This is a genomic window from Exiguobacterium sp. s149 (genome assembly GCF_018618395.1).
Taxonomy (GTDB): domain Bacteria; phylum Bacillota; class Bacilli; order Exiguobacteriales; family Exiguobacteriaceae; genus Exiguobacterium; species Exiguobacterium chiriqhucha.
In genome coordinates this window covers 1-115,343 of sequence record NZ_JACSLZ010000006.1, presented here as the reverse complement: position 1 = coordinate 115,343, position 115,343 = coordinate 1, and the positions used below count along the sequence as shown (strand labels likewise).

Here is a 115,343-nt window from a genome sequence, read left to right as displayed (position 1 = left end):
GTCCGAATGCTCATCCGCACATCGCCTCCTCGCTGTCATTATATCACGGCTTATGCAAGCGTTTGCAAGACTTGAAAATAAAAAGGTTTATGACCTTTGTTCCGGTCATAAACCTCGTTGTTTATTCGTATGATTGAATCAAGTCGATGATGCCTTGCGGTTGCCCGGAGTCAGCTGCGAGTTCAGCCGGCGTCATGCCGTCCTTATTCTCGAGCGAGACGTCGGCGCCGCTCTCAAGCAACAATTCGACCGTATCGATGTCGACGCCTTCATTGTAGAGCAAATTGTGAAGTGGCGTGTCGTCGTACAAGTCTTGCGTATTGACGTCGGCCCCATCTGCCAATAGAGTTTCAAACTCTTCATACGTTGCGGCGTTGTAGGCAAGTTCTTGAATCGGCTCTTCCGCCATCGCATCAAGCGAGCCGAACCCTTCTGAGAAGCCCGTCAAGCCGTCGCTCGTGAACAGCCAGGCGACGATGGCCACGTTGACAATGACGCTCAACACGATCGTCCCGATAATCGACCCTTTTACATACCCTGCCGTCTTGAAGACCGGAACGTTCGTCTCACCGGCGTTCGTCGCGATGGCCGCAATCCGTTTCGGGAGCGGCGGATGCGTCGATAACAGCTCGCTCAATTTGGCAATAAATCCGTTCTCACGGCTCGCTTCATATAAGTAGTCAAACTCGCTCACTTCTTTCGCCAACTTCCCACCGATGGCAAGAATCGTGAGGGCGCGTTTTGATGCCGTCTCGTCTTGAATATGATGGGCCGCCATGCGGTCACACGTGAACTCGCACGCACGCGAATAAGCCGATCCTAAAAACGGGATCCAGCCGCCGAGCATCATCGCCCATTGTTTTTGGACATGGTTGCGGCGAATATGTGCCAACTCGTGCGCAATCACAAACTCGACTTCTTTGGCGTACCCTTCACGTGACAACTCGACGACATCCGAATACAGGATGACCATATTCTTTTGGAAGAAACGGGTCGCGAAAGCGTTCAAGACGCCTCCGGCTTGAAGAATGTACACATCCGGGAGTAAGCGAATTCCCATTTCTTGTCCGACACGCTGATACGTCTGATACAGGTCGGCGAATTGACGCTCTGTGACTTTAACGCCGTTCGTGCGAATATATCCGATTTGGAGCCAGTGTGTGAATAAAGACAGTGCTAAAATTGATCCGATCACCCATAAAAAGATGCCGAGCGAGGCAATCGTGAAGACGATTCCTAGCACCACCGTCAACATGCTGGCGGCGACGAGCAGTCCAAAATACAATGTTTCGTTCTTATGTACCAATTGCGATTGTTTCATGTAAAAATCCCCTTCATTTTCCATATGAAGTCCATTATACCGGATAAATGGATGTATTCAACAAAAAAATAGAAACTGACACGTACGTCAGTTTCTATTCGATCGTGAGGCGATACAGCTGATCGTCCCCACTTCCAGGGTTGCCACGTCCGTCCGTATTGTTCGTGATAAAGTAAAGTCCTTCGTCCTCCAACCAGACGTCACGGATGCGACCTTTATCCTCGACGAGCGGGATGACCTCACGTGATTCCCGATCGATGGCGACGAGACGATTTCCACGAAGCGTCGCCATATACACGTAACGGTCGTCGGCAACGATGCCCGACGGTGCCCATGACGTCTCCCCGACCTCGAACCATGGTGTCTCGAGCCCATCTCGTGCTTGATCCGCCTCGATGAGCGGCCAGCCGTAATTGTTACCCTCTTCGAGGATATTCACTTCATCATGCCCCGAAGCTCCGTGCTCACTCGCGTAAAGCGTATCTTCGATCTTCGTCAAGCCTTGAGGATTGCGGTGACCGGACGAATAAATCCAATCGGTCGGTTCGCCCTCTCCGGATAAGGGCACTCGTAACACTTTTCCGGCGATCGATGTTTCATCTTGGGCCAGTTCCGGCACGAGCGCATCTCCGGTCGTGACCCACAGCACGTCCCCATCGAGCAACAACCGTCCGCCGTTATGGAACTGGTCCCCTGGAATCTCATCGAGCACGACGTCCGTCTCTTCAAACTGATTGCCATCCCACGTCAACTCGACGACCCGGTTTTGGACGTTACCAGGTGTCCCGTACGTATGGTAAGCGTACAGTTGGCGTGACGTCGCAAAATCTGCGGTCAACGCGAGTCCGAGGAGACCGCCTTCCCCGATTTCAAGCACGTCCTCGTTCAAGACGACCGGTTGTCGGTCGAGATTCCCGTCTGCATCGATGACGGCAATCGTGCCGCCGCGTTCCGAGATGAGCCATCCGTCATCGGTTTTTGCAATCGACCACGGTGCCTCTAACTGTTCGACAATCGATTCGGTTGCACCGGTCGACACGTCGCCTTCCGGCTCAGTTGATTCCTGCTCTGGTGCCGTGTCAGACGGTGCTTCTTCGGTCGACTCCTGGACTGGTGCCTGTTCAGGTTCCGGCGTCTCGGTCGATTCCGAGGCACAACCGGCAACAAATACGAGCGACAAGATGAACATCCATCGTTTCAACGTGATCGCCTCCTTTTCACCATCATACCGTGTCTTTAGTTGTCACGTGAAGGTGCCGGTGGGCTAACCGGTAATCGCAGCGCAATCAAGAGCGCGATGAACGCGGCGAGGGCTGCGCCGATGAAGACGGTGTTCAATCCGCTGGCGATGAGTTGCTCGCCTTGGAGCCGGACGGTCGCGTCTAGCGCCTCGGTCATACTCCGATTGAAGAACGATTCGAGTGACACACCGCTTAACCCGGCCTCCTCACGGAAGCCGCTCAGGACGATGAAGTTGAACACGGCACCGAACACGGCGACACCGAGCGTCTGACCGACAGTGCTCAAGAATGAGTTCGCCGCTGTCGCGGTCCCCCGTTGACGATACGACACGACCGTCTGTAAGACGACGATGAACATCGGTTGCGACAAGCCGAACCCGACGCCGATTATGGCGACAGCGAGGTAGACGAACAGGTCTGGGCTCGATTGCGTGAGCAACGTCAAGATGATTGTCCCAATCAACAAGAGACTCATTCCCATCACGGCCCGACGTCGTGGCGAGGCCGCGCCAAGTGTACGGCCGCCGATAATCGACGTGAACGTCCAAGCGACCGAGAGCGGCATCAGCATGAAGCCGGCTTCCGTCGCCGATTTACCAAGGACGGCCTGGGCCCAGATCGGGATATAGGCCGACATCGAGACGAGCACCCATGCTGCGAAGAAGACGGCACCATTGATGGACGCGATAATCGGTTGTTTCAACAGATCGAGCGGCAACAACGGTGTTTTCGCACGCCGTTCCGATAAAAAGAAACTCGTGAGCAGCACGACACTGAACACGGCACTGACGATAATCGATGGCGTCCAGACGTTCGTCTCGCTGAAGGTGATCAATCCATATAAGAACGCCGTCGTTCCGAACGCGAACAACAGCGCCCCTTTGACGTCGATTCGCTCCGTCGTCTCTGTCACCGTCTCTTTATAGAAGACAATGATCATGATGAATGATAACAGTGCGAACGGGACGTTCAGCAAGAAGACGTAGCGCCAAGACAACGTCTCGACCAAGAACCCGCCGATGACCGGCCCGAGCACGCCCGAGACACCCCAGACCGCGCTCAAGATGCCTTGAATCTTGCCGCGCTCCTCATACTTGTACAAGTCGCCGATGATGGTCATTGAAATCGGCAATACCGCCCCGGCGCCAAGCCCTTGGAGCGCCCGGAAGATAATCAATTGTTCCATCGATGTGGCGAGGCCACATAGGAGCGAGGCAAGTGTGAACAATCCAATCCCGAACAATAGGACCCGCTTGCGCCCGAACAAGTCGGCCACTTTCCCATAAATCGGTGTCGACACCGCCGTGAACAGCAGGAAGGCGGCGAACACCCAACTCACGAGGGCGGCCCCATTCAACTCGCTCGCGATGACCGGTGTCGCGACCGAGACGACCGTCCCTTCAATCGCCGCTAAAAAAGTCGCCAATAACAATGCGACCGTGACATTCTTTCTCATATCTGTCATCTCCCCAATAAAATAGCGGTGCCGGAAGGTTCCGAGCACCACTTCAACTGTCTATTATTTTGTGCGAGCGACGCCCGTTTGACAAGCCTCAACTTCTGCCCGGCTTTGCCCGCACTAAAAAACACAAGCGGCGAAGGGGTCATTTCGCCGCTTGTGTTGCTGTTATTTTGCCTTATCCGCCCATACTTTCGTGAAGTCTTGGAGCATCTCGTCCCCGGTCTTTTGACCGCCGACATACGCTTGCATCAACGCGCCGTACTCGTTGACCGCGCCGTCCGGATACTTGAACCAGTTCCATGAGATCGTCTTGCCTTCGTTCGAATAGGCCAAGATGTCGTCTGCAAGCGGACCGAGATCGTTCGCTTCAATCGACTTGAACGCCGGGATGAATTTGAATTTGTTGACCATGTAGTCTTTACCCGTGTCGGATGTTGCCATCCATTCGAGGAAGTCTTTCGCTTCTTCTTTATACTTCGAGTTTTTATTGACGACCCAGTTGTTCGGGACGCCGACCGGGAGACGGTCCATCTTCTCTTTGTCATCGTTGATCGGGATCGGGACGAAGCCCATCTCAATGTCCGGATTCACGTCGAGAATCATCTGTTGCGCCCAGTTCCCTTGTTGCAACATCGCCGTCTCACCTTGAGCGAACTGTGTGACTTGCGTGTTATAGTCCGTCGTGAGCGGGTTTTTGTTGCCGTATTTGATCGTGAGATCGAACAGCTTCAAGAACTGTTGGAACTGCTCATTGTCCTCGAATTTTTCTTTATTCTCATTGAGCGCCTGGATGAACGCATCCGGGTCGTCTTGTTGTGCCATCGGAATGTTGAGCAAGTGAATCCCGAGAATCCAGAATTCGGCGTAACCGACCGAGAACGGTGTGATGCCTGCTTTATCCAACTTCTCTGCCGCATCCGTTAACTCGGACAACGTCTTCGGCAACTCACTGATGCCCGCCTTCTCGAATAGCTCCTTGTTATAGATGAAGCCGTACCCTTCCAAGTTCATCGGCATGCCGTACAATTTCCCGTCCATCGTCATCGGTTCCTTGGCCACTTCCGTCAAATCACCGACCCACTTCTCGCCAGACAAATCTTCCAATTTGTCTTTCCAAGTCTGGGCTTCGGTGAAACCACCGTTATTGAAGATGTCCGGCTCATTGCCCGACGCGAACTGTGACTTGAGCGCGGCCCCGTAATCGGCTCCACCGCCGACCGTTTGAACGGTCACTTTGACGCCGGTCTCTTCCTCGTATTCTTTCGCCATCGCTTCAAGGTCTTTGGCGATTTCCGCTTTGAACTGGAAGACGTTCAACGTGACGTCTTGCTTGTCCCCGTCATCCGCGTTCGCATCGTTCGATCCTTCATTTTCCGTAAGCGACCCGCCGCCACAGGCCGCAAGTGTCAATACCATCCCCGCCGTCATGACGGCGGTTGATAATCTCCATTTACGTTTCATTTCGCTTCCTCCTAAGTATAGAGTCGATATTCCTTCAACATTCGGTACACCCTAACTTTAGATGAAAACGCTTCCATTATGTAGGTGTCAAAATTGACGTGTAGGGTGGAAAATGTTGCACAGAAAACCAGGACTTTCTTATTGAAAAGAAAGTCCTGGTTTTAGTTTCTTCTATATAATTACAACAGGCTGATTCCAGCTTCTTCACATGCTGTGATCATCTCACTCGGCCAGACCGACGATTGGACTTCACCGATATGGCGGGCACGTAGCAAATACATGGCGACACGTGACTGCCCGATGCCGCCCCCGATTGTAAGCGGGAGACGTCCTTCAAGGACCGCTTGATGGAACGGGAACTTGCGTTTGTCTTCAGCTCCAGCTGTCACCAATTGCTCGGCAAGCGCTGTCTCGTCGACACGGATTCCCATCGACGACAGTTCGAACGCCGATTCGAGTTCCGGGTGCCAGACGAGGATATCGCCGTTGAGCGACCAGTCGTCATAGTCAGCCGCGCGACCGTCGTGCTTATCGCCCGAAGCGAGTGCGCCGCCGATTTGCGAGAGGAAGACCGCACCGTACGCTTTACAAATCGCGTGCTCACGCTCTTTTGGTGTAAGATTCGGGTAAAGGTCTTCTAGCTCTTGGCTCGTCAAGAAGTGAATCGACTCTGGCAAGATCGCCTCAATCCCGTACATCGTTTCGACCGTCTGTTCCGTCTCGCGGAGTGCCGCGTAAATCGTTTCGACCGTCGCCTTCAAGTACTCCGTCGTCCGGTGTTCCCGAGCGATGACACGTTCCCAGTCCCATTGATCGACGTGGAGTGAGTGTGTCGCGTCGAGTTCTTCATCCCGACGGATGGCGCGCATCTGTGTGTACAACCCTTCACCGACTTCGAATCCGTAGCGGCCGAGCGCTTCACGTTTCCACTTCGCGAGCGACTGAACGATTTCGAGTTCATGCCCTGGATACTGCGTATCGAACTGGATGATTCGTTCGACACCGTTCAAGTGGTCGTTGACACCGCTCGCCGATGTGACGAACAGTGGGGCCTGAACTTGTGTGAGTCCGAGCGCCGTGCTGAACTTGTCTTCGAATGTCGCCTTCACTACTGTAATCGCCTGTTGTTTTTCCTTCATCTTGCTCATTGCTGTTGTTGTCATGTTTTCTTCCTCCAATTGTGGGATTTCGGGATGGAGCAATAGAAAAAAGCCCTCCAATCCCATGGACTATGGGACGGAAGGCTTCAAGCTCCGCGGTGCCACCCAAATTAGTAGACGAATCTACTCACTTTTTCGAGACGAACATCTCGTAGTTCCGATAACGGGGAACGGTCCGGCTACGTCTACTTGCAAAGCGTTCGGGTAGCGACTCCAGGAGGTTCTTCGACAGAGATTTCAGTCCGGGCTCTCACCTTCCCCGGCTCGCTTTGCTTACGTCTTCTGTGTACTCGTCCTTTCAATGTCGTTCACAATTGAATTGACCCAATTATTATCAATATTCAGACGAATGTCAACCACTTTTTCAAAAAAAATTCTCCCCCGTGTAGCGGACGGGGGAGATTCCCTTGGGCAGGGTTATTTGATCGAGCCGCTCGTAATCCCTTTGATAATATGCTTTTGCATACCGAAGAAAAAGACGAGGAGCGGAACGATCCCAAGGACTAAACCAGCAAGTGCCAAATCCCATTGTTTTGTATATTGTCCGAAGAAATAGAACGTCGCGAGCGGAATCGTCCGCAGCTCGATGTCTCGGAGGACAAGAGAAGGTAAGAGAAAGTCATTCCAAATCCAAAGGCTGTTCAAGATGACGATTGTCACCGTGATCGGTTTGAGGAGCGGGAAGACAATCCGCCAAAACACACCCCACGTCGAACAGCCGTCAATGATGGCCGCTTCTTCAATCTCTTCCGGAATCGACTTCATAAAACCATGATAGAGAAAGACGGAGATGCCTGACCCGAAGCCGAGATACATGACCATCAGTCCCCAATGGCTGTTCAACAGACCGAGGATACTCGACACTTTGACGAGCGGAATCATGATCGACTGGAACGGGATGACCATCGCCGCGACGAACAAGAAGAAGATGACGGTCGAAATCCAATGTTTTGTCCGGACGAGCTTCCAGGCCGCCATCGAGGTGAACAGCACGATAAGAAGGTTCGCCCCGGCCGTGATGAGAAGCGAGTTCAAGAAGACGCGTCCGTAGTTCATCGCCTCCCAGGCTTCTGTATAGTTCGACGCGAGCCAGACGCTCGGCAAGGCAGACGTGTTCGTGTAAATCTCGGCAATTGATTTGAACGAGTTGACGATGACGTAATAGAACGGGACGAGATATAACAGTCCAAGTAGAATCGCCACCAGTTCGACGAGACCGAGACCGGCCGTATATCCACCCGCCCGCAGCGGTTTTTGCGGTAGCAATCGCTGTGGAGATGAATCGACCTTCGCTTCGATGCGTTCAATTTTTTCTGTCGTCATGCCTCCACCTCCCGCTTTTTCGTCAAATAGACTTGAGTGACGGTAATCGCCGCGACGACAAGGAAGAAGATGACCGCTTTCGCCGAGCCGAGCCCGTAATTATTATTCACGAACGATTCTGTATAGATGTTCAAGGCGAGCATCTCTGTCGATTTGAACGGCCCACCGTTCGTGAGCGACAAGTTCGTGTCGAACACTTTGAACGACCAGGAGATCGTCAAAAACAGACAGATGGTGATCGACGGCATAATCATCGGTAACGTGATGTGACGCAACATCTTCAATCGATTTGCCCCATCGATTTTGGCCGCTTCCAGCAAATCCGTCGGCACGTTTTGAAGCGCTGCGATGTAGATGACCATGACGTAGCCTCCGCCTTGCCAGATGGCGACGATGACGATGCCCCAAAAGGCTGTCTGGGCGTCACCGAGCCACGGCAGTTCGAACAAACTCCATCCGGTCAGTGCCCCAATTGATTCAAAGCCCTTCACATAGATAAACTGCCAAATGAATCCGAGAATGAGCCCGCCAATCAAGTTTGGCATGAAAAAGACGGTGCGCAGGATATTGCGTGTCTTAATGTTCATCGTCAACAGTAAGGCCAGTAAGAAACCGACGATGTTCGTCAAGATGACGGCCACAATCGTGTATTTCGTCGTAATCCAGAACGAGGCGCGGAACTGTTCATCCTCGAATAGAATCCGCTGATAATTGTCCCACCCGACTACGTTCAACTGACCCGTCACACCGTTCCAATCCGTGAAGCTGTAATAAATCCCGTTTATGAACGGTATGAGCACAATCGCCACAAACGCCAAAAAGGCCGGACCGACGAATGCAATAAAACTCGCTGGTTTCTTCCAATTTCGTCTTCGCTTGTGTTGTTTTGGTGTTTCTGTCATGTTCATCGCCTCCACTATCAACTTACCTCCCTCAAGACAAAATGAAAACGGATACATTTGACGGAAAGGGTGGAATATATTGCACTCAATGGGTGAATTATACGAGACGATGCGTTATGATAAACTCAATGACAACACGAACGAGTCTTCCTGAATGAAGAATTAAACCTTGATTCTAAGTCGATTCACGAATGAAATGAAATAAACCGATTACAATGTTCGAAAGTGGAGGGATTTTATACATGACGACGATTAAACCGTTATCCGACCTAACGATTGCCCAACAAGCCGAGATGTTGCCCGTCAAAGAGATTGCGGAAAAGCTAGGTTTACAAGAAGATGACCTCGACCTATACGGGAAATATAAAGCCAAGTTATCCTTCGACGTCATCGATCGGATGGCGACTCGCGAAGACGGGAAGCTCATTCTCGTCACGGCAATCAATCCGACTCCAGCCGGTGAAGGAAAGTCGACCGTGACCGTCGGGCTCGGCCAAGCGCTCAACCAACTCGACAAACAAGCGATCGTCTGTTTGCGAGAACCGTCGCTCGGGCCGACAATGGGCTTAAAAGGCGGTGCCGCCGGCGGAGGATTCAGCCAAGTGTTGCCGATGGAAGACATCAACCTTCACTTTACAGGCGACATGCACGCTATCACCGCGGCCCACAACACGATTAGCGCCATGCTCGACAATCATCTCCATCAAGGGAACGACCTTGGCATCGATGTCCGGAAAATCGTCTGGAAACGTGTGCTCGACTTGAATGACCGGGCGCTCCGTCACGTGACGATTGGCCTTGGCGGCAGTGCCCATGGCGTACCTCGTGAAGACGGCTTTGATATCACGGTCGCGTCTGAAATCATGGCCATCCTCTGTCTCGCCGATTCGTTGACTGACCTCGAGGCACGCATCAAGCGAATCGTCGTCGCATACGATCGGGACAATGAGCCGATCACGGCCGAACAAATCGGTGCGGCCGGTGCCGCGACACTGCTATTGAAAGAAGCGTTCAAGCCGAACTTGGTGCAAACACTTGAACAGACACCAGCCCTCGTTCATGGTGGTCCGTTCGCCAATATCGCGCACGGATGCAACTCATTGATTGCGACGAAAACCGCGCTCAAGCTCGGTGAATATGTCGTCACCGAAGCTGGTTTCGGAGCCGATCTTGGCGCCGAGAAATTCTGTCATATCAAGTCACGCATCGGAAAATTGAACCCGGACGCCGTCGTTCTCGTGGCGACAGTCCGTGCTTTGAAAATGCATGGCGGTGTCGCCAAAGACCAACTCCACGTCGAGAACGTCGGAGCTGTCGGAAACGGGTTAAAACTTCTCGCCAAACATGTCGAGACGATGGGGAAACTCGGTTTGCCGACCGTCGTCGCCCTCAATCGATTCAATTCGGATACAGCCGAAGAGTTGGCGGCCGTCCTCGATTGGTGTGAAGCGAACCACATTCGAGTGGCGCTCAGTGAAGTGTGGTCGAATGGTGGACAAGGCGGTCGTGCCCTCGCCGAGGCCGTCATCGACACGATTGAGTCGAACGAGAGTTCGTTTACCCCGCTCTATGCGTTAACCGATTCCATCGAACAGAAAATTTTGACGATCGCCCGTGAAGTGTATGGAGCGGCCGACGTCACCTTTACCGCAACCGCGAAAAAACAGATGGCACAAATCGAAGCGAACGGCTGGCAGCACTTGCCGATTTGTATGGCGAAGACGCCGTTCTCGCTCTCGGATGACCCGACGAAACTCGGATACCAACACGGGTTCACCGTGACGGTGCGAGAGTTGAAACCGTCGGTCGGCGCTGGCTTTCTCGTCGCCTTGACAGGTAACGTCTTGACGATGCCGGGTCTGCCGAAACAACCGGCCGCCTTGAATATGGGGATTGATGAGACAGGGAAAGCGATTGGCTTATTCTAATCAAGACAACGGAGGGATCAGGATGGACGTCACGGAACATACGTATGCGGATGGATACCGGACACAACTATTGCACGTCAAGGCCAGACAACCGATTGGAAATTGTTTCATTTTCCATGGGATGCTTGAACATCATCAACGTTATGTCGAATTCGCTGATTTTTTGTCAGAAATTGGTTTTAATGTGTTTCTGTGCGACCTTCGCGGCGCCGGTTTCTTGGCCCGAACCCAGTCCACTTACGCTCATCTATCTCCACACGAAGGATTTGACCAAATGGTCGACGACGCCATCTCGCTCCTCGATCACTATCAAGATGAATTGCCGACCGTCGTCCTCGGCCATAGTTTCGGCTCGTTGCTCGCGCGTCGACTCGGTCAACAGTTAGGTCATCGATTGGCGGGTGTCATCGCCGTCTCCCCGCCCCCGCATTCTGGATTGATCGGACGTGCCGGACTGTATGCGATCGATTTGGCCATTCGGTTCAAAGGGAGCACCCATGAATCCCGTTTATTCGAACGCTTGTTGTTCGGACGATATAACTTGAAATTCTTACCCGCCACGACCGAGAGCGATTGGATTTCTAGTGTCCCCGAGGAAGTGATTGCCTATATGAACGACCCGGACTGTGGTGGGATTCCGACGCTCGGATATTTACACGAGGTAGCAAAAGCGTCACTCGATGTGACCTCTGCCGCCCGGATACAAGAACATCCGAAAACACTACCAATTTTGTTCGTCGTAGGTGCCGATGATCCTGTCGTCCATGACGGAGAAGGACTCTCCGGAATCGTCCGCAAACATCAGGCCGCCGACATCGAATTGACCGTGCTGTCTTATGATCAGGCTCGCCACGAAGTGCTTCGTGAGCGCCAACGCCAAGACATCTGGACGGACATCGGTGACTGGATGCATCAAACGATACGAATCGCAAAAAGAACCTCCATTTCCTAGGAGGTTCTTTTCTTTTACCAAAATCATACAATAGGATTCTAATTCATTTACCTTTTTTTGTAATTTAGATTCTTCTTTCCAATTTTTAAGTGCGCTATACTTAGACCGCACACTAAAAGAATACTCATATTTTGATACGTATTCACCGAAAGGGGTAACACATTGAAGCCAACGATCACACGATTGAGCACGGCCGTCCTCATCTCTAGCACGGTGTTGAGTACGCTTTCCCCGCTCACTCATATGCAGCAACATACGAAGGAACAGTGAATACATCGATTTTAAATGTTCGTTCCGCCACATCTACCACTTCGGATATTGTCGGGAAATTGACCGAAGGCGAAACCGTTCAAGTGTATACGACGAACGACAACTGGGCTCAAATTGAATTCGAAGGCGAAAAGCGCTACGTATCGTCGACTTATTTGACACTCAAATCGACCGTCACGAAAACGGCGACGACCGCCTCGACGACGGCGACGTCTGCTTACAAGGCTGATGCGAACGTCAACTTGCGCTCATCGACATCGACGTCTGCCACCGTCTTGACGACCATCCCGAAAGGCGCGACCGTCACTTATATCTCTTCGCATGGCGCAACCGGTTCATGGATGAAAGCGACGTACGGCAAGTACACCGGTTACGTCGTAGCTCGATACTTTACGCCGTCGGCTCCTGTCGAAACACCATATTACGCGAACAAGACAGCGGTGCTATACAACTCGACCGGTTCGGGCGCGACGAAACTCGCGACGATTCCGGCTGGTGCCAAAGTGACGCATCTCGCCTCACTCGGCGCGACCGGCTCATGGTTTAAAATCCAATATGGCACGAAAATCGGCTACGCTCCATCCCGTAACTTCTCGACGTCACTATTGACTCCAGATACGTCGACGCCTGAAACGACGACGCCTTATTTTTCAATCACAAACGTCGCCCTTTATAACAGTTCGGCCTTAGGCGCGACGAAGATCGCGACCATCCCTTCGGGGGCCCAAGTCGAACAAATCGCAATGGCAGGACTCAGTTCGTCCTGGTTCAAGATTCGTTACAATGGCGTCACCGGCTATGCCGCAGCCCGTAACTTCTCGAAGACGAAGCCGGAAGTCGTCGTACGAACGCCTTATTACGCCGCTCGCGATCTCGTCTTGTATAAATCGTCTGCCTCGGGTGCAGATCGTCTCCGGACCATCCGCGCCGGCAGTAAAGTGACACAAGTATCGGATGCTGGACTCGCGAGCTCATGGTTTAAAATCGAGTATGACGGTGTCACCGGCTATGCCGCAGCTCGCAACTTCTCGACGACACCACCAGAAGTGATTGTCATCAAGCCTTATTACGCGATTCGGAACGTAGCGATGTACAGTTCGTCCGCCTCGGGCGCAACGAAAATCGATACGATTCCATTCGGTGCGAAAATCGAACAAATCTCTCAAAGCGGATTATCGAGCTCATGGTTCAAAGTCCGCTATGACGGGAAAACCGGTTATGCCGCTTCACGTCACTTCTCAGTCGAAAAACCGGAGGTGATTGTCGTGACAGATTACTACACGACGCAACGAGTCGTCCTCTATGACCGGTCGGCATCACCGAAAACAAAAATCGCAGTCATTCCGACAGGGACAAAAGTTCAGCAAATTTCTGAGGCCGGATTGACCAGCTCGTTGTATAAAATCAAGTACGGCTCGCTCACAGGCTATGCGACCGCGAGTTACTTTGCGGACAAACCGCCAGTGCCAGAAGAACAGCTCGAGGCCGAACGTGAAATCGAGGTCGTCGTCGCGAACAACGGGACGCTGAACGTGCGCAATAAAGCAGTTGATGGCGCCGTAATCGGGACGCTCGCGAACGGGACGGTCGTCAAAGTGAAGCCAATCGTCGGTAGCGACTGGGGGGGCATCTCATATCTCGTCAACGGCTCGCTCGTGAAAGGGTACATCTCCCTCACGTATACGAAACCGTACACACCGCCTGTCGCCGGCAGTAAGGAAATGGTCATCACCGAAACGGCCTATCCATACACGCTCGCATCGATGGTGACGACGCAACGCAACGTGTTCGCCCAGTCGGACGCCTTCCGGGCTGCGAACGCCTATGTACCGAAAGCGTATATCACTCGCGCGACACCGACCGCCACGACCGGAACGATTAACTCGACAGAACTATTCACGACCGCATTTCAAAATTTGAAGGCGACCGCGTCATCCGCCTCGGCCAACTTGGCCGGGTTGTCGACGAATACGAAACTCGAGTACCTAGGCACACAAAAAGTCGGCTCGACGACGTGGTTTAAAGTGAAGTCAGGTCTATTGACGGGGTATGTCAACGCTTCCTTCGTCGTTGGAAATGTCAATGTCTTCAAAGACGCCTCGTTGACGGCGCATTCGTTCGGTGTGCTCAACCCGGGCGAAACGGTGACCATCACCGGTGAGCTCGGCCAATATTATACAATCAGCTATTACCGACCGAGCGGATACCATATTCGTGTCTATGACCAAACTTGGCGTCGGGCTACGGATGAAGAAATCACACGTCACGTGTCGCCGTCTTCATTCGCCACGACGTCACGGGAATATTTCCAATTCCTCGACTTGTCGAAGAGTGCCGATTTGACAGCGCCGGTGTTGAATAAGTCGCTCGTCGGCAAAGGGATTTTAGCCGGCCGTGGCCAAGCGTTCATCGATGCGGCCCGCACGCACAAAGTCAATGAGATTTATCTGTTGTCACATGCATTGATCGAGACCGGACACGGTACTTCGGCACTCGCGACCGGAATCCTCGTCTCAAGCGTCGACGGCAAGCCCGTCACACCGAAGACCGTCTACAACATGTACGGCATCGGTGCGATTGATGGGAACGCCAATGCCAAAGGGGCCGAGCACGCCTATAAAGAAGGCTGGTTCACACCGGAAGCCGCCATCATCGGCGGTGCCAAATTTATCAGTGAAAAGTATATTCACAACTCTAATCGCAATCAAAACACTGTCTATAAGATGCGGTTCAATCCGAACAATCCTGGTACGTACCAATACGCCACGGATATCGCTTGGGCGACGAAACAGACCACTAACATTTACAACATGTACCAACAGCTCGAATCCTATACACTTTACTTCGACGTTCCAAAATTCCAGTAAGACACAAAGAGACACGCAGCCGACGATGGCGCGTGTCTCTTGTTATGTCCATTCGATTGAGTCGACGATTGCTTCAATCTCTACTTTCTCATTCGTCACTTCATCGGTGACGTACGTCAAAAATAAAAGTCGTTTCCCGTCTGTAAGTGACCAGACGTCAAGATGCATCCCATCTTCGATTCCGCTCGCATAGGCCGTCGTCATACCACCTGCGTCTGTCGTGACACTCGGTGCGACTTTGACGTCAATCGGGAACTCGCCTAAAAACGTGTTCAACTCTTGGAGAGCCGCGTCGCTCGGCGCTTGTGCTTCCTCGGCTTCATAGATGGACATCTGAAGCGTCCCTTGGGCGTCGGCTTCTACCGAATAAAAGCTGACATGGTCTTCTTCTTCATTGTATTCAAAGTGTTCTGGGTAGGATAGACGGATCCAACCGTCAATCTCGTATTCCTTCATGCTGTTTGCTCCTTCGTCTTCTTAAATGCTAGACCTGTCACCATCTTCGCTTGGAGCGCATATTTGAGGCGCTCGGTCACGTAAAGACGTTGACTGTTTTGGTCTTGGGCAATCATGTGCCCGAATAAGTTCAATCGTACGGTTTGATGTGATAAAAAATAGAGTCGGTCCGGGTCTAACGGTCGATATTCGCCTGAATCTTCGAGATGCTCAATTTCGAAGCGACGCAATACGTTGAGTGCGCAATATTGATCCGTCTTCCCAGTGCTCGTGTGCAACTCGACTCGAACAAACTGAATATCGTATGGGCATAGATTCATAAAAATTGGACCGATTCGTTCATGGATGAGCAACACCCCCATATCCGTCTCAATCAAATCGGGGAGTGCCTGCTTGTCTTGTGAGATGCTCAAGACGACATAAGGACGTTCAGTCGGTGCGAGCAATTCCCCTTTAAAAAAGCGGAATCGTTGGATGCCGGTCAATACACGGGCCCGCCAGGCACTGCCCCGGGCTTCCGCTTCAATCCGATATAGCCTTTCTCGACTCACGACTACTCCCCCTTCAATTGTTTGAGCGATGCGACGAATCGTTCCCACTCTTGGTCGTCACAGACGACCTTACTTTCAATTCCCCATTCTTCCTCGATCTTCAAACGTACTTCGTTCGTCTCGAGATGACGCGTGAGCTGTAGCGGCCCGATTTGAACGGTCAGCGGTTCGACGATGAACTCGTTCGTCGCCGGGCCGACCCATTTCAAACGTTCCGTTCGAAGAATCACTTGCCAGTCCGACTCGTGGCGAATCGAGAACGTCCATTGACGGAGCTTCGTCTCCTGGTCGATTTGTTTGGCTTGTTTCATCATCCGAAACCCTTCGCTCATCATCCGTAAATAGGATTTACGCTCACTCATGCCCCATCCACTCCTCTCCTCTATTATCTTAGCAAGACAACCTAGCCGCAACAACCAATGTTTTTTCAAAAAAGGGTTTGCAAAGCTAAAATCCTGTGCTATTATATTACCGTAACGTTAAGCGTTTCGCGGGTGTAGTTTAATGGTAAAACCTCAGCCTTCCAAGCTGATGACGAGAGTTCGATTCTCTTCACCCGCTCCATTTTAAAATTTCATATGCGGGTGTAGTTTAATGGTAAAACCTCAGCCTTCCAAGCTGATGACGAGAGTTCGATTCTCTTCACCCGCTCCAATTACCGACATATACGCGAGAATTTGCTCGCACACATAACCGCACGGTGTCCCGTGCACCAAGCAGAACGTCATTCGACGTTCTGCTTTTTTGTTTTTCAGCATAATAGCACCGATTTCGACAACGCTTAAATGACGGTAATTCGGGAAAAGGATGGGAGATAAAAAGGAGGGATTCCTGTGATTCAAGTACGTCTTCAACCGTTCACCGTCTACGAGAGTGCTTTGATGCGCACGACTTCAACATTGATTGAAACGAACGAGAGCTTGATTGTGATCGATCCGACCTGGTTGCCCGAAGAAATCGCCACGATTCGCCGGGATGTCGAATTGCGACGCCAGGGGAAAAAGCTGTATGTCATCTATACGCATCAGCACTACGACCATATCATCGGAGCTTATGCATTTCCTGATGCCACCGTCATCGCGTCTCAAGCGTTCGTCGAGACGGATGCGAGTTCTCAGCTCGATGAGATTCAATCGTTCTACGAACAGTATTACATCGATCGTCCCATCATCAAACCTGCTGTTGATATTATGATTTCGGAAGATGGTACCCTCGCCCTCGGTTCTACGCCCATCACGTTCCTATTGACGCCTGGTCATGAGTCGACCCACATGTCTTTAATCATCGAACCGTTACGTCTGCTCGTATGTGGCGATTATGCCTCCAACATCGAGCCGCCGTTCATCGAACACGATGCCGAGGCATATTTGACGTCGTTGCAGAAACTCCAAGCAGCCATTTACGAGTATGAGATTCGGTGGCTCATTCCTGGCCACGGCGACTTGTGTGACGACCGAAGCAAAATGATGGAGCGACTGAGCGCCGCCGAAGAATATATTCTCGCCTTGCCAGAAGAACGCGTCTGGTCTCCGCATTGGCCCGAACACGCTTTCTTCCAGCGCGTCCATGAACGTAATCGGAAGCACGTCGAGCAAAAAGCAAAAGATCGCGAGTCGCGGCAACAAGATTATTGACGCAAAAAAATCGCAACGTCTCCCCAAGACGTTGCGATCCCCCCCTATTATGTAGACCTATTTCTTTGTGACGCGTTCTGAACGGACCGTGAACATACGGTCAATCCCATAAATGGTCACGCCGGTGACAGCGAGCAATCCAATCATAGCTGATGAAAACATTGACCATACCCCCATTGTTCACAAATTCGTCATAATCACCCCGTGCCTTCATTATAGAAGAAAACAAATCAAAAAGAAAGCGTTTTCTTCTAACTTTCTTCACAATTTTGTCACGCTTCTGTTTTTACTTTCGCTTGTCTAGCCTTGCGCAAATATGTGTAGGTTTTGTGGAATGTGGGAATACACTCTATAAGAATAAAAGAGACAGAAAGCTGTTCGTTGAGGAGGAAGAGGCATGATCAAGTACGGCACGTTGGTGCGGGTCGAAGGGAAGTATGCCGTGTTACGTTGGAACAACGGCTCGAGCTTTATCCCAAGACGATTCTTGCCATCAGAAGCACGTGTTGGCGATACCATCATTCGAGATAACCACCATTACTATCTCGAAGAAGACATGACACCCAATTTCGATGCGCTGATTAAACAACATTATAAAAAGTAGACAAAGACAGACCGGTTTCTTTCCAGTCTGTCTTTGTCCGTTCATTTCGTTCGGTCATGCAGCCAGTCGAAATCGACCGGTCCGACTTGTTTGGCCGTGATGATGCCGTCTGGCCCAATTAAGTAGGTGGTCGGGAGCGCGACGACACGATACGTCTTCTCCACCGTCCCCGTCTCGTCCAATAGGATTGGGAAACTGACCGGCACTTCCTGTAAAAACGCATCGACGTCTCGTTTACCGAGCCGCTCGTTTTTCGTCGCATTCACCCCGAGCACAGGGATGCCTGTATCTTCGCCGAATTCAATCAACTCTGGCAACTCTTCCCGACACGGTGGACACCACGTCGCCCAAAAGTTCAGGATGACTTGTTGCCCTTCATAGTCGGCGAGGGACACCGACTGCCCTTCCGTCGTCTCGAGCTCGAACTGTGGCGCCCGCTGTCCGACTTCAAGACCGCCGAGCACGCCGTCGTCCGTGGCGACTTCGACCGTCAGCTCACTCGCTTGGCTCGTCTTGTACTCGTCGTAACCTTTATAAGCCAATCCTCCAATGAGGCCGGCCATGATGAGACTGATTGCTAGTTTATGAAATCGCATGATTTACCCCTTGTTCTGTGGACTGTTCACTCCTAAACTTAACTTATCACATCATTCAAAGGAGAGTAACTATCTTGCAACTTCACAATGAGAAAGTTAGCCTCACCCTAAAAGCGCACGGCGCCGAAATGACAAGTTGGAAAGTCGAAGGAACGGAGCTCCTTTGGCAAGGCGACCCGACGTATTGGGGGCGGCAAGCCCCAATCCTATTCCCTTTCGTCGGAAGGATGCTTGACGACCGCTACTTATATGAAGGACTGACATACACGATGAGCCAACACGGATTTGCACGAGACGAACTGTTCGAGGTCGCCGAGGCTTCGGACACACACGTCCGGTTCATTCTTCGTGATTCGATCGAGACCCGTAAACACTATCCGTTCTCATTCGAACTGAACGTCATCTATCGCTTGATCGGCGAAGAGTTGAATGTGACGTACCACGTTTTCAATCGGGATGATGTCGTACTCCCATTCAGCATCGGCGGACATCCGGCCTTCAACATTCCGTTTGCCGGGGGCACGTTCGAAGACTATACGATTGACTTTGGGGAGACACGAACACTCGACCGTCTCTTGCTCGAAGGACCTTACTTGACGGGTGCTTATCAACCGCTTGGGGAACGTCGTTATATCCCGTTGACGCATCATTTGTTCGACCAGGACGCCCTTATCTTTGAACAAATCGAATACGCGGCGCTCCGGCATCAGCCGAGCGGCCGGGCCATCGTCATGGAATCCCCCCAGTTCACCCACTTCGGCATCTGGTCACCTCCACATTCCGACGCCCCGTTCGCCTGTCTCGAGCCGTGGTTCGGACATGCCGACTATAAAGGGCACCGGAAAGACATCCTCCATAAGGAAGACATGCAACTGCTCGAACCAGGCGAGTCGTTCGAAGCGACTTACACCTTGTATATGGAATAAAAAACGTGCTGACCGCTATGGTCAGCACGTTTTGTTAAAAGCGACTGTCTTGCTCCGCCTCATACTCTGAAGGCGGTTTTTTCATGACGATGGCGAGGACGATATAAATCAGAAGACCTGGACCTCCAAATAGGGCGAGAACGACGAAGATGATTCGCATCAATGTCACATCGACACCTAAGTAGTTCCCGAGTCCCGAACAAACACCAGCAATCATTTGATTCGACGGATCTTTATACAGTTTTCGTTCCATCAAGACACCTTCTCCTCCAGTTTTTCGTTAACGCTGTGGTCGACGGAGCGTCGTTCTGCCACCTGTCGCCACTTCTCCACGACTGTCAAAATCGAGTGCTTCATTGATTGGGGTACTGCCGGATTTCACTTCGATCCGACGGCCATACAACCCACGATTATCGAGCGAAGCGGTGATGATCGTCGCGACATCCGTTTCGGAAATGGTCGCACCATCCGCATCACTCAAGTCCTCTGATGCTTCGATTGAACCTTTACCCGGTTCATCGACAATGGTCACTGGGCAAATAATCGTATAGTTCAAACCGCTCTGTTCGATATACTCCTCAGCGGCATTGTTAGCTGACAGAAAGTTGAAGAGTTCTTTCGGTGCAGCGTTCGGTTGATCGGCGCCATAGGCACTGAGTAAGATGACATGACGTACTCGTTCCTTCTTGGCGGCATCGATGGCATTCATCGCAACGTTTCGGTCAAGTAGTTCAATTTCAGCGATCGAACCATCCGCGCCGGCAGTTGCCGCGATAATAACGGCATCTTGTCCGTTTGTCGCCTCATGTACTTTTTTCTCGAGTTCTGTCTCGACATCAACCGTCAATACGCGTGCACCCATTTTCTCGTACTCTGCTTGTAGTTCAGGATAACGAATTAAAGCGGTCACTTGATGGGTTTTCGCCAGGTTTTTCAATACACGTTTCCCGATCTCTCCTGTTGCTCCAATGACTAAAACTTTCATTCAAATTTCCCTCCTCAAAAGAGTAGTTCATTTGATTAAATTTCCTCTTTCGGAACGGAATCAAACCCTTTTCGCGAAATTATCTCACCGTTCCCCACATCGTCAAGTCGAGGGCGTCACGAATGGCTTGAACACTCGCTTCGGTCGGTTGATAGTAATAGACGTTATCGATGTAGGCGTCTTCTCCTTCGATTTGAAGTTTATCCACCTGCGGCTGTAATACCATCGTCATTCCGATCGATGCCATCTGCAACGGATTCATTTCGAGTCCCATCTCGTCTTTCATGAAACGATACGTCGCCGGGATTTTTGTCCAGCCTGTTGGACTGGCCAATTTATCGGCGACGGCTGACATGACCTCGGTCTGTCGATTCGATCGCGCCCCATCCGTATCTGTTTTCCGATGACGAGCATAGGCGAGCGCCATATCTCCGTCCATGGCGTACGAGACACCTTCCGTGTATTCATACGTCTGATTGAAGCCTTTCTCACTGAACGAGTGGGTCGCCGTCACGTTGACGCCGCCAACCAAATCAATCAGTTCCATGAACGTTTCGAACGTGATGACGACTTGACCGTCGACAGACGCTTCGGTCAATCCCTCTACCGCTCCAACGGTACAGTCAGCACCGCCATAGGCGAAGGCATGGGTGATTTTATCGCCTTCTCGCTCTGGTTCACAAGGAATCGCCGTATACGTGTCACGTGGAATCGAGACGTTTTGGACAGTGCGGGAACGCGGCACGAATTCCATCAGCTGTAACGAGTCGGTCCGTGATCCTGATAACGATTCTCCGACCCGGGCATCACTGCCCATGACGAGGAACGTGACCGGACGTGTCGCCATATAGCCGGCCCCAATCATCAAGAGCAACAGAACGAGAAGCAATTTCCCTTTCCATTTGCGACGGCGTGGTTTTTCCTTCGGAGCGGCCGTCTCCCGTTTGACGTGCGTCCGTTCCGGCTCTCGTGTTTTCTGTCTAGGCTCACGTCGTTCATCTCGGCGCGGCTTCGACTTACGCTTCTTACCGAAGGGAAGACTTAGTTTCGGTTTTTTGACGTTGAGCGATTTTTTCTTTCGTTCCGACGAGGGTTCGTCCGAACGATTTAAAAACGGATGCTCGCCTTGTCCTGGATCTGTCGGCCGATTCGAATCATTGTTTAACTTGTCTGCTTCATGCCCTTGGTGCTGATGCGTCTCGTGTCGAGCCTCTTCATCTAGTCGAGCTTGTTCGTCTAGCCGGGCTTGTTCGGTTAATCGTTCGCGTTCAAGCTCCCGTTTCCGTCGTTCGACACGTGATAAGTGTTGATCGTCATTCATGTGCTGTACCTCTAGTATGGTTAGATTTTTCTACATTATCATCGACAAACGCTATTCTGACAACGGTTAGCGCAAAAATCCGTCTTAAGCATGAGACGGAATGGTTGTTTTGAATCGAAACCGGGAAAGGAATAATAATTGGTGTCTGCCCATCTGTGGATGGATAGATTGTTCGACGTCCTCTCGAAAGGAGGGAGAGCTAATGCGTATCGGGAAGTTACGGATGTTGCTGGAACAATACGGTGAAGCCACGCTTCGCGATGTAATTGTCGAGATGTATCGCAACATCCCAAAAACCGTGATTGAAGAGAAAGATATCGACTTTATGGTCAGCCAGTTCACGCGCTATAAAGAACAAAAGTCGTCAGACGAACGTCATTCGCTCTCACAGACCATCATCCTCGCTGAGCGCTTTGTCGAATTGGCATATGACCATTTATATTTAGTGCCCAATCAAGTGATGAGTGAACGGGATCAAAAAAACTGGTACATTCACGCTAAAAAGATTATTCGCGACCTCGTCCATTACGCTGACGATGAGCCCGAGGCTCGGACGATGTATGAAGAAATGTTTTTGTTGCTGTCGTCTTCAGCGGGAGAAGAACCTCTATTCACGACAAGTGACCCGTTTCGACTATTAAAATTGTCTCAAACCACGATGTTATCCCAACTGATTCAATATTATCAACTCGACGCCCCCGCCCCTGCCGTTTGGATTGATCGGTCTTTGTATACCGCGCTCCACGTCCCAAAAGATGTCGATTCCACCCGGGTCGATTTGCTCTCGACCCTCCTCGAGCAATCGTATAGTATAGCTGAATGGAACTTGCTCCACGAACGCCTCACCACGTTGTGCGACCGTACGTTAGCGAAAGCCCAGACAGACGATAATGCGCTCGCCGATTATCAAGCTTTAAAAATGCTCGAGCTAGAATTGCTCGTCGAACGTGGCTTGTTATCTGAGGCCGAACAAAAATTGTTCGCCGAATATATCCCGTTCTTCTCGCATCGTTCTGAACCGTTCAAAGTGTATGTCAATATGCTTGAAAGTCATGGACATACGAATGAAACGAAACGATTGCGTCGTCTCGCCAAAGAAAAGCGCATCCAGTTGTAACCTCATGCTGCATACGAAAAAAAGGGAGTCAATCGACATCGTCGGTTGACTCCAATACATGATATGAACGAGGGGTGTTCATCTGAAAAGGAGGGGAAGTTGGTGCAGAACTTCCTTCCTACACGTTTAGTATAAATCAGATTTGAAACCGCTTCCGTTTTAGATATTGCATTTTTGTGAACGTTTTCACGTTATTCGATGGCATTAATGATTCCAAGACCGATGACGGACAGTAGCACGATCAGCACAAAAATAAAGACCATCTCATTCGGGGAGCGAAACCCCTCATATAGTTCTACCGCCTCGTCGACGATGACATTCTCGTGGACCACAATCGGTTCTTCTGTATCCGCTTGAGCCACGAGCGGCGTCCCCGCCAACAGCACTACTATCAACCACAAGCCTGTCAAATATCGCATAGTCGTCTCCTCGGTTCGTTTCTTTACATCAATTATAGCATGTCGATTTCAAAGTCATGACACGGTTTTCTTCGTTCCCCCCCCAGTTAAATAATTCTCACACCCATTTCCGTTTAAAAGATCTAGTTTTGTTTTTTTCGATTCAGTTTGATACAAACCTATTTCTGAAGCCATTCTCCTGTTCTTTTCAAACGGGACTCTCAGGAAAACGCCTTAAATTCATCCCTATTTTAACCAAATAATGTTCATCATTTTAATACGAGCATTTTAAAGTGGTAACGCTTACAATTTAAGGGTGTTCCAATAACTGTAGAAAGTAGGTTGCTTTCATGAAGCACACCTTTATCGTCAAAGAAAGCCGACAACTCAAGCCCCACGAACGGTCCATGCTCCACTCTCTCTATCCAGCAGGTCAACTTCCACATCTTTTCTGTCTGCCTGCTGACTGCTACCACTATACCGGGTGGTTTCGTAACAAGCCAGTCGCCGCTGTCACAGTTGACTGCAAGGATTTCAAAACCTCGCATTTGATTCGCTTGAGCGACACCACTTGCAAAAATCGCATGATGTTAAGTGGTTTAATCGATCAGGTCTTGTTCCAACTTCGATTAGAGGTTCGTCACAACACAACGGTTTCGGTAACTCTCCCAACTGACGCACCAGGCAATTTGTTGAATGGTTTCAAGGACATTGGATTTCTTCCCCACCTCGAGGCGACGTCGTTTGAGTTCCCTTTCGTTCCGTACACAAAAACAACTTTTGACCAATGGCAATTTTGTATAGAGTATCCCGAGACGCATGGAGATTGGTTACGAAAACGAAATCAATATTTCTGGCTCTTGCCTGGAGCCGTCCACCTTACGGCTCGGACACTTGATATGCTCCATCGAAGGCAAACAATCTTTTATTCGTTAAAATGGAAAGGTACCGTGGTCGGTACGATGTACGGCGAGATTAAGCAAGGTCGATTGTACCTCCACGAGTTGCATATCGTTGGCCAAAAAGAATTTACTCAAGAAGGCATCTCATTTTTTCAGCAATCATACTATGATAAATTTAAAAAGACAGAATTGATGAGTGTCACTGCCACTTCGATGCAGACACACGTCCTGCACGCTTTATACGAGCAAGGTGCCCGTCCAACGCCATCATCCACTTATACATTATTGAAGTATTTGACTCCAGCGCGAACGGATTAATAAAAAAACACGAAACGTCCGCGGTCCGTCAATCAGACTCGTTCGTTTCGTGTTTTTATTCGGCAGCGTTTGTCGAATCCATCGCGAGCGGTGGCATCTTTTCAAAGAGATTGGTCCGAAGACCCGTATCACGTCGGTCCAACGATTCAATCCGGTCGAACTGAATTTCACGATCCGTCACACTGAACCAGTACGTGATGTGGGGCTCGTCTGTAAACCGCAGGGCGTAGTTCGAACCGTTCAAGTGAAAGTCCACTTCTGTGGATAGAAGTTCAGATGGACCAATTTTTTTATGGGTCGTCAAGCGTTCCAGAACGACTTGCTCTTCATTGATCCGATAGTCGACAAACGTCGCAAGTGAGAGTCCAAACACAAATGACACCAGCGCGAACGCGCTGACCAATCCAAGAGTGATCTTTCCGTTCATTTCGCCGTCCCTCCCTCTTTTAGTATATCGGATTCCGACAAAACGTTGTGAAGTGACAATTTGTTCAAGTTTCGTCAAACTAGAGCGAGAGGAGGGAACAACCATGCACATTGACCATACCGGAATCGCCGTCCGTGACTTAGACGAGGCGATCGCATTTTACACGACCGTTCTACAAGGAAAGTTGGTCGACCGTTATACGAACACAGCCATCGGCGTCGAGACGGAGATTGCCGTCATCCACGTGGGTGACGACGTAATTGAACTATTATTGCCGACGAGTCCAACCAGCCCAATCGCTCGCTTCATGAAAGCGCGTGGTAAAGGTGTTCACCATATCGCCTATCGCGTCGAGGATTTGGACGAGTCAATCGAGTCACTTAAACGTGACGGTGTAACTTTTTTAGAGGACACGTTGCGGACGACGGCCAAAGGCCGGCGCCTCATCTATATGGACCCCCGTCATTCCGGAGGCGTCATCGTCGAACTATGTGATTATCCAACAATAAAGCAGTGAGGGCTCCCCTCACTGCTTTTGTAATGCCTGTTCGATGATATCCCGGTTCTTCGTTTTCAATCGTTCGTTATGGGATGATACCATTGCGGTTTTCGTCGCATCCGGATCGACGAACGTTTTCGCTCGGTTGACAGCGTTGGCCGCATCTTGGAAAGCACCCGCAATCAGATGGACTTTCCCTTCATGCGTCAAAATGTCGCCCGCTGCGTATAGACCTGGCACCGACGACTCACTGCTCGCATTGCCTTTCACGTAAAAATCGTTCACCATCTCGACTTGAAGCTCACATTCCCCGAGAAGCGCTGTATCCTGCTCATACCCATGATTGATGACGACCTCGTCCACTTCCACAACCTCGCGGGCGCCTGTTCCGCAATCGACGAGAGCGACGGCATGAATCGTCGTCCCGTCCCGGGAAATCAAATCCTCGATTTGCGTATGCAATCGACAGTCGACACGTCCACAGAGGAGCTTATCGACTTGCGACTCATGTCCTTTAAGCGCCTCTTTTCGATACGTCAAAATGACACGCTCGGCAATCGGTTCAAGCTCGTTGGCCCAATCGATCGCACTGTTGCCGCCACCCGAAATCAACACCGTCTTCCCTTTGAACGCCATGAGCGATTTAACCGTATAGTGTAAGTTGGAGACCTCGAAGCGCTCCGCTCCGCTAATATCAATTTTCTGCGGTTGCAGGATACCACTTCCTGTCGCGACAATGATCGTTTTCGATCGATGTTGCCCGTGCGTCGTATCCAATACGAAATGGCCATCGTGATCTTTCGTCATCGATTCGACCTTTTCTCCGAGCACGACGGTCGGGTCGAACGTCAAGCCTTGTTCTACCAGTTGTTCGATAAGTCGAGCCCCGGTCGTCGGCGTGACACCCCCGACATCCCAAATCATCTTCTCTGGATAGACATGGATTTTCCCGCCGAGATGCGGTTGAAACTCAATCAATTTCGTTTTCATCCCCCGCAATCCGCTGTAAAACGTCGCATATAGCCCGGCCGGTCCGCCTCCAATAATCGTTACATCATATAGGTCCTGTTCGCTCATCGTCCTCACCCTTCCTCAAAACTCCTGCGCCATTGATTCTCATTCTCATTCACTATACCGCGAATTAGACCGCTCGACAATCTATTTTGACATCAAACAAACATTGACACGATGTTTCGCACTTGCTATAGTAAACTCGATATTGAGAATCATTATCACGGGCGTCATTTACGGAAAGGGGAATCCATCATGTCACGGATACATACGACGGATATCGAGGTCGGATATGGGGACAAGACGATTGTAAAACAATTGAGCTTGTCGATTCCCGACCATAAAATCACGACGATTATCGGACCGAACGGTTGTGGAAAATCGACGCTCTTAAAAGCGATGACACGGATTCTTTCTCCATCTGCTGGCGCTGTGCATTTAGACGGGGCCGATATCGCGAAATGTAATACGAAAGAGATTGCCCGTAAAATGGCCATCTTGCCGCAAACGCCGGAAGGTGCCGGCGGCTTGACCGTCGGCGAACTCGTCTCCTACGGTCGATTCCCTTATCAGTCCGGATTTGGACGCCTCTCGAAACATGACCATGAAGTCATCGATTGGGCACTCGATGTGACCGGGACGCTCGCTTATAAAGACCGCAGCGTCGACGCCCTGTCTGGGGGACAACGTCAACGCGTGTGGATTGCGATGGCACTCGCCCAAGAGACCGATTTAATCTTCTTGGATGAACCGACGACTTACCTTGATTTGGCCCATCAGCTCGAAGTGCTCGAACTGCTCGAAACGCTCAATCGAGAGCAAGGGCGGACCATCGTCATGGTGCTCCACGATTTGAACCAGGCCGCTCGCTTTGCCGATCATATCGTTGCGATGAAAAACGGCGAGGTGCTCGCGACCGGTTCGGCTGAGGAAGTCATTTGTCCGCTCGTGCTCAAACAAGTGTTCCATATCGATGCCATCATCGGGCGTGACCCCCGGACCGAAAAACCGATGTGTCTCACTTACCATTTGATTAAAGATGAGCTAAAAGAAGCGCCTCCTGCCCAGCAGGCCGCCGCAACCTTGCTCGCCAATGCCCGTTAGGCTTTCTTGACGTCCCGCACATCGCGAGACGTTTTTTCGATTCCTGCACGTTAGTGAGGAGGAAGACACGGGTAATACATCGAAGGTATTGAAAAAGGAGGCACGTTATGGATTGGCTCGATGGATTATTTGTTCTCACCTCGGTCGCTTGGCTATATGAAATTTGGCGATACCGAAACCGGTCCGAACCGACCGATGGTGCCAGTGAGCACGCTAGTTTTTATATCGTCTCATTGATGATGGTTACCGTATTCGCTATCTCGATCGGACTTTCTGTTTGGACCGATACACGTCAGGCCACACTGCAACGCCTGCTCGGCCTTAGCGGGTTCATCGCCGGTGTCTCACTTCGCTATTGGGGCATCCGACAATTGCGCCATCAGTTCACCCGCCACGTCGTCGTCCGGCCCGCGGATGAGCTCGTCAGTTCGGGACCGTATCGTTATTTACGCCATCCTCTCTACACGGGGCTCTTATTTATCACGTTCGGATTTTCACTCTTTTTCGCGCCTTGGACGATTGCTCTCGTCGGTACATGTTTGATGAGTCTCGCTCTCTTATGGCGCATCCATATCGAGGAGAAAATGTTGACATCTCACTTCGGTGTGACGTATCAGACGTGGGCCAAGTCACGTAAACGCTTGATCCCGTTCATTTATTAAGCAAAAAACATGCACGCTCGTCTTCATTGACGGGCGTGCATGTTTGGTTAAACGGAGAAACGTCCAAGTAGACGGACGATGATAAATCCAGCGAAGAACGAGAGGACACTGAGTATCCACATGATTGTCGTGTCCGGCAGACCTGGGAATACGACCGCAAGCGAGCCGATGACCAACCCGATGATGACCGAAAACGTCATGCCCGGAAAATGACCGAGCAAATAGCGAATCACTTTACTGCTGACGATAAACCCGACGGCCACTCCAAGACCGACGATGCCGATAATGAGCAGGTTCAAGTTCGACAACGCGCTGATGACGGTCGGATACACCCCGATCAAAAGCAATACGAATGAGCCACTGATTCCCGGCAACAACATCGCCATACTGCCGAGCCATCCTGAGAAGAACAAGAGAATCGTCGTCCCTGTCGAGAGTTCCGTGATGATGACCGTATCTGCTGGTTTGATGATTGCCATGCTGGCCACAAGAATCGCCCCGATGACCATCGCGACGATATGTACCGGTCGCATGACGGCTCTCGTTCGAAATTCAAAGAAGAGCATCGGGATAATCCCGAGAATCAATCCGATGAAAAAGAACTGGGTCGGTTCATAATATTCGAGCAAGAGGAACTCAATCACGCGGCTGAGTCCTAAAATCGCCCCTGCCATCCCAATCCCGAGCGGAATCAAGAACAACAAGTGCTGTTTCCAATGCCGACTGAAGATACCGCTGATGGCTTCAATCAAACGATCATAAATTCCTAAAATAACTGCAATCGTCCCGCCGCTGACGCCAGGAATCAAATCACTCGTTCCCATCGCGATGCCGCGCAACATATTCTTCCACTCCATACACAATCTCCTTTTTCTCTCTCAATGTGATCAAGCCTATAGTATAGCCGAGTCCCGATCGGTTTGCATCGGTTTCGTGACGTGTTCAGGCGTTCTCGCTTACCGTAAACGTCATATAATCGAACCGTCCCCCGGATATCTCAATCTCTTTCTCTTTCATAAAGCCGAGACGTTCATACAATCGACCTGCTGCCGGGTTCGTCTGATCGACGTTGAGCGTGACGCGAGGAATGTTCATGGCACGCGCATGAGCAATCGCCTGTTGAATCAAGCCCGTCCCAATCCCGCGTCCGCCGAACGTCGCGTCGACGGCGACCGAGTCGATATACAGGACGTCGCCTTCCGTTTCGACATCCAACTCGCCAGACTGACCGTTTGTCCGGAGCCAAGCTTTAATCGGTTCATCGAGCATTGCCGCCTGCTCGCCATGATACGCAATCAGGATGCCTGCAATCGTCGCATCGGATTCGGCCACCCATATGTTCTCGTAGCTCAAGCGGTTGCCAGGCTGACCAATCCACATCGCGAGTCGAACGAGCACATGCTCTTGATCGGATGTGCCGGTCAATGAATAGGCGATTTCATGAATCGCCGTATAGACGAGCGGTGCAATCTGCAACTGATCGTCCGGTGTCGCTTTTCGAATATTCATCATTATCGCCTCCACTCAACAGTCTAGCATAAAGCTGTCCACAAAGGGTTTGTCAGTTCGTGAAGTGTGGGATGATAGAAACAAAAGGGAGGAATCCATGATGAAAGCAATTTTAACAGGTATGAACGGGACCGTCGCCCCCGTCGTCTCCGAGACGTTAACGCGGCATGGCATCGAGCCCGTGGCCTGGGACCGAACGAAAGTATCGACCACAGATGAGGCCGAGATGCGACGTTTTATCGAATCGGTGCGTCCGAACTACTTTCTTCATATCGGGATGGGTGCCGTCGAATGGGCCGACACGCTAGCTCGGCTATGCGGAGAATATAAGATTCCATTTCTCTTCACGAGCACCGTCTCGGTGTTCTCTGACAACGTGACAGGGCCAATCACACCGGACATGCCTCCTGACGCGACCGATGAATACGGGGCCTATAAGCGGGCCTGCGAAGAGACGATTGCCCGGACCAATCCTGGTGCCCAAATCGTACGGCTCGGTTGGCAAATCGGGCATCGTGCCGGTTCGAATAACATGATGGATTATTTCGAGAACGAGATGAAACGACATGGCGTCATCGTCGCGAGCGCTCACTGGTACCCGTCTTGCTCGTTTTTGGAAGACACGGCCGATGCCTTGTTCGAGATTTTGACGAAGCGAGGGCCCGGGTTGTACCAATTGAACGGCAATTCGAGTCACTCTCTGTATGACATCGCGATGGCGCTCAAAGAGTCACATGATACATCGTGGCAAATCGAACAGACTGATGAACCGAAACGTGATAATCGAATGGTCGATACGAATATCACGATTCAACCGATTACAAAACGGCTAGCGTTACACACGAAATGAGTCGCCCGCGGGCGACTCATTTATTTGTTCTTTCGAATCTGATTCAGCACGAAACGGCTCTTCGGTAAACTCGGCAAATCGACAAAGCTATAACTGAGGTCTTGCGGCGGCACCTCGTAACGGTAACGTGTTAGGAACACGTCAATCGTCTCACGCATGATTGCAATCGTCACATGCTCTCCCGCACAGCGGTGTCCGAAATCGACATCCCCGCCGCCTTGCGGAATGAACGTGAACGGACTTTCCGTCCAGTCTTTGAACCGATCGGGGTTGAATGTATCCGGTTCCGTCCACAAGGAAGGGTCATGATTCGTCCCATATAAATCGAGCAAGACGAGCGTCCCTTCTTCGAACGTAAATCCGTTCCACTCGAAATCTTGCTTGACCCTCGCAGCAGTCACGGGGAAAAATGGATAAAAGCGTCTCACTTCTTGAACGAACCATGTCGGTTCGGTCTCACCACGCGCCAATCGGTCCCGCGCTTCCGGAAATTGGTGGAGCGCCAATACAGTGAACAACACATAAATCGAGACAGCCACGGTCGGGCGCAATATATTGATTACTTCGACAGCAACGACGTCGGCCGGAAGCAGATGACCCGCTTCATCCCGATGCCAAGAAAATTCGTATAACGCCGTTTGTTCGTTTGGGAGAAGCCGGTTCGTCCGCACTTCTTCGACCATGCCACGCACCCACGCCTCGGCCGAGGAGCGGGCCGCTCGCCCCCGAACATGTTTTGGTCCGAGGGCAGTCCCAGATTCAAATAACAATTTCATCTCGTCCGTCCGACGCGCTACTTCGCTTTCATGGAGCGGGACCCCGGCCCATTCACAGACGGCCCGCATGAGAACTTCTTGCGCCATATCATAGAGCACCGTCTCGTCAACTGCCGCGTCGAGCGCCCGTTCCCACTCCCGGCTGACCAGTTTCGTTAACCGTTCGATATTTTGGGGGAACATGAGTTTCATGAACATTCGTTTGCGATGTGTATGGGCCGCCCCGTCTAACGTCTGCACCCCGTCCTCACCGAACAATGTTTTCAGTAGCCGTTTCGGTGCCGCATCCTTGCGTACAAACTTCTCTGCGTCATAGAACAAGGCTGCCGCCTCGCCGCCTCCGAGACAGATGACGCGTTCGCCGAGCAAGCGTGTTTCAAACAGAGTGGATTGAAAGCTCTTCCGACGGTTCGGGACGTATAAATATCCTTCCCGTAGGAACGTCAGGCTATGATCGAGCCCTTCTTCTTTTGGAATCAGTCGTGTCATCATGATCATCCTCTCCAGTTTTGCTATAAAGGATGTTCCCCTGTTGCTAGCAAACAAACCTATAGGGAAAGGAGGAAATGAAATGCTATCTTTCATCTTGACGTTCCGGCGCATGTTCCGCGGGATTTGGCGTGGCTTGAAGGATGCGGAGTTTCAAGTCTTGTTCAGTCTCGCCTTCCTGACCATCCTCTCCGGGACACTGTTCTACTCACGCTTCGAAGACATGCGTTGGCTCGATGCCCTGTATTTCAGTGTCGTCACACTCACGACAATCGGCTATGGGGATTTTGTCCCGACGACCGATATCGGCAAAGTGTTCACGATCGGCTATGTCATCACGGGTGTCGGCATCATGGTCGGTTTCATCACGAAAGTGTTCGACCATCTTCAACAAGCACGGCTCGAAGAGGTTCGCAAACGAAATACGCCACCGTCCCCGTGAGGATGGTGGCGTATTGGTTTAAGAGGCTTTTCGATTTCGATTTTCGAGTTCGAGCTGTTGATTGAATCGCTTCGTCTCAGCAATGACGACACCCGACAAGAACAGTAAGCCAATCAAGTTCGGGATGGCCATCAAGCCGTTGAACACGTCCGAGAGCGCCCAAACCAAGTTGAGGTTCGTCGTCATCGCACCGAGACCGGCAACGAGAACGAACGCAATCCGATAAGGAAGAATCGATTTTTGACCGAACAAGTAATGAATCGACCGTTCCCCGTAGTATGACCACCCGAGCACCGTCGAATAGGCGAACATGACGAGTCCAATCGTCACGATATAACCGCCGGCCGGTCCAAGGAATTGCTCGAACGTCGCCGTCGTCAATTCGACCCCCTCGAGGCCCGAACCGATTTGACCGCCCATGACGAGCGTGATTCCCGTGACCGAACAGACGATGAGCGTATCGAGAAACACTTGCGTCATCGAGACGAGCGCCTGCCGTCCCGGCATATCCGTTTTAGCAGCCGCTGCGGCAATCGGCGCCGAACCGAGACCTGCCTCGTTCGAGAAGACGCCGCGCGCCACACCGTAACGAATGGCGGCCCCGATGGCTCCGCCACCAATTGCTTCGGCACTGAACGTGCTGCTGAAGATGAGGGCGATGGCATCCGGAATGAGCGTATAGTTCATCACCATAATCAACAATCCGCTGCCGAGATAAAAGACGATCATGACTGGTACGAAGTAACTGACGACGCGACCGATTGATTTGACACCGCCCAAGATGACCGCGCCTGTGAAAATCATAATCAAGATACCAGAGACATACAACGGCACGTCAAAGGTCGTCTTGAGCGCCATCGCGACCGAGTTCGTCTGCACCCCGTTCCCGATTCCAAACGCGGCGAGCGAGGCGAATGCCGCGAATGCGACGGCGAGCCAACGTTGCTTTAAACCCCGTTCCAAGTAATACATCGGCCCCCCGGCCATTTGTCCGCGTTCATCGGTCACCCGATATTTAACGGCGAGCACGGCTTCGGCGTATTTCGTCGCCATACCGAAAAATCCGGATACCCACATCCAGACGATCGCCCCCGGTCCACCGAGCACGACCGCGGTCGCAACCCCGACGATATTCCCCGTACCGACGGTTGCTGCAAGCGCCGTCATGAGCGCTTGGAAGTGACTGATATCCCCTTTCGATGTTTTGTCTTGATTTTTAGAAAACGCGAGCTTCAATGCGTACGGCAACTTCGTGACTTGAAGTCCCCCGAGCCGTACCGTCAAGTAGATGCCTGTCCCCACAAGCAAAATCAATAACGGTGGTCCCCACACAAAGTTCGAAATCGTACCGATGAGTTCACTGAACGATTGACTCATTTTGAATTCCCCTTCCCCTTATGTAATCGTACATCTCTATTTTTTCAGAATACTTAGAAGATTGTCAAAAGTATTGTAATAAAACAAAGATGAGATTTAGCTTCTGTATCTAAAACAGCGAGACGCCGCTTAGACGTCTCGTTGAGATAGGGGCTTTTCACGTTGCAATGGCGCATGCCAATCGAATTCATCCGGCACGTAGTCGAGCCCACCCGAATGGAACGGTTGACAGCGCAATAGACGGCGCGCCGTCAAATATCCGCCTTTGAGGGCTCCATGTTTTTCAATCGCCTCGATTCCATAATGGGAACACGTGGGATAAAAGCGGCAAGTCGGTGGTTTCAACGGCGAGATGAACCGCTGATACCCTTGGATTCCCCGCACTAATACTCGTTTCACTTCCATCGCCTCCAGTTTGATTACTGCCATAATAGCTCGCTCGGGCCAGCTTGTCATCTATGACGAATGCGACAATCAAATGACAATCCGTTCATTTGTTTTTCCTTTGTTTTACAATTTGAGCACGATGGGCGCTATTTACCGGATCATTTGTTATGATAAGCAACATGTATATGACCGAATCTATATGAAGAGGTGACGAGAATGAATATTTTAATGGTAGGTGCAGGATCGATGAGTGAGTCACTCGTGCGCGGATGGCTTGCCTCAGGTGTGTCGCCTGAACAAATCACCATGACGAACCGGAGTGACCGGACCCGTTTGACAGCGCTCCAAGCTGAGCTCGGTGTGCAAATCGTCGACGAAGAGGATGTCAACGCGTATGACATCGTCGTCCTCGCGATGCAGCCGGACGGGGTCATGCCTTATGTGCAATCTAAAACGTGGAGCACACCGCTCCTCGTCTCCGTAGCAGCTCATATCGAACCGAGCGAGATTGAAGAGGCGTCAGGTCTCCCTGCCGTCTGCGCGATGCCGAATACCCCAGTCGCTTATCGGAGCGGGATGACCGGACTTTGGTTCGGCCCTGAGACCGATGATACGGTCCGTGAGACCGCGACGGCGCTGTTTGAACGCGTCGGACGGACGGCCGTGACGGATGCGAAGACGATGTCCGCCTTCATGGCTGCCGCCGGATGCAGCCCCGCTTTCTTTTATGAAATCGTCGGTTCGATGACGCCCGTCTTGACCGATGCCGGTTTCGATGAAGCGACGGCGCGCCAAATCGTCGCCCAGGCGATGAAAGGATCGGCTGAACTGTTGCTTCACGAGACACGGCCGACGAACGACTTGATTGCGGACGTGGCCGCGCCAGACGGTCCGACCGACCGCGGTGTCGGTGTGCTCCGCTCGCGCGATTTAGCAGACGTCATGGCTTCTGCCCTTCGCGAAAGTGCGAGAGAAGAAGTCGAACAACCGAAGAATTGAAAAAATCCGAGAAACGCATCGCGTCTCTCGGATTTTTTTATTGGACGATATGTAAGATAGAGACGATGACCGCGACCATCAAGATTCCCGGCAATAAGTTCGCGACACGAATCCGCGTGATGCCGACCAAGTTCAACCCGATTGCGACAATCATGACACCACCGGTCGCCGTCATCTCTAAAATAAAGTCATCCATGAGCGACTCCGGGATGAACTTCATGATTTGAATGGCGAGCAAGGCGATTGCTCCTTGATATAAGAGCACAGGTACTGCCGAGAACATGACCCCGATGCCGAGCGTCGAGCTGAGGACGAGTGCCGTGAAACCGTCAATCAATCCTTTCGTATAGAGGACGTCATGATCCCCGCGCAATCCGCTGTCGAGCGCGCCGATGACAGCCATCGCACCAATGACGAAGATGAGCGTCGCCGTGATGAAGCCTTCGGCGATACTTGACTTGCTCTTGCCCCCGAGGCGGCGTTCCAATTGATAGCCGACCTCGTTCAATTTTTCATCGAGCTTCCACCATTCGCCGAGTGCAGCCCCGATGACGAGACTGCTGATGACGATTAAAAAGTTCTCACTTTTCATCCCCATTTGAACGCCAAGCAAGATGACGGCGAGACCGATGGCTGCGGTGACCGTCTCTTTCATTCGTTCGGGGATGCGGTGAAACAAGAGTCCAAGTAATGTACCAATCACGATCAACGCCGCGTTGACGATTGTTCCAGTTAAGACCATCGTATAATTCCCCGTTTCTGTATGTATTGAGAGGAATATACCAACTGTTTATGTAGGCTGTCAATTGAAAGAAAAACAAAAAAAAAAGCCACTTCTCGCAAGAAGTGGCGTCGCGGAAACCCACGTTCCTATGGGTTTCGCATCGGGTTTGGCACCCAAGTGATTCTGACTGGGCTCGAACCAGCGACCTCTACCCTGTCAAGGTAGCGCTCTCCCAGCTGAGCTACAGAATCAGGTCGTGTCCTCTCTTAAGGACACTATTAATATATCAAGAAACTAATACCTTGGCAACTGTTTTTTAAAACTTTTTTCACTTTTTTTTAACGCGTCATTTCTTCCCGTTTCATATGGCGGCACAACCGTTCTAAATCACCGGCATATACCGAGACGAGCATGCCTTGATATTCGGTATCCCGATCCCAATGCAGTCCGTTCGCTTTCGCGACCCGTTGCGATGGGACGTTATCCGGATGAATCAAGGAAATGATCTCTTTCTCACCTTCTTCGAACGCATGACGCATGAGACGAGCCGCTGCCTCGCGTCCGTAGCCCATATGCCAATGCTTCGGCGCCAGCCAATATCCGACTTCAAGTTCAATCGTGCCGTCGAGTTCATGGAGCAACGTGCCGGCATGACCGATTGGCTCGTCATTTTCATGCGACATCAATTTGAGCAACCCGGTTTGACGACCCGTCTGATAGCGGGCCAACTGGCGCTCGAACCATTCGATCGTCTGTTCATCCGTATATGGCTTTCCATCCGGGCTAATGAAACGCATCACGCGCGAATCTTGGAGTAGCGATTTCACGAAATAAAAATCAGCAATCGTGTAAGGTTCGAGTCGTAGACGCTCGGATTGCAGTTTGATATGACTCATCGTCCTCGCCCCTTTCGTTCACAGTCTGAACTATTCAATTCCCGTTTTTATTTCGATTCAATCCTAATTAGGCGACAACTTTCAATCCGATGACGCTCCCGATAATGAGCAAAAGAAAAAAGATGCGCCACCGGTCTCGAGATTCGTTCAAATACAGCATACCGAGCACGACGCCGCCGGCCGCCCCAATCCCGACCCAAATCGAATACGCAAGCCCGAGCGGGAGCGTCTCGAGAGAGCGCGACAACAAATAAAAACTTAAGGCAAACGTTCCGACGGACAAGATCGACCATTTAACAATCTGATAGCCTTTCGATTTTCCCATCCAAAAGACCGCCATCATCTCGGCAAGACCCGCGCCAATCAAAAATACCCAACTCATGCCGATTCCCCTCCTGTCACTTGTTTCAGTCCAATCACACCGATGAGGAGCGTCGCGATAAAGACGAGCTTCATGCCGGTCAGTGCCTCGTCGAACAAGACCGCACCGACGATGACCGTTCCAACGGCCCCGATGCCGGTGAACACTGCGTAACCGGTCCCAGCCGGTAACGTCCGGAACGACATCGCCAACAGCCCAAAGCTCACAACTAATAAGAGAACGGTCACCACGCTCGGACCGAGCACCGTGAAGCCGTTCGACAGTTTCATCGTCGTGGCCCAGACGATTTCAAGCAGGCCGGCTAGAATGAGCCAAACCCAGGCCATTTGATCTTGTTTCACGTCCATCCGACTCCTTTCTTATAGATGGTGAATGCGGCCTGTTGCCGCTTGACGCGATTCGTCTTGAGCGTAAAGAGTGAGATGAGCGCGCCGTCGAGAAAACAATAGTAGGCATCGTAAACGTCCTCGAGCGACTGTTCGGGTAACGCCCCTTGCTCCATCGCCAATCGAAACTGTTCTTTCTCAAACGCTTGCAAGTCCGTCTCGACCGACCCGAGCGTCGTCTCGATGAACGATCGCAATTCAGGCGGCGGGACGAGCAACATCCGCTTTGTCAGCATCCATGTCTCCTCTTCTTCAAAGAAGCGAATCAACGTCTCGACGATGGCCTCGATCCGTTCGAGCGGTGCCGCGCCCTCAGTGGCGTCCCGCGCTTCTCGCCAGACGCGATCGTAACGATCTGCCATGTCCTCGACGACTTGTTTGAACAATTGCTCTTTTCCTTCGATATGAGCGTATAACGATGCTTTCTTAATGCCGACGTCCTCGGCTAGTGCCGCTAATGATAGTCCTTCATACCCTTCAAGCGCAAAGCGCCGTCGTGCCGCGAGTTCAATCCGTTGTTTCGTGTTCATGCTCTGTCGTCCCCTTTCTTCTCTCATCACTTTACCTAACGAACGGTAGGTAGTCAAGTGTCGCGATTGTATTTCTCGTCCACACCCGGCAAACTAAAACCAGTTGACTGCGAAAGGAGCGCTTTATATGCTCGACCAATTCAGCTTCACCTTACCGACCGAGGCCATACGTGGCCGGAAGCGGATTGTCCGTGTCTATCGTCCCGACTTCGTGTCGGCTGACGAACGAATCCCGGTCCTCTATATGCACGACGGTCAAAACGTGTTCGACGGCAAGACCGCCACGATCGGCGAAGGTTGGTCAATCGACCGCCACATCGAGGACTTGCAATTGCCGCTCATGGTCGTCGCCATCGCGAGTGCCCCGGACTGGCTCGACCGCTACGATGAGTATTCGTTTTATGAAGACGAGATGCTATATCGCCGAATCGGACCAGAACTCGCCAAGACACGGCCCACGCTCGGCGGGAGAGGTCGGGCTTACGCCGACTGGCTCATGCAAGAGTTAAAGCCATGGATTGATGAACGCTACGCGACCGACCCGGACGACGTCGGCGTGATGGGCAGCTCGATGGGCGGGGTCATCTCGCTCTATATGATGACGGCCTATCCGTCCATCCGGCGCGTCGGCTCGCTCTCGACGGCCGCATGGGCCAATCTCGACTCACTCATTCGGGAAGTGAAGCAGGCCGATGTGACGGCGCGCCTCTATATGGACATCGGGACGAACGAGACGAGCGGACCGATCACGCCTGAGGATTACTTATATACGAACGCGCAACTCGTCGAGACGATCGCGCGAACAGGAATCGCCTTCCGCTATGAGGTCGAGCCCGGTGCCGTCCATAATGAAATCGCGTGGCGGCGACGGCTACCGAACGCTCTCGCCTTCCTCTATGAATTGACATGAAAAAAGAGACGAATTCCACGAAGGGATTCGTCTCTTGCTTGATTAGATGACCCAGTTGCCGTCACGCATGATGGCTTCGCGTGAACCGTCTTCGAGTTCGCCGTCGATGTTCATCTCGGCCGAGCCGATCATGAAGTCGACGTGTGTCATCGAGTCGTTCGCACCATTCTCGGCGAGCTCTTCGGCTGACATTTGTGGTCCGCCTTCGAGACATGTCGAGTAGGCGCGTCCGAGCGCCAAGTGACACGATGCGTTCTCGTCGAACAATGTGTTATAGAAAAGGAGACCCGAGTTCGAGATTGGTGAGTCGTCCGGCACCAGCGCGACTTCTCCGATGCGACGCGCCCCTTCATCGAGGTTCAACAACTCATCGAGTGCCTGTTGTCCTTGTTTCGCTTCCGCTTTCACGACTTTCCCGCCTTCGAACCAGAGCGTGAATCCATCGATCAAGTTGCCGCTATAGCTGAGCGGTTTCGTGCTCGAGACGTGTCCTTCGACCGAATCTTTATCGGCGAGCGTAAACACTTCTTCGGTCGGCATGTTGGCGATGAAATCGACACCGTCGATGTTCGGACCGCCGCCGCCAAGGAAGACGTGCTTCTTCGGCAAGCCGATCGTCAATTCCGTGCCCGGTGCTTTGTAATGGAGCTTCGTGTACTTCTTGTTTGTGAGTAACGTCGCGCGTTCACGGAGCGATGCGTCATGCGTATCCCACGCCGCGACGACATCCGGTTGGTCCATGCGCGTCGCTTCGAAAATCGCTTTCCAAAGGGCTGGTACGGCGTCTTCACGGTCTGGGAAGACTTTCTTCGCCCATGCTTCCGAAGCGCCAGCGACGATTGACCAGCTGACATTGTCGCTCATGACATATTTGCGCCATTTCGCGAGCGCTACGCCGGCAGCACGGTTCGAGTCCGCGATACGTGACGACTCGACGCCGTTCAGTGCGTCCGGGTCGTCGCTGACGATCGATAGGAACGCCGTCTTCTCTTCGGCCAATTGCTCAAAGCGTGCCTTGAGCCATTCCGGGTATTCTTTGAAGGCATCTGCTGGGGCGTTGAAGTAACGGACTTTCGTCGTCTCTTCGTCGCTCCAGTTCACATACACTTGTTTCGCGCCAGCCGCGTAAGCTGCTTTCACGATTTGACGGACGAGCGGTGCTTGGCTAATATCAGCTCGGACTTCAAGCTGTTGGCCCGGCTGAATGTTGACGCCTTTTTTGACGGCAAGCTCAGCGTAGCGGGCAAATTCTGCCTCAGTCGGCATGGTTACAGTAGACATATGTACAGTTCCTCCTTTTTCACTTATTTCTATTTTCTTAAATTTTCGGAAAAGTTGCAACCAAATCGCAAAAACGGGCATATTAGTAGATGAAGACAGAAGGAGGAATATACATGTCAGATTGGAAAACGACGTACACACACTTTTTAACAAGCGCGACCGAGGAATATACCAACAAAGAAAAATTGGGTGATCTCTTGGTCCAAGGTGAACTCGCTCTCGCTAAAGTGACAGTCGATGTCGCGTCAAGCGAGATTAGCAATATCGAACGGGAAGAAGAACTGACGCTCTACTTCCAAATGAAACAGTTGCTCAATATGTTGCGCGCCCTCTATAACGACCAGTTCGAGATGCAGGCGGACAAACAACACGCTCTTGTCGCTGCGATTCTATATTTCGTGTCCCCATTCGACGCGATTCCGGATGACGCTCCGCTCGGCTTATTCGATGACGCTCAAGTCATCGATTACGTTCATGAACAGCTCGCAAGTGATATCGACCGCTTCCATAATGAATTGTAATCATTCGACGCTTGAAATTCCGACATCGTCGGAGTACGCTTGAATGAGTTTATTTCAAAGGGGGCGTATGGCGCCTAGCCATTATCTATGTATGCAAAAACTAGAAAACGGATCGCCGTCGAGACGACCTTGTTCATCATCGTCGGAACGATTCTACAATCGATTTTTGTCGGTCTATTGCTCAAACCAAACGAAATCGGGTCCGGGGGTATCGTCGGAATCACGCTCATTATCAATGAACTGTTCGGCACGCCAATCGGGTTCAGCCAACTTCTATTAAATATCCCCCTTTTCATTATCGGGATTAAATATTTAGGCAAACGGTTCATTCTCATGACCGGACTCGTCGTCGTCTTATCATCCATTTTGATTGACACGTTGCCCGTACTCATCCCGCCGACACCGCTCGATGACCCACTCGTCGCCTCGGTGTTCAGTGGCATCGTCTCCGGACTCGGCCTCGCCCTGCTCTTGTTCGCAGGCGCTTCGACCGGCGGACTCGACATTCTCGGGAAAGTCATTTATACGAACAATCGGAACTTATCACTCCCGAAAATCTTTTTGACACAAGATATCATCGTCTATATCCTCGTGTTCATCACGTTCGACATTAAAGCCGTCATGTATGCGCTCGTGCTCAGTTTCGTCCGGTCGCGGACGTTGTTGACGATTCACCGGTTCTTCTCGGCGCAAAAGCAGTGTTTCATCATCTGTAAGAAAGCCGACGAAATCAACCTCGTCATCAAGCAAAACTTGAAACGCGGCGTCACGATTATGGACGCGACCGGCGGTTACTCGAACGACTCGAAGAAGATGTTGTATGTCGTCGTCCAGAATAACGAGATTCCAAAACTGCGTCAAATCGTCTCCGAGATTGATTCAGAAGCGTTCATCACCGTCTCTGAAATCGATTCGGTCGTCGGTAACTTCAAAGAACATTCGTATACACTTTAATCGACAGCAACTTGCTGTCGATTTTTTTGTGTAACAAACGCATGAACAATCCGATAATAATAATGGTGAGTCTCTTAGACATATACAGAAGGAGGTGCATGAGTTGACCAACCACTCGTTGCGCCAAACAGTCCCCGCTTTGCTCGTCGGGACCTTTTTTCTCGGACTTTTATTGATTCTGTTCACCCCTTACGCCTTGAGGGAGACGAGTTTGTTCGTCTATTTCACGGCGGTCACACTCATCGCGACCGTCTTTAGCGCGACGGCCGTGTTTCAAAATCACGGGATGCGACGCTACATACATTTACTGATTAGCGCCGGCAATGTCTGCTTCATCGCTTATTTGGTCGGACACCATTTTGGCGCATCGACAACAATCAACCATATGCCGTTCATTCAGAACTTTTTTTATTTGATTATGTCGCTGATTGTCATCACGCAATCGATTGAAATTCGGACATTGAAACTGCGAACGTTCGACATTTTCGCCTTGTTCAGCTTCCTGTTGATTGGGGCGTTGCATCTGTTCGTTTATTCGAACGACGGAGCACGTTATGCGGCTCATTTGAACGGGTTTGAAGAACAGATGGTGTTGATTAGTCTCTACATGATGCTCGGCTTCCTGTACTTGAATCGCATCACCTCGGTCGGCCAAACTTTCCGGGTGCTCTTGTTGATCGGCATTCTCGGCTTCACGACCGCTTCGATTTTGAACCAATTGCTCATCTTTAACGGCATCGGTCATGAGTTGCTGCACCTGCTTCAAGTGAGTAGCATTTTCATCATTTCCATCAGCTACGTGTTTGATGAATCGAGAGAAGATGCCCTCGTCTATGACTCCGTGTTCGACTACGTCGTCTATAGCGCAATCGTCATGCTGTTCATGATCGCCTCGGACCGTTTGCTCGGCACGTCTGTACTCGACTCGATGACGGCGAACGCAGTCTTGTTGCTGCTCATCCGTCAGTTCGTCGTCGCCAAACAAAATGCATTGATCAGTCACCGTTTACATACCGTCAATACTGACCTCGAAGTCGCGGTGACAACAAAGGCGCATGAACTTGAGGTCCGTGAACAACAGTATCGCTCGCTATTCGCCTATCATGCCGAACCGATTTTCTTGTTCGACCTCCATGGCGAAGTGTTGTCTGTGAACGAGGCCGGCAGCTCGGTGCTTGGTCATGATACGGAAACGTTGATCGGCTCCAACATTTTAGACATTATCGAACAAAAAGACCGGTCCGCCTATGCGACCGTGTTGCACGATTTAACGAACGGTCGCCCCCGGACGCTCGACGTCGATGTCGTCACCGAAGACGGGGCGAAACGGGTGTGGCAGTTGATGAACATTCCGATGATTATCGACGGCGAAGTCGAAGGCATCTATGCAATCGTCAAGGACATCACTCAAATGATCGTCCAACAAGAACAGATTTATTATCAAGCGAACCATGACAGTCTGACCGGGCTTCATAACCGCTACGCCCTGCAAGAACAGATTGAACGGCTGATCGCGGAAGGACGTCCGTTCTCGCTCATGTTCTCCGACCTCGACGGTTTTAAAGAAATTAACGACCAATTCGGCCATCATATGGGTGACGAGTTGTTGCAACATATCGGTAAACGTCTGCGGGGCGCCCTGTTGCCGAACGAGTGTGCGGGCCGGCTCGGTGGTGACGAATTCATCGTTGTCGCCGAGCATGACGACGATGAGATGCTCGTCGAACGGTTACGACGCTCCGTCTATCGTCCGCCGTACTTCATGGGCGGGACGCTCGTCGAGATTCACGCGTCCATCGGTATCGTCCGCTATCCTGAACACGGCTCGACGCTCAAGCATTTGCTGTCGAACGCCGACCTTGCCATGTATAAGGCGAAGGACAAAGGACGCAACGAGACCGTTTTGTTCGCTCCTGAATTGCGGGCCCACAAAGAAGAGCGCAAACTGTTGATGGAAGGGCTTGATACCGCCCTCGAGAAAGGCGAGATCTCGCTTTATCTTCAGCCTCAAGTTGACGCTTCGACGAAAGCCATCATCGGGGCCGAGGCGCTCATGCGTTGGCAACGAGACGGCGTCTTCATCCCGCCAAGCCAGTTCATCCCGATTGCCGAAGAGACGGGGCATATCCATGATCTCGGCCGCTGGATGATTCATGAGACGTTCCAATTGATGTACGCTTTCGAGCAAGGCGATATCGATTTACCAAAACTATCGGTCAACCTATCCGTTCGCCAACTGTTCGATGAGCACTTAATCGAATATTTGACGACGTTATTCGAACGGTTCCCGATTGAACCTGGCCGACTTAACTTCGAGTTGACCGAGACGGTCGCGGCCCATCAATCCGACCGCGTGTTGACACGGATTCTCGAGTTGAAGGCGCTTGGCATCAAACTCTCGATCGACGATTTCGGTACCGGCTACAGCTCGCTCGCCTACCTCGTCCGCTATCCAATCGATGAGCTGAAAATCCCGCGCGAGTTCACGATGCAACTCGAAGAGAACCGGGAGTATCAGACCGTCACCGCGACCATCGTCGCGATGGCCCGGCAACTCGGGATGGCGCTCGTCGCTGAAGGTGTCGAGACCGAGTATCAAGAGAATTTCTTACGGAAAATCGGCTGTGATTCGATGCAAGGCTATCGCTATGCGAAACCGATGCCACTCGATGAGTTTGTTATTTACTATATGAAGCAGACGATGTAACGAACATGCCCCGAACCGGTATCCGGTTCGGGGCATTTGCTTATTTCATCTCATAGATTTTCACTTCGCCCGGCTTCAAATCGACCCACAGGTCCCAATTCTCATCAAACGAATGCTCGGCGTACGGCCATGACGTCGGTGAGTACACCATCTCGGCGAAACGGCTCGCGTTCCAGTTACGGCGTCGCACCCCGTCGAGCGGGACTTTCCCTTGCAGCGGTTGGTACATATCCGTATTGGCCACGACGAGAAGCGTCTCGTTCGTATCCGGACGCAACCAAGCGAAGCCGATGAACGGCGCATCCATATGTGCCATGGCGAGCGGTTCGAAATGACTCGGGTTGACGAGGACGTCCAACCAACGACGACGCACCTCGGCCACTTGATGCATCAGTTCGATCATCTCGTCTCGCTCTGGATGATCCCAATGGAACTGGTACGCATCGAAGAAAGCAAGCTTTCCAAAGTACGGATCGGTCGGGAACAGTTGATACGCTTCTTCCGGTCGGCAGTCGAGCCCGGTGTTCATCGGCTGTGTCTCATACAGTTCGAGTCCAGAGTTCGTCATCGGGACGCCGTTCGGTACGAAGCCGTTCAAGACGGTGAGCAAGCGACTCGCCTGCCGTCCCCCATCTCGTGTCGCGATACGGCGCGTGTCTGCCGTTTCTCCGGCCGCAAACACCGGTAACGGTAAGAAGCGCGAGTCATATACGAACTGGTGCGTCTCATGTGTATCAAAACGTGGCTCTTTATAGAACCCGTACCCGATAATCATGTTATAGCCCGCTTCTTTCGCCGCCCACGCACCGATTTCAATTAATTCTTCAGCGATGAAGCTGAAGTTGGCGTCGAGTTCACGCGGTTGCTGTAGAATCCGTTGCGCTAAATCGACCGGCAAGGCGTGCCCCATGTCGATGCGAGCTCCATCAATCCCATATTCACGCTGATAGTGCGGAATGATGTCGGCGAGCATCGCCCAGAGCGGCTCGTTGATTTGATTGCCTCGGAATTGATTCGATTTGATCGAGTCGAACAAGATATAAGGTGCCAAGTTCGCTTCGCTCACGTAAGGCGTTGCCGCTGTCGGGTGGTCCAAGAACAGACGAAAATACGTCACATCCGACCATGGCGGCTGCGGATCATTGATGCAATCGGAGAAGGCTGGAGCGGTCGTCAAGCCGAACTCGCGCTCGATGACGGCAAGCAAGTTCTCTTCTGGATGCTCGAGCAAGTACGCTCTCACCGTCTCCCACTTGTCCGCATCGACGAGATTCGGCGCCATCGAGAAGCGACGTAAGTGCGCCCAGACATCTTCTGACCCATAAATCATAGGCAAGAAAGCGTGCTCTGGTTTCACGTTCTCTCCAATCCCTGGTACGTGCGGCGGATGATAGTAATCGAGTTCGGTCACCGGAATCCAATAAAACCATTCCGGATTTTCGAGAATGAGTCGGTTGTCACGGGCACATGTACGCGGGATGACATCGATGACGACACGAATCCCCACCATGTGACATGCTTCGACGAACGCCGCGAACTCTTCTTCGACCGTCAAGCCGTCTCCGGTCAACGTCTCTTTCAGTTCCTCATCGATTCCGAAAAAATCTTGCACGGCATAAGGAGAACCAAATTCGCCTTTTTTGTTTTTATGACTGTGTTGCGAGATTGGCAATAAGAACAACGTGTCGATTCCCATGTAAAGGAGATGCGGAATCAACGCGAGCGTTTTGACGAACGTCCCCGTGTCTTTCATGCCGATCGAGTTCTCCATTTCGACATAGCCTGATCCATCATGATCCCATGATGTCGACGTCCGGACTTGCATCGAGTAGACCGATGCCCGCTTGATCCAATCGCCGCCAGTTTGCAAATATCCGTCCGCTTGGGCGACCGATTGATGGTAACCCCGTCCGTCGACCGCATGGGGAAGAATCGCTTTTTCAATCGTATCGATCAAGAAATCATATGGATTGACCCGTTCGACCCCATCACGTACAGGCTCTGAAGCGAATTGCAGCCGGTTCCATAACGTCGGAATCTCATAATGGACGTTCGTTCGTTTTTCTTTCAAGACTTGGTGCAACTTGATTAACGATGAGTTCTCTGGCATGTGTATTCTCCTTATGAATAAAATCGTTCCTCTATCATTGTAAACGATATCAAGAAACGCATTACTATATATTTATACCTTTAATATTTATACCTTTACCCGATTTTTTCCTTTTCCAAAAAAATATTTTGCGGTGAAATCAGGAAGTATTGTACGATGTTTACAGAAGGAGGGATGACCATGTCCCAACGAAAATGGCTGACCGTACTCATTTCGTTATCCGTCTTATCCATACTCGTTCTCGCTAGTTTCGCCTCCCAACTTCGCGACACGACAAGGCAAATCGAATCGATTCACGGTCAACGTCTCGACTCGTATGACGCTATCGAGGATATCATGTATTTCAACATCGAACGAGCCAACGCCATCCGTGGTCTTCTCGCCTATCAAGACCGGCGCTTTTTAGAATCGTATTACAGTATGTCCCAGCAAGCAGAAGAATTGAAAACATCCATTGCGAATGATCCCGGCACTCCGAGCTCACTCATCGATTTGCTCCATCGCGACGGGATTTGGGAGCAAGGGGCCGATCAAGTGCTCGTCCTCTATGAAAGGGGCGACATCGAAGCCGCGACTGACCTCGCTGAAACGATGACTGATCAACGTCAAACGATTCTCGAAGATTTACGAGCCTTAAAAAAGATGCAGTATGACGACATCCGCAAACAATTGATTGCGACCGAGAATCAAATCGATGTGCTGATGCAAGCGCTCACGTCCATCGCCATCCTCCTCAGCGCTGTGATTATCGTCATTTTATTTTTGATTTTCAAAACACGCAAAAAGAACCGACCTCAATGAGTCGGTTCCCAGCCTCGAGCATGCTCGAGGTTTTTTATTTGGCGTGAATCAATCGGGTGGCGTTCCCAATGGCGAGTAAGGCGACCCCGACATCGGCAAACACGGCTTCCCACATTGAGGCGAGTCCGAATACGCCGAGTAAGAGGAAGAGCGCCTTCATCCCGAACGCGAACGTGATGTTTTGCCAGACGATTCGTCGTGTCTTTTTGCTCAAATCAATCGCCGCCACAACATCGTGTGGGGCATCATTCATGAGAACAAGGTCAGCTGCTGCGACCGCAGTATCACTACCGACACCACCCATCACGAGTCCGACATCAGCACGCGCAAGCGCCGCCGCATCGTTCAAGCCATCACCGACAAAAGCGACCTTGCCGGTTGTTGCCAACCGCTCGACTTCCGTTACTTTTTGATGTGGAAGCAACTCGCTGTACACTTCATCGATGCCAATCGCTGAACCGACGGCATTCGCGACTTCTTGCCGATCACCCGTCAGCATGACTGTCCGATATCCGTATTGTTTCAACGCACGAATCGTCTGTTCCGCATCCGCCTTCACTTCGTCCCTCAACTCGATTCGTCCGAGCCAGCGATCATTTTTCACGACATGCACAATCGTCCCCGATGTCTCCGTCGGGATCGAGCAGCCCAATTTTTTCATATAGCGGGCACTACCGACGTAAATGCGGTGTTCACCGTCTATAGCCATCAGTCCGTAACCCGGCTCTTCTTGGATTGTTGCGAACGGCGCGACCGGACCGGCTTGCTCGACGATTGCTTTTGCAAGCGGATGCGTCGAAGCCATCTCGACACGAGACGCAAGTTGGAGCAACTCGTTCTTCGTCAATTCACCATTCGTCGCGATATCCGTCACTTCAAAACGTCCCGTCGTGAGCGTTCCGGTCTTATCAAAGATAACCGTCTCAACTTCGGCGAGGACGTCCAAATACTCGCCGCCTTTCACTAAAATGCCACGCCGCGAGCCAGCACCAATTCCACCGAAATAACCGAGCGGAATTGAGATCACTAAGGCACACGGACAACTAATGACGAGGAAGATTAAAGCCCGGTACACCCACTCCTCCAAATTTCCGACAAACAATGGCGGGACAAACGCGACCACAGCCGCTAAAACGACGACGATCGGCGTGTACACTTTAGCTAACCTTGTAATCATCTGTTCCGTCTTCGCCTTGTTCATGCTCGCCTGTTCAACGAGGGCAATCATCTTTTGAAGACTCGACTCCGCAGCCGGTCGCTCGACCCGAACTTCGAGCCGTCCTTCGAGGTTGATCATGCCGGCCAATACGTCTTCACCAGGCCCGACTTGGCGTGGCAACGACTCTCCTGTCAGAGAAGCCGTATCCAGTGAGCTGTCCCCTTGTAACACCTGACCATCCATCGGCACTTGTTCACCAGCCCGCACTATGATGACGGAGCCGACCGTTACGTCCTCAGGTCGTTTCTCAACTTCTCGCCCCTTAACAAGAACGCGTGCGCGTGTCGGTTTCAAATTCAATAGCGATTGAATCGACCGCCGTGAAGCGTGGACCGCTTTCGCTTGGAAATACTCACCGAGTTGATAAAACAGCATGACGGCGACCGCTTCCGGATACTCCGAAATCGCAATCGCACCGACCGTCGCAATCGTCATTAAAAATTTCTCATCAAACCATTCCCGATGCCATACGTTACGAAATGCGGCATAGACGACATCATAACCCGCAACCACGTAGGCGATTCCGTACACGACAAGCGAATCGGTATACAGACCGACGAGCAGAAATGCGAATGCAATCCCGAACCGCCATAACAAGCGACTCGACATCGGTACTTCCTCATCATCTTTCACAAAATGAGCACCCGGTTCAATTCGCGCCATCGACGCTTCGATAGCCCGTAGCGTCTCCGTATGATCTTTCGAATCATTCCATTCGATAATCATTCGACTTGTCGCAAAATCAATCTGACAAGCGGCGACACTGTCCTCTCCCGTCACACTCTTCTCGATTTTGGCGGCGCAGTTCGTACATGTAATCCCTTCGACGGGCAATACATCTCGTTTCATCGTTAATTTCGCCCCTTTTATATTCAAACGTTCATTTGAATATATCGTAACGCGGTCGCCTCACAATTACAACCGAAAAAAAAGCCGACTGGAATCCCAGTCAGCCTCACGTGTCTGATTCAGTCTCATCTTGCTCGGCGCTATGGGCCATCGCAATCTCGACGAGCAACCGGACGTGGTCATCGTCGAGCGAATAATAAACGACTTTTCCATCCTTTCGATATTTGACAAGTCCTTGCTCGAGCAATGTCCGTAAGTGATGGGACGCCGTGGCATTCGAATGTTTAATCACGGCCGCCACGTCACAGACGCACAGTTCCGCTTCGAGCGTGAGCACGTAGAGCACTTTAAGTCGGGTCGGATCGGCGAACGCTTTGAATAATCGACTGACCCGCGTCGCATCAAGATCGGTCAACGCTTGTTGTAATACCCCGACATCCTCATTCTGAATGGCAATCGTTTCGCATTGGGGTGCTTTCATCCATCTCACCTCATTTTCTATACTCTCATTCTAACAAAATCCGATTTATAAATCTGTTATATATTATTATTGACTTATCACCCTCTGTTATAATACAATCAAAACAACATAACAGCTACGTTACTTAAATAAAGGGGGCAGTTACAATGAATGAATGGGCAAGCCGACTTGAATCTTCCGTCGAATTTTATCGGAAGTTACCGGACAAGACGTGTCAAGAGTGCGGGAAACAGATGGATGAGCAGTGCGAGTCTTACGAGAACACGTGCCCATCTTGTGCTGAAAAACTCCAACTTAGCGAATAAAACAATCCCTCGGAAACGTGTTCCGAGGGATTTGTCATGGCAGATGATAACCGAGATAGGCCGCCAGCAGACCAAGTACATAGGTCGCAAGCAAATACATCCCGAAACGAAGCCAGTCTTTGGCGACGAACCGCATCACTTCGAGCTTGAACGTCGAGAACGTCGTGAACGAACCGAGAAAGCCGACACCGAGTCCAAGCATGAGCGACGGGCCGGCACTCGACGCATATAAATAGCCGAGACAAAACGACCCACTCACATTGACGAACAGCGTCGCCCACGGGAACATAGATGTCGTCCATGTTTTGACGAGCTGACCAATGCCAAACCGTGCCATCGCTCCAAAGAACGCCCCCAGCATAATGATGGCGATCGTCATCGCACCACCTCTTCTCGCCTGAACTGTTTGAACCGACGCCGTCCGAACCAAAACCCGAGCCACGAACTGAACAGACCGAGCATAAGGCTTAGTGTCACGTAGAGCAAGGCCATGCCAACTGCGCCGGACTCCAGCAACTCAATCGTCTCTACACTGAACGTCGAGAACGTCGTGAACGAGCCGATAAACCCGGTTCCGACCGCGGTGACGACACTCGGGGAGAGTCGTCCGGACTGAAACAGGAAGTGTGTCAGCCAACCGAGAGCGAAACTGCCTGATAAATTGATGAGCAGCGTCCCGAGCGGAAACATACCGACCCAAAACGTCTCGATGCCTGTGCCGATCCCATAACGTGCCAAGGCACCTAGCGCTCCTGCCAAACCGACGTATACATATAGCATCGCCAGGCCTCCCTTCAAAAAAACACCTGCCGCGAGCACGTCGCGAGACAGGTGTTGAGTCTGTAACCATTATACCAAGCGATGAGTGATCACGAAATAGCTGCTGGTGCGAACACGGCCGAGATGGCCTCGAACGCCTCATCGAGCTCCTCTTTCGTGATGACGAGCGGTGGTGCCAATCGAATCACCGTCTCATGTGTCTCTTTGCAGAGCAGGCCGCGTTCTTTAAGCGCCTCACAGTATGGACGGGCTGCTTCCGTCAATTCGATCCCAATGAACAGACCGCGACCGCGCACATCTTTAATGAGCGGATTATCGATTGATTTCAAACGGTCCATGAAATATGTCCCGAGTTCGAGGGAACGTTCTGGCAACTGCTCCTCTTCTAACACTTCGAGTGACGCGATCGACACGGCCGCCGCGAGAGGATTCCCCCCGAACGTCGAACCGTGTGATCCTGGATTGAATACGCTCAAGACGTTTTCATTGGCCGCCACACACGATACCGGGAACACGCCGCCCCCGAGCGCTTTTCCGAGAATATACATATCTGGCTCCACATCTTCCCATTCGATGGCGAACCATTTACCTGAGCGACCGAGCCCTGATTGAATCTCATCGGCCACAAACAACACGTTATGCTGCTGGCACAACTCGCTAGCACGCTTCAAGTAACCAGCCGGTGGGATGATGATGCCGGCTTCGCCTTGAATCGGTTCGACAATGAACGCCGCCGTATTTTCAGTGATGGCCGCCTCGAACGCATCGATGTCACCGTACGGCACGACTTTAAACCCTGGCAATAGTGGCCCGAATCCACGTTGATATTCCGCTTCTGTCGACATCGACACCGCCGCCATCGTACGGCCGTGGAAGTTGCCCGAGCAGACGATGATTTCCGCTTGACCTGGGATTTGTTTCACTTCATACGCCCAGCGCCGCGACGCTTTGACAGCCGTTTCGACCGCTTCCGCACCCGTGTTCATCGGCAACACCATCTCTTTGTTTGTAAGCGCTACCACTTTTTTGTAGAAACGACCGAGTTGATCATTGTAAAACGCACGTGACGTCAGCGTGATTTTATCGGCTTGGTCCTTAAGTGCTTGAATGATTTTCGGATGGCAATGACCTTGGTTGACGGCCGAATAGGCACTCAACATATCCATGTAGCGGTTCCCCTCTGGGTCTGTCACCCAGATCCCTTTCGCTTCCGAGATGACGATTGGAAGTGGATGATAATTGTGCGCCCCGAATTTCTCTGTCAATTCAATCACTTCTTGTGTCTTTGACATTTGATTTCCCCCTTATCAAAAAACTATCTTACTCCTTCAGTATATGATGACCGTCTTTCTTTTGACAACGACCAACTTGCCCATTCCTCGGTTTGGCAAAATAAGGTACACTGAACGTAGATTATGATTCATTTGATGTAGATTGGAGGAAACGACGTGGCTTCATTGCGTGATTTGCCGATTGACGAGTTTATCGATGCTTTATCTGTTCCATGCTGTTACATCAATCTCGATGGCAACGTCCTGCTGTGGAACGAATATGCGGAAACGCTGTTCGGATGGGGACGAGACGAGGTGCTTCACCATCCGCTCCCTGTTGTCCAACACTTACAGGATGCGCTTGAATCCTGGTCACCGATGCTCCTTCAATATCCGTTCTCGACGACGGCGATGACGCCGTTCAAACATAAAAACGGATCAGTCGTCTATGCGACTGCTTATTTACAATCTTTTTCCATCAACAACTATACGGGCTACTTCCTTGCGTTCCTGCCGAAAGGGTTTGGGCCGCTCATCAGTACAGAACAGTTCAATCTGCTTCACCACTTTCAAACGATGATTGAACAATCGACGTATTATTTGGCAACAAACGCTTACGGCGAGATTACAGAAATCAATCCGTTGCTCTGCGGGTTAATCGGCGCACCCGATCATCAATTCATCGGTCGTAACTGGTTCGAGCTCATCCATCCGTCATTTGAGAATCATCCGCTTGCCGAGGACGTGCTTCAAGCACTTACGACCGACCGCATCTGGAACGGTGAAATGCCTGTCCGTTCCGAGCGGCATGTCCGCAACATGTGTTGGCTCAATTTGACGGTCGTCCCGATTTTGAGTGATGAAGGCGAAATCGTACAATATACCGCTTTCGGCTTTGACGTCTCAGATAAAAAGCGACTCGAGCAAGAGGTCAATTATCTCGCGTACCATAACGACTTGACCGGACTCTTGAACAAGAAAGGATGGCTCCGTCAGTACAGCCACGTGTTGACGGATGTCGATCAAGGAGATGGCTTGGTTCACGTCGCCTTGTTCGATATCGATCGCTTCAAAATCATCAATGAATCGTTCGGTTCACGCGTCGGCAACGAATTGCTCCTTCAAATCAAGGATCGGGCCGCGCAGTTCTTGCCTGAGACGAGCGTCATGTTCCATCCGTCGGGTGGCTTGTTCGGGTTGATTTTCTTTGAACAGTCGAAAGAAGAAGTGTTCCAGTTGCTCCGTCAACTACAACATGAACTGCAGCGTCCGTTCCGGATTTATCATCACTCCATCATGGTGTCGATTTCTATCGGATGTGTTTTCTATCCTTCGGCCACGTCTTCATTAGAAGAACTGTATACACGCGCCGAGAGCGCCCTGTTCAAAGGCAAGCGAATCGGTGTCGGGACGATCCAGTTCGTCACGAAAGATATGGACGATGCGTTCTCACGTCAAATCCATATCGAGAAAGCACTCTATCAAGCACTTGAAGAAAAACATTTCTATTTAGAGTATCAACCAAAGTATGAGTTAAAGACTGACACGCTCATCGGGTTCGAGGCGCTTCTCCGTTGGCATCATGATGAACTCGGACAGATCCCACCGTCAGAGTTCATCCCTCTCGCCGAGGAGATGGCACTCATCGTCCCGATAAACAACTGGGTCATTCTCGAGGCGGCCAAACAGTTGAAAGCCTGGCAGCAACTAGTCAATCGTCCGTTGTCGATGGCCGTCAACATTTCACCGAATCAATTCCGGAGCGACAGCTTCATCAATACGCTCCGTAATATCAAGCAACAGCTCAATTTGAACCCGTCCGACATCATCCTCGAGATTACCGAGAGTCTCGTCATGCAGCAGACGGACGAGATTATCGCCCGGATGGATCAAATCAAACGTCTCGATTATCGCCTATCCATCGACGACTTCGGGACCGGCTTCTCGTCACTGCAATACTTGAAGTCGTTCCCGGTCGACGAGCTAAAAATCGATAAAGTCTTCCTCGATGATTGGTTGACGTCGAAGTCACACTTACTCGATGTCATCGTCCACCTCGGCAAGAGCCTGAATCTGCACGTCGTGGCCGAGGGTGTCGAGGACCAAGAGATGCTCGACCACTTGAAGCAAACCGCTTGCGACTCGTTCCAAGGGTTTTTGTACGCCAAGCCGCTTCCTCCAATTGAAGTCGTTCGCTTATTGACGGACAACAGTCAATGAAAAAAGTCATCGCGCGTCTCACGACGTACGATGACTTTTTGTTATAGGCTGATTGTCGCCGTCCATAGTCCATAGACACCGTAAGTGGCCGCCAACAGGATGACAACCGCAATCATATATTGCAACCGGCTGAGGTACGGCCGGCCTTGTTCACGTTCGGCCAACATGAAGACGAACACGCCCGGCGCGTACAAAATCATGGCGATGAGCATATACTCGACACCTGACGCATAGAGGAGCCAGGCCGCATAAACGGTCGCAATCCCCGACATGACGAGCATCGGGCGTGTTCCGGTCCGCCGTGCCTCTTTCCAACCGAACAAGGCCGAGAACAAGTATGGGACGAGCGCCGCGATGCCAGCGATACTCGAGAGCACCAAGTACGTCTGTTCCGAAAAGAGAGCGATGATCGTGACGAGTTGTGTGAACGCCTGTGTGATGAACAAGGCGCTCACCGGCGTCTCCTTTCGATTGAGTCGATTGAACAGTTTCGGGAACACGCCGTCACGACTCGCGACGTACGAAATCTCCGTCGCGAGAATCGTCCACCCGAGCAGGGCACCCGAGAGCGAGACGAGGAGTCCGATGTTGATGATGGTCGCACCGACTGGTCCGACGACGGCCTCGAGCACGTACGCCATCGACGGTTCCGAAAGTGCCGCGAGTTGTTCCTGGGTCATCACCCCAAACGATAAAATCGAGATCATCATATAAATGACAAGCGTTCCGACGAGTCCGATCACCGTCGCCCGACCGACGTCCCGTTTATGACGAGCCCGTGATGACAAGACGACTGCTCCTTCAATCCCGACGAACGCCCAAAGCGTCACGAGCATCGTCGACTTCACTTGCGGGAACACCTGTGACCAGCTAAATCCCGATTGTCCCCAGAAGTCGATTTGGAACGTGTCAATCCGAAACGCAAACAAGATGAGGACAATAAATAAAAAGATTGGGACGAGTTTGGCGATTGTCGTGACAATATTAAGAAGCGCCGCTTCTCTCATCCCGCGTGAGATAATCCAAAACAACCCCCAAATGACGACCGCGCTCATGATTAAGCGGAACGTCCGATGTTCTGACGAGAAAATCGGAAAGAAGTAGCTGAGCGTGCTGAAGATTAACGTGATGTTCGCTACCGTCCCAATCCACGCCGACATCCAGTAGCCCCACCCGCTATTGAATCCGACAAACTTGCCGAATCCTTCTTTCGCATAGGCGTAAATCCCACCTTCAAGTTCAGGACGTGTATTGGCTAAAAACTGAAACACGAACGCGAGCATGACCATCCCGATACCGGTAATCGTCCATCCGATTAACACCGAACCGACTCCAGCACCTTGTGCCATCGCTCCCGGTAAATTAAATGCGCCTCCGCCAATCATCGTTCCAACGACCATGGCAGCGAGCCCAAAAAAGCCGATTCCGGCTGACTGTAACTTCATTTAAAACCCTCCACAAAAAGTTGACGTCTGACGAATAACTATACATCGATAATGTATAATCATTCGATGATTTCCTTATTCTACTGAAACTAATGGTGTTTAGATAGGTATTTTGCTAATGTTTATATTTTCGAATAATTTAAAAAATTTTATTGCGCATTCATCTTGTTTGTAGTTTAATTGCAATATATTCGAAACAATCAGAATTTTCGGGAGGTAACACAATGCGCAACAAAAAATGGTTAGCTTTATCGGGTGTCGCTTTGCTTGCAACGGCAGCATGTGGCGGCGGAGAAGAAACAACAGATTCGTCTGAAGGCTCTTCATCAAGTGATGCGAAAAAGGAAATCACGCTCGTCTCGGCGACAGATTTGCCACAGCTCGATCCGACGCTCACAACGGACTCGACGTCAGTCATCGTGACGAACAACGTCTTCGAGGGACTGTATCGTCTGGATGAAAATAACCAACCGGTACCGGGAATTGCTGAAGACGTAGAAATTTCAGAAGATGGACTTACATACACCTTCAAATTGCGTGATGCGAACTGGTCAGACGGTTCACCGGTCACAGCTGAAGATTTCGTCTACTCATGGAAACGCGCCCTCAATCCTGAGACAGGTGCTGAGTACGCCTATATCCTCCAAGATTTGAAAAACGCCAATAAAATTCTCGCAGGCGAAGAAGAACTTGATACGCTTGGCGCGAAAGCGCTCGATGAGAAGACACTCGAAGTACAATTGGAGGCACCTGCCCCTTACTTCCTCGGGTTGACAGGATTCCCGACGTACATGCCGCAAAAGCAAGAGTTCGTCGAAGAACAAGGCGAGTCGTTTGCGACAGCTGTCGATAAGACACTTTACAACGGACCATACGTGTTAGATAGCTGGCAAGACAATGAAGGTTGGGTCTATAAAAAGAACCCTGAGTATTGGGACGCTGAAAACGTCAAGATGGATACAATCAACGTCAAGGTCGTTAAAGAAGTCGCGACGGGCGTCAACTTGTTCGAATCGGGCGAAGTCGATTACACGCTCTTGTCATCTGAATTCGTTCCACAATTCCAAGACTCGGATGAGTTCAAGACACGTGCCGACGCACGAATCAACTTCCTTCGTTTCAACCAGAAGAACGAATCACTTCAAAACGTCAACATTCGTGAGGCACTCGCAAAAGGCTTCGATAAGCAAGGCGTCACAGACGTCATCTTGACGGACGGTTCACAGCCGGCCAACTATATCGTCGCGAAAGACTTCACGTTCACAGAAGATGGAGCTGACTTCCGCGAGAAGTATCCAGACCTTCAAAGCTATAACGTCGACGAGGCGAAAGCGGCATGGGAGAAAGGTCTTGCCGAACTCGGTGTCGAGACAATCGAACTTGAGTTCCTCTCACGTGACGAAGAAGCGTTCAAGAAAGTCAACGAGTATATCAAAGGTGAGCTCGAGAAGAACCTTCCTGGCCTCACACTTAACATTAAGCAACAGCCGTTCAAAAACTTCCTTGAACTTGAAGGCGCTGGCGACTATGACGTCTCCGCTGCCGGTTGGGGCCCTGACTATCAAGATCCGATGACGTACCTCGACATGTGGGTCACAGACGGTCCGTTCAACCGTATGGCTTACTCGAACGACGAGTACGACAAGTTGATTCAAGGCGCGAAACAAGAAGCCGATCAAATGAAACGTTGGGAAGCGATGCAAGAAGCCGAACGCATCTTGCTCGAAGATGATTTCGCGATCGCACCGATTTACCAAAAAGGTGAGGCTTACCTTGAGCGTTCAAACATCGAAAACATGTACCGCCACCCGTTCGGAGCTGACGCTAGCTTCAAATGGTTGGACGTCAACTAACCCACAAACCCTGCCGCTTGCTTGCGGCAGGGTTTGTTTGTTGGGGCTATGCCGTTGTGACGCAAAAAAAGGGGACGTACCACGAAGTTGTGGTATGTCCCTTATCTAGATGATTACGCTTCGCGCTCAGTCCGCATATCGGCTGGTACGCGTCCGCGTTTCGAGATAATTTGCGCAATGACGAGCGCCACGACGAACGTCGCGAGGGCTGCGAAGAATCCGACCCACATCGAGTCTGAGATTCCAAGGACCAAGTAACCGACCGCTGCCACGCCGGCTGAAATCAAGGCGTACGGCAACTGCGTCAACACGTGGTCGATATGGTGCGACCCGGCACCCGTCGAACTGAGAATCGTCGTATCCGAGATTGGTGAACAGTGGTCTCCGAACACCGCTCCGGCGAGAACAGCGGCAAGTGTCGGTAGCAAGAGCTCCGGCTCGACTGCCATAATCAAATCGGCTCCGATTGGAAGCATGAGACCGAACGTTCCCCAGCTCGTTCCTGTCGAGAACGCCATCAGACCGGCGATCAAGAACAAGAGGAACGGCAAGTAAGATGGTGAAATCGAATCTGTAACGAAACTTGCCAAGTAGTCACCTGTCTTCATGTCACCGATGACGGCGATAATCGTCCAAGCAAACAACAAGATGAGCACGGCTGGCCACATGGCGCGAATTCCGCCCCATGTCGCTTGTCCATAGTCTTTCGCGGGAATCTTGCGGCCAATCAACAATAAGAGGGCGACAATCAAGCTGATGACAGCACCCGTTACGAGGGAACGTGTCACGTCTGTTGATTCGAACGCTCCGATCAACGAGAAGCTCTGACCGTCAGCGGCAAGCGCCTGTCCGCCCGTGTAGAGCATGGCCGACACTGTCGCGATAATCAAGGCGATAATCGGGACAATCAGGTCACGGACTTTCCCACCTTCATGTTCGTTCAAATCTTCACTCATCCCCATCGGCGCACCTTTCGAAGCGTCGTAGAGTTCCCCTTGGAGGGCACGGAGTTCATGCGTGCGCATCGGTCCGATGGCAAGTCCCGTGTAGGCGACATAAGCTGTCAAAAGCAATGCGAACACGGCGTAAAAGTTCATCGGGATAATTTGAATGAACGCCGAGAACGATGAATAGCTGTCAATCGAATATTTTGCAAGAATACCTGAAAGAATGGCAATGATGTAGGCTCCCCAACTCGATAACGGACTGATGACACAGACTGGTGCGGCCGTTGAGTCAATCATGTAAGCGAGTTTCGCCCGTGACACTTTTTTCCGATCCGTGAGAGGTCGGCTGATATTCCCGACGGCGAGACTGTTGAAGTAATCGTCGATGAAAATTAAAATCCCAAGTCCGAACGAGACGAGACGAGCACCACGGGCTGTCTTGACATTTGAAGCGGCCCATTCTCCGAACGCGCGGGCGCCACCCGACGTTTGAATGATCGATGACAAAATCCCAAGCAAGAGCAAGAACGCAATCAAGAGCACGTTCCATTCATTAATGGCTCCGTCGGCCCAGAATAAGGCGATGACGTTCGACCACAAATATTGAATCGATTCGAGAGGATTAAAATTGTGAAGCAATAAGACCCCTGCAATAATCCCGACACCGAGTGACGGAATGACTTTCCGTGTTGTGATGGCCATAATAATGGCCAATAAAGCCGGTACGAGTGAGAGTACCGAAGTTGAATAATCTACCATGTGATTTCCTCCTCTTTTGTTAGAGATGAGGCCCCCCTATGCTTAAAAAAACGCAAAGCGAGGGCATCGGCAACAAAGCCGACACCCTCGCTGGATGTTCCGTCTTTCTTAGCCGACTTGGAGCGCTCCATACGTAAATATGTATGGCAGTCTGACGGGTATTTCCCGTCAGCCCAGCACAAAGTCAGAGACATGACTTTACACTTCGGCGATCTTGCCTTTCTGTAGTCTTCACCGTTGTCGTCCTCGGACTACTTACTCATCAGCATCGCACCTCTACCTCATCGATAGCACGAATATTCATTTAAAGTTACGTCTAAATTATCATAGGTCATAGTGACTAATCAATAGTTTTTTTCATCTCGGATGATTTGTTTCAACACCGCGAGTGCAGCCTGGTCGTCTGACTCGACCGCTTTAAAGAAATCACTAAAGAAATGATATAAGACAAAACGCTCGGCGTGTGACGTCGTATGTTCTTTGATTGTTAAGAAAATAAGGTGACGCAATCGCCGTTTCGTCCGCGTCTCGTCGGGCAATTCTTGACATCGGTCTTGGAAGGCACGATATACAGAATTGATCAAATCCCCATGTTCATCATACGACCGGTTGTATGCAACTTGTTCCATCTGTGATATCCCCCCTTTCCATATTTACCGATGAAACTTGTCGTAACTATACCAACTTAAGCCGATCCATTCAATCGTTTCGGGTCGTTCTTAACAAAAATCATACGTTAGACTGACTTACGACTCGATGAATGAGAACGTCGTCACATCGAATAGTCCCATATCGGTCAACTTCAAATCCGGGATGACCGGAAGCGCGAGGAACGACATCGTCAAATACGGGTTGAAGTGACGATGGGCCCCGACGACGTCGAGCGCATCGTTCAACTGTTCGAGCACGTCCGCCACTTCCGCATACGGACGTTTCGTCATGAGTCCGCCAATCTCAAGCGGTAAGACGGCCAGCACCTTGCCCTCTGACACCGCGACGACCCCACCGCCCACTTTTTCAAGCGTCTCGGCTGCGAGCAACATGTCGTCCGGGCTCACCCCGGCGATGACGAGGTTGTGGCTGTCATGGGCGACCGTCGCTGCGAGTGCCCCTCGTTTCAAGCCGAAACCGGTCACCGGCGCGAGCGCCATATGACCCGTCCCGTGATGACGTTCGATGACAGCGAGTGTGGCGATATCTTGCGTGAAATCGGCACCCGACGCGTCCGGATTAAAGACGAGCCGCTCCCGTTTCGTTAAGAGACTGTTCGGCAGCACTTGAATCACATCGACCGCCTCTTCCTTCACGGCCAAGCGGAATGACTCCGGCGTCAAGTCCGGCAGCTTCAGCTCGCCTCGCATCGGTTTCGGCACTTCGATCCCATCAGCCTCGAACGTGGCCTTGCCTGCCTTGGCGACGACTTCCCCGTTCACGTACACAGTATCGATTGTTACCGATTCGACGTCTGACAAGATGACAAAGTTCGCGCGCTTGCCCGGTGCGATGGCCCCCACTTCTTTCAACCCGTACGCCTCGGCCGCGTGCAGGCTGGCGACAGCATACGCCGTTTCCGGCTTGACGCCTTGTTTGATCGCCATGCGAATGTTGTAGTCGATGCCACCCTCGGCGACGAGATCGTCCAAATGCTTGTCGTCCGTACAGAACAAGAACCGGTGGGCGTTGCTCTCGGTGATGGCCAAACTGACCTGCTCGACGTTCCGGGCGACCGATCCTTCCCGAATCTGAACGTAAAAACCGCGGCGCACCCGTTCGAGCGCCTCTTCAGCGGTCGTGCATTCATGATCGGTCATGATACCGGCCGTGCGATACACGTTCAACTGATCCGGACCAAGACCTGAGGCATGGCCGTCGACGACTTTCCCGGCAAGTTCGGTCTGGGCGATCTTTTGAAGCATGTCCGCACTCCCCGACTCGACGGACGGATAATCCATCACTTCGCCGAGACCGTGCACCCCTGGATCGCCTAAAAACGGCGCCAAGTCCTCGGCGTATAGTTTCGCCCCTGCGTGCTCGAACGGCGTCGCCGGTACACAGCTCGGGAGCATCATGCGCACGTCGAGCGGCAACCCCTCAGCATCCGCGAGCATATACTCAATCCCGAGTGCCCCGTTGACGTTCGCGATCTCGTGCGGATCGGCGATGACCGTCGTCACACCGAGCGGCAGGACCGCTTTGGCGAACTCGTGGGGTGGAACCATCGATGACTCAATATGGACGTGGGAATCGATGAACGATGGTGCCAATGTCCAAGACGGGTCGTGATACTCTGTCTCCCCTTCGTAGCCGTCCCCGATGGCCACGATGTATCCTGCGTCGATGGCGACATCCGTGCGAATCGTCTCGCGACTGTAGACGTCAATGACCGCCACATCTTTAAAGACGACCGCTGCTTTCTTTTTCTTCGCCGCGATGTCAATCAAATGTTGTTTCTCCATCTGTGTGTCTCCTTTTTTTTCTACGTATTTTTACTATCTTAACAAGAATAATCTTTCAGGCGCAATTTCTTTTTCAACTTATGCGACAATGAAAGCATATCTGTTTGAAAGGGGTTACACATATGCAATACAAATTAGGCGAATTGACGCCGCAAGTCGACGAGACGGTGTTTCTCGCACCCGGAGCCCATGTCATCGGTGATGTCACAATCGGTGCCCATTCCGGCGTCTGGTTCAATACGGTCATTCGGGGAGATGAAGGACCGATTCGCATCGGTTCTTACGTGAACATCCAAGACGGATCGATGGTGCACCAATATGAAGGCTCTCCGACGGTCATCCATGACCGCGTCTCCATCGGACATATGGCGATGATTCACGGCTGTGAGATTGAAGAAGGCTGTCTCATCGGCATGCATGCGACCGTCCTCGACGGGGCAAAGATTGGGAAGGGGTCGTTCATCGCCGCCGGGGCGCTCGTCACACCGAACATGCAAATCCCGGAAGGCGTCATGGTCATGGGTGTCCCCGCCAAAGTCGTCCGTCCGCTCAATGATGAGGATCGCTTTATCATGGAACGGACCGTCAACAAATACGCGAAGCGGGCCGAGCAGTACAAACAGACGTGTGAACCACTGACATCTACACAAAGTTTGCGAAAGCGTTTGCAAGATTCATAAAATGTTAACGATTCCCCCGATTTTTCTTCATGTTCCCCCTGTATACTGAGGATGTAGTCAAGCCGACGTTTCGAAAGGGGCCAATTGTATGTATCCAAACCATGCCGAACTGATTCTAGACTTGTACGCCTCGTCCATTAACCCAAGTCATTACCTGCATATCGAGGATTCATTTGACGCTACGCTTCAAGGAACACATCGCGAGGTTTGGGAACGACTGCAATTGGATAATAATATAGAGAAAGAAATTAAAACTGAGGGAACGTGAACACAATGATTCCAACGAATGTCATTCAAGACTGGCTTGCAGCCAAGTTAAAAAAATAAACCGAGCGCTCACATGAACGGCTCAGTCTCATTGACCTATAAATATTGGCCCGGTCGTAGTCACCTACGCTCGGGCCTTTTCGTTCACTCAAAAATTGTCAAACTAGCGTCAATCGATTGACGTTGCTTCGTCGGTGGCACGTCTTCGTAACGACCGAGCTGGAGTAACCCGACAAACGTCTCCCCTTCCGCCCCGATCATGTCCTGCAGACGCGCGTCCTCAAAGATGCCCCCGGTCCGCCAGACGAGGCCGATGTCCCGCTCGCTGCACAGCAAGTGGAAGTTTTGAATGAACGTCGCTGTCGCAAGCAACGCATCCTTCCGATCTTTCTCCGTTTCGAACGCCTTCGTCGTCACGTAGACACATGCGGCCGCGTTACGAATCCGCCCGACAATCTTTTCACGTTTCGAATCCGGTCCATCTTGAAACGCCGGCTCTAGCGCGGACAGTAACACATCTTTCCCGTCTCCGTTGAACAAGTAAACATTCCATGGTTCTACCTTATTGTGAAACGGCGCTTGGTGCGCCGAGGCGAGTAACGAGTATAGTTCTGACGTGTCGAGCGTACCTTCCGTAAACATGCGAATCGTCCGCCGCGATTCAATCAACTGTTGTCCTACTGTCTTTTCCATTGAAGTCACTTCCCCCTCTATTCTCTCTCTCATCATAATTGAAAACATTTCTCATTTGAAGAAGAACGACTCCTCAAAAAAACGCATCCCTGATTCAGGAATGCGTTCATCACATTATGTCGACTGTCCGACAATCTCACAGGCGACCAAATCTTCGAGTGTCTGTCTGCGGACGACGAGACGATGTGTCCCGTCCTTCACGAAGACGACGGCTGGACGGAGCATCTGGTTATAGTTGCTCGCCATCGAGAAGTTATATGCCCCTGTCGCTTTGACGAGCAAGAGATCACCCGCTTCGACCGGCGGGATAAGCGAACGGTTCGAGATGATGTCTCCCGACTCGCAGCACGCCCCGACGATTTTCGCCTCGAGCGTCTTCGCTTCATCCATCCGTGTCGCCACAATGACGTCATATTCAGCGTCATAGAGAGCGGGACGAATGTTATCCGTCATCCCTCCGTCGACCGAGACGTACGTGCGGACACCGCTCACTTCTTTCACCGTCCCGACTTCATAGAGCGTCGCACCGGCGTTGGCGACGAGCCAACGGCCCGGTTCAATGCCGATTTTCGGAAGCGGCAAGCCGAAGCGTTCCACTTCCGCGACGAGCGTATCCATCACTTGCGTCATCGTATCGGCGAAGTCGAGCGGGTCGTCCGATTCGAGATAGGCGACACCGAAGCCGCCTCCGATATTTAAGACGTCGGCCGTATACCCCGTCTCTTGACGAATCGTCTCGATGAAGTTGACCATCGTCTTGACCGTATTGATGAACAGCGTCGGCTCTTGAATCTGCGAACCGACGTGACAATGAATCCCCGTCAAGTTCAACCGTTCCGCTTGCAGCGTCGCCTTGATCGCTTCGAGATACGTGTCGTCATGGGTCGGGAAGCCGAACTTCGTATCGACCCCGCCCGTCTGAATCGCCTCGTGGGCGCCTCCGACGACTTGTGGGACGATGCGGAGCAATACATCAACGTCTACCCCTTGCGCAGCGGCCAGACCCGACAACAGCCCAATCTCACGCATGTTGTCGATCGTGAAGTGGGTGATCCCGTTCTCGAGCGCGAACGTGATGTCCTGCACCGTCTTGTTCGACCCGTGGACGTGAATCCGGTCGGCCGGGACACCGGCGTGGAGCGCGACGAACATCTCGCCGCGCGAGACGACGTCGATGCTCAGACCGGCTGCCATCACTTTGTCGTACACGGCCGCGATCGACATCGCTTTCGATGCGTACAGCGCGTACGTGTTCGGATACTTGTCGAGGAACGCGTTCCGGATGAGGCCGAGGCGACGTTCGAGTTCAGGCTCGCTCATGATATAGAGCGGTGTCCCGTACGTCGCTTGAAGTTCACGGACGGACACGCCTTCGATCATACAAACTGATTGGTTGGTGGTGTACATACATTGCCTCCTTCAAAGCGATGCGGGACACGCCATGAGCGTGCGCATAATTGTTCTGAGTTGTTGGCGTGCCCGGTGCGGGTCACGTCATCGATTTTCGTGAGATGGCCGTAAAGCTCGACCTGGTCTCCGACTTGAATCGTGTCATCGACGCGTAGGAAGCTGTGGCTCATGAAGATGTTACTGATGAACGGATAGGCCCGTCCTTCGATGTGGGCCGGTAAGAAGCGCCGGGCCCGCATGAGTCCGTCGCCATAGCCGACCGCGAGCACGGCGATGCGTTCTTTCGTCTCGGCCGTGTAGCCCGTGCCGTAACCGACGTGGGCACCGGCCTCGATGTCGTGCACGGCGACGACTTCTGTCTCCCAGCGAAACGCCGGGACGAGCCAATCGACCGGTTCGACCGAAGAGTAGCCATACAGAAAGATGCCGACACGTACGTGCGTGCAATGTCCGAGACGCGGATCCGCTTGAAGCGTCGCCGCACTGTTGGCCGCATGCACGATCTCGAACGTGTGCCGTTCCATGAGACGATTCGACCAGTCGGCGAACCGTTGCACGTGCACACTATGCTCGATTTCGGCGTTATCCGCGTCCGCGAGTGGGAAGTGTGTACATAAGCCGACAAGGTCGAGCCCTTCGTCTTGGCAAAAGGCGACGATGGCCAACGCTTCCTGGAACGTCTTCGCACCGAAACGGTTCATGCCGACGTCGAGCTTCAAATGAAGCCGGACCCCGTCGAGCTGGTCCCGTTGCGAGACGAGCCAATCGTAAGAACCGATGGCGACGTCAAGATGGTCCCGATGGACGCTTGTCCACTCGTAGACCGGGTTCATGACAAGGACGCGCGCTTCCGGAGCTGATGCCCGGACCTCGCTCGCCTCGTCAAGCGTCGTCACCATGAAGTGACGCACCCCTTCTTCGTACAGTGTCGTCACAACTGGCTCCATCCCTAAGTTATAGGCGTTGTTTTTTACGACGGCGAACACCGGTCGGCCAAGCGCTTCAATCCGACGTTTGTTTTCGCGAATCGCATTCAAGTCAATTGTGACTCCCATACAAAAAACTCCTTTATTCTTTGACTCCGGCTTTGACGAACGTGACCCAATCACGGTGGCCCGCGATTTGTCCGGTCACGGCCTCACGGTAACGCGTGAGCATGTTCGTCGCGACCGTTTGGACGCCGCCGCCAATCGAGATGTTGTCGATTTCGATGACGCTCGTCACTTCAGCCGCCGTTCCTGTTAAGAAGATCTCATCTGCGACATATAGTTCGTCACGTCCGATGTGGCGTTCAATGACCTCGAACCCTTCCTCACGGGCAAGTTCGATCACCGTTTGACGCGTGATGCCGTCGAGCACCGAGCAATCGAGTGACGGTGTGAAAATTTTGTTTCCTTTGACGAGGAAGATGTTGGCGACGCTCGCCTCGCTGACGTTTCCGTTCATGTCGAGGGCAATCGCTTCGTCATACCCGTCGCGGACCGCTTCTCCTTTAAGGAGTTGTGAGTTCATATAGTTCGCTGCCGCTTTCGCTTGCATCGGCATCATCGTCGAAGAGACGCGACGATACGAGGCGACTTTCGCGCGGATCCCGACCGTCTTGCTGAAATATTCGCCGAGCGGCCAGCATGAGATGGCAACGTGTACTTTCGTTTCCTGTGTCGGCATGAGTGCCTGCCAAGGTGTGCCGAGGAAAACGAATGGGCGGATGTAACAAGCTTCGAATCCGTTGCGTTCAATCAATTCGATTGTCGCTTGTTCGAGCTCATCGACCGTGTACGGCAAGTCGACGTGATAGTATGCACACGAACGAACGAGTCGCTCCAAGTGTTCACGGAGTCGGAAGATGGCCGGGCCTTCCTCTGTGTGGTATGCCCGAATTCCTTCAAAGAACCCGCTACCGTAGTGAATCGCGTGTGTCATGATACTCGTGTTCGCGTCACTCGGCTCGATCCAAGCCCCGTCTTGCCACATCCATTGTCCATACTGTTCCATTGTTCAACTCTCCCATTCATTTTTGATATTTTCTGTCTATTATACGTTACAGGGAGCGTAAGTCATCAACAAGTTGTGTTTTTTCTGCGGTTTTTTCATCTTTTTGCTTAATGACGCGGGCTGGTGTACCGGCAACGACGACGCCTGGCGGTACGTCTTGTGTGACGACACTACCTGCTGCGACGACGGCATTTTCACCGATGCGGACGCCTTCCAAAATGACGGCGTTCGCACCGACCATGACGCCATCTTCGATGATGACCGGATCTTTTGAAGGTGGCTCAAGGACACCCGCCACGACAGCGCCAGCGCCAAGGTGGACGTTTTTCCCGAGCGTCCCGCGGGCACCGATGACCGCGTTCATATCGACCATCGACCCGTCACCGATGACGGCACCGATATTGATGACAGCACCCATCATGACGACGACGTTATTCCCGATTTGAACGTGGTCGCGAATGAACGAACCTGGTTCGATGCGGGCATTCAACTGCGTCGTATCAAGCATCGGTACGGCGCTGTTGCGGCGGTCGTACTCGAGGTGCGTGTCCGTGATGACGGTAGCGTTCGCTTCTAGGAAAGCAGCCGCACGTTCAGCCGTCGTGAGGAACAGTTTCGACTCGTCCGTTCCAAAAGCTTTGGCATCTTCGATCGTCAGACCGGCCAATTGACCATTGACGTACAATTTGACAGGCGTTTCTTTCTTGGCATCTTTAATGTATTGCGCGATTTCATAAGCGTTTGTGAGTAACATGAGTGGCCTCCTCGTATAGGTTCGTTAAATTGTATAATCCGGCTGGGCGGTCAAGAATCGTTGCCGCCGCAGCGAGTGCCCCGTTCGCGAAGACGCGTTTGGACAGGGCCGTGTGTTTCAATTCAAGCATTTCGTCGTCTCCGGCAAAGAGGACGGTATGTTCACCGAAAATCGTCCCCCCGCGTACCGAATGCATGCCGAGTTCATCGGCTGCGCGCGCTTCACGACGCGGTGTACGGTCATATACCGGTGTCACGTCGCGTTTCGCCTCGATGGCACGGGCGAGCAGTTCCGCCGTCCCGCTCGGTGCATCGACTTTCTTACGGTGGTGCGCCTCAATCACTTCGATGTCATAACCAAGCGTGAGCGGGACGAGTTGGTCGAGCAACTGTTTCAAAAGAGCGATCCCGTAAGACGTATTATACGACTGGAAAATCGGGATCTCTTGAGACGCCGCCTCAATTTTGGCGAGCTCTGCTTCCGAGAAGCCCGTCGTCGCGATGACGAGCGGGATTTGTTTAGCTTTTCCAAACGCAAGCACATCATCCAACAGCGCCGGGTTCGAGAAGTCGATGACGACATCGACCTCGGCCTCGACATCTTGTAGCGAGACAGGATGTTCCCCTCCGGCCGGCGAAACAATGGCCGCAACGTTCAAATTTTGTGTCCGGGCGACTTCTTCGACGATTTGTCCCATCGCGCCGTATCCATGAATGAGTAAGTTCACTGTCTCACCTCATTGAACTGCTCCATTGCCGACAACAAGCGGGCCTCGGCCGTCGCACTCATCGGGACGAGCGGGAGACGTGGTGCACCGAACTCGAATCCGCGTGCATTCAATGCTGCTTTGACCGGAATCGGGTTCACTTCCGCGAACAATTCGTCGATGACCGGGAGCAGTCGGAGCTGCCATGTGCGTGCCGTTTCCAAATCTCCGACGAGGAGCGCTTCAGCTAAAGCGACCGTCGCACCCGGATAGACGTTCGAGAGGACCGATACAACACCTTGCGCCCCCCAAGCCATATAAGGAAGGATTTGATCATCGTTCCCGCAATAAACTGGGAACCCTTCCGGCACATGCGCCATCATTTGAGCCATCACTGAGATATCCCCACTCGCTTCTTTAAGCGCAGCGATGCGTGGGTGATCAGCGAGTTCCCCAACCGTTGCCGGATCAAGTGCGACGCCCGTCCGAGATGGTACGTTGTAGAGCATGAGCGGAATCGGTGACGCGTCGGCAATCGCTGTGAAGTGGGCAATCAGACCCGCTTGCGTCGACTTGTTGTAATAAGGCGTGACGACCATCGCCATCTCGGCTCCGAGTTCGGCGGCCCGTTTCGTCTTTTGAATGCTGAGCGCCGTGTTGTTTGACCCGGTTCCCGCGATGATAACGGCGCGGCCGGCAGCGACTTCAATCGCTTTGACGAGAAGCGTCTCGAACTCTTCGTCCGTGATGGTCATGCCTTCACCAGTCGTTCCCCCGATGACGAGACCGCTGACACCTTCTTTAATTTGATCTTCAATCAACGCTTCCCACGCTGTGAGATTTAGCAGACCGTCTGCTTGAAACGGTGTAGCGAGTGCGGTTGCGACTCCTGTGAACATATAATCTCCCCCTTATTTCGTAGCAGTCTGCCCAATCATACATTGGGCGATTTGGACGGCGTTCGCTGCCGCGCCTTTTCGAACGTTATCAGCGACGCACCAGAGATGGAACGTGTTCGGCTGTGACTCGTCGACACGGATACGACCGACGTACACGTCGTCTGTCCCGTTCGCATCGAGTGGTGTCGGATAGACGAGCTCCCCTGGGTTGTCCATCAAGACGACACCTGGCGCGTCCGCGAGCACGGCTTTTACTTCGGCGAGCGTCGCGTCGCGGTCGAGCGTGACCGTGATGGAGACGGCGTGGCTGTTGCGGACCGGGACACGGACACATGTCGCTGTGACACCGAGGTTCGGCGCGTTTAAAATTTTGCGTGTCTCTTCAATCATCTTCTGTTCTTCTTTCGTATAACCGTTCTCTAAGAACACATCAATGTGTGGCAAGACGTTATCGTAAATCGGATACGGGTAGTTCTTCGGCTCTTCCCCACGTGCTCCGCGTTCCAAGTCCTCTATCCCTTTTTGGCCCGAGCCAGAGACGGCTTGATACGATGTATAGGCGACACGCGTCAACCCGTATACTTCCGCGAGTGGTGCGAGCGCGACGACCGATTGGATCGTCGAGCAGTTCGGGTTGGCGATGAGCGTCTTGTCCGGGCTCAATTCGACTCGGTTCACTTCCGGTACGATGAGCGGAATGTCCGTTTTCATCCGGAATGCGCTCGAGTTGTCGATGACGATGACACCTTGTTCGCTCAGGCGAGGCGCATATTGTTCACTGATGCTCCCACCGGCTGAGAAGAGCGCGATATCGATTGGGTCCGCATAAATCGCGTCCGACAGTTCTCGGATGACGACGTCCTTGCCGTTCACGTTCACGGTCTTCCCGGCTGAACGGGCCGATGCGTACAACATCAATTCGTTGATTGGAAATTCATACTCGGTCAATACTTCAATCATCTTTTGGCCGACGGCACCGGTCGCACCGACGACGGCTACGTTATACATGTGGCGTCCTCCTTATAACTTGAAGCGGGTCGCGATGGCCGCGACAGCTGCTTCGACGTCTTGTTCGTTAATCGTGTACGAGATGCTAATCTCGGATGTCGTGACTTGATAGAATGGAATCCCGCTCTCGCGGAACGTGGCGAACAGTTCGGCAGCGACACCGGTCGCATCACGCATGCCGATGCCGACGACCGAGATTTTCGCATGCTCGGTATGACGGTCGATTTTGATTTGTGGGAACGTCTCAGTCAGTTCCGCGAGTGCCTCTTCGAGAAACGCCTCTTCATCGAGCGGACAGGTGAACGACAGGAATACTTCACCATCGAACGCCGTCTGACTGATCATATCGATATTGACATGACGCTGTGACAATTTCTCGAAAATGTCGGCAACTCCTGCCACCGAATGTGGAATATGTTTGATTGAGACGCTGAGCACGTTCTTCACGACGCTCACGCTCGTCACCGCTTTTTGTTCCATCGCCTGTGTCATATCCATGATCCATGTTCCTCCTTCGCTCGCAAGCGTCTTTCCTACAAAGATGTTCACATCAAATTTTTTCGCGAGCTCTACGCTACGCATCTCCATCACTTTCGACCCGAGCGCGCTCATTTCCATCATCTCGTCATACGAGACGGTATCTAATCGGCGGGCCGTCGGATGGATGCGCGGGTCAGCCGTATAGACACCGGCGACGTCCGTGTAAATCTCACAGCGTTTGCTGAGGACGGCGGCCAAGGCGACAGCAGTCGTATCCGATCCGCCTCGTCCGAGCGTCGTCACATCACCGAACTCGTTGACGCCTTGGAAACCGGCGACGATGACGACGTCATATGTCCGGAGCTTCTCTTCGAGCACCTCTTTGCGAATCGCTTTGATTTTACTTTTCGTGTGAATACCCATCGTGTCTATCCCGGCTTGTTGTCCGGTAAGCGAGATGGCCGCCACGCCTCGAGAGTTCAAAGCGATGCTGAGCAGGCTGATCGTCTGCTCCTCACCGACCGCAAGCAGGCGGTCCAGTTCACGGATCATCGGGCGTTCCGTGATTTGTTTGGCGAGTGACAACAGTGAGTCAGTCGTTTTCCCCATCGCGGAGACGACGACGACAAGTTTCTCTCCGGCCGCGGCCCGTGTCTGTAAATATTCGGAAATGGCCTGGATTTGTTCAATCGTGGCAACGGAGCTGCCTCCAAATTTCAATACGGTTGTCATCAGGTTCCCCACTTTCATGATGTCCACCAACAGAAAAAGCGGCAGACCGGTAGGAAGCACTCTCCCTACGGTCTGCCGCTTGTACGCGCAGTTGAAAAACGATTAAAGAATCGTTCCGTAGATAGCGCTCCATGGCATTTCATCCATGGCAGTGTAGGCGTTATTCACGACTACCCCAGCCTTCGTTCGTACGCATGCGAACGTCGACTTCGGCGAAATTCCCCTTTCGGCTCGATCCGGAATGCGTCCGTGTCGATCAAGCGTACTCATGTCATTCGCAACCTCTATCTGTCAGTTGTTAGTTTTAGTTATAACAAATGCATCCCGGCTTGCCAACCTTTTTTTAGAAAAAAGGAAAATTTCTAAAAACAGTCACCACGTCTTCTTCATCATCCGATGCGGAATGTCCGCGTCTAAAAAATTGTCCCCGTACGCCTCGTATCCGAGACGCTCGTAAAACGGCAGAGCCGTCAGTTGAGCACCAAGTTTGAGCTGATGTAACTCACTCGTTCGCGCGACAGACTCGATGGCGAGCATGATTTCCTTGGCATACCCGTTACCGCGCGCCGAAGCGAGTGTGGCGACCCGCTCGACTTTCCCGACCGCGTCACCGATTGGACGCAGACGCGCCGTCGTCACCGGCTCACCGTCCACCGTCCCGACGAAATGGATGCAGTCTGGGTCAAGCTCATCATACTCGATTTCAGGGGCGATGCCTTGCTCGTGAATAAACACTGTCGCTCGCACAACCCGTGCCTGTTCAATCAGTTCTGCTTCCGTGCCGTGCTCAATCTTCAACATGATACCATTCCTTCCTGAAGCCGTTTCACGATTTCTGCCGTCGCACGTTCCAACTCGATGACCGATTCGAATCGGGCCTGGGCTTGTTTATGACTGCCGCCACCGCGACCGATGCCGAGGTCGTCGAGCGTCCGTTTTAAGAATTTACCGATGGCGATGTCATGTGTCCCGTCATGCATGAGCCATAGCTTTTGACCTGTATGATTGGCTCCGACAGCGATTCGGCCCGTCGCAGCGATGCGTTCGACGATGGTCGTCGTCAACGTTTCCGCTTCCGTCTTACCGATATGGGTGATGACGTAATTGTCTTCCTGCAAAAAGGCAGCGACTTTCGCTTTCGCGACGCGCGCCTCGAGCGCCTTCACTTCCTTGTCCCGCTCGAGACGAAGATTTCGTTCCTCGAGGACACGGGCAGCGACCGTCTCGTTTGTCGTCGATAACGTTTGGTGAATCGTCCGCAGCGCTGTCCGTGACGAATGGATGGCGGACAAGGCCCGGTGACCGGCCACATACGTCAGGCGGACGTTCCCACGAACTTTTTTCATCGAGGTCACATGGACGATCCCAAGTTGGCCGGTCGTCTCGACATGTGTCCCACCGCACGCGTTGTAATCGAGTCCCTCAATGTCGACAATCCGGATCATCCCGGTGCGGTCGGTCGGTTTGCGTAACCGATCGACCTCGACCTCTGCGGACGTGAGTTCGTACGTGGAGACGGGACGGTTCTCAAAGATAATGCGTTGCACGTCTCGTTCCAACGACTCGATTTGAGTCCAATCGAGCGTCTCTGTCTCGATTTCAAGCGACGACTCCTCTTGTCCGATGCCGAAGCTGAGCGTCTGAATACCGTATTCGTCTTCCAATAAAGCCGTCAACACGTGCTGAGCCGTGTGTTGAATCGAGTGGTCGTGACGGACCGCGTCATCGACCATTCCAGTCACGAACTTCCCACGTTCGAGCCCCGTTTCGACTAAATGCCAGACGACCTCATCAACCCGTTGCACGTCGAGAACGGGTTGTCCGTCGAGTGTTCCGACGTCCGGAGGTTGGCCCCCGCCTTCCGCATAAAATAATGTGGATTCAAGCGCGACCCACGTCCCGCGCGCATCGGTGCGCACGTCGGTCACCGTCGTTTCAAATTGCCATGGCTTCATCTTGATCGCCACCTTTTCTGTAGGATATGTTCAGACAACTAGTCTAATTTGGTCTATAATAAGAAACACTTACTTTAGCAGTCAGGAGCGATATGCATGTTACAGATTGATAAACAATCACCGCTACCTATTTATTATCAAATCGAAGCCTATTTAAAGCAACAAATAGATGCCGGCGAGCTTCAACCGGGAGAATCCATCCCATCCGAACGGGAGTTTTCCGAGCGCTATAACGTCAGCCGGATGACGGTCCGCCAAGCCATCACGAACTTGGTCAACGCCGGTTATTTGAGCCGTCAAAAAGGCCGAGGCACGTTCGTCGCCAAAAAAAAAATCACGATGGCCTTGTCCGGATTGACAAGTTTCTCGGAAGAAATCAAACATCGGGGCATGCGTCCGTTTAGCCGCCTGTTATCGTTCCAAACGATTCCGGCACCAGCCAAAATCGCCCAAAAACTGAGTGTCGCGCTCGACACCCCCGTCTATGAGATGCGACGTCTCCGTCTCGCCGATGAGAACGTGCTCGCCCTCGAGACAGCATACATCCCGGTCGCCTTACTACCGAACTTGACCGAGACAGATGCCGTCGGTTCGATTTACGAGTTCGCCGAGCAGTCGGGGCTCCGGTTGAAGAATGCGACCCAAACCCTCGAGGCGAGGAGCGCGGGACCGGAGGAAGCGAAGCTGTTGACGATTTCTTCGAACGCCCCTGTGCTCTTAATCGACCAACGGACGTATCTCGAGAACGGGGACATGTTCGAGTATAGCCGTTCCTTGTTCCGCGGCGACGCCTACTCATTCACCGTCGCGATGGAACGCACATAAAAAATGGTTTGCCGCGGACGGCAAACCATTTTTTATTGTGCTTCGTACGTGATTCCAGCTGGGTCGTACATATACGTCTCAAGCTCGGTATCGGTCATCGGTTCGACTTCATTCCCGGCATCGGCCTGTTGGACGCGATAACGGACTTCTTCGAACAACGGCTCGTTCAAGAAGTAATAGAAATGACCGTCGACACCGCGGGCCCCTTCACCGGTCAACTGATATTGAACCGTGTTGTTGAGGGCGCCGACGTCCTCGATTAAACGCATATAGTCGTTCGGACCGAGCGTCGTCTGCATGTTGTCCCCGACTGCTTTCAACACTTTGTCGTAGTTGTTGATGAGCGACGTGCCGAGCGCTTGGTCAAGGACGGCATTGATGACTTCCATCTGACGCTGTCCGCGACCGATGTCTCCGCGTGGGTCGTCATAACGGTTACGGACGTAAGCAAGTGCCTCTTCGCCCGATAACTGTTGAAGCCCTGCTTCGACTTGGACGACTTCGCGTGAAGCGTCGTAACTCTTCTGTTCAGACGAGAATGGGACGTCGATTTCGACCCCGCCGACGGCATCGATGAAGTCGACGAACCCTTGGAAGTTGAGGGAGACGACGTGGTCGATGTCGATGCCGACCAAGTCTTCAATCGTGTTCGTCGCCATCCGCATGCCGTTGTTCGGGTTCGATTCATCCATCGACCCGAAGTAATAGGCGTGCGTGATTTTGTCTTGATCGAGACCCGTCTTACCGTACGGGATATTGAAGCCCGTATAGTCGATGTTGACGTACGAGTCACGCGGGATGCTGAGCATCGTCGTCTGTTTGTTTTTCTTGTTCAGAATGACGACAATCATGACGTCAGACCGACCATACTCGCCGCGCGCTTTCTTCTGCGGGGACAAGTCCGTCCCGAGCACGAGGAAGCTCTCGGTATCCTCTTTATCAAATCGAGTCGGTTCGATAGTCGGATCATCCTCAAGCGTCACTTGAGTACCTGACAGCATGTTATGCGCTTTATAAAAAGCCGTTCCATACATGCTTGAGCCAACGATGACGGCAATCAATACAAGGGCGCTGAACAGCTTATAAAACGCAGACGGGCCTTTGCGCCGTCTACGAGCTTGGGTTCTTGAATTCATGAGTTTCTCCTTCGCGATCGAATGATATGAGCCTCACCTATTATAGAGGAAACCTCGACTTTTGTCGAAAACGTTTTGATTACAAATCCATTTCCATACAATTTCCCACAGTTAACGAGAAAAAAACCTGGAGACACTTGTCTCCAGGTCATCAAGCTCGAATCGAAAAGAATCGGTCGGCCGCTTCACTGCCACGCGCCTGTAACACATTGCTACAAGCCGAGGCCGCCTCGGCATCGAGCACGATGGTCACACTTGGATGCGCCTGTAAGATGGAAGCCGGCCAGTCAATCGTCGGCACGCTCTCAATCATGTGATGCACGGCTTCGGCTTTACGGGTACCGGTCGCGACGAGGACGATCTCGCGTGCGTTCATAATCGTATCGAGTCCCATCGTGATGGCCTGCGTCGGCACGTCTTCGATTGAATCGAAGAAACGGCGGTTCGCTTCACGCGTCGACTCGGTCAGTTCGGTCACATGCGTCTTCGCATCGAGCGCGGTACCCGGCTCATTGAAGGCGATATGTCCGTTCTCTCCGATGCCTAGCAATTGCAGGTCGACACCAATCGAGCGGATGAGCTGTTCATAGCGGGCCGCTTCCGCTTCCGGGTCGGCCGCGTCACCATGAGGCAGATGGCTCTGTTTGAATGGGATGTCATTGAACAGCTTCTCTTCCATGAAGTGATGATAGCTTTGCGGATGGCTCGGTGCGAGCCCGATATACTCATCTAGATTGACGCTCGTCACGTGACTGCAGTCGAGTTGATCTCGTTTGAACATCTGATACATCCCGACCGGTGTACTGCCCGTCGCGAGTCCGAGCACGAAATCGCGCTTCCCGGCGACCCGTTCCTTGATGAGTGTATATGCGATTTCTTCTGCGTCCGTCGGTGTGTTCGCCACTAATATGTTCATTGCATGTCCTCCTTCGAATAACTGACCTGTCCTTGATGAATCGTTGTCACGACCGTCATCGCGTCATCCCAAATGACGAGATCCGCGTCGAAGCCAGGCGCGATGGCCCCTTTGTTCGTCAAACCGAACTCACGCGCTTGGTTCGCCGACGTCATCTTCACCGCTTCTTGCACCGTGCATCCCGTGAACGCGATTACGTTGCGGAACGCCGCGTCCATCGTCAAGACGCTGCCGGCCAAGTTACCGGCTTCGAGTCGAGCCGCCCCGCCTTCGACGATGACCGGTTGACCCCCGAGTTCATAACGGCCGTCCGGAAGACCTTTGGCGCGCATCGCATCTGTAATGACGACGAGACCGTCCGCCCCTTTCATGCGATAGGCGAAGTCGATCATCTCGCGCCGGCTGTGAATCCCGTCTGGAATGATTTCAACCATGACGTCCCGCTCCAACAGACAATAGCCGACCGTTCCCGGCTCCCGATGATGAATCCCTCGCATCTGATTGTATAAGTGCGTGCCATGCTTGACGTTCGCTTCCTTGTTCTCGGCAAACGTGGCGTTCGTGTGTCCGGTCGATCCGATTGCACCGGTCTCACCCATCACCTGTTCAAGCTCACGTGCTCCCGGACGTTCCGGCGCATACGTGACGAGGCGAATGTGACCGCCCGCTTCCTGTTGCCATGTGCGGAATTGACTTGCATCGGGATCGATAATATATTCGGCCGGCTGTGCCCCCGCATTGTCGACGTTGACGAACGGTCCCTCTAGATGGATGCCGACGAGTGCCGCGTCTCCCGCCTCGATGACAGTCCGGGCTGCTTGCAGCGCCTTCGTAATGGCAGTCGGTGACTGTGTAATCGTCGTCGCAAAATAAGACGTCACACCTTCAGCGAGCATCGAACGGCTGAGATGACGTAGTCGATCCACGTCCGCATCCATCGTATCGACGTCGTAACCTCCATGAATGTGGACGTCAATCATGCCTGGCGTCACGAGCGCCCCGTGAACGTCAATCTCTTTATTTGTTCCTGCCTGATAGTCCTCCATCGCACCGACGCTCACAATCGTCGTGCCATCGAACTCGATATAGCCTCGTTCCCACGTTTCGTCCCCCGAAACGATGTGTGCATTGATGATCACCATAATCGGTCATCCACCTTTCTTCAAGTAGCTTCATCGTTATCATATCAAAAACCAGTATAGTTGTATAGACCAATTCAACTAACTAATAAACTCTATTTCCCCAATTCTTTGCCCGTCCTGTTTCCCCCTCAAACAACAAAAAAGGCTGACGCCGTAGCGTCAACCTGTCTTGTTTAGGATGTTTCGTTCGTAATCGGTTGGGCCTCATACCGTTTGACGATATGGATGAGACGCATGACCAGCAACACGGCTCCGGCCGCTAGACCCGCAATCAAACCAATCCAATAGCCGTCCGGTCCGAAACCGAACCTTTCGGCGAGCGTATAGCCGAGCGGGAGGCCGATGACCCAATAGGCGATGAGCGACAAGATGAGCGTCACGTTGACGTCCTTGAACCCACGCAAAATCCCTTGAATCGGGGCGGCTACCGCATCCGACAATTGGAAGAAGACCGCGAAGATCATGAAGTGGGCCGCGAGTTCCACGACGGCCGCGTCGTTCGTATAGATGGCGGCGACCCGTTCATTCTGCCAAAACAAGAGCCCACCGGAAAAGAGCGACACAGCCAGGCAGAGCACAATGCCGATTTTGGCGTAGCGCACGGCGTCTTGAAGCCGCCGGGCCCCGAGCTCATAGCCGACGACAATCGTGAGCGCGCTCGACGCGGACAACGGCAACATATAGACGAACGAAGCGAAGTTGATGGCCGCTTGGTGGGCCGCGACGATATTGTCTCCATATTCACTCAAGAGCAACGTCACCGCCGCAAAGATGCTCACTTCCGCAAAAATGGCGAGACCAATCGGTGTCCCGAGCTTGAGCAGTTCTTTCTGTCTCGGCCAGAAGATACGCTCCACTGAGCGCAAGAAACGATATTCAAGGAACGGCTTGCCGTTCCGGACAAACGCGAACGCCATAAAGAAGAGCAGCCAATACGTAATGGCCGAGGCGATTCCCGCCCCGACACCGCCATACGCTGGGACGCCGAGTTTTCCAAAGATGAAGATGTAATTTAATCCGACGTTAATGGGTAACCCTAATAGTATAAGCAGCATCGAGATTCGTGTCTTGCCGAGTGAGTCCATGAGCGTGCGTAGCACGTTGAACAAGAACATCGGCAACACCCCGAATCCGAGTGCGAGCAAATACCCTTTGGCAATCCGTTTTCCTTCCTCGCTCAGTCCCATGCCGTCGACAGCCGTCGGCACGAGCCAAAAGCCGAGGACGAGCGTCGCGATGCTCAGGCCAATCGCTAAGTATACGCCTTGGTACAGCGTCCGTTGAATTTGTTGGATATTACGGGCACCAAGCGCCTGAGCGACAATCGGTGCGACGGCGAGCAGAATCCCGCTCAACCCCGTATACACCGGCATCCATAAACTCGACCCGACACCGACACCCGCCAAATCGACGGCGCCGGCTCGGCCCGACATGACTGTGTCAAAAAAGCTGATTAAGTAAAAGGACACTTGTGTCACCAAAATCGGGAAGAAGATGGTGAAGAACAGTTTGATTTTTTCATTTAGTGAATGTGTTTGATACATGGGCAACCTCATCTCATTTCAGAAAGGAAAAATTAGAATGAATCAACGGAATGCGGAAAAATTAAAATATGAGCTGTTAGAGACGTGGAATACGTTCAATCATTACATGACCGAAGCGCTGACGTTTCAAAACAGCGAAGATATCCATCAAGCTCGGGTCCACTTGCGCAAGCTATTGACGTTCATCCAATTGTACGACACGAAGCCCTCGACGTATCGTCAATTAAAGCAGTTGATGGAGGCGCTCGGTGCGGTGCGTGACGGAGACGTCCTGCTTGAAGGGCTCGCCGTCGAGACCGAGCTCGATCAAGCTTTTGTTGAGCATGTCGAAACACAACGGGCCAAGGACCGCACGCTGTTGAAAGCGCGTGTGACCGAAAAAATGACGCCTTCGCTCGACCAGCAAGTCCGTCGCTTCATTGGCGGGCAGCTGTTCCGCGCCTTTCGCAAACAAGACGCGGCGGTGTTTCTCGATAAAGCCAAAGCCGACCGCAAGCGCCGCATCGCGACCTATCACGCAGCGACGAAACGGAACGACCGGCTCGATACCCTCCACAAAGTCCGGCTCGCCGTGAAGCGGGAGCGCTATTTAAATGAGTACTTATTGAACTATGAGCCGAGCGCCTCAAAAGACCAAGTTCAAAAACTGAAGCGGCTCCAGACCGAACTTGGTGATATGAATGACCGGCATCAGCTGTTGTTGCGCTGGACCGATTTCACGCCGCCAGCCGCCTTGACCGACGACTATGAACAAGTCGTCCAGCAATTGCACACCCGGCTCGACGAATCGGTCGACGCCATCAAGCTTTAGCGCGACGTGTAGCGTTCGACGAGCAGTTCGAGCAACTTCATCCCAGCAATCGAGTTCCCTTTTGAATCGAGGGCAGGCCCAAAAATACCAAAGCCGACATCACTCAATCCGAGCTCGTGTTTGCCGGTCGCAAGAATCGCACCCGACACCCCGCTCTTTCCGGGCAGGCCGACACGGACGGCAAACTCACCCGATGCATCGTACATGCCGCACGTCGTCATGATGGCTTTGACGATACGGACGACACGACGTGGAATCAACTCTTCGCCGGTGACCGGGTCTTCTCCGTTACCTGATAGAATCCGGCCGATGCGAGCCAAGTCAAAACAATCGATTTCGATGGCACACTGTTTCGTGTACACATCGATAATCTCATCGACATCGCCCTCGACGATTCCGTGATGGCGCATGAAATAGAGCAAGGCCCGGTTCAAGTCGGTCGTCTCGTATTCCGAGCGGGCGACTTTTTCGTTATACGTGACTTCCTCGACCGGGACATCGAGCAACGTCGCCAAAAATTGACGGAACTGATAGATTTTCAGCTCCGCCGTGTCCCCTAAAATCATGCTCGTGACCGCGAGCGCCCCGGCGTTAATCATCGGATTGAGCGGTTTCGATGGCACCGTCTCTTCGAGTTTGGCAATCGAATTGAATGCATCCCCCGTCGGTTCCATACCGACTTTTGAGAACACGTAATCTTCTCCGAACTCCATCAAGACGTAACAGAGCGTCAACGCCTTCGAGACGCTTTGAATCGTGAACTTATGATGGACGTCCCCCGCATGAATATAAGAACCATCAGGTAGGCAAATCGCCACGCCGAGCAAATCATCTTGTACATGCGCGAGCTCCGGAATATAGTCGGCGACTTTTCCTTGTGCTGTGTACGGACGACACTCGTCGACCAAATGCGCCAACTGCTGTTCCAATACGTTCATCCAATCACCCCATGTCCGATAGTTTTTACCCGGGTCATCTTAACATATTTGAAGACGGTTAACCATCAAGTGGACCGTCTTCCTTGTCCGGCTTATACCATTCCTCGTCGGCCCATATGACCGGCGGGCTGTCCTCGTCACCTTCGAGCTTCTCGCCATGCCGATTCATCGAGACGATGAACGCGATGATGCCGACGACGACGACCGCGGCCGTTATCCCGAACCAAACCATAGGTGGTCCTCCTTCCAATCGTGACGAATTTGTCTTGAACCGTGTGAGACTTATCCTATGTCTACGTCAACATTCTCGGTACCTTTAGTAGGAATACTACATAGAAATGGGTGAATGGATTGAACAAGATTGCAATCATCGGTGGAGGGATTACTGGCATGGCTGCCGCGTATTATGCGAAACAGGCGGGAGCGCACGTCACATTGTATGAAGCAAGTGACCGGATTGGCGGAAAAATCAAGACCGTTTATCGGGACGGCTTCGTCTTAGAATGTGGGCCGGACGGATATATGGCCCGTAAGCCGACATTGACCGAGCTGATCACCGAACTTGGGCTTGACGACGATCTCGTCCGGTCGATGACCGGGACCTCGTACATTTACGTCCGGAACCGACTGCGACAGATGCCTTCAGGTTCGGTCATGGGCATCCCGACCAAGTTCTGGCCGATGGTCAAAACGGATCTGTTCACGTGGCGCGGCAAGTTTCGGGCCGGTATGGATCTCGTGTTACCCCGCGTCTATGCGGGATCAGATATCTCGCTCGATACGTTTTTTCGGGCCCGGCTCGGGTCGGAAGTCGTCGAGGCGATGATCGAACCGCTCCTGTCAGGGATTTACAATGGTACGCTCGACGATATGAGCATCGAGTCTACTTTCCCTCAGTTTATCACGATTGAACAAAAAACACGCAGCCTGATTCTCGGTATGAAAGCATTGACACCTCCTGTCCAAGCCGGTGTCAAACCGCGCGAGGCCGGTAAATTTTTATCGCTCGGCCAAGGGCTTGGTGTCTTGATCGAGGCGCTCCGTCCATCGATTGATCGCCTCTGTCTCGAGACACGAGTCGCGGCAGTCCGGCCCCATGAAGTGGTGCTCGAGGACGGAAGGGTCGAGTCGTTTGACGGCATCGTGTTAGCCACCTCGCCGAACGCCCTCGGCCCGCTCCTCGGTCTCCCGGAAGCGGAACGGTTGTCGTCATTGAAACGCACGTCTTCCATCACCGTGCTCGCGGCGTTCGAGAAAGCAGACGTCGAGGCACTCGACGGGACGGGCTACGTCATCGCCAAAGGCGAAGGCAACGCCTTGACCGCTTGTAGCTGGATGCATAAGAAATGGCCGCATATGGCACCCGAAAACAAGGCGCTGTTACGCGTCTACATCGGCTCCGCGTTCGTTCCCGACTTGTTGACAGAATCCGACGACACGATTGCCGACTTCGCGCTCCGTGAACTTCGGAAAATTCAACACGTCGGTACCCCGATCTTCACGAGAGTCGAGCGTCACGTCGACACGATGCCGCAGTATGAGGTCGGTCATAAACAATACGTGCGCGCGTTCGAGGAGACGATGTCCTCCCTCGACGGCGTCGAAGCTTGCGGGGCGATTTTACACGGCGTCGGTCTCCCTGACTGCGTCGACTCGGCCAAACAAGCCGTCACACGCATCACGGCAAGACAGGCGGTGTCCGTATGAAACGAATCGACTACAACGAGAATCCGTTCATCGTCATTTGGGAAGTGACACGCGCCTGTGCGCTTTCCTGCGTCCATTGCCGGGCCGAGGCCCAGTTCCATCGTTATCCGGATGAACTCGACACCTCCCAAGGTAAGGCGCTCATCCGCGACATACATGCGATGGACAATCCGATTCTCGTCTTTACCGGGGGCGACCCGCTCATGCGCGAAGACTTGTTCGAGTTGACGGCATACGCCGCTTCGCTCGGCATGCGCGTATCGATGACCCCATCGGCAACGCCACGCGTGACCCATGACGCCGTCAAACGGGCGAAAGATGCCGGATTGACGCGCTGGGCGTTCTCGCTCGACGGTCCGGACGCCAAGTCGCACGACTATTTTCGGGGTACCCGTGGCAGTTTCGAACGGACGTTGCGCGGTATCTCTTACTTCCGGGAAGAAGGCATGTCATTCCAAATCAATACGACGGTCACGGAATATAACGTCGATCAACTCCCGGAAATCGCCAAACTCGTCGGTGAGCTCGGGGTGTCGGTATGGACGCTGTTCTTCCTCGTTCCGACCGGCCGCGGGTCGATTCTGCAGCCCATCTCCCCGGAACGGCATGAAGATGTGCTCCGCTGGGCGTTCGCGTTGCAAGAACACGTCCCATTCATCATCTCGACGACCGAGGCCCAGTTTTATCGGCGCATCGCCCGGCAAGAGAACTTGAACCGAAAACAAGTTGGATTGTCTCCCATCGGCCATCCACATGACGATCTCGCTAAAGCACCCCGCGGCACGAATGACGGGAACGGTTTCGTGTTTATCTCGCATACGGGCGACGTGCAGCCGTCCGGGTTCTTACCGATTACGTGCGGCAACGTGAAACAAACACCGCTCGCCGAGATTTACCGGCACCACCCGGTTTTTAAATCACTACGCAATCCCGATACTCACCACGGAAAATGCGGCTACTGCGAGTATCGCTACGTGTGCGGCGGCTCGCGGGCCCGGGCTTATGCCGTCACCGGCGACTATAAGGCCGAAGAACCGTACTGCATCTATCAACCTACACCTATCTGATAAACAAAGAGCGCCGGCATCAGCCAGCGCTCTTTCAATGTTTAATGCGTCACCGTTGCGGGACGAAGCGTCAGCTCGTCGTTCTCGACATCGATGACGACCGTCTGGCCGTCCTCGATGTCTCCGGCGAGGATGCTACGGGCGAGTTTCGTCTCAATCGTCCGTTGTACGTACCGGTTGATCGGACGGGCCCCGAACTGTGGCTCATACGCCTCGTCGGCGATGAACACTTTCGCGGCATCCGTGATCTCGATTTGAATCGAGCGCGCCGTCAAGCGACTACCCATGCGCGCGACTGCTTTTTCGACGATTTGGCCGATTTGGGCCCGCGTGAGCGGATGGAACAAAATCGTCTCATCGACCCGGTTCAAAAACTCGGGACGGAAGTGGCGGCGGAGCCGCTCGATGACTTGGCGTTCTTCCGCCTCATCGATGACACCATCTTTCGCCGCTTCGAGCAAGATGTCGGCCCCGATGTTCGATGTCATGATGACGATTGTGTTTTTGAAGTCGACGACGCGTCCGTGCGAATCGGTCAAGCGACCATCATCGAGCAGTTGCAGCAAGATGTTGAACACATCGGCGTGCGCTTTCTCGACCTCATCGAGCAGGAGCACCGAGTACGGGTTGCGGCGGACCGCTTCCGTCAACTGGCCACCCTCTTCATAGCCGATATAACCCGGAGGTGCTCCGACGAGACGCGACACGGCGTGTTTCTCCATATACTCGCTCATGTCGAGACGTACGATATGGTCTTCCGAGTCGAACATCGCCTCGGCGAGCGCTTTCCCGAGTTCGGTCTTCCCGACACCGGTCGGCCCGAGGAAGAGGAACGATCCAATCGGACGGTTCGGATCTTTAATGCCGGCTCGAGCCCGAATGACGGCATCACTGACGAGGCGAATCGCATCGTCTTGTCCAAAGACACGTTGATGGAGCACCGTCTCGAGGTTGAGCAACTTATCTCGTTCTCCTTCGGTCAATTTCGTCACGGGAATGCCCGTCCATTTCGAGACGACCTCGGCGATCTCTTCCTCGGTCACTTCTTCGCGGACGAGTTCACGTGTCACCGAACCGGCGAGCCGTTCTGCTTCCGCGAGTTCACGCTCGAGTTCCGGGATACGGCCATATTTGAGCTCGGAGGCCCGGTTCAAATCGTAGCGGCTCTCAGCTTCTTGCAGTTCGAGCTTCACTTTTTCTAAGTCGCCACGGATGTGTTGCACTCGGTGCGTCGACTCTTTCTCGTTCTCCCAGCGGAGTCGGAGCGCGTCCGACTGTTCGCGAATTGAGGCGAGTTCTTGTTGCAGCGCATCGAGTCGTTTCTTCGAGGCGTCATCACTTTCTTTCTTCAAAGCCGCCTCCTCAATCTCGAGTTGCATGACGCGACGTACGAGTTCATCGAGTTCGGCCGGCATCGACTCCATCTCCGTCCGAATCATCGCACACGACTCGTCGACAAGGTCAATCGCCTTGTCCGGCATGAATCGGTCGGTGATGTAGCGATTCGATAAGACTGCCGCTGCGACGAGCGCGTTGTCGTGTATGCGGACACCGTGGTGAATCTCGAAGCGTTCTTTCAAACCTCGCAAAATCGACACCGTGTCTTCGACGTCCGGTTCGTTGACGAGCACTTGTTGGAAGCGGCGCTCAAGTGCCGGGTCCTTCTCGATATATTGGCGATACTCATCGAGTGTCGTCGCGCCGATGCAGTGGAGTTCGCCGCGGGCGAGCATCGGTTTGAGCATGTTCCCGGCATCCATCGCCCCTTCGGACTTGCCGGCTCCGACAATCGTGTGCAGTTCATCGATGAAGAGGATGATTTTCCCTTCCGCTTCTTTCACTTCGTTCAAGACAGCTTGGAGCCGCTCTTCGAATTCGCCGCGATATTTGGCCCCGGCGACGAGCGAACTCATATCGAGGCTGAAAATCGTCTTATCTTTCAAGCTTTCCGGAACGTCGCCGCGAACGATGCGTTGGGCGAGCCCTTCGACGATTGCCGTCTTCCCGACACCCGGCTCCCCGATTAAGACCGGATTGTTTTTCGTCTTCCGGCTCAAGATGCGGATGACGCGCCGAATCTCGCTATCGCGCCCGATGACGGGATCGATTTTCCCGGTCTTCACTTCTTGAATCAAGTCGCGGCCATACTTCGTCAAGACATCATACGTCGCTTCCGGCGACTTCGACGTGATGCGCCGATTTCCGCGGACGGCGACAAGCGCCTCGCGTAGTTTCTCTTCGGTCACACCTTTGCGCTCGAGCATGCTTTGCGCTTGGCTCTTATTCATAATGATGCCGAGCAGGACGTGCTCGACCGAGACGTACTCGTCACTCATACCGGTCGCTTCCCGTTCCGCCGTCGTCAACACGTTCAACAGCGAGGCCGAGATCATCGGCGTCGTCGGCGTCTGAAGCTTCGGTGCGTTCTTGAGTGCCATCGCGACCTCGGCCTCGATGTCGGCGACGCTCAATTCCATTTTTTGCAGTAGGAGCGGCGCGATGCCGTCCGTTTGTGAAATCATCGACGCCAAGACGTGCCATTCGTTCATCTCGCTATGGTGGTACTGTTTCGCAAGTGCCTGCGAACTGACGATGCCTTCATGTGCTTTATCGGTAAATCGATTGAAATCCATTTTGCTTCCTCCTTAGGCTCAACGTTCGAGTTGTTCGTAAACAGATCGGTGGCCGGCGTCTAGCGGCAAGTCGACTTCGAGTTGGACGAAGAGATCCGACCGGACTTTCGAGGCGGTCATGAACCCGCGCCCTGGGATGCGCATCCGTTGACCCGGGCGTGACCCCGGTTTCACTTTCAGTTTGACCCGGCCACCATCTAATGTCGCCACGACGACTTCTGTGCCGTCGAGGAAAGCGAGCGGGCGCAACCGTTTGACGGTAATGACGTTCGCTCCTTCTCGACGGTACGTATCATCATCCGTGAAATGCAGCTCGACGTACACGTCGCCGCGGTCACCCGCTTGTCCGACCTTGCTACTCTTACCTTTGAGCCGTAACTTTTGCCCTTCGTGGGCGCCTTGCGGGATTTTCACGTTGACCGTCCCCGTCTGGAGACGCAGACTCACTTTGGAATCAGACGTCAATTGACTGAGTGGGACGTTGACACGGACCGTCTCATCGAGGTCTTCTTCGACCGCTTGATTAAAGAAGCTGCCGAACATGTCCTCGAACCCGAACGTCCGCGACGTTGTCCGTGACCCGCCGCCAAACTGGCGGAACAAGTCTTCGAACTGGGCCGACCCTTCCCCATATCCGTCGCCGCTGTAAGTCCCTCCGCCGAACGTCGGCCCTTCTGGACTGCCATAGCGGTCATAGTTCGCTTTCTTATCGGGATCGCTCAGCACATCGAACGCTTCTTGGATCGCTTTGAACTTGTCCTGTGCGTCCGAGTCTTTGTTCACATCCGGATGGTATTGTTTTGCCAGTTTTCGATACGCTCGCTTAATGTCTTGGTCGGACGCCTCTTTCGGCACGCCAAGGACGTCATAATAGTTTTTTGCCATCTCGTTTCACCTCACCTATTTCTTACCCGATTCTGTTAAGTCTATTCTACCGATTTGGTCAAAGAAGGTCAAAGAATTTCCTCGTTACTTAGCATACGAAAAAAAGAAGGCATCCGTTTCATCACGATGCCTTCTTACGATTAGAAATATACTCTTGGACTGTCCATGCCTTCTTCGAACACGATGGTCACTTCTTGTTGGCCACCGAGTGAGGTGACGTTAATGCGGACCGGTACGTTCCGGTTGTACTCCCACCGGTTCTCGAGCAGACCGACGACGTGTTGGGTGAACCCGACGAGCTCGGCCCGGCTATAAAACTGGATTGGGATGTCGATTTCGATTCGTGACAACTCGCCGTTTTGATAGAAGCCCTTCCCGATCATTCCGCTGAAATCCGGGAACACATCGGCAATCCGATCACTGAAGAGGGAGAACTTTTGGGCATCGTCGCGCACTTCTGTCGTCGCCGTGGCGGACGGGAAGTAATAATATGTCTCATCGATGGCGGTCCAGTCGTTTGCCGCCACTTCATTAGCTGAGCCGACGAATGCCGATTTGATATAGTTCCCTGGTGTCGGTGAACCTTGCGGCGCTTTCATATACAACGCGACGTTAATATCGAGGTCTTTAAAGTCCTCACGTTTCCGCAACTGGGCGACGAGTTCATTCGCCATGCGTTCTCCTTCAGCGATGACTTTCTTTTCGTCCAACTTTTCCGTATACGTCGGACCGAAATTCGGAGCCTGGAACACGTACTCTTGATTCAAAATCAAGGCGAATGACACACCGCCGAGTTGATACCCACTATCCGTTTTCGTCATATAGTTTTGTTCGACAAGCGATGCCAAATAGAGTGGCGACTTTTTATTCCCCTCGACGAACTGGTCTTCGGCCACTTCGGCCGTGCCGTTCGCATACGCCGGGTTAAGCGGGACGAGACCTTCTGACGTTTTGTCTTTACGGCCAAGCAGACGCGATACATCTTCACTCGTCAATAGCTGCCCTTCTTGATAGGCGTACTTCTCCGGATCGAACGCGCCGGTCGAATGGCGCATGAGGCCGAGTTCCACTTCTTCGAGCTCGAGCGATGAGCTGACTTGACGTTGCGCCAGCCCTCTGGCCGCAGCCGGTTTAAACGGAATGACCATCTGGTAATATGAATCACGCGCTTGAATCGCTTGCGTGACCCCTTCGGCTGCCGTCTCTTCGCCTGTCGGTGTGACTTCTTCTTCCCCCATCGGGATTTTCATAGAGCACCCACCGAGAAAAACCGTTGCGGCGAGAGCTGGGATGAGCATTTGTTTCCATTTCATCTATGTCAGAACTCCTTTAATGATTCGTTTCGTTACACTTTGTCCATTATAACAAAATCATCCGTTGAAAAAAGTGTCGAAGCGGAATCAGTGCCAATTCACAGCAAAACACCCTTCAACTCGAGTTGAAGGGTGTCCACGTCATGCTTTCGGGGATGGGCGACGTCGATGCGTCAAGAACAAGAGACCGAGCACGATCAAGACGAGTCCGAGTACCGTTCCCCACGTTTTGGTCGTGCCTGTCATCGGGAGGGTCGCTTGGTCTGGCGTCACCGGAGTCGTCGGTTCCGGCACATAAACCGATTCATCTTGGTCATCACGGTTATCGTCGTCCGGTTTTGGAAGGCTTTGCTTCACGTGCACGGTCGCCTCGACCGTCCGCGACACGCGCACCTCACGATTGACTTCGAACGTGAACGTCGTCCGGTTCGTGAGCACTGCGCCGGCCCGCACATCGTAAGATGGCAAGAGTACTTTCTCCATCTCGAGTACGACCTCTTCGCCTGGGACTAGTCCGTTCTCGACTTCAGCCAGGGCACGCATTCCGTCTCGAAGCGTCTCGGTCGTCTCGCGCTGTTCTTTGGTCGTCAACGCCCCGCTCGTCCATTCGTCGAGGACGTCGACGAAGTACAACGTGACGTTCGACGTGTTCGTGATTGTATACGTATAGCGAATCGCCTCACCTGGATGCACCGTCTCGGGACGCGCCATCTTCGTGACGGTGAAGTCGGCTTGATTCAATAAGACGATTTGTTGACTCTCGGCATCGATGATCCGACCGTAAGCATCGGTCGCAGCGACGCGGAACACGTTCCCGATTTCAGGGGCGCTCGTCCAATCGTAATCGGTTGGAATCGATAAGTTGACGGTCGCCTCGACTCGTTCCCCAGCGAGAAGCCCATCATCGCCGACGAGTGCCAATAAGCGCTCGCGGACGTTTGCATTAAACGTATCGACCGCCTTGGCGTCGATGTCGCCGCTAAAGAACTCATCTTCGATGGACGTGATTGTGAGCGCCGTCTCGCCTGTATTCTCGATGACGAACGTATACGGAATCATCCCACCGACGACGGCTTGGTCAATGTTTGCCTCTTTCCCAACCTCAAGGCCAATCGTCTCGTTCGGTACGACCGTGACGCTCGCTTCCTTACAAGCTGACGGGACAGCCTCGTCTTCGACACCGATACAGAACGTATTCGTCACGACGGTCTCACTCGTCACGTCTGGTGCGAACGTGTCGAATTGAATCGTCGTCGTCCCGACCGGTATCGTCGGGAACGTCCATTCAAATGCAGGCAGCCCACTCACGGTCGTTGGAGCGACCGAGCCTTCCGGACCGAGCACTTCGACCGAATCCGCGACGACGGTCAACGCTTCGGGCACCGTGTTGGTCACAGACAAGTTCTCAATTGGAGCGCCCGTCACATCGATGACGAGCCGATGTGTCACTAAATCTCCGCTTAACACACGCTCGATTGGCCCATCGGCACCGAGCACCAATTGCTCGATGGCAACTGCCGGATTAGCGGAGGGTGCGGCCACTTCTTCTGTGACAGGTTCCTCTGGTGATGGCTCTGGATCAACGAGCGGAGGCTCGACCGGTGTGTCGACGTCTGGAACGGTCTCCGTCCCATCATCGCCCGGTTCGCTTGACTCACCTGCAAGCTCCTCCATCTGAAACGCATAGACGGCGTTCGGAAATGAATAAGGAACACCGGCTTTATCATACAAGGTGACTTGATCGATCGTCGTCAAGTCGACCTCTGTCGCATCAATCATGAACCGCCAAATCGTTGACGTCTCACGCGCCCCGTAATACGTGACGTCCGCGTAAATCAAACTCGCGTCATCGTACGCTTCGATTTCTTCAGGGCTCAAATCAATTTGTGCATAAATTGGCGTAGGTGTCATTGTCGTGTTGGCGTAACTTCCATGCGGTGCCCACATGCCAATCAATACGAGGACGAATGTGATGAGTGCGATGAAACGTCGGTTGGTGCGTTGCATGATGGTCCCCTCCTCTAAGGTGTGACGAACGTCTGCGATGACACGCTCCGGCACGGGAGAGGGATGGAGGATGAGTGTGCGCGAGTCGTGGTGTAAGGTCTTGGTGTCGAAAAGTATTTGTAGATACTAATCATTACCCGTCCCATGAGGGCACGAATCTGCTCGAAAACGGAAACGTTTGAAAATCAGGTCAATGAAAAAAGGCCCTCCCTACGGAGGACCTCGTTCAAGATCGGTCGGCTAAGAAGGCGAGCAACGCTGCCTCATCCCACACTTCGATGCCAAGTGACTCGGCTTTCGTCAATTTCGACCCTGCCTTCTCGCCGGCGATGAGGAGGTCGGTGTTCTTGCTGACGCTGCCTGTGACGCTTGCACCGAGTAGTTCAAGTTGCTTACCGGCCTCGCCACGCGTCATCTCATGCAGTTTCCCGGTCAAGACGACTGTCTTCCCGGCGAGCGGCGCATCAGCGTCAGCGACCGGTCGTTTCGCACCTTTGAACGTCAGATTGACACCTGCAGCGCCGAGGTCACGGACGAGGTCACGAGCTTCCGGCTTCTCAAAGTATAAGACGATCGATTCAGCCATCTTCGTACCGATACCATCGATTGACGTCAACTCGTCGACGGATGCCTCCATGACCGCTTCCATCGTCTCGAACCGTTCCGCAATCAACGCGGCCGCTTTTTGTCCGACGAGGCGGATACCGAGCGCGAACAAGACGCGCTCGAGCGAGTTCTGTTTCGACTGTTCAATCGCCGCGAGCAAGTTCGTCACCGACGTTTCACCCATCCGGTCGAGTGCGAGCAGCGCATCCCGGTCGAGACGATATAGGTCGGCCACGTTATGGACGAGGTCAGACGCATGGAGTTGCGTAATCACTTTCTCACCGAGCCCATCGATATTCATCGCGGGGCGCGATACGAAATGAATCAGCCCTTCGAGCAGTTGGGCCGGGCATTCCGGATTGACGCAGCGGTGGTCCGCCTCGCCCTCCAACCGGACGAGTTCAGATTCACAAGCTGGACAATGCGACGGGAAGACGATTTCCTTTTCCTCCCCGGTCCGCTCACTGACGAGCGCCGAGACGACGGCCGGGATCACGTCCCCCGCTTTCTTGATGACGACACGGTCTCCGATGTGAAGGTCCTTCTCTACAATGAAGTCCTCGTTATGGAGCGTCGCATACGTCACGGTCGACCCTGCGACCGAGACCGGTGCGAACCGCGCACGCGGCGTGACTTTCCCGGTCCGCCCGACACTAAAGTCGACGTCTTCAATCGTCGTCACGACTTCCTCGGCCGGGAATTTATACGCGACGGCCCAACGCGGACTTTTCGCCGTGAAGCCGAGCTGTTCTTGCTCTTCGTAAGCTGCGACTTTGATGACGATGCCGTCAATCTCGTACGGCAACTCCGACCGCTTCGTCACATACGTTTCAATATAGTCCCATAACTCATCGGCCGTATGACACGTCGTGTATTCTTGGCTGACGGCAATCCCGAGACGGCGCAAATATTCGAGCGACTCGTCATGCGAGGCGACGAGATCGTCCGTCGAGACGAGCCCGTAGGCGAAGAATGCCAAATTCCGCGACGCCGCGATTTTCGAGTCGAGCTGCCGGAGCGAACCTGCCGCCGCATTGCGCGGGTTGGCGAATAGCGGTTCGCCGAGGCGTTCCCGCTCGTCGTTCAAATGTTCGAACGATCGTTTCGGCATGTACGCCTCACCGCGCACCTCGAACGTGACGTCCTCGTTCAACCGGAGCGGAATCGAGCGGATTGTCTTCAAATTTTGCGTGATGTCTTCCCCAGTCGTCCCGTCCCCGCGCGTCGCGCCACGGACGAGCCGACCCTCTTCGTATTTCAGCGACACGGCGAGCCCGTCAAACTTGAGCTCGGCGACGAACAGCGGACTGTAGCCGAGATCTTTCTCAATCCGTTCGACCCATTCGACGAGTTCTTCTTTGGAGAAGACGTTCCCGAGCGACAGCATCGGCGTGTCATGTGTCACTTTGACGAACGCATCGAGCGGGACGCCGCCGACACGTTGCGTCGGTGAATCCGGACTCCGGAGTTCCGGATAGTCCGTCTCGATTTCAATCAATTCGTTCATGAGACGGTCGTATTCCGCATCCGGGACACTCGGTCGGTCGAGCACATAATATTCATACCCGTATTGATTTAACTTTTGACGAATCGCTTCAACGCGTTCTGCCATCTCCATATGATCACCTCACGCTTTTTCGATTGGGGCAAACTTGGCGAGCAGGCGCTTGATGCCGACTGCCGGGAAAGCGATATCGAGCTCGAGCTGATCGCCTTCGCCACGCGTCTGAACGACCGTGCCTTGTCCCCATTTCTTATGATTGGCCTTGTCCCCAACGTTCCAACCGATTGATTCGGCGCCGGACGACTGGGCAAGTTTTGGTTTCGGTTTCGAGCTGAAGCCGTTCACAGGAAGTTTCCCCGGCGACTCGACTGGATTCCATGGCATCGGCTTCTTCGCTTTGCCCGAGCGCTCCAAGAGCGTCTCTGGCAACTCGTGCAAGAAGCGCGACTCCGGGTTGTTTTGGAAACGCCCGTACAACATGCGGGACTGGGCCCGTGTCAAATAGAGACGCTTCTCGGCCCGCGTGATGCCGACGTACGCGAGACGGCGTTCTTCTTCCATCTCTTCCGGGTCGTTCAAGGCACGGCTGTGCGGGAACAACCCTTCTTCCATCCCAATCAAGAAGACGACCGGGAACTCAAGTCCCTTGGCCGAGTGTAGCGTCATGAGTGTGACTTGGTGTAACTCGTCGACTTCTTCGAGCGTGTCGAGGTCCGAGACGAGCGTCAAATCGGTCAAAAAGGCGACGAGTGTCTGCTCGTCACTCTCTTTCTCAAAGTTTTGGGCGACCGAGAGGAACTCTTGCAAGTTCTCAAGGCGGCTCTCGGCTTCGAGCGTCTTCTCGATTTTGAGCATCTCTTCGTAGCCTGACTTCTTCAACACTTCTTCAATCAATTCCGAGATGGACAAGTAGTCGGCCATTTGACGCAAATCGACCATCAATTGACGGAACTCGGTGAGCTTCGTCGCTGTGCGCGGCGCAATGCCCGACAGTTCGATGTCACGAATCGCTTCCATGAGCGACACGCCTTGCATCCCGGCGAAGTCGCCGAGCTTATCGACCGTCGCGGCGCCGATGCCGCGCTTCGGTTCGTTGACGACACGGACGAATGAGATGTCCTCGTCCGGGTTGGCGATTAAGCGCAAATACGCCAAGATATCCTTGATTTCTTTTCGTTCATAGAACTTCGTCCCGCCGACCATCTTATACGGGATGTTCGACTTGAGGAGCATTTCCTCGAGTCCACGCGATTGGGCGTTCGTCCGGTACAGGACGGCCATCTCGCCGTAATCGATACCTTCTTGGCGGAGCTCCTTCATCTGATTGATGATGAAGAACGCTTCATCCCGGTCATCCGAGGCGACATGCAAGAGGAGTTTCTCGCCTTCGACGTTCTCGGTCCAAAGCTGCTTGTCTTTTCGACCCGAGTTGTTTTGAATGACACCGTTCGCCGCTTCCAAAATCCGCTTCGTCGACCGATAGTTTTGTTCGAGCAAGATGACGTGCGCGCTCGGGTAATCCTTCTCGAACGTCAAGATGTTGGCGATATCGGCACCGCGCCAGCGATAAATCGACTGATCCGAGTCACCGACGACACACAAGTTCTCATGTGCCTGCGCGAGCAACTTGACGAGCGTGTATTGGGCCCGGTTCGTATCTTGATACTCGTCGACGTGGATGTATTGGAATTTCTTCTGATAAAACGCGAGCACGTCCGGCGCTTCTTGGAACAACTGAATCGCCTTCATGATCAAGTCGTCAAAGTCGAGCACGTTGTTTTGCTTTAATTTCTTCTCATACGCCGTGTAGACGTCCGAGATGACTTTCTCGTACGGGTTGTTGCCGACGAGTGCGGCCGCGTCTTGTGGAGTGCGGAGCTCGTTCTTATGGTTCGAGATCATACCGAGGAGCGTCCGCGGCTCATATTTTTTCGGGTCAAGGTTCAACTCTTTAAGCACTTGTTTGATGGCCGTCAACTGATCGGACGAGTCGAGAATCGAGAAGTTCCGGTCATAACGGATGCGGTCGATGTCGCGCCGTAAAATCCGGACGCACATCGAGTGGAACGTTGAAATCCAAATATCGTCCGCGACGCCACCGACGAGGCGGGCGATCCGGTCTTTCATCTCGCGGGCCGCTTTGTTCGTGAACGTAATGGCGAGAATGTTCCACGGCGCGATTTGTTTCGACGCCATCAAGTAGGCGACGCGATGCGTCAAGACACGTGTTTTCCCAGACCCTGCTCCGGCCATGATGAGCAACGGGCCGTCCGTATATTTGACCGCCTCCGCTTGCGGAGGGTTCATGCCTTTGACTAATTCTTCACTCAAGTTATACATAATCGTTTCCTTTCCCTATCCAAACATTTGTTCTTATTTTATCGGAGTGCCGCGACAGTCGCAAGCGCTCCTTCGAAATTGTCATAAATCACATTGCCCACGACGATTGTATCGACGTGTTCAGCCATCACCCGGGCTGCCTCGTATCCGGTGATGCCGCCCCCATAAAACAGATGGGCGTCCGGCACCGCTAGCCGCACTTCTTGGACGAGTTCGACCGATCCGAACGTGCCGCTATACTCCACATACAAGGAAGGCAGGTGGAACAAGCGATGTCCCGCTTCCGCATAAGCGATGGCTGTCTCGATGGACAAATCGGTCTTCGCCTTGGTCACGTGGGCCACTTTCGCATCTGGATTCAAAACGATATACCCTTGTCCGGTCACATCCGCATGAAACAAGTGTCCGTATCGTTCGAACGCCCTCGTTTGATGACCGATGACCCAGTCCACGGTGCCCGCGTTCAAGACGGTCGGAATGAAATAGTGGTCGAAGCCTCGAATCACTTGCTCGGGATGGCTCATCTCGAGCGCGAGCGGAATGCCGCACCCTTCGAGACGAGTGTAGAGCGCGAACGTGTTCTCCGCGTCGACCCCGTCCGTCCCGCCGATGAGGAAAGCGTCCGTGCCCGAACGGATGAGCGCCGCGAGCGCCGAATCATCGAGCGGTTTATTCGGATCAAGTTTAAAGACGTGGCGCCACGATTGAAAATCCATTCGGCTTCCCTCCCATTCGATACCTTCTCTAGTGTAGCGATTTTTCCTGTCGCTTGCATCTGTTGAACAAAAAAAGACTTGCCGAGGCAAGTCTCAAGCACGTCTAGCGTGCGTCTTTTGTTCGCGGGCCGTCATCCATTTGGCGACGACGAGTGCGAACAGTCCGTAAACTGGGATGAACCAGAGCGGATTGGCCAAAAAGAAGCCGAGCACTGGAATCTCGAGTAACGGTGAATCCGGCGAGCAGAGCGCCGTTCCGTTTACGACCGCGATGAACGGTAAGACCGGGACGGCGAACACGTAACCAAAATTGATCCAAAAAGCCTTCATGATCTGAGCTCCTTAGCCTAAGATGATTGATTCTTTCGGATAATTGTACATCCGTTTCGGCTGTCTCCGCTGCAAAATCAAAATGAAGGCGATGACACCGATTCGACCGATGAACATTAAAATCGTGAGCACCCATTTTCCGACGTTACTGAACTCTGCCGACAGACCGACCGACAAGCCGGTCGTTCCGAACGCTGAGCACGCCTCGAACAAGATGCGGGTAAGCGATGCGTCTTCAAAGAAGGTGAGCACCATGACCCCCGTGAGCAGGACAGCGAGTGACACCGTGATGATGACAAACGCTTTCCAAATATCCTCGAGCACAATCTCACGCCCGAAAATTTTGATGGACGAGTCCCCGCGAATGAACGCGACGACCCCGAGCACGGCGACGGCGAACGTCGTCGTCCGAATCCCCCCGCCGACCGAGGACGGGGACGCCCCGATGAACATCAGAATCGATAACAATAACATACTGCCTTCCGAGAAGAGGTTGACGTCGACCGTCGTCAAGCCTCCGTTTCGCGTCGTCACGGACTGGAACAACGAATCCGAGAGCGCCAGCCAGAGCGGTAAGTCTTTGAACGCGTTATTGTATTCAAATAGAAACAAGCCGACGGTCCCGACCGCAATCAATCCGAAGAACGTGGATACCGTCAATTTCGTGAACAACGAGAAACGGCGCGGGAAATTTTCACGTTTCCGCATAATTCGGTTCGTCAAGTAGGTGCGAATCTCGACGAGGACCGGGAACCCGATGGCGCCACCGGTCATGAGCGCGATTTGCGTAAAGATGACGAACGGGTCTTCCCGAAACGGCGCGAGCGAGCTGCCGGTGATATCGAACCCGGCGTTCGTCGTCGCACTGATTGAACCGAACAGCCCTTGCAGGAACGCCTCTCTGGCCGTATCAAAGTAATTTAAGTAATGGATTCCGAGTATGATTGCCCCAATCGCTTCAATCGTGATAACGGTGATGACGATTTCCGCAATATACTTCACGATTCCAGACATCGACGTCTGGTTCTGGTCCCGTAAAATCAGCTGCCGCTCGCGAAAACCGATGCGCTTTCCGAGCAAAATCCACATGATGACGTGCAAACTGATCAGACCGACCCCGCTCACTTGAACGATGAACAGGATGATGAACAGCCCGAACGTCGAAAACGTCTCCGTCACGACGATTGGCGTCAAGCCGGTGACGCTTACACAGCTGACCGCGAAGAAGACGAGATCGGTGAACGTGATCGTGACACCCGGCTGTCGCGCAATCGGTAAGGCGAGCAGAATGATCGACAACACGACCGCCGCACTATAGATGAGTACGAGCGTCTGGACCGGTGTCAGGTTTCGAAAGAACAGCTGTACATTTCGTTTCATAAACTTGTCTTGCATCTCGCCCCTCCTCTCCCATCAAAAACAAGATGACTCTTACGAGTCACCTTCTGATTGTTGTAGACGTTCAAGGGCAAGATCATAACCGCCAGACCCGTAGTTCAAGCAACGCTTGACGCGGGAAATGGTGGCTGTCGAAGCGCCTGTCGCTTCTTCAATTTTATGATATGTGCTACCTTCGCGAATTTGGCGGGCCACTTCAAGCCGTTGGGCGAGCGCCTGTACTTCGTTCACGGTCGCTAAATCTTCAAATAGTTGATAACAGTCTTCGAGTGTATCGAGCTTCAAAATCGCCTCAAACAGCTGATCGAGCTCTCGTCCTCGTAATTTATCGAGTTGCATCCGCAAGCATCCTCTCTCATCGTACTTCTTTATCATTCTAAAGCACGACCGGCTCGGACTCAACTGTTCATCGTAAAATTGCCGGAAATAGTATTTGTTTCTTCATCACTTCGTAAATTCCGAGTGGCGTGGCCCGGACGTACGGCAAGTGCGTCGATGCCAAGAACAGGAGCGTGTATATCGGATCTTCGAACTTGTACCCGCGTGCGAGGAGCTCAGCCCGCAACACTTCTTCTTGGACAATCAGTTGTTCGACCGGTTCCTTCGACGTCATGCCACAGAGCGGGAGCGGGATTTCTGCGACGATTTCACCGCGGTCGACGAGGACGATGCCGCCGCCAAGTTCTTTCATCCGCTCGAACGCCGTCATCATGTCGCGTTTACATTTTCCGAGAATTAAATAGTCGCCGCTAATTGAATACGAGCTGACAAGCCCACCGAAGTCGTTGGCAAATCCTTTCAGCACCGTGTTGAGGCGCCACTTCCCTTCTTTATCAAGCAACATGAGGAACGACTCGTCCCCGTCACGCGGCAATTCGTCTTGACCGGTGTCGTGTGAGATTTTGAACAGTTTCATGATGACCGAGTTGACCATGTCGAGCCCGACAGGCATGCTGAACGACAGATCGTTCGGCGTCAGTTCGATGTCGACGTTCGTTGACGGCATCAAGGCAAGCGCCGCATCGACGAGCTCGTTCGGAAATTCGGACGTCCCGTCCCGATAAATCCATTGCCCTTTAGCAATGACAGCGGTCGGCCGTGGCTCATCAATCGCATCAAGAATATTGAGATGGGCGATGCGTCCCGGCGCAATCGAACCGAGGACGTGATCGAGCCCGAAGTGGCGCGCCACGTTCAACGAGACGATGCGGTACGCTTCAACCGGAGGCAATCCGGCCTCAATCATGATTTTTACGAGTGCGTCTTGGAGCCCGTCTTGATAAAAGCCTGGCGTCGAACCGTCTGTCGTGACCATAAGATGATCGAACGCCTCGAGTCCTGCGTCGAGCAGACCACGGATGATGCCCGGTAGGTCGGGACGGATTGAGGAATGACGGAGCGTCGTCGTATAACCGTGTTCAAGCCGGCAGAGCGCTTCTTCGGCCGTCATCGCTTCATGGTCGCTGTGAACACCCATCAGCGCCATCTTCGTCAACGTCTTCGCCGAGGCACCTGGGAAGTGTCCTTCGACCGGGAGCCCGCACGTCTCCGCATCGAGCATCCACTGAAGCATCTCGTCATCACCTTTTAACGTTCGCGGCCAGGCCGTCAATTCTCCGGCCATGATGACGTCCGGGTGATTGAACCAAGCGTGAATCCGCTCGGAGTCGACGAGGACGCTATCACGGTCAAGTTCGGTCTGCGTATCGAGACGCGCCCACCAGTACGTGCTCGTCGGAAGCTGTTGCATCGCTTCCAGTTGCGCAAACGCTTGCTCCTTATTTTGTAAAAAAAGAAGCATGTTGTCATTCACGAGCGTTGTCGTCCCCCGCTCACCTGCATACTTCGATAGCGTCGCCGGATTATATAGTTGGAATGGATGCGCGTGCGGCTCGATATAGCCCGGCACGATGTATTTCCCTGACATATCCACCGTCTCGACGGCGGCTTTCGGTACATCTGGCCCGACATAGACGATTCGGTCATGCTCAATCCATATGTTTGCTTGTTTCCACTGCTTCACGTACATGTTTAAGTATGTGGCATTCGTCAATACGAGCGAAGGTGGTCTGACTTGGCTCACGACTTCTAATTGTGACCGAATCATCGCTTTAGACCACGGTGCCCGCGCCGATCGTTTTGGTGGCATCGAACCCAATCCTCCCTTAATCGCCTCGCCATTATTATTAGAAAATAATTTTGTAAGCGTTTTCTTTCATCTGATTCAAGTTTACCTTTTCTCTGAAAGGCTCGCAAGCTATGTTGCCCATTGTAACGGAATTCACATGAAATTCACACAAATAAAGACGTCTCCCGCGGGAGACGCCTTCACCATTCATACATCGTGACCGTCTTTTTCAAATAATGCTCGAGTTGAGCGAGCGGAACGGGCCTGCTGTAATGATAGCCTTGAATGAGGGAGCTGCTATGTTCGAGCACGAAGGCAAGCTGCTCTGGACGTTCGACTCCTTCGGTGACGATATCGAGCCCGAGCGTGTGGAACGTCTGATATAATCCTTCGAGCAACGCCCGGTCAAACGTGTTCTCCGGAATCCCTTTGACGAAATTCTGGTCGATTTTAATCAAGTCGAGTTGGAGCGACTGTAAAAACGACAGCGACGACGTGCCGACCCCGAAGTCATCGAGCGAGATTTTGACGCCGATGGCCTTGAGCGATTGAATGAACTGCTGAAGCTCATATAAATTGCCGCCGACCTCGCTCTCGGTGATTTCCACATGGAGACGGTGAGGGTCAAACTTCGAACTCATCAACACTCGTTCTAATGAAGCTAAAAACGATCCGTCGGCGATTTGGCGCTTCGACACGTTAATCGATAGGAACAAGTGATGTCGTTCCACGTGGTCTTTCATCTCTATGACCGCTTGTTCGAGCACCCAACGACCCAAATCAGAGATGAGACCGAGCTGTTCGGCGACAGGTATGAACAGTCCAGGTGAGATTTGACCTTTCGTCGGATGATTCCAACGAACGAGCGCCTCCACGCCACGTACGGTAAACGGTCGCGGCGACACGATTGGTTGATAATATAGTTCGAATTCATCATGTTCGAGAGCATGGCGCAAGTCACGCTCCATCTCGAGCGTCTGTAAGTAGTGGCTTCCATCCTCAATTTCTTGGAACGTGAGCACTCGATTCTTTCCTGAAAGTTTTGCCTCATGAATGACGACATCGAGCCGCCCCATCATCATCTCGTACGTATGGTGCGGTTCGGCACAAGTGAACACATCGATACCGATTGTCGCCGCCATCCCCTTCACCCCGTTGACTTCAGCCCAATCCTTCAAGTCTTTGATCAAACGCCGGGCGACCGGCTGCAATTGTTCGAGCGTCCAGCTTGGGTGGACGAACATGAATTCATCGGCACCGATTCGGGCGACAAATCCGTCTTCTTTATAAAAGTTAAGTCGGGAAGCGATATAAATCAGGACGGCGTCGCCTGTCCGGTGTCCATACTGGTCGTTGACGCGCCGGAAATCGTCCAAGTCCAAACCGAGCACGCCGATTTGGTCTTGTTTGCCGCGTATGTTCGAGAAGTAGTCCTCAAGCGCGAGCCGGTTCGGGAGCACCGTCAACGCGTCACGGAACGCCCGATCAATCACTTCGGCACGTGTGTCTTCGAGTGCCGCGAGCACTTCATTCATGCTCGTTGCCATCTGTTCAATCTCATCGTGGCTGTTCGCATCACGACTGAGCCGGAGCCGACTATCCCGTTCGAGCGTGATCACTTTCAACTCACTGACGATTTCCATGAGTCGCCGAATCACGACCCGGTGAATCGTCCATAGCAACGAAAAGAACAGGCCGAGCCCAAGGACGACGAGGGCGATCATCCCGAGTCGCAACATCGCCACCGTATTTTCATAATGTGTTTGTTCGACGGTGAATTTGACTTCGAAATCGGACTGTTGAAACACCGTGCCAAGTGGAATCACAACGTTGGTCCCCGCATCGCCATCCGTGATGACCGTCTGATTTTGACGCGCAGGTTGAATCGTCAATGGAATTTTCGTCTGAGTGCTCATGTCCGCCAGAAATGCCGAATCCACGAACTCGAACATGACGAGCGTACCTTGACTTGGACCACTACTATCACTTCGTAAAATCGGGTGGCTTACGTACAGCGTCGGACCGAAATCACTCGCATATATGCCGTTTTGCATACCTTCCTGATTGCTCAATCGAGAAGTGACCGCCTTGATGAGCGTTTGTTGATCGGATTTTGACAACGTCGTGCCCGCTGAACGGAACGACGAATAGAAAGTTTCTCCGTTCTGATCCAAATAGACGATGGCGTTTACGCTCAAGTTTTCAAGCGATTCCTCACTAATGTTACTTTGAACATAGGAGGCGTTCCGTCGCTGCACGAACGTATACGTGTCATTCCAGACAGCCCAGTCGACGAGTGTGCGCTCGAGCGTATGCTTCCGATTGGCAAGCGTCTCTGACACGCTCGCGACGTGACTCTCGACCGTCTGCCGGTCTTGTTCCATGCTTTTTTCGATAAAATAAGGGCGGACCCCAAAAAAGATGACTCCGACAAACACGACTATATTCACGGCCACCGCAATCATGAGTTTCGTCCGAATGCGCACGTCGACCACCTTCTTCCTTCAATCTACTCCATTATTGTAGAGCAGGAAGTGTGAATTCCCTTCTTTTCGCATGAAAAAAAGGACGGGTTGACCCATCCTTTAAAAAATATGTGCCAACGCCCGTCCCCCGATGTCTCGACGGTAGAACGTCTTTGGCAAATCAAGTTGTTCGAGTGCCGTATAGACGGCATGTTTTGCTTCGAGCAAGGTCGGTTTTGTCGACGTGAGCACGAACAAACGCCCCCCATTGCCGACGATGTCCGCCCCGTCACGGGTCGTGCCCGCATGGAATACGAGCACATCGTCTCGTAAGTCACCGAAGCCTGATAGTACCTGTCCGGTCGTCGCTCGATCAGGATAACCTTCTGCCGCGACGACGACTCCAATCGTATAGCCTTCCACCCATTCAATCGGATACGGTTTTTGGTCCACGACCGCCTCGATGACGTCGAGGAGAGGAGATGCCAAGTTCGGGAGAATGACCTCGGTCTCGGGATCGCCGAACCGAGCGTTGAACTCGATTACTTTCGGGCCATCCGCCGTCAAGATCAAGCCTGCATACAAGAACCCTTCGAACGGAGTGCCTCGTTCGACCATCGTCCGCGCGAGCGGGAAGAGCACGCGCTCGACCGCTTCCGCGTACACGGCATTGTCGAGATGAGGCATCGGACTGTACGCGCCCATGCCACCCGTATTCGGCCCTTTGTCGCCGTCAAACGCACGCTTGTGATCTTGTGACGTGATCATCGGAATGACGTGCTCGCCTGAGACGAACGCCATGAGCGAGAACTCTTCCCCGTCTAAAAACTCTTCGATGACGACACGGGACTGATCCCCGAACTTATCGGTGCCGAAGATGTCGTGAATCGCCTCTCGCGCCTCTTCGAGTGTGAACGCGACGGTCACGCCTTTCCCGGCAGCGAGCCCGTCCGCTTTGACGACGAGCGGCGCTTCCGACTGATCGATATGACGTAGCGCTGACTCGGCGTCGGTGAACGTGTCGTACCCTGCGGTCGGGATATTTGCTTCGCGCATCACTTCTTTGGCGAAGGCTTTACTACCCTCGAGGAGCGCTGCCGCTTTCGTCGGTCCGAAGATGTGTTGACCTTCTGCTTGGAACGTATCGACGACACCGGCCATCAGGGCCGATTCGGGGCCGACAATCGTCCAGTCGATTCCTTCGCGCTTCGCAAACCCAACGAGGGCCGAGACATCCGTCTCTTCAATCGGCACGCACGTCACACCGTCCATATTGAGATTACCCGGGGCGACGAACACCTCATGTCCATCTTGTCCCAGTTTCCAGGCGAGCGCGTGTTCACGGCCGCCACGTCCAATGACGAGTACGTTCATCTTATCGCTCCTCTCAATGTTTGAAGTGTCGAACCGACGTGAACACCATCGTGATGCCGTGACGGTTCGCCGCTTCGATCGACTCTTCGTCACGAATCGACCCGCCCGGTTGAATGATGGCCGTGATCCCAGCCGCAGCCGCAGCCTCGACCGTATCGCCCATCGGGAAGAACGCATCGCTACCGAGAGCGGCCCCTTGAGCACGTTCCCCTGCTTGTTCGAAAGCGATTTTCGCCGCGCCGACGCGGTTCATCTGTCCCGCACCGATGCCGATTGTCGTCTCGTCTTTGGCTACGACGATGGCGTTTGATTTCACGTGTTTCACGACACGCCACGCAAGCTTCAAGTCTTCCCATTCAGACGCCGTCGGACGACGGTCCGTCACGATTTGGCATGACGCATCATCGAGTGTGACGTCGTCCCCGTCTTGCACGAGCAGACCGCCCGCGACGGCTGTCAACCGCATCCCTGTCATCTGGCCCATGTCGAGCGTCAATAACCGAAGATTCTTTTTCTCTTTCAATCGGTCAAGTGCTGCCTCACTAAAGGATGGTGCAATGATGATTTCTAGGAAAATGTTGCGGAGCGCCTCTGCCGTTTCCACATCGACTTCACGGTTTAAGGCGACGATACCCCCAAAAATCGAGACCGGATCGGCCGCATGCGCTCTTGAGAACGCCTGGCTGATCGTTTCTCCGACAGCAACACCGCACGGGTTCATATGTTTGACGACGACCGCTGCCGGCTCCGTCAATTCGCTGAGCGCCTCGAGCGCCGCATTCGTATCTTGGATATTGTTATATGAGAGTTCTTTGCCGTGCAGTTGTTTCGCGTTCGCGAGCGTCATCCCGTGATAGAGCGGCGTCTTATAAAACGCTGCCTGCTGGTGCGGGTTTTCCCCGTAACGAAGGTCTTGTACTTTCTCATACGTGACCGTGAGCTGTTCCGGGAACGTCTCACCGATCTGCTGCCCTAAATAGTCGGCAATCAAGGCGTCATACGCCGCCGTGTGACGGAACGCTTTTGTCGCAAGACGTTGACGTGTTTCGAACGTCGTCCCGCCGTCACGAACCGCTTCGGCCACATGACCATAGTCGGCCGGGTCAACGACGACCGTCACGCTGGCATGGTTTTTCGCGGCCGAACGAAGCATACTCGGTCCACCGATATCGATATTTTCAATCGCTTCTTCATACGTCGCGTTCTCTTTCGCAATCGTCTCTTTGAACGGGTATAAATTGACGACGACATAGTCGATTGGCTCGATGTCGTGGTCTCTCATCTGTTCGACGTGCGAGTCCAAATCGCGGCGTCCGAGCAGACCACCGTGAACGAGCGGATGGAGCGTCTTCACACGTCCGTCGAGCATCTCTGGGAACGACGTCACTGCTGAGATGTTTTTTACCGGAAGGCCGGCCGCGATGAGCGCTGCTTCCGTCCCACCTGTCGAAATGAGTTCGATGCCCGCTTCATGCAACGCCTGCGCGAGCTCGACGATTCCTGTTTTATCTGACACACTCAGTAATGCTCTCACTTGAAAACCTCCTGTTGGATAAACACTTGTTGTAGTACGCGCGGATAGAGCTGATGCTCGACCGCTTGGATGCGTCTTGCCGCTTCGGCCGCATCACAGCCTGCGATGGCGACGTCTTGTTGGGCGATGATTGGTCCCGTGTCCATCCCGGCATCTACGTAATGAACCGTGACTCCGCTCGTCGGCACATTCGCCGCGAGCGCCTGACCGATGGCGTCTTTTCCAGGGAACGCTGGTAAGAGCGACGGATGGATGTTGATGATTTGCTTTGGATACGCGGTAAGCAGCACGTCCCCAATCAACCGCATATACCCGGCCAAGACAATATAGTCGGCGCCGAGTGCCTGTAGTAGGACGAGTATTTCTTGTTCGAATTCCGCTTTTGAGGCGTACGTCTTCGGTTCGAACGAGAAGGTCGGGATGTTGAACCGATCGGCCCGCTCGAGTACTTTCGCTTCTGGTTTGTCCGTGACGAGCAGGACGCATTCCCCTGACAAGTCGCCTCGGTCAATGGCTTGCCAAATCGCTTCGGCGTTGCTACCGGACCCGGAGGCGAAGATGGCAAACTTTTTCACTGGTCGACCCCCATGATGCGGACACCCGGTTTGGCATCGACTTTCCCGATGCGATGCGACGTCTCTCCGGCGCGCTCGAGCGCAGCTTCGACAGCTTCGACATCTTCAGGACGGACTGCGATCATGAAGCCGATACCCATATTGAACACGTTGAACATCTCTTGTTTCGAGACGTGCCCGACTTGTTCGAGCCAGTCGAACACGGGCAGGCTCGGCCAATTCGATGCGTCGAATGTGACACCGAGGCCTTCCGGCAGCATGCGTGGCACGTTCTCATAAAAACCGCCGCCCGTGATATGGGCCATACCTTGGACACGCCCCGTCGCGATGGCCGCTTTCGCCGCCTCGGAATAGATGCGCGTCGGCAACAAAAGGGCGTTCCCGAGCGTCGTATCGAGCATGGCGATTTCATCAGTGTAGGCGAGTCCTTGCGATTCAACGATATGGCGAACGAGCGAGAATCCGTTCGAGTGGACACCGGATGACGCGAGTCCGAGGACGATGTCCCCCGCTTCAATCGTCCGTCCATCGATGAGTGCTTCCTTCTCGACAACACCGACGGCGAATCCGGCGATATCATATTCGCCGTCCGGATACATCCCCGGCATCTCGGCCGTCTCGCCTCCGACGAGGGCACAGCCCGCCTGGACACACCCTTCGGCGACGCCTGCGACGATGCGCTCCAATTTGGCCGGTTCCGCTTTGCCGGTCGCGATATAGTCTAAGAAATAAAGCGGTTCGGCCCCGTGGACGAGACAGTCATTGACACACATCGCCACACAGTCAATTCCAATCGTATCATGTTGGTCGAGCGCGAACGCGAGTTTAAGCTTCGTGCCGACCCCATCCGTTCCGCTGACGAGAATCGGATGTTTCAACTGCATCGAGCCAAGGTCGATCATCGCCCCGAAACTACCGAGCCCGGTCATCACTTCTGGACGCATCGTCCGTGCAACGTGACGCTTCATGCGTGATACGGCCTCATAGCCTGCCTCTAAATTCACACCCGCTTGTTCATATCTTAAACTCATCGTCAGTCCCCCTCAAGCTTTTGTCTCTGTTACAAGTTCCGCCAGTTCAGTTGGATAAAGTCCGGTGAAGCAAGCGGCGCACTGCCCGCGCAAATTCCCTTCGAACGGCCGGTCGATCGCTTCGACCGTCCCATCCAATGTGAGGAACGCCAGTGAATCGGCCCCAATCTCTTCTTTAATCTCTTCGATAGATTTGGTGGCCGCAATCAACTCTTCCTTTGATGATGTATCGATGCCGTAATAGCACGGATGCTTGATCGGTGGTGACGTGATGCGCACATGCACTTCGGTCGCCCCGGCTTCACGGAGCAGTTTAACGATGCGTCGGCTCGTCGTCCCGCGAACGATTGAGTCGTCGACCATGATGACCCGCTTCCCGCTCACGACACCTCGCAGCGCCGACAGTTTCATCTTGACGCCGCGCTCCCGTAACTCTTGCGACGGTTGAATGAACGTCCGGCCGACGTATCGGTTTTTGATGAGTCCCATCTCGTACGGAATCCCGCTCGCCTCGGCGTAACCGATGGCCGCTGAGATACTCGAATCAGGGACGCCGGTGACGACGTCCGCTTCGACCGGTGCCTCATCGAACATCTTTTTCCCCATCGCCTTACGGGCCGTGTGCACGTTGACGCCATCGATAATCGAGTCCGGCCGCGAGAAGTAGATGTATTCCATTGAACACATCGCGCGGACCGAGGCCTCGCTGTACCGCTCCGACACGATCCCGTCTTGCGTGATCATAAGGAGCTCCCCTGGTTCGACATCACGTACGTACATCGCCCCCACGACGTCGAACGCACATGTCTCTGAGGCGAACACGTAGGCTCCGTCCTCGGTCTGGCCGAGCGAGAGTGGACGTAATCCGTGAACATCGACTCCGACGTAGAGCGCGTCTTCCGTCAAGAAGAGGAAGGCGAACGCGCCGACGAGACGAGCCAAGCTGTCCGCGATTCGCTCTTTCATCGAGTTGCCGCGGCTCCGCTTAATCAAGTGGGCGACGACTTCCGTGTCAGATGTCGTCTGAAAAATCGCACCTTCCGCTTCGAGCATATGTTTCAACTCGTTGGCGTTGACGAGATTCCCGTTGTGCGCCATCGCCAAATCGCCCGTGAGCGACTTGAAGTGGAGCGGTTGGACGTTCTCGAGCGTGTTGCCGCCTGCCGTCGAATAACGGACATGACCGATGGCGTGATGCCCGGTCAATGCATCGAGCGACGGTTCGTCGAACACTTCAGCGACGAGGCCGAGCCCGCGTTTGGCGTGCAAGCGCTCCCCGTCAGCCGTGACGATGCCTGTCCCTTCTTGTCCCCGGTGTTGCAGGCTGTGGAGGCCGTAGTAGGCGAGGTGTGACGCTTCGTGATGATTGAATACCCCGAATACCCCGCACTCCTCGTTCATGCCTCGGATGTCATATAACATGGAATAGCTCCTTCCCATACCCGTTCAAGTTCCGTGACGTCCATTTCGATTAGGCGGTCGCTCGCACGCACCGTCAATTGTGGCGCGTCTGTCACCTGTCCGATGCGTGTCGCCTTCGTCAACTTCGCGAACGCATCGGCCTGATGTGGCGCGACTGTGACGAGGAACCGTGACTGTGATTCGCTGAAAAGTGTCGTCACGAGATCTGTGTCGACTGTGACGTCTGCGCCGAAGCCCGTGCCAAACACGAGTTCAGGGAGTGCTGCGGCGAGTCCACCTTCCGATACGTCGTGGGCCGCCGTGACAAGTCCTTCCCGGATTGCTGCGAGGAGCGCTTGTTGCTGACGGCTCTCCGTCTCCAGGTCAAGCGTCGGCGCCTGTCCGCTCACTTGACCGTCTTGCAGCATTTGAAGCGCACTGCCACCGAACTCAGGTTTCGTCTCCCCGAGCAAGAAGATGATGTCGCCTGCTGCTCTCGCAAACGACGTCGTGATATGTTCCGGTTTGTCAATCAAGCCGACCATGCCGACGACCGGCGTCGGATAAATCGCCGTCCCGTTCGACTCATTGTAAAGCGAAACGTTCCCACCGATGACCGGTGTGTCGAGGGCACGGCACGCTTCTGCCATCCCTTCGACAGCTTGATCGAGCTGCCAAAACCCTTCTGGCTTGTCCGGGCTACCGAAGTTCAAGCAGTCCGTGAGGGCGAGCGGTGTGGCGCCGCTGGCAACGATGTTGCGTGCTGCCTCTGCGACCGCAATCGCACCACCGACACGTGGGTCGAGGTACACGTATTTGGCGTTGCAGTCCGTCGTCATCGCGAGTGCTTTGTCTGTGTCGCGAATCCGGATGACGGCCGCATCACTTCCTGGCGCGACGACAGTTGACGTTTGGACCATATGGTCGTATTGCTCATACACCCAACGTTTCGAGGCAATCGTCGGCATGGCGAGCACGTCTTTCCATGTCGTGAGTACGTCCGTGACGACCGGTTGGACCGGTGCCATCGTTTGGAACGTCTCATAATATGCCGGTACTTTCGACGGCTTATGGTAGACCGGTGCGTCTTCTGCGAGCGCGTCGACCGGTACTTCGGCTGCGACTTCCCCGTGATGAAGAAGACGGAGCACTTTGTCTTCGATGACGACACCGACTTTGATCGCATGAAGTCCCCACTTCGTGACGATTGCTTCGATTTCATCTTCATGCCCTGCCTTGACGACGAGAAGCATCCGCTCTTGTGACTCGGACAACATCATCTCGTATGGCGTCATGTCAGCCTCGCGTTGTGGGACGAGGTCGAGGTTCATCTCGATGCCCATGCCTGCCTTCGATGCCATCTCGGCTGAAGACGACGTGAGACCGGCCGCTCCCATGTCTTGGATCCCGACGAGGGCCGGGTGCTTAATGACTTCCAAACACGCCTCAATCAACAGCTTCTCCATGAATGGGTCACCGACTTGGACGGCCGGGCGTTTCTCGTCCGCATCCTCACCGAGTTCTTCCGAGGCGAACGTCGCCCCGTGAATGCCGTCGCGTCCTGTCGTCGCGCCGACGTACATGACCGAGTTGCCGACACCTTCGGCAATCCCTTTTTGAATGTCTTCATGGCGAATGAGTCCGACGCACATCGCGTTGACGAGCGGGTTGCCGGCATAGGCCGGGTCGAACGCGACTTCCCCACCGACCGTCGGGATGCCGACACAGTTGCCGTAACCGGCGATGCCGGAGACGACGTGGCCGAAAAGATGTTTCACACGTGATTCGTTCAAATCTCCGAAACGGAGCGAGTTGAGGAGTGCGACCGGTCGCGCGCCCATCGAGAAGATGTCGCGGATAATCCCGCCGACCCCTGTGGCCGCACCTTGGTACGGCTCAATCGCCGACGGATGGTTATGGCTCTCGATTTTGAATGCGACGGCCTGGCCATCGCCGATGTCGACGATGCCAGCACCTTCCCCGGGTCCTTGAAGGACGTGTTTCCCAGTGGTCGGGAATTTCCGGAGGACAGGCTTCGAGTTTTTGTACGAACAGTGTTCAGACCACATGACCGAGAATAACCCGATCTCTGTGTAATTCGGCTCACGACCGAGCAGTGACACGACGAGCGCGTATTCCTCATCGGTCAAGCCCATCGTGGCGTAAAGTCGCTCTTCACGGATGTGTGTTGCTGTCGGTTCAGTTGTAAGTAGCATGTCGAGTCCCCCATTTCACCATCGAAGTGAATAATCGTTTGCCGTCTTCCCCGCCTAAGAGTGCTTCGACCGCTCGTTCCGGGTGTGGCATCATTCCGAGTACGTTGCCTTGTACGTTCGTGATTCCTGCGATATTCGCGACCGATCCGTTCGGATTGTCGGTATACGTGAAGGCGATCTGTCCGTTCGTCCGGAGCGTCTCAAGTGTCGCCTCGTCACAGTAGTAGTTGCCTTCCCCGTGGGCAATCGGGACTTGAATCGTCTCCCCGAGCGCATAATCGTTCGTGAACATCGTCTCGTTCGTCTCGACTTTCAATTCGACCGTCTTGCACATGAACTTCAAGTCACGATTGCGCATCAACACACCCGGGAGAAGCCCGGCTTCGACGAGCACTTGGAAACCGTTGCAGACGCCGAGTACCGGACGCCCTTCTTCGGCGAACCGTTTGACTTCACTCATAATTGGTGAGAACTGGGCGATGGCGCCACAGCGCAAGTAATCCCCATATGAGAATCCGCCTGGCAGGAGCACACCGTCGTAACCGTCAAGCGACGTTTCCGTATGGAACACATAGTCCGCTTCTTCGCCGAGGACATCTTTTACAGCGTGATACATGTCGAGGTCACAGTTCGATCCGGGGAAGACGATGACAGCAAATTTCATGCGAGTACCCCCATCTCGATTCGATAGTTCTCGATGACCGTGTTGACGAGCAACTTCTCACACATGTCACGCACCATCGCTTCGGTCGTCTCATCTGCCACTTGAAGCTCGATGACTTTCCCGATGCGTACCGACTCTACCCCTGTAAAACCGAGATGTTCGAGTCCACCTTTTACGGCGACGCCTTGTGGATCCAGTACACTTTCACGTAATGTCACGTACACGTTTACTTTTTTCATCGGTCCATTCCCCCTATGCGTGTTAACAGTTGGCTGTATGTGTCTGTCAGAGATCCAAGGTCCCTGCGGAAAACGTCTTTATCGAGCTTTTGTTTCGTCTCTTTGTCCCAAAGCCGGCATGTGTCTGGTGAAATCTCGTCGGCAAGGATGACCGTGCCGTCGACTTTACCGAACTCAAGTTTGAAATCGATTAAATCGATACCATGTTCATTGAAGAAATCGAGCAACACATCGTTGACCCACAGACCAAGTTGTCGCAATGTTTCGACTTCTTTATGTGTGGCAACTTGCAGTAAACGGATATGATCCTCCGTTAAGAGTGGATCTCCGAGTGCGTCATCTTTATAGTAAAACTCGACGATTGGTGACAGGAGTGGTGTCCCTTCTTCCCAACCTAGTCGTTTGGCAAGGCTTCCGGCGGCAACGTTGCGAACGACGACCTCGAGCGGAATGATGTCGACACGGCGCACGAGCTGCTCGCGATCCGATAGCCGCTTAATGAAATGCGTCGGAATCTTGTTATCGTGCATGAGTTCGAACAAGCGCGTCGTGATGGCATTGTTCAACACGCCTTTGCCGGCGATTGATTCTTTCTTCTCCCCGTTAAATGCTGTCGCGTCGTCTTTATAATAAACGCGGAGCACACCCTGTTCTTCAGTCTCAAATAACGCTTTCGCTTTACCTTCGTAAATTGCTTCCATCTGTATCGTCCCCCTTAAAAGTGAGAGGGGCATGAAGCCCCTCAACGATCACAAACCACAGCGTTCAAAAATAACATCGACACGACGCACGTGATGGCTCGGGTCGAATAGGTCGTCGAGCTCGTCACTCGTGAAGAGTGCGCCCATCTCGGCGTCTTGTTCAATCAAGGTGCGGAACATCGTCTCTTCTTCCCACGCTTGCATCGCCTTCGGTTGAACGGCATCATAAGCGGCTTCGCGCGACCATCCTTTTTCAATCAACGCGAGCAAGATGCGTTGGGAGAAGATAATGCCAAACGTCCGGTCCATATTGCGCCGCATGTTGTCTGGGAAGACTGTCAAGTTCTTCACGATATTGCCAAAGCGGTTCAACATGTAGTTGAGAAGGCTCGTCGCATCCGGAAGAATGATTCGTTCGGCTGAAGAGTGCGAGATGTCACGTTCATGCCAGAGCGGGACGTTCTCATACGCCGTCACCATATGACCGCGAATGACACGGGCCAGGCCGGTCATGTTCTCTGAACCAATCGGGTTACGTTTATGTGGCATCGCTGAAGACCCTTTTTGACCTTTGGCGAAGAATTCTTCGACCTCACGTGTCTCTGTCTTTTGAAGGCCGCGAATCTCTGTCGCCATCTTCTCAATCGATGTGGCGATTAACGCGAGCGTCGACATGTATTCGGCGTGACGGTCACGTTGTAACGTCTGCGTCGAAATCGGTGCTGCTTGAATCCCTAATTTGTCACACACATACGATTCGATGAATGGATCAATGTTTGCGAACGTACCGACCGCACCACTCATCTTACCGAATTCAATCGTCTCGCGGGCTGCCATAAACCGTTTCTTGTTGCGCTTCATTTCTTCGTACCAAAGGGCGAGCTTCAACCCGAACGTCGTCGGTTCTGCATGGACACCGTGTGTACGACCCATCATGATGTCATACTTATGTGCTTTTGCTTTCTCAGCAAGGATGTCGATGAAACGGTCGATATCAGCTTCTAAAATATCGTTCGCTTGCTTAATCAAGTACGATAAGGCCGTATCGACGACGTCTGTCGAAGTCAGTCCGTAATGCACCCACTTCTTCTCTTCACCGAGTGTCTCTGAGACGGCACGGGTGAATGCGATGACATCATGACGCGTCTCTTGCTCGATTTCAAGGATGCGTTCGACATCAAACGACGCCTTGTCCCATAAGACGGCGACATCTTCCTTCGGGATGATACCAAGTTCGCTCCACGCCTCGCAGGCGTACAGCTCTACTTGGAGCCATGCTTCAAATTTATTCTGGTCTGTCCAAATCGCCGCCATCTCAGGACGGGTATAACGTGAAATCATAAAACGGTCTCCTTCCAAATTGCCAATTGTTCGATGGTCTGAAGCGCTTCTTCGACGGAAGCAGCAATCACGTTCAAATGTCCCATTTTCCGCCCCTGCTTCGCTTCTTCTTTCCCATACAAATGTAGTTTAACATTCGACGGTAACGTTTGCGGGTTCAGCTCGTCCATATGTTCGCCTAACAGGTTGACCATGACGATTGGTGTGTAAAGCGTCGTTCGTCCAAGCTTCATCCCGGTGATTGCCCGAATGTGTTGCTCGAACTGTGATGTCTCACAGGCATCAATCGTGTAATGCCCTGAGTTGTGAGGGCGTGGCGCAAGTTCATTCACGTACAATGAACCGTCTTCCATAATGAACAACTCAACCGCAAGCGTACCGATCAGTCCGATGTGGTCAGCGAGTTGGAGGGCCAAATGACGCGCCTCCTCTAAAATATCAGGCTCCACTCGTGCCGGTACAATCGAAAGATATAAAATATTGTTTCGATGAATGTTCTCGCTGATGGGGAACGTCGTCGTCTCGTGCGTCCCTCTCGTCACGATAACAGAGATTTCTTTTTTAAAAGGAAGCCAAGCTTCGGCCACATATTCCGTCTCTTCGAACTGATCTGTGAACGAGCTTACGTCTTGTTCTGAACGTATTACCGTTTGACCTTTACCGTCATAACCAAAACGGCACGTCTTAATCACAAACGGAAAACCTAACACGTCTCTTGCTCGAATGACATCACGGACGGAACGGACTGGAACGTACGGTGCGACTTGAAGACCTGCCCCTTCAATCATTTGTTTTTCAAAGATTCGATGCTGTGTCGCCTTCAAGACATCCATCCCTTGAGGACATTTGTCAGCAATGGCTTCAATCATCGCTGTATCAATGTTCTCAAATTCATAGGTGATGACGTCTGAACGATGTGCAAGTTCACGTGCTGCCGTTACGTCGTCAAATGCGGCGACGATGCTTGGTGCAACCTGAGCGGCGGGCGCGTTTGCGTTTGGATCGAGGCTTAGCGTTTCGTACCCCATAGCACTCGCACTGAGAGACATCATGCGACCTAACTGACCTCCACCTAAAATGCCGATTTTCATTAGATCAGTTCCTCCGTCGCTTGAAGTGCCATATCGCGCTTCGCTTGGCGATATGTATCTAGGCGTTCAACCAGTGCGGGGAATTGCAGGCTGAGGATTTGAACGGCGAGTAGGGCCGCGTTCGTCGCCCCGGCACGTCCGATAGCGACCGTTGCCACTGGTACTCCTGCAGGCATTTGAACAATCGAGAGCAAGGAATCAAGTCCATTTAACACTTTAGATTGAACAGGCACTCCGATGACAGGAAGCGTTGTTTTCGCTGCGACCATTCCCGGTAAATGGGCTGCTCCTCCTGCGCCTGCAATGATGACTTGTATGCCTCTAGCACGGGCCTCTTCAGCATATTTAAACATTAAGTCCGGCGTCCGATGTGCCGAGACAACTTGTTTTTCATATGGAATACTCAATTCTTCTAGGATGTCACAAGCATGGCGCATCGTTTCCCAATCAGACGAGCTACCCATGATCACACCTACTGTTGTCTTCATTCAAATGTCCCCCTTAAATAAAGAAATCCCTAAACCGAATAACCAGTTTAGGGTATAGGCCACGACAAAAAAATGTCGACTATACCCCATAGTCTGATCAGAATCGGCGATCAGGTAGAAACTTGCGAGCCATTTCCTCGCGATTATATGGAGCACTATTTAATTTGTTATTAACTCACACGCCTATCGTACCTTGTTCTTTCAAAACATGTCAACAAACTGCGAACAATTTAATTGTCTGAATATTTATCGTTCGTCTTTAGTGGTGTTAAAATACAAAAAAACCGCCACGCATTCGTGACGGTTTGGCATTATGATTCGAGAGCAACGCACTCAAACAAAATCGATTGATGGGAATGTACAGGTTCGTCTTTGGTTCCCGTTTGTTCAAAGACAGGCTTTTCAATCCTACGTACCGGGCGATACCCCATTTGAGCAATTCGATTTAAACAGTCATCGATTGTCTCGTTTGGCTCGACGTATACTTTGATTTTTTTGGCCATCTGTTCTTCCTCTCTTTCATTTGAATCACGATATAAATAAAAAAAGCGGCGGCCCTTGAGCGAATGCTCCAGAACCACCGTTTGCCTGGCGACGTCCTATCCTCACAGGGGGAGACCCCCAACTACTTTCGGCGCTGAAGCGCTTAACTTCCGTGTTCGGCATGGGAACGGGTGTGGCCGC

108 protein-coding genes, 3 tRNA genes, 1 rRNA gene, 3 riboswitches and 1 other annotated feature (1 of these 116 running past the window's edge) are annotated in these 115,343 nt (G+C 52.8%); of the genes, 29 read left to right on the top strand and 83 right to left on the bottom strand.

What is annotated here, in order from left to right:
* The 8 genes from KNP81_RS10160 to KNP81_RS10125 all read right to left on the bottom strand — a co-directional run.
* Nucleotides 1-14 carry the start of a sensor histidine kinase gene (locus KNP81_RS10160; protein WP_214719855.1) on the bottom strand. It extends 1,735 nt beyond the left edge of the window, so 14 of the gene's 1,749 nt are visible here — the first part of the coding sequence; its start codon is at nt 12-14; the stop codon falls past the left edge of the window.
* 107 nt (nt 15-121) lie between these two features.
* Entirely contained in the window at nt 122-1,321 is a 1,200-nt protein-coding gene (locus KNP81_RS10155) for a M48 family metallopeptidase (protein ID WP_214719854.1), read from the bottom strand.
* Nucleotides 1,322-1,415: 94 nt separating this feature from the next.
* Entirely contained in the window at nt 1,416-2,522 is a 1,107-nt protein-coding gene (locus tag KNP81_RS10150) for a PQQ-dependent sugar dehydrogenase (protein WP_251130333.1), read from the bottom strand.
* A gap of 35 nt (nt 2,523-2,557) precedes the next feature.
* The gene (locus tag KNP81_RS10145; protein ID WP_214719853.1) at nt 2,558-4,018 is read right to left on the bottom strand and encodes an MDR family MFS transporter; all 1,461 of its coding nucleotides are present in this window, start codon (nt 4,016-4,018) and stop codon (nt 2,558-2,560) included.
* 171 nt (nt 4,019-4,189) lie between these two features.
* Complete coding sequence (locus KNP81_RS10140; RefSeq protein WP_214719852.1) at nt 4,190-5,485, bottom strand: ABC transporter substrate-binding protein; 1,296 nt, start codon at nt 5,483-5,485, stop codon at nt 4,190-4,192.
* 179 nt (nt 5,486-5,664) lie between these two features.
* Nucleotides 5,665-6,648: an aspartate--ammonia ligase gene (gene asnA, locus KNP81_RS10135; protein ID WP_214719851.1), complete on the bottom strand. Its 984-nt coding sequence runs from the start codon at nt 6,646-6,648 to the stop codon at nt 5,665-5,667.
* Between the two features lie 66 nt (nt 6,649-6,714).
* Nucleotides 6,715-6,956, bottom strand: a binding site (T-box leader).
* Nucleotides 6,957-7,062: 106 nt separating this feature from the next.
* Complete coding sequence (locus tag KNP81_RS10130; protein ID WP_251128969.1) at nt 7,063-7,968, bottom strand: carbohydrate ABC transporter permease; 906 nt, start codon at nt 7,966-7,968, stop codon at nt 7,063-7,065.
* Entirely contained in the window at nt 7,965-8,870 is a 906-nt protein-coding gene (locus KNP81_RS10125; RefSeq protein WP_058765715.1) for a carbohydrate ABC transporter permease, read from the bottom strand. Before KNP81_RS10125 ends, KNP81_RS10130 begins: the two co-directional genes overlap by 4 nt.
* A 242-nt stretch (nt 8,871-9,112) precedes the next feature.
* Between KNP81_RS10125 and KNP81_RS10120 the strand changes: the two genes are divergently transcribed.
* The 3 genes from KNP81_RS10120 (at nt 9,113) to KNP81_RS15465 (ending at nt 14,887) form a co-directional block, all read left to right on the top strand.
* Nucleotides 9,113-10,798, top strand: a complete 1,686-nt coding sequence (locus tag KNP81_RS10120; RefSeq protein ID WP_214719850.1) for a formate--tetrahydrofolate ligase — start codon at nt 9,113-9,115, stop codon at nt 10,796-10,798.
* Between the two features lie 22 nt (nt 10,799-10,820).
* Nucleotides 10,821-11,750: an alpha/beta fold hydrolase gene (locus KNP81_RS10115; RefSeq protein WP_214719849.1), complete on the top strand. Its 930-nt coding sequence runs from the start codon at nt 10,821-10,823 to the stop codon at nt 11,748-11,750.
* A gap of 266 nt (nt 11,751-12,016) precedes the next feature.
* Complete coding sequence (locus tag KNP81_RS15465) at nt 12,017-14,887, top strand: SH3 domain-containing protein (protein WP_214719848.1); 2,871 nt, start codon at nt 12,017-12,019, stop codon at nt 14,885-14,887.
* 42 nt (nt 14,888-14,929) lie between these two features.
* Here the strand turns inward: KNP81_RS15465 and KNP81_RS10105 are convergent, their stop codons facing one another.
* From KNP81_RS10105 to KNP81_RS10095, 3 genes are read right to left on the bottom strand one after another with little or no spacing between them, the layout of a single operon-like run.
* Nucleotides 14,930-15,343, bottom strand: a complete 414-nt coding sequence (locus KNP81_RS10105; RefSeq protein ID WP_214719847.1) for a hypothetical protein — start codon at nt 15,341-15,343, stop codon at nt 14,930-14,932.
* Nucleotides 15,340-15,894, bottom strand: a complete 555-nt coding sequence (locus KNP81_RS10100; protein WP_214719846.1) for a hypothetical protein — start codon at nt 15,892-15,894, stop codon at nt 15,340-15,342. The genes KNP81_RS10105 and KNP81_RS10100 overlap by 4 nt, the downstream gene beginning before the upstream one ends.
* A 2-nt stretch (nt 15,895-15,896) precedes the next feature.
* A complete protein-coding gene (locus KNP81_RS10095) occupies nt 15,897-16,256 on the bottom strand; it encodes a hypothetical protein (protein ID WP_214719845.1) in 360 nt (119 codons plus the stop codon).
* Between the two features lie 128 nt (nt 16,257-16,384).
* On the opposite strand from KNP81_RS10095, the gene KNP81_RS10090 reads away from it, so the two are divergent.
* From KNP81_RS10090 to KNP81_RS10075, 4 genes are all read left to right on the top strand, one after another.
* Nucleotides 16,385-16,458, top strand: a tRNA-Gly gene (locus KNP81_RS10090).
* A 16-nt stretch (nt 16,459-16,474) separates the two neighbouring features.
* Nucleotides 16,475-16,548, top strand: a tRNA-Gly gene (locus tag KNP81_RS10085).
* A gap of 179 nt (nt 16,549-16,727) precedes the next feature.
* Nucleotides 16,728-17,528 (top strand): MBL fold metallo-hydrolase, encoded by an 801-nt coding sequence (locus KNP81_RS10080; protein ID WP_214719844.1) that lies wholly within the window; start codon nt 16,728-16,730, stop codon nt 17,526-17,528.
* 397 nt (nt 17,529-17,925) lie between these two features.
* On the top strand, nt 17,926-18,132 hold the full coding sequence (locus tag KNP81_RS10075; protein ID WP_016508383.1) for a DUF3006 domain-containing protein: 207 nt from the start codon (nt 17,926-17,928) through the stop codon (nt 18,130-18,132).
* A 41-nt stretch (nt 18,133-18,173) separates the two neighbouring features.
* Here the strand turns inward: KNP81_RS10075 and KNP81_RS10070 are convergent, their stop codons facing one another.
* Nucleotides 18,174-18,728 carry a TlpA disulfide reductase family protein gene (locus tag KNP81_RS10070; RefSeq protein WP_214719843.1) on the bottom strand — a complete coding sequence of 185 codons (555 nt, stop codon included), beginning with the start codon at nt 18,726-18,728 and terminating at the stop codon, nt 18,174-18,176.
* Between the two features lie 74 nt (nt 18,729-18,802).
* Here KNP81_RS10070 and KNP81_RS10065 point away from each other — a divergent pair, with 74 nt between their 5' ends.
* The gene (locus KNP81_RS10065) at nt 18,803-19,654 is read left to right on the top strand and encodes an aldose 1-epimerase family protein (protein WP_251130332.1); all 852 of its coding nucleotides are present in this window, start codon (nt 18,803-18,805) and stop codon (nt 19,652-19,654) included.
* A 34-nt stretch (nt 19,655-19,688) separates the two neighbouring features.
* Here KNP81_RS10065 and KNP81_RS10060 read toward each other — a convergent pair whose 3' ends face one another.
* From KNP81_RS10060 to KNP81_RS10050, 3 genes are all read right to left on the bottom strand, one after another.
* The gene (locus KNP81_RS10060) at nt 19,689-19,907 is read right to left on the bottom strand and encodes a PspC domain-containing protein (protein WP_021065279.1); all 219 of its coding nucleotides are present in this window, start codon (nt 19,905-19,907) and stop codon (nt 19,689-19,691) included.
* Between the two features lie 27 nt (nt 19,908-19,934).
* Entirely contained in the window at nt 19,935-20,639 is a 705-nt protein-coding gene (locus KNP81_RS10055) for an SDR family oxidoreductase (protein WP_214719842.1), read from the bottom strand.
* A 79-nt stretch (nt 20,640-20,718) separates the two neighbouring features.
* Nucleotides 20,719-21,960, bottom strand: a complete 1,242-nt coding sequence (locus KNP81_RS10050) for an LCP family protein (protein ID WP_214719841.1) — start codon at nt 21,958-21,960, stop codon at nt 20,719-20,721.
* A 202-nt stretch (nt 21,961-22,162) separates the two neighbouring features.
* Between KNP81_RS10050 and KNP81_RS10045 the strand changes: the two genes are divergently transcribed.
* The gene (locus KNP81_RS10045; RefSeq protein WP_021065276.1) at nt 22,163-23,077 is read left to right on the top strand and encodes a hypothetical protein; all 915 of its coding nucleotides are present in this window, start codon (nt 22,163-22,165) and stop codon (nt 23,075-23,077) included.
* A gap of 191 nt (nt 23,078-23,268) precedes the next feature.
* Here KNP81_RS10045 and KNP81_RS10040 read toward each other — a convergent pair whose 3' ends face one another.
* The gene (locus KNP81_RS10040) at nt 23,269-23,496 is read right to left on the bottom strand and encodes a hypothetical protein (protein ID WP_021065275.1); all 228 of its coding nucleotides are present in this window, start codon (nt 23,494-23,496) and stop codon (nt 23,269-23,271) included.
* A gap of 329 nt (nt 23,497-23,825) precedes the next feature.
* Between KNP81_RS10040 and KNP81_RS10035 the strand changes: the two genes are divergently transcribed.
* Nucleotides 23,826-24,695 (top strand): hypothetical protein, encoded by an 870-nt coding sequence (locus KNP81_RS10035; RefSeq protein WP_214719840.1) that lies wholly within the window; start codon nt 23,826-23,828, stop codon nt 24,693-24,695.
* 55 nt (nt 24,696-24,750) lie between these two features.
* Here the strand turns inward: KNP81_RS10035 and KNP81_RS10030 are convergent, their stop codons facing one another.
* Entirely contained in the window at nt 24,751-25,122 is a 372-nt protein-coding gene (locus KNP81_RS10030) for a hypothetical protein (protein WP_029596068.1), read from the bottom strand.
* A gap of 103 nt (nt 25,123-25,225) precedes the next feature.
* On the opposite strand from KNP81_RS10030, the gene KNP81_RS10025 reads away from it, so the two are divergent.
* Nucleotides 25,226-25,639: a VOC family protein gene (locus KNP81_RS10025; protein ID WP_029596069.1), complete on the top strand. Its 414-nt coding sequence runs from the start codon at nt 25,226-25,228 to the stop codon at nt 25,637-25,639.
* A 9-nt stretch (nt 25,640-25,648) separates the two neighbouring features.
* Here KNP81_RS10025 and KNP81_RS10020 read toward each other — a convergent pair whose 3' ends face one another.
* Nucleotides 25,649-26,698 (bottom strand): NAD(P)/FAD-dependent oxidoreductase, encoded by a 1,050-nt coding sequence (locus KNP81_RS10020; protein WP_214719839.1) that lies wholly within the window; start codon nt 26,696-26,698, stop codon nt 25,649-25,651.
* 189 nt (nt 26,699-26,887) lie between these two features.
* Here KNP81_RS10020 and KNP81_RS10015 point away from each other — a divergent pair, with 189 nt between their 5' ends.
* Together KNP81_RS10015 and KNP81_RS10010 are read left to right on the top strand one after the other, a co-directional pair.
* The gene (locus KNP81_RS10015; RefSeq protein ID WP_214719838.1) at nt 26,888-27,736 is read left to right on the top strand and encodes an ABC transporter ATP-binding protein; all 849 of its coding nucleotides are present in this window, start codon (nt 26,888-26,890) and stop codon (nt 27,734-27,736) included.
* Between the two features lie 107 nt (nt 27,737-27,843).
* Nucleotides 27,844-28,398: a methyltransferase family protein gene (locus KNP81_RS10010; protein WP_021065269.1), complete on the top strand. Its 555-nt coding sequence runs from the start codon at nt 27,844-27,846 to the stop codon at nt 28,396-28,398.
* Nucleotides 28,399-28,445: 47 nt separating this feature from the next.
* On the opposite strand, the gene KNP81_RS10005 is transcribed toward KNP81_RS10010, so the two are convergent.
* Together KNP81_RS10005 and KNP81_RS10000 are read right to left on the bottom strand one after the other, a co-directional pair.
* Entirely contained in the window at nt 28,446-29,255 is an 810-nt protein-coding gene (locus KNP81_RS10005; protein WP_214719837.1) for a DUF368 domain-containing protein, read from the bottom strand.
* An 85-nt stretch (nt 29,256-29,340) separates the two neighbouring features.
* Nucleotides 29,341-29,907, bottom strand: coding sequence for a GNAT family N-acetyltransferase (locus KNP81_RS10000; RefSeq protein WP_251128967.1), 567 nt, complete (start codon nt 29,905-29,907; stop codon nt 29,341-29,343).
* A 100-nt stretch (nt 29,908-30,007) separates the two neighbouring features.
* Between KNP81_RS10000 and KNP81_RS09995 the strand changes: the two genes are divergently transcribed.
* The gene (locus tag KNP81_RS09995) at nt 30,008-30,757 is read left to right on the top strand and encodes a sugar nucleotide-binding protein (RefSeq protein WP_214719835.1); all 750 of its coding nucleotides are present in this window, start codon (nt 30,008-30,010) and stop codon (nt 30,755-30,757) included.
* Nucleotides 30,758-30,777: 20 nt separating this feature from the next.
* Here the strand turns inward: KNP81_RS09995 and cypC are convergent, their stop codons facing one another.
* Nucleotides 30,778-32,025: a CYP152 family fatty-acid peroxygenase CypC gene (gene cypC / locus KNP81_RS09990; protein WP_353048084.1), complete on the bottom strand. Its 1,248-nt coding sequence runs from the start codon at nt 32,023-32,025 to the stop codon at nt 30,778-30,780.
* 79 nt (nt 32,026-32,104) lie between these two features.
* Here cypC and KNP81_RS09985 point away from each other — a divergent pair, with 79 nt between their 5' ends.
* Nucleotides 32,105-32,464: a potassium channel family protein gene (locus KNP81_RS09985; protein WP_021065264.1), complete on the top strand. Its 360-nt coding sequence runs from the start codon at nt 32,105-32,107 to the stop codon at nt 32,462-32,464.
* Nucleotides 32,465-32,482: 18 nt separating this feature from the next.
* Here the strand turns inward: KNP81_RS09985 and KNP81_RS09980 are convergent, their stop codons facing one another.
* Together KNP81_RS09980 and yidD are read right to left on the bottom strand one after the other, a co-directional pair.
* The gene (locus KNP81_RS09980) at nt 32,483-33,841 is read right to left on the bottom strand and encodes an alanine/glycine:cation symporter family protein (protein ID WP_214719834.1); all 1,359 of its coding nucleotides are present in this window, start codon (nt 33,839-33,841) and stop codon (nt 32,483-32,485) included.
* Nucleotides 33,842-33,970: 129 nt separating this feature from the next.
* Nucleotides 33,971-34,246, bottom strand: a complete 276-nt coding sequence (yidD, locus tag KNP81_RS09975) for a membrane protein insertion efficiency factor YidD (protein WP_251128977.1) — start codon at nt 34,244-34,246, stop codon at nt 33,971-33,973.
* Between the two features lie 198 nt (nt 34,247-34,444).
* Between yidD and KNP81_RS09970 the strand changes: the two genes are divergently transcribed.
* A complete protein-coding gene (locus KNP81_RS09970; protein ID WP_214719832.1) occupies nt 34,445-35,227 on the top strand; it encodes a pyrroline-5-carboxylate reductase family protein in 783 nt (260 codons plus the stop codon).
* Nucleotides 35,228-35,264: 37 nt separating this feature from the next.
* Here the strand turns inward: KNP81_RS09970 and KNP81_RS09965 are convergent, their stop codons facing one another.
* The 6 genes from KNP81_RS09965 to KNP81_RS09940 all read right to left on the bottom strand — a co-directional run bounded on the left by KNP81_RS09965 (nt 35,265) and on the right by KNP81_RS09940 (nt 38,145).
* Nucleotides 35,265-35,969, bottom strand: coding sequence for a DUF554 domain-containing protein (locus KNP81_RS09965; RefSeq protein ID WP_214719831.1), 705 nt, complete (start codon nt 35,967-35,969; stop codon nt 35,265-35,267).
* Nucleotides 35,970-36,129: 160 nt separating this feature from the next.
* A tRNA-Val gene (locus KNP81_RS09960) sits at nt 36,130-36,202 on the bottom strand.
* Nucleotides 36,203-36,289: 87 nt separating this feature from the next.
* Complete coding sequence (locus KNP81_RS09955; RefSeq protein ID WP_214719830.1) at nt 36,290-36,847, bottom strand: GNAT family N-acetyltransferase; 558 nt, start codon at nt 36,845-36,847, stop codon at nt 36,290-36,292.
* Between the two features lie 67 nt (nt 36,848-36,914).
* Nucleotides 36,915-37,229 carry a DMT family transporter gene (locus tag KNP81_RS09950; protein ID WP_021065258.1) on the bottom strand — a complete coding sequence of 105 codons (315 nt, stop codon included), beginning with the start codon at nt 37,227-37,229 and terminating at the stop codon, nt 36,915-36,917.
* Entirely contained in the window at nt 37,226-37,555 is a 330-nt protein-coding gene (locus KNP81_RS09945; protein ID WP_029596077.1) for a DMT family transporter, read from the bottom strand. Before KNP81_RS09945 ends, KNP81_RS09950 begins: the two co-directional genes overlap by 4 nt.
* Before the next feature lie 11 nt (nt 37,556-37,566).
* Complete coding sequence (locus KNP81_RS09940) at nt 37,567-38,145, bottom strand: TetR/AcrR family transcriptional regulator (RefSeq protein ID WP_214719828.1); 579 nt, start codon at nt 38,143-38,145, stop codon at nt 37,567-37,569.
* A 127-nt stretch (nt 38,146-38,272) separates the two neighbouring features.
* On the opposite strand from KNP81_RS09940, the gene KNP81_RS09935 reads away from it, so the two are divergent.
* Nucleotides 38,273-39,055 carry an alpha/beta hydrolase gene (locus KNP81_RS09935; RefSeq protein WP_214719827.1) on the top strand — a complete coding sequence of 261 codons (783 nt, stop codon included), beginning with the start codon at nt 38,273-38,275 and terminating at the stop codon, nt 39,053-39,055.
* A 42-nt stretch (nt 39,056-39,097) separates the two neighbouring features.
* On the opposite strand, the gene KNP81_RS09930 is transcribed toward KNP81_RS09935, so the two are convergent.
* Nucleotides 39,098-40,336, bottom strand: a complete 1,239-nt coding sequence (locus KNP81_RS09930; RefSeq protein ID WP_200860057.1) for an aminopeptidase — start codon at nt 40,334-40,336, stop codon at nt 39,098-39,100.
* 113 nt (nt 40,337-40,449) lie between these two features.
* Here KNP81_RS09930 and KNP81_RS09925 point away from each other — a divergent pair, with 113 nt between their 5' ends.
* The 3 genes from KNP81_RS09925 to KNP81_RS09915 all read left to right on the top strand — a co-directional run bounded on the left by KNP81_RS09925 (nt 40,450) and on the right by KNP81_RS09915 (nt 44,518).
* Nucleotides 40,450-40,857: a YkvA family protein gene (locus KNP81_RS09925; RefSeq protein WP_214719826.1), complete on the top strand. Its 408-nt coding sequence runs from the start codon at nt 40,450-40,452 to the stop codon at nt 40,855-40,857.
* Between the two features lie 87 nt (nt 40,858-40,944).
* Nucleotides 40,945-41,811, top strand: coding sequence for a YitT family protein (locus KNP81_RS09920; protein ID WP_214719825.1), 867 nt, complete (start codon nt 40,945-40,947; stop codon nt 41,809-41,811).
* A gap of 103 nt (nt 41,812-41,914) precedes the next feature.
* Nucleotides 41,915-44,518, top strand: a complete 2,604-nt coding sequence (locus KNP81_RS09915) for a putative bifunctional diguanylate cyclase/phosphodiesterase (protein ID WP_251130331.1) — start codon at nt 41,915-41,917, stop codon at nt 44,516-44,518.
* A 40-nt stretch (nt 44,519-44,558) separates the two neighbouring features.
* On the opposite strand, the gene KNP81_RS09910 is transcribed toward KNP81_RS09915, so the two are convergent.
* The gene (locus KNP81_RS09910; RefSeq protein WP_251130330.1) at nt 44,559-46,628 is read right to left on the bottom strand and encodes an alpha-amylase family protein; all 2,070 of its coding nucleotides are present in this window, start codon (nt 46,626-46,628) and stop codon (nt 44,559-44,561) included.
* 180 nt (nt 46,629-46,808) lie between these two features.
* Between KNP81_RS09910 and KNP81_RS09905 the strand changes: the two genes are divergently transcribed.
* Entirely contained in the window at nt 46,809-47,429 is a 621-nt protein-coding gene (locus tag KNP81_RS09905; RefSeq protein ID WP_251130329.1) for a hypothetical protein, read from the top strand.
* A 34-nt stretch (nt 47,430-47,463) separates the two neighbouring features.
* On the opposite strand, the gene KNP81_RS09900 is transcribed toward KNP81_RS09905, so the two are convergent.
* Nucleotides 47,464-49,497, bottom strand: a complete 2,034-nt coding sequence (locus KNP81_RS09900; protein WP_214719824.1) for a heavy metal translocating P-type ATPase — start codon at nt 49,495-49,497, stop codon at nt 47,464-47,466.
* A gap of 106 nt (nt 49,498-49,603) precedes the next feature.
* Nucleotides 49,604-49,978, bottom strand: coding sequence for an ArsR/SmtB family transcription factor (locus KNP81_RS09895; protein ID WP_021065247.1), 375 nt, complete (start codon nt 49,976-49,978; stop codon nt 49,604-49,606).
* 146 nt (nt 49,979-50,124) lie between these two features.
* Here KNP81_RS09895 and yhfH point away from each other — a divergent pair, with 146 nt between their 5' ends.
* Nucleotides 50,125-50,283 (top strand): protein YhfH, encoded by a 159-nt coding sequence (yhfH, locus tag KNP81_RS09890; protein ID WP_021065246.1) that lies wholly within the window; start codon nt 50,125-50,127, stop codon nt 50,281-50,283.
* 34 nt (nt 50,284-50,317) lie between these two features.
* Here the strand turns inward: yhfH and KNP81_RS09885 are convergent, their stop codons facing one another.
* The 3 genes from KNP81_RS09885 to KNP81_RS09875 all read right to left on the bottom strand — a co-directional run bounded on the left by KNP81_RS09885 (nt 50,318) and on the right by KNP81_RS09875 (nt 52,355).
* Nucleotides 50,318-50,662 carry a fluoride efflux transporter FluC gene (locus KNP81_RS09885; protein WP_029596084.1) on the bottom strand — a complete coding sequence of 115 codons (345 nt, stop codon included), beginning with the start codon at nt 50,660-50,662 and terminating at the stop codon, nt 50,318-50,320.
* Complete coding sequence (gene crcB / locus KNP81_RS09880; protein ID WP_214719823.1) at nt 50,659-51,063, bottom strand: fluoride efflux transporter CrcB; 405 nt, start codon at nt 51,061-51,063, stop codon at nt 50,659-50,661. The genes KNP81_RS09885 and crcB overlap by 4 nt, the downstream gene beginning before the upstream one ends.
* 89 nt (nt 51,064-51,152) lie before the next feature.
* A complete protein-coding gene (locus tag KNP81_RS09875) occupies nt 51,153-52,355 on the bottom strand; it encodes an ornithine--oxo-acid transaminase (protein WP_214719822.1) in 1,203 nt (400 codons plus the stop codon).
* A 156-nt stretch (nt 52,356-52,511) separates the two neighbouring features.
* On the opposite strand from KNP81_RS09875, the gene KNP81_RS09870 reads away from it, so the two are divergent.
* A complete protein-coding gene (locus KNP81_RS09870; RefSeq protein WP_214719821.1) occupies nt 52,512-54,554 on the top strand; it encodes an EAL domain-containing protein in 2,043 nt (680 codons plus the stop codon).
* A gap of 41 nt (nt 54,555-54,595) precedes the next feature.
* Here the strand turns inward: KNP81_RS09870 and KNP81_RS09865 are convergent, their stop codons facing one another.
* Nucleotides 54,596-55,999: a basic amino acid/polyamine antiporter gene (locus tag KNP81_RS09865; RefSeq protein ID WP_214719820.1), complete on the bottom strand. Its 1,404-nt coding sequence runs from the start codon at nt 55,997-55,999 to the stop codon at nt 54,596-54,598.
* Between the two features lie 224 nt (nt 56,000-56,223).
* Here KNP81_RS09865 and KNP81_RS09860 point away from each other — a divergent pair, with 224 nt between their 5' ends.
* Nucleotides 56,224-57,852: a peptide ABC transporter substrate-binding protein gene (locus KNP81_RS09860; RefSeq protein WP_214719819.1), complete on the top strand. Its 1,629-nt coding sequence runs from the start codon at nt 56,224-56,226 to the stop codon at nt 57,850-57,852.
* Nucleotides 57,853-57,965: 113 nt separating this feature from the next.
* Here the strand turns inward: KNP81_RS09860 and KNP81_RS09855 are convergent, their stop codons facing one another.
* From KNP81_RS09855 to ade, 3 genes are all read right to left on the bottom strand, one after another.
* The gene (locus KNP81_RS09855; protein ID WP_214719818.1) at nt 57,966-59,558 is read right to left on the bottom strand and encodes a Na+/H+ antiporter NhaC family protein; all 1,593 of its coding nucleotides are present in this window, start codon (nt 59,556-59,558) and stop codon (nt 57,966-57,968) included.
* Between the two features lie 112 nt (nt 59,559-59,670).
* A riboswitch (Lysine riboswitch) is annotated at nt 59,671-59,845 on the bottom strand.
* A 57-nt stretch (nt 59,846-59,902) separates the two neighbouring features.
* Nucleotides 59,903-60,187 (bottom strand): hypothetical protein, encoded by a 285-nt coding sequence (locus tag KNP81_RS09850; RefSeq protein WP_021065238.1) that lies wholly within the window; start codon nt 60,185-60,187, stop codon nt 59,903-59,905.
* A 117-nt stretch (nt 60,188-60,304) separates the two neighbouring features.
* On the bottom strand, nt 60,305-62,014 hold the full coding sequence (gene ade / locus KNP81_RS09845; protein ID WP_214719817.1) for an adenine deaminase: 1,710 nt from the start codon (nt 62,012-62,014) through the stop codon (nt 60,305-60,307).
* Between the two features lie 122 nt (nt 62,015-62,136).
* Here ade and KNP81_RS09840 point away from each other — a divergent pair, with 122 nt between their 5' ends.
* Nucleotides 62,137-62,694: a gamma carbonic anhydrase family protein gene (locus tag KNP81_RS09840; protein WP_214719816.1), complete on the top strand. Its 558-nt coding sequence runs from the start codon at nt 62,137-62,139 to the stop codon at nt 62,692-62,694.
* Between the two features lie 411 nt (nt 62,695-63,105).
* On the opposite strand, the gene KNP81_RS09835 is transcribed toward KNP81_RS09840, so the two are convergent.
* The 11 genes from KNP81_RS09835 to KNP81_RS09785 all read right to left on the bottom strand — a co-directional run bounded on the left by KNP81_RS09835 (nt 63,106) and on the right by KNP81_RS09785 (nt 73,593).
* Entirely contained in the window at nt 63,106-63,654 is a 549-nt protein-coding gene (locus KNP81_RS09835) for a nitroreductase family protein (protein WP_214719815.1), read from the bottom strand.
* A gap of 114 nt (nt 63,655-63,768) precedes the next feature.
* Nucleotides 63,769-65,061 carry a diaminopimelate decarboxylase gene (gene lysA / locus KNP81_RS09830; RefSeq protein WP_251130328.1) on the bottom strand — a complete coding sequence of 431 codons (1,293 nt, stop codon included), beginning with the start codon at nt 65,059-65,061 and terminating at the stop codon, nt 63,769-63,771.
* The gene (alr, locus tag KNP81_RS09825) at nt 65,031-66,119 is read right to left on the bottom strand and encodes an alanine racemase (protein WP_214719814.1); all 1,089 of its coding nucleotides are present in this window, start codon (nt 66,117-66,119) and stop codon (nt 65,031-65,033) included. Before alr ends, lysA begins: the two co-directional genes overlap by 31 nt.
* 13 nt (nt 66,120-66,132) lie before the next feature.
* Nucleotides 66,133-67,059 (bottom strand): branched-chain amino acid transaminase, encoded by a 927-nt coding sequence (locus tag KNP81_RS09820; protein WP_214719813.1) that lies wholly within the window; start codon nt 67,057-67,059, stop codon nt 66,133-66,135.
* Between the two features lie 46 nt (nt 67,060-67,105).
* Nucleotides 67,106-67,813, bottom strand: coding sequence for a 2,3,4,5-tetrahydropyridine-2,6-dicarboxylate N-acetyltransferase (gene dapD, locus KNP81_RS09815; RefSeq protein ID WP_214719812.1), 708 nt, complete (start codon nt 67,811-67,813; stop codon nt 67,106-67,108).
* Nucleotides 67,791-68,540 (bottom strand): 4-hydroxy-tetrahydrodipicolinate reductase, encoded by a 750-nt coding sequence (dapB, locus tag KNP81_RS09810; RefSeq protein ID WP_214719811.1) that lies wholly within the window; start codon nt 68,538-68,540, stop codon nt 67,791-67,793. Before dapB ends, dapD begins: the two co-directional genes overlap by 23 nt.
* On the bottom strand, nt 68,537-69,418 hold the full coding sequence (dapA, locus tag KNP81_RS09805; RefSeq protein WP_214719810.1) for a 4-hydroxy-tetrahydrodipicolinate synthase: 882 nt from the start codon (nt 69,416-69,418) through the stop codon (nt 68,537-68,539). The genes dapB and dapA overlap by 4 nt, the downstream gene beginning before the upstream one ends.
* A gap of 12 nt (nt 69,419-69,430) precedes the next feature.
* On the bottom strand, nt 69,431-70,426 hold the full coding sequence (locus KNP81_RS09800; RefSeq protein WP_214719809.1) for an aspartate-semialdehyde dehydrogenase: 996 nt from the start codon (nt 70,424-70,426) through the stop codon (nt 69,431-69,433).
* A gap of 12 nt (nt 70,427-70,438) precedes the next feature.
* Nucleotides 70,439-71,638 (bottom strand): aspartate kinase, encoded by a 1,200-nt coding sequence (locus KNP81_RS09795; protein ID WP_021065226.1) that lies wholly within the window; start codon nt 71,636-71,638, stop codon nt 70,439-70,441.
* A 114-nt stretch (nt 71,639-71,752) separates the two neighbouring features.
* A riboswitch (Lysine riboswitch) is annotated at nt 71,753-71,933 on the bottom strand.
* A gap of 77 nt (nt 71,934-72,010) precedes the next feature.
* Nucleotides 72,011-72,439, bottom strand: coding sequence for a GNAT family N-acetyltransferase (locus KNP81_RS09790; RefSeq protein WP_214719808.1), 429 nt, complete (start codon nt 72,437-72,439; stop codon nt 72,011-72,013).
* Nucleotides 72,433-73,593 (bottom strand): alanyl-tRNA editing protein, encoded by a 1,161-nt coding sequence (locus KNP81_RS09785; RefSeq protein WP_214719807.1) that lies wholly within the window; start codon nt 73,591-73,593, stop codon nt 72,433-72,435. Before KNP81_RS09785 ends, KNP81_RS09790 begins: the two co-directional genes overlap by 7 nt.
* 96 nt (nt 73,594-73,689) lie before the next feature.
* Between KNP81_RS09785 and KNP81_RS09780 the strand changes: the two genes are divergently transcribed.
* Complete coding sequence (locus KNP81_RS09780; RefSeq protein WP_214719806.1) at nt 73,690-74,418, top strand: GntR family transcriptional regulator; 729 nt, start codon at nt 73,690-73,692, stop codon at nt 74,416-74,418.
* 32 nt (nt 74,419-74,450) lie between these two features.
* Here KNP81_RS09780 and KNP81_RS09775 read toward each other — a convergent pair whose 3' ends face one another.
* The 4 genes from KNP81_RS09775 to KNP81_RS09760 all read right to left on the bottom strand — a co-directional run bounded on the left by KNP81_RS09775 (nt 74,451) and on the right by KNP81_RS09760 (nt 79,156).
* Complete coding sequence (locus KNP81_RS09775) at nt 74,451-75,554, bottom strand: LCP family protein (RefSeq protein ID WP_214719805.1); 1,104 nt, start codon at nt 75,552-75,554, stop codon at nt 74,451-74,453.
* 151 nt (nt 75,555-75,705) lie between these two features.
* Nucleotides 75,706-76,470, bottom strand: a complete 765-nt coding sequence (gene nagB, locus KNP81_RS09770) for a glucosamine-6-phosphate deaminase (RefSeq protein ID WP_214719804.1) — start codon at nt 76,468-76,470, stop codon at nt 75,706-75,708.
* Nucleotides 76,467-77,612 (bottom strand): N-acetylglucosamine-6-phosphate deacetylase, encoded by a 1,146-nt coding sequence (nagA, locus tag KNP81_RS09765; protein ID WP_214719803.1) that lies wholly within the window; start codon nt 77,610-77,612, stop codon nt 76,467-76,469. The genes nagB and nagA overlap by 4 nt, the downstream gene beginning before the upstream one ends.
* A gap of 173 nt (nt 77,613-77,785) precedes the next feature.
* Nucleotides 77,786-79,156, bottom strand: coding sequence for an MATE family efflux transporter (locus KNP81_RS09760; protein ID WP_214719802.1), 1,371 nt, complete (start codon nt 79,154-79,156; stop codon nt 77,786-77,788).
* Between the two features lie 37 nt (nt 79,157-79,193).
* On the opposite strand from KNP81_RS09760, the gene KNP81_RS09755 reads away from it, so the two are divergent.
* Nucleotides 79,194-79,967, top strand: coding sequence for a CHAD domain-containing protein (locus KNP81_RS09755; RefSeq protein ID WP_214719801.1), 774 nt, complete (start codon nt 79,194-79,196; stop codon nt 79,965-79,967).
* On the opposite strand, the gene glsA is transcribed toward KNP81_RS09755, so the two are convergent.
* Together glsA and KNP81_RS09745 are read right to left on the bottom strand one after the other, a co-directional pair.
* On the bottom strand, nt 79,964-80,905 hold the full coding sequence (gene glsA / locus KNP81_RS09750) for a glutaminase A (RefSeq protein ID WP_021065217.1): 942 nt from the start codon (nt 80,903-80,905) through the stop codon (nt 79,964-79,966). The two genes, KNP81_RS09755 and glsA, sit on opposite strands and share 4 nt — an antisense overlap.
* Before the next feature lie 58 nt (nt 80,906-80,963).
* Nucleotides 80,964-81,137, bottom strand: coding sequence for a hypothetical protein (locus KNP81_RS09745; RefSeq protein WP_214719800.1), 174 nt, complete (start codon nt 81,135-81,137; stop codon nt 80,964-80,966).
* A 110-nt stretch (nt 81,138-81,247) separates the two neighbouring features.
* On the opposite strand from KNP81_RS09745, the gene hemG reads away from it, so the two are divergent.
* Entirely contained in the window at nt 81,248-82,612 is a 1,365-nt protein-coding gene (hemG, locus tag KNP81_RS09740; RefSeq protein WP_214719799.1) for a protoporphyrinogen oxidase, read from the top strand.
* Nucleotides 82,609-83,679, top strand: a complete 1,071-nt coding sequence (locus tag KNP81_RS09735; RefSeq protein ID WP_214719798.1) for a TIGR04053 family radical SAM/SPASM domain-containing protein — start codon at nt 82,609-82,611, stop codon at nt 83,677-83,679. Before hemG ends, KNP81_RS09735 begins: the two co-directional genes overlap by 4 nt.
* 41 nt (nt 83,680-83,720) lie before the next feature.
* On the opposite strand, the gene clpB is transcribed toward KNP81_RS09735, so the two are convergent.
* From clpB to rrf, 26 genes are all read right to left on the bottom strand, one after another.
* Nucleotides 83,721-86,312, bottom strand: a complete 2,592-nt coding sequence (gene clpB, locus KNP81_RS09730) for an ATP-dependent chaperone ClpB (RefSeq protein ID WP_214719797.1) — start codon at nt 86,310-86,312, stop codon at nt 83,721-83,723.
* 18 nt (nt 86,313-86,330) lie between these two features.
* Nucleotides 86,331-87,197 carry a DnaJ C-terminal domain-containing protein gene (locus tag KNP81_RS09725; RefSeq protein WP_214719796.1) on the bottom strand — a complete coding sequence of 289 codons (867 nt, stop codon included), beginning with the start codon at nt 87,195-87,197 and terminating at the stop codon, nt 86,331-86,333.
* Between the two features lie 140 nt (nt 87,198-87,337).
* The gene (locus KNP81_RS09720; protein ID WP_214719795.1) at nt 87,338-88,510 is read right to left on the bottom strand and encodes a CamS family sex pheromone protein; all 1,173 of its coding nucleotides are present in this window, start codon (nt 88,508-88,510) and stop codon (nt 87,338-87,340) included.
* A 141-nt stretch (nt 88,511-88,651) separates the two neighbouring features.
* Nucleotides 88,652-90,517 carry a DUF7507 domain-containing protein gene (locus KNP81_RS09715; protein WP_214719913.1) on the bottom strand — a complete coding sequence of 622 codons (1,866 nt, stop codon included), beginning with the start codon at nt 90,515-90,517 and terminating at the stop codon, nt 88,652-88,654.
* A gap of 226 nt (nt 90,518-90,743) precedes the next feature.
* On the bottom strand, nt 90,744-92,741 hold the full coding sequence (gene ligA, locus KNP81_RS09710; RefSeq protein WP_214719794.1) for an NAD-dependent DNA ligase LigA: 1,998 nt from the start codon (nt 92,739-92,741) through the stop codon (nt 90,744-90,746).
* Nucleotides 92,742-92,750: 9 nt separating this feature from the next.
* Complete coding sequence (pcrA, locus tag KNP81_RS09705) at nt 92,751-94,967, bottom strand: DNA helicase PcrA (RefSeq protein ID WP_214719793.1); 2,217 nt, start codon at nt 94,965-94,967, stop codon at nt 92,751-92,753.
* 38 nt (nt 94,968-95,005) lie between these two features.
* On the bottom strand, nt 95,006-95,683 hold the full coding sequence (gene pcrB, locus KNP81_RS09700; protein ID WP_214719792.1) for a heptaprenylglyceryl phosphate synthase: 678 nt from the start codon (nt 95,681-95,683) through the stop codon (nt 95,006-95,008).
* Nucleotides 95,684-95,776: 93 nt separating this feature from the next.
* Nucleotides 95,777-96,013: a hypothetical protein gene (locus KNP81_RS09695; RefSeq protein WP_021065206.1), complete on the bottom strand. Its 237-nt coding sequence runs from the start codon at nt 96,011-96,013 to the stop codon at nt 95,777-95,779.
* 12 nt (nt 96,014-96,025) lie between these two features.
* Entirely contained in the window at nt 96,026-97,408 is a 1,383-nt protein-coding gene (locus tag KNP81_RS09690) for a TrkH family potassium uptake protein (protein WP_214719791.1), read from the bottom strand.
* A gap of 36 nt (nt 97,409-97,444) precedes the next feature.
* Nucleotides 97,445-97,750 carry a YerC/YecD family TrpR-related protein gene (locus KNP81_RS09685; RefSeq protein WP_034781303.1) on the bottom strand — a complete coding sequence of 102 codons (306 nt, stop codon included), beginning with the start codon at nt 97,748-97,750 and terminating at the stop codon, nt 97,445-97,447.
* A 67-nt stretch (nt 97,751-97,817) separates the two neighbouring features.
* Nucleotides 97,818-99,560 carry an adenine deaminase C-terminal domain-containing protein gene (locus tag KNP81_RS09680; RefSeq protein ID WP_214719790.1) on the bottom strand — a complete coding sequence of 581 codons (1,743 nt, stop codon included), beginning with the start codon at nt 99,558-99,560 and terminating at the stop codon, nt 97,818-97,820.
* Between the two features lie 179 nt (nt 99,561-99,739).
* Nucleotides 99,740-102,025 carry a bifunctional diguanylate cyclase/phosphodiesterase gene (locus tag KNP81_RS09675; protein WP_286038442.1) on the bottom strand — a complete coding sequence of 762 codons (2,286 nt, stop codon included), beginning with the start codon at nt 102,023-102,025 and terminating at the stop codon, nt 99,740-99,742.
* Between the two features lie 99 nt (nt 102,026-102,124).
* Complete coding sequence (gene purD / locus KNP81_RS09670) at nt 102,125-103,378, bottom strand: phosphoribosylamine--glycine ligase (protein ID WP_214719788.1); 1,254 nt, start codon at nt 103,376-103,378, stop codon at nt 102,125-102,127.
* 13 nt (nt 103,379-103,391) lie between these two features.
* Nucleotides 103,392-104,912 (bottom strand): bifunctional phosphoribosylaminoimidazolecarboxamide formyltransferase/IMP cyclohydrolase, encoded by a 1,521-nt coding sequence (gene purH / locus KNP81_RS09665; RefSeq protein ID WP_214719787.1) that lies wholly within the window; start codon nt 104,910-104,912, stop codon nt 103,392-103,394.
* Nucleotides 104,909-105,487, bottom strand: coding sequence for a phosphoribosylglycinamide formyltransferase (gene purN / locus KNP81_RS09660; protein WP_021065199.1), 579 nt, complete (start codon nt 105,485-105,487; stop codon nt 104,909-104,911). The genes purH and purN overlap by 4 nt, the downstream gene beginning before the upstream one ends.
* Nucleotides 105,484-106,518, bottom strand: coding sequence for a phosphoribosylformylglycinamidine cyclo-ligase (gene purM / locus KNP81_RS09655; protein ID WP_021065198.1), 1,035 nt, complete (start codon nt 106,516-106,518; stop codon nt 105,484-105,486). Before purM ends, purN begins: the two co-directional genes overlap by 4 nt.
* A gap of 12 nt (nt 106,519-106,530) precedes the next feature.
* Nucleotides 106,531-107,940: an amidophosphoribosyltransferase gene (gene purF, locus KNP81_RS09650; protein ID WP_214719786.1), complete on the bottom strand. Its 1,410-nt coding sequence runs from the start codon at nt 107,938-107,940 to the stop codon at nt 106,531-106,533.
* The gene (purL, locus tag KNP81_RS09645) at nt 107,916-110,135 is read right to left on the bottom strand and encodes a phosphoribosylformylglycinamidine synthase subunit PurL (protein ID WP_214719785.1); all 2,220 of its coding nucleotides are present in this window, start codon (nt 110,133-110,135) and stop codon (nt 107,916-107,918) included. The genes purF and purL overlap by 25 nt, the downstream gene beginning before the upstream one ends.
* Nucleotides 110,119-110,799 carry a phosphoribosylformylglycinamidine synthase subunit PurQ gene (gene purQ, locus KNP81_RS09640; RefSeq protein WP_214719784.1) on the bottom strand — a complete coding sequence of 227 codons (681 nt, stop codon included), beginning with the start codon at nt 110,797-110,799 and terminating at the stop codon, nt 110,119-110,121. Before purQ ends, purL begins: the two co-directional genes overlap by 17 nt.
* Complete coding sequence (gene purS / locus KNP81_RS09635) at nt 110,796-111,038, bottom strand: phosphoribosylformylglycinamidine synthase subunit PurS (RefSeq protein WP_021065194.1); 243 nt, start codon at nt 111,036-111,038, stop codon at nt 110,796-110,798. Before purS ends, purQ begins: the two co-directional genes overlap by 4 nt.
* A complete protein-coding gene (gene purC, locus KNP81_RS09630) occupies nt 111,035-111,739 on the bottom strand; it encodes a phosphoribosylaminoimidazolesuccinocarboxamide synthase (protein WP_214719783.1) in 705 nt (234 codons plus the stop codon). The genes purS and purC overlap by 4 nt, the downstream gene beginning before the upstream one ends.
* A 48-nt stretch (nt 111,740-111,787) precedes the next feature.
* On the bottom strand, nt 111,788-113,080 hold the full coding sequence (gene purB, locus KNP81_RS09625) for an adenylosuccinate lyase (RefSeq protein ID WP_214719782.1): 1,293 nt from the start codon (nt 113,078-113,080) through the stop codon (nt 111,788-111,790).
* Nucleotides 113,077-114,171 (bottom strand): 5-(carboxyamino)imidazole ribonucleotide synthase, encoded by a 1,095-nt coding sequence (gene purK / locus KNP81_RS09620; protein ID WP_214719781.1) that lies wholly within the window; start codon nt 114,169-114,171, stop codon nt 113,077-113,079. The genes purB and purK overlap by 4 nt, the downstream gene beginning before the upstream one ends.
* Nucleotides 114,171-114,659 carry a 5-(carboxyamino)imidazole ribonucleotide mutase gene (gene purE, locus KNP81_RS09615; protein ID WP_214719780.1) on the bottom strand — a complete coding sequence of 163 codons (489 nt, stop codon included), beginning with the start codon at nt 114,657-114,659 and terminating at the stop codon, nt 114,171-114,173. The genes purK and purE overlap by 1 nt, the downstream gene beginning before the upstream one ends.
* Nucleotides 114,660-114,728: 69 nt before the next feature.
* Nucleotides 114,729-114,830: riboswitch (purine riboswitch) on the bottom strand.
* Between the two features lie 140 nt (nt 114,831-114,970).
* The gene (locus KNP81_RS09610; protein ID WP_021065189.1) at nt 114,971-115,162 is read right to left on the bottom strand and encodes an NETI motif-containing protein; all 192 of its coding nucleotides are present in this window, start codon (nt 115,160-115,162) and stop codon (nt 114,971-114,973) included.
* 83 nt (nt 115,163-115,245) lie between these two features.
* A 5S ribosomal RNA gene (gene rrf / locus KNP81_RS09605) occupies nt 115,246-115,343 on the bottom strand; the annotation flags it as partial.

Excerpts from the sequence above, each read along its gene's own strand:
- KNP81_RS10015 (WP_214719838.1), top strand. The coding sequence starts at position 26,888 with ATGTCACGGATACATACGACGGATATCGAGGTCGGATATGGGGACAAG.
- KNP81_RS09955 (WP_214719830.1), bottom strand. The coding sequence starts at position 36,847 with ATGAGTCATATCAAACTGCAATCCGAGCGTCTACGACTCGAACCTTAC.
- KNP81_RS09935 (WP_214719827.1), top strand. The coding sequence starts at position 38,273 with ATGCTCGACCAATTCAGCTTCACCTTACCGACCGAGGCCATACGTGGC.
- KNP81_RS10055 (WP_214719842.1), bottom strand. The coding sequence starts at position 20,639 with ATGAAAGTTTTAGTCATTGGAGCAACAGGAGAGATCGGGAAACGTGTA.
- KNP81_RS10105 (WP_214719847.1), bottom strand. The coding sequence starts at position 15,343 with ATGAAGGAATACGAGATTGACGGTTGGATCCGTCTATCCTACCCAGAA.
- KNP81_RS09920 (WP_214719825.1), top strand. The coding sequence starts at position 40,945 with ATGTATGCAAAAACTAGAAAACGGATCGCCGTCGAGACGACCTTGTTC.
- KNP81_RS10155 (WP_214719854.1), bottom strand. The coding sequence starts at position 1,321 with ATGAAACAATCGCAATTGGTACATAAGAACGAAACATTGTATTTTGGA.
- KNP81_RS10010 (WP_021065269.1), top strand. The coding sequence starts at position 27,844 with ATGGATTGGCTCGATGGATTATTTGTTCTCACCTCGGTCGCTTGGCTA.
- KNP81_RS09785 (WP_214719807.1), bottom strand. The coding sequence starts at position 73,593 with ATGAAGCCATGGCAATTTGAAACGACGGTGACCGACGTGCGCACCGAT.
- ade (WP_214719817.1), bottom strand. The coding sequence starts at position 62,014 with ATGGAGAAACAACATTTGATTGACATCGCGGCGAAGAAAAAGAAAGCA.
- KNP81_RS09610 (WP_021065189.1), bottom strand. The coding sequence starts at position 115,162 with ATGGCCAAAAAAATCAAAGTATACGTCGAGCCAAACGAGACAATCGAT.
- KNP81_RS10130 (WP_251128969.1), bottom strand. The coding sequence starts at position 7,968 with ATGACGACAGAAAAAATTGAACGCATCGAAGCGAAGGTCGATTCATCT.
- purD (WP_214719788.1), bottom strand. The coding sequence starts at position 103,378 with ATGAACGTACTCGTCATTGGACGTGGCGGCCGTGAACACGCGCTCGCC.
- purB (WP_214719782.1), bottom strand. The coding sequence starts at position 113,080 with ATGATTTCACGTTATACCCGTCCTGAGATGGCGGCGATTTGGACAGAC.
- cypC (WP_353048084.1), bottom strand. The coding sequence starts at position 32,025 with ATGATGACACGACTGATTCCAAAAGAAGAAGGGCTCGATCATAGCCTG.
- KNP81_RS09980 (WP_214719834.1), bottom strand. The coding sequence starts at position 33,841 with ATGAGTCAATCGTTCAGTGAACTCATCGGTACGATTTCGAACTTTGTG.
- KNP81_RS10050 (WP_214719841.1), bottom strand. The coding sequence starts at position 21,960 with ATGAATGACGATCAACACTTATCACGTGTCGAACGACGGAAACGGGAG.
- KNP81_RS10075 (WP_016508383.1), top strand. The coding sequence starts at position 17,926 with ATGATCAAGTACGGCACGTTGGTGCGGGTCGAAGGGAAGTATGCCGTG.
- purK (WP_214719781.1), bottom strand. The coding sequence starts at position 114,171 with ATGAAAATCGGCATTTTAGGTGGAGGTCAGTTAGGTCGCATGATGTCT.
- nagA (WP_214719803.1), bottom strand. The coding sequence starts at position 77,612 with ATGGTGATCATCAATGCACACATCGTTTCGGGGGACGAAACGTGGGAA.
- KNP81_RS10145 (WP_214719853.1), bottom strand. The coding sequence starts at position 4,018 with ATGAGAAAGAATGTCACGGTCGCATTGTTATTGGCGACTTTTTTAGCG.
- KNP81_RS09760 (WP_214719802.1), bottom strand. The coding sequence starts at position 79,156 with ATGTATCAAACACATTCACTAAATGAAAAAATCAAACTGTTCTTCACC.
- KNP81_RS09905 (WP_251130329.1), top strand. The coding sequence starts at position 46,809 with ATGTCCCAACGAAAATGGCTGACCGTACTCATTTCGTTATCCGTCTTA.
- purE (WP_214719780.1), bottom strand. The coding sequence starts at position 114,659 with ATGAAGACAACAGTAGGTGTGATCATGGGTAGCTCGTCTGATTGGGAA.
- KNP81_RS09910 (WP_251130330.1), bottom strand. The coding sequence starts at position 46,628 with ATGCCAGAGAACTCATCGTTAATCAAGTTGCACCAAGTCTTGAAAGAA.
- KNP81_RS09885 (WP_029596084.1), bottom strand. The coding sequence starts at position 50,662 with ATGACGATCGCCATCATTATGCTGGGGGCGTTCTTTGGAGCGATGGCA.
- KNP81_RS09680 (WP_214719790.1), bottom strand. The coding sequence starts at position 99,560 with ATGCCACCAAAACGATCGGCGCGGGCACCGTGGTCTAAAGCGATGATT.
- KNP81_RS09860 (WP_214719819.1), top strand. The coding sequence starts at position 56,224 with ATGCGCAACAAAAAATGGTTAGCTTTATCGGGTGTCGCTTTGCTTGCA.
- KNP81_RS09715 (WP_214719913.1), bottom strand. The coding sequence starts at position 90,517 with ATGCAACGCACCAACCGACGTTTCATCGCACTCATCACATTCGTCCTC.
- KNP81_RS09835 (WP_214719815.1), bottom strand. The coding sequence starts at position 63,654 with ATGGAAAAGACAGTAGGACAACAGTTGATTGAATCGCGGCGGACGATT.
- KNP81_RS09685 (WP_034781303.1), bottom strand. The coding sequence starts at position 97,750 with ATGCAACTCGATAAATTACGAGGACGAGAGCTCGATCAGCTGTTTGAG.
- KNP81_RS10060 (WP_021065279.1), bottom strand. The coding sequence starts at position 19,907 with ATGGAACGAAAACTGTATAAAGATCCGTCGAATCAAATGATTGCTGGT.
- KNP81_RS09945 (WP_029596077.1), bottom strand. The coding sequence starts at position 37,555 with ATGGCCTGGGTTTGGCTCATTCTAGCCGGCCTGCTTGAAATCGTCTGG.
- KNP81_RS09965 (WP_214719831.1), bottom strand. The coding sequence starts at position 35,969 with ATGGTCTTAACTGGAACAATCGTCAACGCGGCGTTGATCGTGATTGGT.
- KNP81_RS10040 (WP_021065275.1), bottom strand. The coding sequence starts at position 23,496 with ATGCGATATTTGACAGGCTTGTGGTTGATAGTAGTGCTGTTGGCGGGG.
- purL (WP_214719785.1), bottom strand. The coding sequence starts at position 110,135 with ATGCTACTTACAACTGAACCGACAGCAACACACATCCGTGAAGAGCGA.
- KNP81_RS10045 (WP_021065276.1), top strand. The coding sequence starts at position 22,163 with ATGCGTATCGGGAAGTTACGGATGTTGCTGGAACAATACGGTGAAGCC.
- KNP81_RS10115 (WP_214719849.1), top strand. The coding sequence starts at position 10,821 with ATGGACGTCACGGAACATACGTATGCGGATGGATACCGGACACAACTA.
- KNP81_RS09855 (WP_214719818.1), bottom strand. The coding sequence starts at position 59,558 with ATGGTAGATTATTCAACTTCGGTACTCTCACTCGTACCGGCTTTATTG.
- KNP81_RS09900 (WP_214719824.1), bottom strand. The coding sequence starts at position 49,497 with ATGAAACGAGATGTATTGCCCGTCGAAGGGATTACATGTACGAACTGC.
- purC (WP_214719783.1), bottom strand. The coding sequence starts at position 111,739 with ATGGAAGCAATTTACGAAGGTAAAGCGAAAGCGTTATTTGAGACTGAA.
- KNP81_RS09735 (WP_214719798.1), top strand. The coding sequence starts at position 82,609 with ATGAAACGAATCGACTACAACGAGAATCCGTTCATCGTCATTTGGGAA.
- KNP81_RS09875 (WP_214719822.1), bottom strand. The coding sequence starts at position 52,355 with ATGTCAAAGACACAAGAAGTGATTGAATTGACAGAGAAATTCGGGGCG.
- crcB (WP_214719823.1), bottom strand. The coding sequence starts at position 51,063 with ATGCTATATGTATACGTCGGTTTGGCAGGAGCGCTAGGTGCCTTGGCA.
- purF (WP_214719786.1), bottom strand. The coding sequence starts at position 107,940 with ATGTTATATGACATCCGAGGCATGAACGAGGAGTGCGGGGTATTCGGG.
- KNP81_RS10125 (WP_058765715.1), bottom strand. The coding sequence starts at position 8,870 with ATGACAGAAACACCAAAACAACACAAGCGAAGACGAAATTGGAAGAAA.
- KNP81_RS09790 (WP_214719808.1), bottom strand. The coding sequence starts at position 72,439 with ATGTTGAAGATTGAGCACGGCACGGAAGCAGAACTGATTGAACAGGCA.
- KNP81_RS10140 (WP_214719852.1), bottom strand. The coding sequence starts at position 5,485 with ATGAAACGTAAATGGAGATTATCAACCGCCGTCATGACGGCGGGGATG.
- KNP81_RS09725 (WP_214719796.1), bottom strand. The coding sequence starts at position 87,197 with ATGGCAAAAAACTATTATGACGTCCTTGGCGTGCCGAAAGAGGCGTCC.
- clpB (WP_214719797.1), bottom strand. The coding sequence starts at position 86,312 with ATGGATTTCAATCGATTTACCGATAAAGCACATGAAGGCATCGTCAGT.
- KNP81_RS09865 (WP_214719820.1), bottom strand. The coding sequence starts at position 55,999 with ATGAAGTTACAGTCAGCCGGAATCGGCTTTTTTGGGCTCGCTGCCATG.
- asnA (WP_214719851.1), bottom strand. The coding sequence starts at position 6,648 with ATGACAACAACAGCAATGAGCAAGATGAAGGAAAAACAACAGGCGATT.
- pcrB (WP_214719792.1), bottom strand. The coding sequence starts at position 95,683 with ATGGATTTTCAATCGTGGCGCCACGTCTTTAAACTTGATCCGAATAAA.
- KNP81_RS10030 (WP_029596068.1), bottom strand. The coding sequence starts at position 25,122 with ATGAACGGAAAGATCACTCTTGGATTGGTCAGCGCGTTCGCGCTGGTG.
- KNP81_RS10120 (WP_214719850.1), top strand. The coding sequence starts at position 9,113 with ATGACGACGATTAAACCGTTATCCGACCTAACGATTGCCCAACAAGCC.
- KNP81_RS09745 (WP_214719800.1), bottom strand. The coding sequence starts at position 81,137 with ATGGTTTGGTTCGGGATAACGGCCGCGGTCGTCGTCGTCGGCATCATC.
- KNP81_RS09780 (WP_214719806.1), top strand. The coding sequence starts at position 73,690 with ATGTTACAGATTGATAAACAATCACCGCTACCTATTTATTATCAAATC.
- KNP81_RS09795 (WP_021065226.1), bottom strand. The coding sequence starts at position 71,638 with ATGACAACCGTATTGAAATTTGGAGGCAGCTCCGTTGCCACGATTGAA.
- ligA (WP_214719794.1), bottom strand. The coding sequence starts at position 92,741 with ATGGAGATGGCAGAACGCGTTGAAGCGATTCGTCAAAAGTTAAATCAA.
- KNP81_RS09940 (WP_214719828.1), bottom strand. The coding sequence starts at position 38,145 with ATGAACACGAAACAACGGATTGAACTCGCGGCACGACGGCGCTTTGCG.
- dapD (WP_214719812.1), bottom strand. The coding sequence starts at position 67,813 with ATGTTACTCACAAACGCTTATGAAATCGCGCAATACATTAAAGATGCC.
- KNP81_RS09925 (WP_214719826.1), top strand. The coding sequence starts at position 40,450 with ATGTCAGATTGGAAAACGACGTACACACACTTTTTAACAAGCGCGACC.
- KNP81_RS10005 (WP_214719837.1), bottom strand. The coding sequence starts at position 29,255 with ATGGAGTGGAAGAATATGTTGCGCGGCATCGCGATGGGAACGAGTGAT.
- KNP81_RS09720 (WP_214719795.1), bottom strand. The coding sequence starts at position 88,510 with ATGAAATGGAAACAAATGCTCATCCCAGCTCTCGCCGCAACGGTTTTT.
- KNP81_RS09995 (WP_214719835.1), top strand. The coding sequence starts at position 30,008 with ATGAAAGCAATTTTAACAGGTATGAACGGGACCGTCGCCCCCGTCGTC.
- purM (WP_021065198.1), bottom strand. The coding sequence starts at position 106,518 with ATGAGTTTAAGATATGAACAAGCGGGTGTGAATTTAGAGGCAGGCTAT.
- pcrA (WP_214719793.1), bottom strand. The coding sequence starts at position 94,967 with ATGTATAACTTGAGTGAAGAATTAGTCAAAGGCATGAACCCTCCGCAA.
- KNP81_RS10020 (WP_214719839.1), bottom strand. The coding sequence starts at position 26,698 with ATGAGCGAACAGGACCTATATGATGTAACGATTATTGGAGGCGGACCG.
- KNP81_RS10035 (WP_214719840.1), top strand. The coding sequence starts at position 23,826 with ATGAAGCACACCTTTATCGTCAAAGAAAGCCGACAACTCAAGCCCCAC.
- purS (WP_021065194.1), bottom strand. The coding sequence starts at position 111,038 with ATGAAAAAAGTAAACGTGTACGTGACATTACGTGAAAGTGTACTGGAT.
- KNP81_RS09970 (WP_214719832.1), top strand. The coding sequence starts at position 34,445 with ATGAATATTTTAATGGTAGGTGCAGGATCGATGAGTGAGTCACTCGTG.
- KNP81_RS10025 (WP_029596069.1), top strand. The coding sequence starts at position 25,226 with ATGCACATTGACCATACCGGAATCGCCGTCCGTGACTTAGACGAGGCG.
- yidD (WP_251128977.1), bottom strand. The coding sequence starts at position 34,246 with ATGGAAGTGAAACGAGTATTAGTGCGGGGAATCCAAGGGTATCAGCGG.
- yhfH (WP_021065246.1), top strand. The coding sequence starts at position 50,125 with ATGAATGAATGGGCAAGCCGACTTGAATCTTCCGTCGAATTTTATCGG.
- alr (WP_214719814.1), bottom strand. The coding sequence starts at position 66,119 with ATGGGAGTCACAATTGACTTGAATGCGATTCGCGAAAACAAACGTCGG.
- KNP81_RS09690 (WP_214719791.1), bottom strand. The coding sequence starts at position 97,408 with ATGCAAGACAAGTTTATGAAACGAAATGTACAGCTGTTCTTTCGAAAC.
- KNP81_RS10000 (WP_251128967.1), bottom strand. The coding sequence starts at position 29,907 with ATGAATATTCGAAAAGCGACACCGGACGATCAGTTGCAGATTGCACCG.
- dapA (WP_214719810.1), bottom strand. The coding sequence starts at position 69,418 with ATGTTCACAGGAGTCGCAACCGCACTCGCTACACCGTTTCAAGCAGAC.
- KNP81_RS09895 (WP_021065247.1), bottom strand. The coding sequence starts at position 49,978 with ATGAAAGCACCCCAATGCGAAACGATTGCCATTCAGAATGAGGATGTC.
- KNP81_RS10095 (WP_214719845.1), bottom strand. The coding sequence starts at position 16,256 with ATGAGTGAGCGTAAATCCTATTTACGGATGATGAGCGAAGGGTTTCGG.
- KNP81_RS09950 (WP_021065258.1), bottom strand. The coding sequence starts at position 37,229 with ATGAGTTGGGTATTTTTGATTGGCGCGGGTCTTGCCGAGATGATGGCG.
- nagB (WP_214719804.1), bottom strand. The coding sequence starts at position 76,470 with ATGAACATATTAGTGGCGAACACACCGACGGACGCAGAAGAAATCGCA.
- KNP81_RS09775 (WP_214719805.1), bottom strand. The coding sequence starts at position 75,554 with ATGAATTCAAGAACCCAAGCTCGTAGACGGCGCAAAGGCCCGTCTGCG.
- lysA (WP_251130328.1), bottom strand. The coding sequence starts at position 65,061 with ATGTACACCACCAACCAATCAGTTTGTATGATCGAAGGCGTGTCCGTC.
- KNP81_RS09930 (WP_200860057.1), bottom strand. The coding sequence starts at position 40,336 with ATGTCTACTGTAACCATGCCGACTGAGGCAGAATTTGCCCGCTACGCT.
- KNP81_RS09800 (WP_214719809.1), bottom strand. The coding sequence starts at position 70,426 with ATGTATAACGTAGCCGTCGTCGGTGCGACCGGTGCCGTCGGCCAAAAG.
- KNP81_RS09755 (WP_214719801.1), top strand. The coding sequence starts at position 79,194 with ATGAATCAACGGAATGCGGAAAAATTAAAATATGAGCTGTTAGAGACG.
- purQ (WP_214719784.1), bottom strand. The coding sequence starts at position 110,799 with ATGAAATTTGCTGTCATCGTCTTCCCCGGATCGAACTGTGACCTCGAC.
- KNP81_RS09695 (WP_021065206.1), bottom strand. The coding sequence starts at position 96,013 with ATGAAGGCTTTTTGGATCAATTTTGGTTACGTGTTCGCCGTCCCGGTC.
- glsA (WP_021065217.1), bottom strand. The coding sequence starts at position 80,905 with ATGAACGTATTGGAACAGCAGTTGGCGCATTTGGTCGACGAGTGTCGT.
- KNP81_RS09820 (WP_214719813.1), bottom strand. The coding sequence starts at position 67,059 with ATGGAACAGTATGGACAATGGATGTGGCAAGACGGGGCTTGGATCGAG.
- KNP81_RS09985 (WP_021065264.1), top strand. The coding sequence starts at position 32,105 with ATGCTATCTTTCATCTTGACGTTCCGGCGCATGTTCCGCGGGATTTGG.
- KNP81_RS09840 (WP_214719816.1), top strand. The coding sequence starts at position 62,137 with ATGCAATACAAATTAGGCGAATTGACGCCGCAAGTCGACGAGACGGTG.
- KNP81_RS10070 (WP_214719843.1), bottom strand. The coding sequence starts at position 18,728 with ATGCGATTTCATAAACTAGCAATCAGTCTCATCATGGCCGGCCTCATT.
- KNP81_RS09850 (WP_021065238.1), bottom strand. The coding sequence starts at position 60,187 with ATGGAACAAGTTGCATACAACCGGTCGTATGATGAACATGGGGATTTG.